The sequence below is a fragment of the Serratia sp. NCCP-200 genome (genome assembly GCF_059697885.1).
In genome coordinates this window covers 325,665-440,015 of record NZ_BAAKUJ010000004.1, presented here as the reverse complement: position 1 = coordinate 440,015, position 114,351 = coordinate 325,665, and the positions used below count along the sequence as shown (strand labels likewise).

The 114,351-nt window shown below is 54.2% G+C and carries 108 protein-coding genes (2 of these 108 running past the window's edge); 57 read left to right on the top strand and 51 right to left on the bottom strand.

Annotation, left to right across the window (positions count from 1 at the left end; genetic code table 11):
• Positions 1-382, top strand: the final stretch of a protein-coding gene (ubiA, locus tag AC6HVW_RS16470; RefSeq protein WP_186486641.1) for a 4-hydroxybenzoate octaprenyltransferase. The gene continues 485 nt to the left of window position 1, outside the view; 382 of the gene's 867 nt are visible here — the last part of the coding sequence; the start codon falls outside the window, past its left edge; its stop codon occupies positions 380-382.
• 69 nt (positions 383-451) lie between these two features.
• Here ubiA and plsB read toward each other — a convergent pair whose 3' ends face one another.
• The gene (gene plsB, locus AC6HVW_RS16465; RefSeq protein WP_071681603.1) at positions 452-2,917 is read right to left on the bottom strand and encodes a glycerol-3-phosphate 1-O-acyltransferase PlsB; all 2,466 of its coding nucleotides are present in this window, start codon (positions 2,915-2,917) and stop codon (positions 452-454) included.
• 322 nt (positions 2,918-3,239) lie between these two features.
• Between plsB and AC6HVW_RS16460 the strand changes: the two genes are divergently transcribed.
• From AC6HVW_RS16460 to AC6HVW_RS16445, 4 genes are all read left to right on the top strand, one after another.
• On the top strand, positions 3,240-3,608 hold the full coding sequence (locus AC6HVW_RS16460; RefSeq protein WP_071681601.1) for a diacylglycerol kinase: 369 nt from the start codon (positions 3,240-3,242) through the stop codon (positions 3,606-3,608).
• A 123-nt stretch (positions 3,609-3,731) separates the two neighbouring features.
• Positions 3,732-4,340, top strand: coding sequence for a transcriptional repressor LexA (gene lexA / locus AC6HVW_RS16455; RefSeq protein ID WP_021180815.1), 609 nt, complete (start codon positions 3,732-3,734; stop codon positions 4,338-4,340).
• Positions 4,341-4,451: 111 nt separating this feature from the next.
• Positions 4,452-5,792, top strand: coding sequence for an MATE family efflux transporter DinF (gene dinF / locus AC6HVW_RS16450; RefSeq protein WP_071681600.1), 1,341 nt, complete (start codon positions 4,452-4,454; stop codon positions 5,790-5,792).
• 306 nt (positions 5,793-6,098) lie between these two features.
• Positions 6,099-6,308: a CsbD family protein gene (locus AC6HVW_RS16445; protein ID WP_024483982.1), complete on the top strand. Its 210-nt coding sequence runs from the start codon at positions 6,099-6,101 to the stop codon at positions 6,306-6,308.
• A gap of 115 nt (positions 6,309-6,423) precedes the next feature.
• On the opposite strand, the gene zur is transcribed toward AC6HVW_RS16445, so the two are convergent.
• Positions 6,424-6,933: a zinc uptake transcriptional repressor Zur gene (gene zur / locus AC6HVW_RS16440; RefSeq protein ID WP_024483981.1), complete on the bottom strand. Its 510-nt coding sequence runs from the start codon at positions 6,931-6,933 to the stop codon at positions 6,424-6,426.
• Positions 6,934-7,260: 327 nt separating this feature from the next.
• Positions 7,261-7,542 carry a DUF5339 domain-containing protein gene (locus AC6HVW_RS16435; RefSeq protein ID WP_071681599.1) on the bottom strand — a complete coding sequence of 94 codons (282 nt, stop codon included), beginning with the start codon at positions 7,540-7,542 and terminating at the stop codon, positions 7,261-7,263.
• Positions 7,543-7,844: 302 nt separating this feature from the next.
• Here AC6HVW_RS16435 and dusA point away from each other — a divergent pair, with 302 nt between their 5' ends.
• Positions 7,845-8,894: a tRNA dihydrouridine(20/20a) synthase DusA gene (gene dusA / locus AC6HVW_RS16430; protein ID WP_071681597.1), complete on the top strand. Its 1,050-nt coding sequence runs from the start codon at positions 7,845-7,847 to the stop codon at positions 8,892-8,894.
• Between the two features lie 158 nt (positions 8,895-9,052).
• Positions 9,053-9,271, top strand: a complete 219-nt coding sequence (gene pspG, locus AC6HVW_RS16425; protein WP_021180810.1) for an envelope stress response protein PspG — start codon at positions 9,053-9,055, stop codon at positions 9,269-9,271.
• Between the two features lie 297 nt (positions 9,272-9,568).
• Here pspG and AC6HVW_RS16420 read toward each other — a convergent pair whose 3' ends face one another.
• Positions 9,569-10,558 (bottom strand): quinone oxidoreductase, encoded by a 990-nt coding sequence (locus tag AC6HVW_RS16420; protein ID WP_071681596.1) that lies wholly within the window; start codon positions 10,556-10,558, stop codon positions 9,569-9,571.
• Positions 10,559-10,726: 168 nt separating this feature from the next.
• Between AC6HVW_RS16420 and dnaB the strand changes: the two genes are divergently transcribed.
• Positions 10,727-12,139, top strand: a complete 1,413-nt coding sequence (dnaB, locus tag AC6HVW_RS16415; RefSeq protein ID WP_024483977.1) for a replicative DNA helicase — start codon at positions 10,727-10,729, stop codon at positions 12,137-12,139.
• Between the two features lie 17 nt (positions 12,140-12,156).
• Positions 12,157-13,236 carry an alanine racemase gene (gene alr / locus AC6HVW_RS16410; RefSeq protein ID WP_497569553.1) on the top strand — a complete coding sequence of 360 codons (1,080 nt, stop codon included), beginning with the start codon at positions 12,157-12,159 and terminating at the stop codon, positions 13,234-13,236.
• A 264-nt stretch (positions 13,237-13,500) separates the two neighbouring features.
• Here the strand turns inward: alr and AC6HVW_RS16405 are convergent, their stop codons facing one another.
• On the bottom strand, positions 13,501-14,271 hold the full coding sequence (locus AC6HVW_RS16405; RefSeq protein ID WP_024483975.1) for a transporter substrate-binding domain-containing protein: 771 nt from the start codon (positions 14,269-14,271) through the stop codon (positions 13,501-13,503).
• Between the two features lie 224 nt (positions 14,272-14,495).
• On the opposite strand from AC6HVW_RS16405, the gene AC6HVW_RS16400 reads away from it, so the two are divergent.
• The 4 genes from AC6HVW_RS16400 to AC6HVW_RS16385 all read left to right on the top strand — a co-directional run bounded on the left by AC6HVW_RS16400 (position 14,496) and on the right by AC6HVW_RS16385 (position 17,623).
• Positions 14,496-14,963 carry an Lrp/AsnC family transcriptional regulator gene (locus AC6HVW_RS16400; RefSeq protein ID WP_021180805.1) on the top strand — a complete coding sequence of 156 codons (468 nt, stop codon included), beginning with the start codon at positions 14,496-14,498 and terminating at the stop codon, positions 14,961-14,963.
• A gap of 74 nt (positions 14,964-15,037) precedes the next feature.
• Positions 15,038-16,231 carry an amino acid aminotransferase gene (locus tag AC6HVW_RS16395; protein WP_071681593.1) on the top strand — a complete coding sequence of 398 codons (1,194 nt, stop codon included), beginning with the start codon at positions 15,038-15,040 and terminating at the stop codon, positions 16,229-16,231.
• A gap of 245 nt (positions 16,232-16,476) precedes the next feature.
• Positions 16,477-16,830 (top strand): MmcQ/YjbR family DNA-binding protein, encoded by a 354-nt coding sequence (locus tag AC6HVW_RS16390; RefSeq protein ID WP_021180803.1) that lies wholly within the window; start codon positions 16,477-16,479, stop codon positions 16,828-16,830.
• Between the two features lie 373 nt (positions 16,831-17,203).
• Positions 17,204-17,623: a DUF1090 domain-containing protein gene (locus AC6HVW_RS16385; protein WP_071681591.1), complete on the top strand. Its 420-nt coding sequence runs from the start codon at positions 17,204-17,206 to the stop codon at positions 17,621-17,623.
• A 218-nt stretch (positions 17,624-17,841) separates the two neighbouring features.
• On the opposite strand, the gene uvrA is transcribed toward AC6HVW_RS16385, so the two are convergent.
• Entirely contained in the window at positions 17,842-20,670 is a 2,829-nt protein-coding gene (gene uvrA, locus AC6HVW_RS16380; RefSeq protein ID WP_141133084.1) for an excinuclease ABC subunit UvrA, read from the bottom strand.
• A gap of 287 nt (positions 20,671-20,957) precedes the next feature.
• Here uvrA and ssb1 point away from each other — a divergent pair, with 287 nt between their 5' ends.
• Positions 20,958-21,500, top strand: a complete 543-nt coding sequence (ssb1, locus tag AC6HVW_RS16375) for a single-stranded DNA-binding protein SSB1 (RefSeq protein ID WP_024483970.1) — start codon at positions 20,958-20,960, stop codon at positions 21,498-21,500.
• Between the two features lie 58 nt (positions 21,501-21,558).
• On the opposite strand, the gene AC6HVW_RS16370 is transcribed toward ssb1, so the two are convergent.
• The gene (locus AC6HVW_RS16370) at positions 21,559-22,308 is read right to left on the bottom strand and encodes a 3-oxoacyl-ACP reductase family protein (RefSeq protein WP_071681587.1); all 750 of its coding nucleotides are present in this window, start codon (positions 22,306-22,308) and stop codon (positions 21,559-21,561) included.
• Positions 22,309-22,514: 206 nt separating this feature from the next.
• The gene (bhsA, locus tag AC6HVW_RS16365; protein WP_021180798.1) at positions 22,515-22,775 is read right to left on the bottom strand and encodes a multiple stress resistance protein BhsA; all 261 of its coding nucleotides are present in this window, start codon (positions 22,773-22,775) and stop codon (positions 22,515-22,517) included.
• A 360-nt stretch (positions 22,776-23,135) separates the two neighbouring features.
• Here bhsA and AC6HVW_RS16360 point away from each other — a divergent pair, with 360 nt between their 5' ends.
• Positions 23,136-24,059: a LysR family transcriptional regulator gene (locus tag AC6HVW_RS16360; protein ID WP_071681585.1), complete on the top strand. Its 924-nt coding sequence runs from the start codon at positions 23,136-23,138 to the stop codon at positions 24,057-24,059.
• A gap of 68 nt (positions 24,060-24,127) precedes the next feature.
• Here AC6HVW_RS16360 and AC6HVW_RS16355 read toward each other — a convergent pair whose 3' ends face one another.
• Positions 24,128-25,474 carry a class-II fumarase/aspartase family protein gene (locus tag AC6HVW_RS16355; RefSeq protein ID WP_186486640.1) on the bottom strand — a complete coding sequence of 449 codons (1,347 nt, stop codon included), beginning with the start codon at positions 25,472-25,474 and terminating at the stop codon, positions 24,128-24,130.
• A gap of 204 nt (positions 25,475-25,678) precedes the next feature.
• On the opposite strand from AC6HVW_RS16355, the gene dcuC reads away from it, so the two are divergent.
• From dcuC to AC6HVW_RS16325, 6 genes are all read left to right on the top strand, one after another.
• Positions 25,679-27,151: a C4-dicarboxylate transporter DcuC gene (gene dcuC / locus AC6HVW_RS16350; protein ID WP_071681581.1), complete on the top strand. Its 1,473-nt coding sequence runs from the start codon at positions 25,679-25,681 to the stop codon at positions 27,149-27,151.
• Between the two features lie 104 nt (positions 27,152-27,255).
• Complete coding sequence (locus tag AC6HVW_RS16345; protein WP_021180797.1) at positions 27,256-27,711, top strand: lipocalin-like domain-containing protein; 456 nt, start codon at positions 27,256-27,258, stop codon at positions 27,709-27,711.
• Positions 27,708-28,376 carry a glutathione S-transferase family protein gene (locus AC6HVW_RS16340; protein WP_071681579.1) on the top strand — a complete coding sequence of 223 codons (669 nt, stop codon included), beginning with the start codon at positions 27,708-27,710 and terminating at the stop codon, positions 28,374-28,376. Before AC6HVW_RS16345 ends, AC6HVW_RS16340 begins: the two co-directional genes overlap by 4 nt.
• Before the next feature lie 46 nt (positions 28,377-28,422).
• Positions 28,423-28,830, top strand: coding sequence for a VOC family protein (locus AC6HVW_RS16335; RefSeq protein ID WP_071681577.1), 408 nt, complete (start codon positions 28,423-28,425; stop codon positions 28,828-28,830).
• 388 nt (positions 28,831-29,218) lie between these two features.
• Positions 29,219-30,580 (top strand): NCS2 family permease, encoded by a 1,362-nt coding sequence (locus AC6HVW_RS16330; protein WP_039995975.1) that lies wholly within the window; start codon positions 29,219-29,221, stop codon positions 30,578-30,580.
• A 184-nt stretch (positions 30,581-30,764) separates the two neighbouring features.
• Positions 30,765-32,414 (top strand): Na+/H+ antiporter, encoded by a 1,650-nt coding sequence (locus AC6HVW_RS16325; protein ID WP_024483960.1) that lies wholly within the window; start codon positions 30,765-30,767, stop codon positions 32,412-32,414.
• Positions 32,415-32,450: 36 nt separating this feature from the next.
• On the opposite strand, the gene AC6HVW_RS16320 is transcribed toward AC6HVW_RS16325, so the two are convergent.
• Positions 32,451-34,178, bottom strand: a complete 1,728-nt coding sequence (locus AC6HVW_RS16320) for a SulP family inorganic anion transporter (RefSeq protein WP_071681575.1) — start codon at positions 34,176-34,178, stop codon at positions 32,451-32,453.
• Between the two features lie 199 nt (positions 34,179-34,377).
• Complete coding sequence (locus AC6HVW_RS16315) at positions 34,378-35,256, bottom strand: LysR family transcriptional regulator (protein ID WP_071681573.1); 879 nt, start codon at positions 35,254-35,256, stop codon at positions 34,378-34,380.
• A gap of 134 nt (positions 35,257-35,390) precedes the next feature.
• Here AC6HVW_RS16315 and AC6HVW_RS16310 point away from each other — a divergent pair, with 134 nt between their 5' ends.
• Both AC6HVW_RS16310 and AC6HVW_RS16305 read left to right on the top strand, forming a co-directional pair.
• On the top strand, positions 35,391-35,813 hold the full coding sequence (locus tag AC6HVW_RS16310; protein WP_071681571.1) for a CidA/LrgA family protein: 423 nt from the start codon (positions 35,391-35,393) through the stop codon (positions 35,811-35,813).
• On the top strand, positions 35,806-36,495 hold the full coding sequence (locus AC6HVW_RS16305; RefSeq protein ID WP_021180789.1) for an LrgB family protein: 690 nt from the start codon (positions 35,806-35,808) through the stop codon (positions 36,493-36,495). The genes AC6HVW_RS16310 and AC6HVW_RS16305 overlap by 8 nt, the downstream gene beginning before the upstream one ends.
• A 30-nt stretch (positions 36,496-36,525) precedes the next feature.
• On the opposite strand, the gene AC6HVW_RS16300 is transcribed toward AC6HVW_RS16305, so the two are convergent.
• Both AC6HVW_RS16300 and lpxP read right to left on the bottom strand, forming a co-directional pair.
• Positions 36,526-37,215, bottom strand: coding sequence for a CTP synthase C-terminal region-related (seleno)protein (locus AC6HVW_RS16300; RefSeq protein WP_071681569.1), 690 nt, complete (start codon positions 37,213-37,215; stop codon positions 36,526-36,528).
• Between the two features lie 228 nt (positions 37,216-37,443).
• Positions 37,444-38,364 carry a kdo(2)-lipid IV(A) palmitoleoyltransferase gene (gene lpxP / locus AC6HVW_RS16295; protein ID WP_071681567.1) on the bottom strand — a complete coding sequence of 307 codons (921 nt, stop codon included), beginning with the start codon at positions 38,362-38,364 and terminating at the stop codon, positions 37,444-37,446.
• Positions 38,365-38,725: 361 nt separating this feature from the next.
• Here lpxP and AC6HVW_RS16290 point away from each other — a divergent pair, with 361 nt between their 5' ends.
• Positions 38,726-42,043 carry an autotransporter outer membrane beta-barrel domain-containing protein gene (locus AC6HVW_RS16290; protein ID WP_497569552.1) on the top strand — a complete coding sequence of 1,106 codons (3,318 nt, stop codon included), beginning with the start codon at positions 38,726-38,728 and terminating at the stop codon, positions 42,041-42,043.
• Between the two features lie 79 nt (positions 42,044-42,122).
• Here AC6HVW_RS16290 and fis read toward each other — a convergent pair whose 3' ends face one another.
• From fis to AC6HVW_RS16250, 8 genes are all read right to left on the bottom strand, one after another.
• Positions 42,123-42,419 (bottom strand): DNA-binding transcriptional regulator Fis, encoded by a 297-nt coding sequence (gene fis, locus AC6HVW_RS16285; protein ID WP_000462905.1) that lies wholly within the window; start codon positions 42,417-42,419, stop codon positions 42,123-42,125.
• Positions 42,420-42,436: 17 nt separating this feature from the next.
• Positions 42,437-43,405: a tRNA dihydrouridine synthase DusB gene (gene dusB / locus AC6HVW_RS16280; protein ID WP_039995973.1), complete on the bottom strand. Its 969-nt coding sequence runs from the start codon at positions 43,403-43,405 to the stop codon at positions 42,437-42,439.
• 355 nt (positions 43,406-43,760) lie between these two features.
• Complete coding sequence (locus AC6HVW_RS16275) at positions 43,761-44,495, bottom strand: carbonic anhydrase (RefSeq protein ID WP_071681564.1); 735 nt, start codon at positions 44,493-44,495, stop codon at positions 43,761-43,763.
• Positions 44,496-44,686: 191 nt separating this feature from the next.
• Entirely contained in the window at positions 44,687-45,568 is an 882-nt protein-coding gene (gene prmA, locus AC6HVW_RS16270; protein WP_497569551.1) for a 50S ribosomal protein L11 methyltransferase, read from the bottom strand.
• 10 nt (positions 45,569-45,578) lie between these two features.
• Positions 45,579-47,024 (bottom strand): sodium/pantothenate symporter, encoded by a 1,446-nt coding sequence (gene panF / locus AC6HVW_RS16265; protein WP_071681562.1) that lies wholly within the window; start codon positions 47,022-47,024, stop codon positions 45,579-45,581.
• Positions 47,014-47,256, bottom strand: a complete 243-nt coding sequence (locus tag AC6HVW_RS16260) for a YhdT family protein (protein WP_071681560.1) — start codon at positions 47,254-47,256, stop codon at positions 47,014-47,016. Before AC6HVW_RS16260 ends, panF begins: the two co-directional genes overlap by 11 nt.
• A 131-nt stretch (positions 47,257-47,387) precedes the next feature.
• Positions 47,388-48,347, bottom strand: coding sequence for a sugar kinase (locus tag AC6HVW_RS16255; RefSeq protein WP_071681558.1), 960 nt, complete (start codon positions 48,345-48,347; stop codon positions 47,388-47,390).
• A gap of 10 nt (positions 48,348-48,357) precedes the next feature.
• Positions 48,358-49,188, bottom strand: a complete 831-nt coding sequence (locus AC6HVW_RS16250) for a DeoR/GlpR family DNA-binding transcription regulator (protein WP_071681655.1) — start codon at positions 49,186-49,188, stop codon at positions 48,358-48,360.
• A gap of 402 nt (positions 49,189-49,590) precedes the next feature.
• Here AC6HVW_RS16250 and AC6HVW_RS16245 point away from each other — a divergent pair, with 402 nt between their 5' ends.
• The 6 genes from AC6HVW_RS16245 (at position 49,591) to gatZ (ending at position 56,445) form a co-directional block, all read left to right on the top strand.
• Positions 49,591-50,445 (top strand): tagatose bisphosphate family class II aldolase, encoded by an 855-nt coding sequence (locus tag AC6HVW_RS16245; RefSeq protein WP_021180778.1) that lies wholly within the window; start codon positions 49,591-49,593, stop codon positions 50,443-50,445.
• Positions 50,446-50,513: 68 nt separating this feature from the next.
• Positions 50,514-51,404 (top strand): substrate-binding domain-containing protein, encoded by an 891-nt coding sequence (locus AC6HVW_RS16240; protein WP_497569550.1) that lies wholly within the window; start codon positions 50,514-50,516, stop codon positions 51,402-51,404.
• Positions 51,405-51,592: 188 nt separating this feature from the next.
• A complete protein-coding gene (locus tag AC6HVW_RS16235; RefSeq protein WP_071681554.1) occupies positions 51,593-53,086 on the top strand; it encodes a sugar ABC transporter ATP-binding protein in 1,494 nt (497 codons plus the stop codon).
• The gene (locus tag AC6HVW_RS16230) at positions 53,086-54,075 is read left to right on the top strand and encodes an ABC transporter permease (protein WP_059199005.1); all 990 of its coding nucleotides are present in this window, start codon (positions 53,086-53,088) and stop codon (positions 54,073-54,075) included. Before AC6HVW_RS16235 ends, AC6HVW_RS16230 begins: the two co-directional genes overlap by 1 nt.
• A 34-nt stretch (positions 54,076-54,109) precedes the next feature.
• The gene (locus AC6HVW_RS16225) at positions 54,110-55,069 is read left to right on the top strand and encodes a tagatose kinase (protein WP_071681549.1); all 960 of its coding nucleotides are present in this window, start codon (positions 54,110-54,112) and stop codon (positions 55,067-55,069) included.
• An 86-nt stretch (positions 55,070-55,155) separates the two neighbouring features.
• The gene (gatZ, locus tag AC6HVW_RS16220) at positions 55,156-56,445 is read left to right on the top strand and encodes a tagatose-bisphosphate aldolase subunit GatZ (RefSeq protein ID WP_497569549.1); all 1,290 of its coding nucleotides are present in this window, start codon (positions 55,156-55,158) and stop codon (positions 56,443-56,445) included.
• 84 nt (positions 56,446-56,529) lie between these two features.
• Here gatZ and accC read toward each other — a convergent pair whose 3' ends face one another.
• The 6 genes from accC to acuI all read right to left on the bottom strand — a co-directional run bounded on the left by accC (position 56,530) and on the right by acuI (position 61,843).
• On the bottom strand, positions 56,530-57,879 hold the full coding sequence (gene accC / locus AC6HVW_RS16215; RefSeq protein WP_021180772.1) for an acetyl-CoA carboxylase biotin carboxylase subunit: 1,350 nt from the start codon (positions 57,877-57,879) through the stop codon (positions 56,530-56,532).
• An 11-nt stretch (positions 57,880-57,890) separates the two neighbouring features.
• Positions 57,891-58,355 carry an acetyl-CoA carboxylase biotin carboxyl carrier protein gene (gene accB / locus AC6HVW_RS16210; protein ID WP_024483778.1) on the bottom strand — a complete coding sequence of 155 codons (465 nt, stop codon included), beginning with the start codon at positions 58,353-58,355 and terminating at the stop codon, positions 57,891-57,893.
• A gap of 32 nt (positions 58,356-58,387) precedes the next feature.
• Positions 58,388-58,840 (bottom strand): type II 3-dehydroquinate dehydratase, encoded by a 453-nt coding sequence (aroQ, locus tag AC6HVW_RS16205; protein WP_024483777.1) that lies wholly within the window; start codon positions 58,838-58,840, stop codon positions 58,388-58,390.
• Between the two features lie 276 nt (positions 58,841-59,116).
• A complete protein-coding gene (msrQ, locus tag AC6HVW_RS16200; protein ID WP_071681545.1) occupies positions 59,117-59,725 on the bottom strand; it encodes a protein-methionine-sulfoxide reductase heme-binding subunit MsrQ in 609 nt (202 codons plus the stop codon).
• Positions 59,726-60,727: a protein-methionine-sulfoxide reductase catalytic subunit MsrP gene (msrP, locus tag AC6HVW_RS16195; protein ID WP_071681543.1), complete on the bottom strand. Its 1,002-nt coding sequence runs from the start codon at positions 60,725-60,727 to the stop codon at positions 59,726-59,728. It abuts the gene before it with no gap.
• A gap of 135 nt (positions 60,728-60,862) precedes the next feature.
• Positions 60,863-61,843, bottom strand: a complete 981-nt coding sequence (acuI, locus tag AC6HVW_RS16190; protein WP_071681542.1) for an acrylyl-CoA reductase (NADPH) — start codon at positions 61,841-61,843, stop codon at positions 60,863-60,865.
• Positions 61,844-62,138: 295 nt separating this feature from the next.
• Here acuI and csrD point away from each other — a divergent pair, with 295 nt between their 5' ends.
• The 9 genes from csrD (at position 62,139) to tldD (ending at position 75,640) form a co-directional block, all read left to right on the top strand.
• Positions 62,139-64,070, top strand: a complete 1,932-nt coding sequence (gene csrD / locus AC6HVW_RS16185; RefSeq protein WP_021807014.1) for an RNase E specificity factor CsrD — start codon at positions 62,139-62,141, stop codon at positions 64,068-64,070.
• 322 nt (positions 64,071-64,392) lie between these two features.
• On the top strand, positions 64,393-65,436 hold the full coding sequence (gene mreB / locus AC6HVW_RS16180) for a rod shape-determining protein MreB (RefSeq protein ID WP_021180765.1): 1,044 nt from the start codon (positions 64,393-64,395) through the stop codon (positions 65,434-65,436).
• 96 nt (positions 65,437-65,532) lie between these two features.
• Positions 65,533-66,525 carry a rod shape-determining protein MreC gene (gene mreC, locus AC6HVW_RS16175; RefSeq protein ID WP_071681541.1) on the top strand — a complete coding sequence of 331 codons (993 nt, stop codon included), beginning with the start codon at positions 65,533-65,535 and terminating at the stop codon, positions 66,523-66,525.
• The gene (mreD, locus tag AC6HVW_RS16170; protein ID WP_021180763.1) at positions 66,522-67,010 is read left to right on the top strand and encodes a rod shape-determining protein MreD; all 489 of its coding nucleotides are present in this window, start codon (positions 66,522-66,524) and stop codon (positions 67,008-67,010) included. Before mreC ends, mreD begins: the two co-directional genes overlap by 4 nt.
• A 10-nt stretch (positions 67,011-67,020) precedes the next feature.
• Positions 67,021-67,605, top strand: coding sequence for a Maf family protein (locus AC6HVW_RS16165; RefSeq protein WP_071681540.1), 585 nt, complete (start codon positions 67,021-67,023; stop codon positions 67,603-67,605).
• Positions 67,606-67,690: 85 nt separating this feature from the next.
• Entirely contained in the window at positions 67,691-69,160 is a 1,470-nt protein-coding gene (gene rng, locus AC6HVW_RS16160) for a ribonuclease G (protein ID WP_021180761.1), read from the top strand.
• Positions 69,161-69,520: 360 nt separating this feature from the next.
• Entirely contained in the window at positions 69,521-73,333 is a 3,813-nt protein-coding gene (yhdP, locus tag AC6HVW_RS16155; protein ID WP_497569548.1) for an AsmA2 domain-containing protein YhdP, read from the top strand.
• On the top strand, positions 73,330-74,187 hold the full coding sequence (nit1, locus tag AC6HVW_RS16150; RefSeq protein ID WP_071681536.1) for a deaminated glutathione amidase: 858 nt from the start codon (positions 73,330-73,332) through the stop codon (positions 74,185-74,187). The genes yhdP and nit1 overlap by 4 nt, the downstream gene beginning before the upstream one ends.
• Before the next feature lie 7 nt (positions 74,188-74,194).
• Positions 74,195-75,640 carry a metalloprotease TldD gene (gene tldD, locus AC6HVW_RS16145; RefSeq protein ID WP_094981525.1) on the top strand — a complete coding sequence of 482 codons (1,446 nt, stop codon included), beginning with the start codon at positions 74,195-74,197 and terminating at the stop codon, positions 75,638-75,640.
• Positions 75,641-75,725: 85 nt separating this feature from the next.
• On the opposite strand, the gene AC6HVW_RS16140 is transcribed toward tldD, so the two are convergent.
• From AC6HVW_RS16140 to AC6HVW_RS16040, 21 genes are all read right to left on the bottom strand, one after another.
• Entirely contained in the window at positions 75,726-76,184 is a 459-nt protein-coding gene (locus AC6HVW_RS16140; protein WP_497569547.1) for a GNAT family N-acetyltransferase, read from the bottom strand.
• A 206-nt stretch (positions 76,185-76,390) separates the two neighbouring features.
• Positions 76,391-77,551, bottom strand: a complete 1,161-nt coding sequence (locus AC6HVW_RS16135; protein WP_071681533.1) for a CdaR family transcriptional regulator — start codon at positions 77,549-77,551, stop codon at positions 76,391-76,393.
• 219 nt (positions 77,552-77,770) lie between these two features.
• Entirely contained in the window at positions 77,771-78,955 is a 1,185-nt protein-coding gene (locus AC6HVW_RS16130) for a thiolase family protein (RefSeq protein WP_497569546.1), read from the bottom strand.
• Between the two features lie 10 nt (positions 78,956-78,965).
• Positions 78,966-79,703 (bottom strand): 3-oxoacyl-ACP reductase FabG, encoded by a 738-nt coding sequence (gene fabG / locus AC6HVW_RS16125; RefSeq protein WP_497569545.1) that lies wholly within the window; start codon positions 79,701-79,703, stop codon positions 78,966-78,968.
• Between the two features lie 65 nt (positions 79,704-79,768).
• Positions 79,769-81,346, bottom strand: a complete 1,578-nt coding sequence (locus tag AC6HVW_RS16120) for an acyl CoA:acetate/3-ketoacid CoA transferase (protein ID WP_447889179.1) — start codon at positions 81,344-81,346, stop codon at positions 79,769-79,771.
• Between the two features lie 52 nt (positions 81,347-81,398).
• Entirely contained in the window at positions 81,399-82,754 is a 1,356-nt protein-coding gene (locus AC6HVW_RS16115) for an MFS transporter (RefSeq protein WP_071681525.1), read from the bottom strand.
• Between the two features lie 140 nt (positions 82,755-82,894).
• Entirely contained in the window at positions 82,895-84,436 is a 1,542-nt protein-coding gene (locus AC6HVW_RS16110) for a class I adenylate-forming enzyme family protein (RefSeq protein WP_071681523.1), read from the bottom strand.
• A 426-nt stretch (positions 84,437-84,862) separates the two neighbouring features.
• Entirely contained in the window at positions 84,863-85,822 is a 960-nt protein-coding gene (locus AC6HVW_RS16105) for a YbgA family protein (RefSeq protein ID WP_021806994.1), read from the bottom strand.
• Between the two features lie 12 nt (positions 85,823-85,834).
• The gene (locus AC6HVW_RS16100; RefSeq protein WP_059198995.1) at positions 85,835-86,365 is read right to left on the bottom strand and encodes a DUF3833 domain-containing protein; all 531 of its coding nucleotides are present in this window, start codon (positions 86,363-86,365) and stop codon (positions 85,835-85,837) included.
• Positions 86,362-86,871 carry a chalcone isomerase family protein gene (locus tag AC6HVW_RS16095; RefSeq protein ID WP_390900629.1) on the bottom strand — a complete coding sequence of 170 codons (510 nt, stop codon included), beginning with the start codon at positions 86,869-86,871 and terminating at the stop codon, positions 86,362-86,364. The genes AC6HVW_RS16100 and AC6HVW_RS16095 overlap by 4 nt, the downstream gene beginning before the upstream one ends.
• A gap of 14 nt (positions 86,872-86,885) precedes the next feature.
• Positions 86,886-87,371 carry a DUF2878 domain-containing protein gene (locus AC6HVW_RS16090; RefSeq protein WP_071681519.1) on the bottom strand — a complete coding sequence of 162 codons (486 nt, stop codon included), beginning with the start codon at positions 87,369-87,371 and terminating at the stop codon, positions 86,886-86,888.
• Positions 87,368-88,588 (bottom strand): SAM-dependent methyltransferase, encoded by a 1,221-nt coding sequence (locus AC6HVW_RS16085; RefSeq protein WP_071681516.1) that lies wholly within the window; start codon positions 88,586-88,588, stop codon positions 87,368-87,370. Before AC6HVW_RS16085 ends, AC6HVW_RS16090 begins: the two co-directional genes overlap by 4 nt.
• Before the next feature lie 5 nt (positions 88,589-88,593).
• Entirely contained in the window at positions 88,594-89,307 is a 714-nt protein-coding gene (locus AC6HVW_RS16080) for a DUF1365 domain-containing protein (protein ID WP_071681514.1), read from the bottom strand.
• A 1-nt stretch (position 89,308) separates the two neighbouring features.
• On the bottom strand, positions 89,309-90,568 hold the full coding sequence (locus AC6HVW_RS16075) for an NAD(P)/FAD-dependent oxidoreductase (RefSeq protein WP_071681512.1): 1,260 nt from the start codon (positions 90,566-90,568) through the stop codon (positions 89,309-89,311).
• Complete coding sequence (locus AC6HVW_RS16070; RefSeq protein WP_071681510.1) at positions 90,565-91,284, bottom strand: SDR family NAD(P)-dependent oxidoreductase; 720 nt, start codon at positions 91,282-91,284, stop codon at positions 90,565-90,567. Before AC6HVW_RS16070 ends, AC6HVW_RS16075 begins: the two co-directional genes overlap by 4 nt.
• Complete coding sequence (locus AC6HVW_RS16065) at positions 91,281-91,715, bottom strand: nuclear transport factor 2 family protein (protein WP_071681508.1); 435 nt, start codon at positions 91,713-91,715, stop codon at positions 91,281-91,283. The genes AC6HVW_RS16070 and AC6HVW_RS16065 overlap by 4 nt, the downstream gene beginning before the upstream one ends.
• 168 nt (positions 91,716-91,883) lie before the next feature.
• Positions 91,884-92,294 (bottom strand): hydroxyisourate hydrolase, encoded by a 411-nt coding sequence (uraH, locus tag AC6HVW_RS16060; protein WP_037376255.1) that lies wholly within the window; start codon positions 92,292-92,294, stop codon positions 91,884-91,886.
• Between the two features lie 97 nt (positions 92,295-92,391).
• Entirely contained in the window at positions 92,392-93,120 is a 729-nt protein-coding gene (locus AC6HVW_RS16055) for a MerR family transcriptional regulator (protein ID WP_021806984.1), read from the bottom strand.
• Between the two features lie 102 nt (positions 93,121-93,222).
• Positions 93,223-94,167: a uridine-preferring nucleoside hydrolase UriH gene (gene uriH / locus AC6HVW_RS16050; protein WP_021806983.1), complete on the bottom strand. Its 945-nt coding sequence runs from the start codon at positions 94,165-94,167 to the stop codon at positions 93,223-93,225.
• A gap of 132 nt (positions 94,168-94,299) precedes the next feature.
• Positions 94,300-95,643, bottom strand: coding sequence for an APC family permease (locus AC6HVW_RS16045; protein WP_021806982.1), 1,344 nt, complete (start codon positions 95,641-95,643; stop codon positions 94,300-94,302).
• 10 nt (positions 95,644-95,653) lie between these two features.
• Positions 95,654-96,556: an acetamidase/formamidase family protein gene (locus tag AC6HVW_RS16040; RefSeq protein WP_037376248.1), complete on the bottom strand. Its 903-nt coding sequence runs from the start codon at positions 96,554-96,556 to the stop codon at positions 95,654-95,656.
• Between the two features lie 13 nt (positions 96,557-96,569).
• Between AC6HVW_RS16040 and AC6HVW_RS16035 the strand changes: the two genes are divergently transcribed.
• A complete protein-coding gene (locus AC6HVW_RS16035) occupies positions 96,570-96,860 on the top strand; it encodes a hypothetical protein (RefSeq protein WP_137751217.1) in 291 nt (96 codons plus the stop codon).
• Between the two features lie 104 nt (positions 96,861-96,964).
• Here AC6HVW_RS16035 and aaeR read toward each other — a convergent pair whose 3' ends face one another.
• The gene (gene aaeR / locus AC6HVW_RS16030; protein ID WP_024483740.1) at positions 96,965-97,876 is read right to left on the bottom strand and encodes an HTH-type transcriptional activator AaeR; all 912 of its coding nucleotides are present in this window, start codon (positions 97,874-97,876) and stop codon (positions 96,965-96,967) included.
• Between the two features lie 327 nt (positions 97,877-98,203).
• Between aaeR and aaeX the strand changes: the two genes are divergently transcribed.
• The 5 genes from aaeX to AC6HVW_RS16005 all read left to right on the top strand — a co-directional run bounded on the left by aaeX (position 98,204) and on the right by AC6HVW_RS16005 (position 102,286).
• A complete protein-coding gene (gene aaeX / locus AC6HVW_RS16025) occupies positions 98,204-98,407 on the top strand; it encodes a p-hydroxybenzoic acid efflux pump operon protein AaeX (RefSeq protein ID WP_021180732.1) in 204 nt (67 codons plus the stop codon).
• 7 nt (positions 98,408-98,414) lie between these two features.
• The gene (aaeA, locus tag AC6HVW_RS16020) at positions 98,415-99,350 is read left to right on the top strand and encodes a p-hydroxybenzoic acid efflux pump subunit AaeA (RefSeq protein WP_021806979.1); all 936 of its coding nucleotides are present in this window, start codon (positions 98,415-98,417) and stop codon (positions 99,348-99,350) included.
• On the top strand, positions 99,350-101,326 hold the full coding sequence (gene aaeB / locus AC6HVW_RS16015; RefSeq protein ID WP_497569544.1) for a p-hydroxybenzoic acid efflux pump subunit AaeB: 1,977 nt from the start codon (positions 99,350-99,352) through the stop codon (positions 101,324-101,326). Before aaeA ends, aaeB begins: the two co-directional genes overlap by 1 nt.
• A gap of 206 nt (positions 101,327-101,532) precedes the next feature.
• Complete coding sequence (locus tag AC6HVW_RS16010; RefSeq protein WP_021806977.1) at positions 101,533-101,982, top strand: ribonuclease; 450 nt, start codon at positions 101,533-101,535, stop codon at positions 101,980-101,982.
• 4 nt (positions 101,983-101,986) lie between these two features.
• Complete coding sequence (locus AC6HVW_RS16005; RefSeq protein WP_021180728.1) at positions 101,987-102,286, top strand: barstar family protein; 300 nt, start codon at positions 101,987-101,989, stop codon at positions 102,284-102,286.
• A 33-nt stretch (positions 102,287-102,319) separates the two neighbouring features.
• Here the strand turns inward: AC6HVW_RS16005 and yjgA are convergent, their stop codons facing one another.
• The gene (gene yjgA / locus AC6HVW_RS16000; protein ID WP_021180727.1) at positions 102,320-102,868 is read right to left on the bottom strand and encodes a ribosome biogenesis factor YjgA; all 549 of its coding nucleotides are present in this window, start codon (positions 102,866-102,868) and stop codon (positions 102,320-102,322) included.
• Between the two features lie 201 nt (positions 102,869-103,069).
• On the opposite strand from yjgA, the gene pmbA reads away from it, so the two are divergent.
• Both pmbA and cybC read left to right on the top strand, forming a co-directional pair.
• A complete protein-coding gene (gene pmbA, locus AC6HVW_RS15995) occupies positions 103,070-104,410 on the top strand; it encodes a metalloprotease PmbA (RefSeq protein ID WP_021180725.1) in 1,341 nt (446 codons plus the stop codon).
• A gap of 290 nt (positions 104,411-104,700) precedes the next feature.
• The gene (gene cybC / locus AC6HVW_RS15990; protein WP_071681502.1) at positions 104,701-105,087 is read left to right on the top strand and encodes a cytochrome b562; all 387 of its coding nucleotides are present in this window, start codon (positions 104,701-104,703) and stop codon (positions 105,085-105,087) included.
• A 66-nt stretch (positions 105,088-105,153) separates the two neighbouring features.
• Here the strand turns inward: cybC and rnk are convergent, their stop codons facing one another.
• The gene (gene rnk, locus AC6HVW_RS15985) at positions 105,154-105,564 is read right to left on the bottom strand and encodes a nucleoside diphosphate kinase regulator (protein ID WP_071681500.1); all 411 of its coding nucleotides are present in this window, start codon (positions 105,562-105,564) and stop codon (positions 105,154-105,156) included.
• A gap of 466 nt (positions 105,565-106,030) precedes the next feature.
• Here rnk and AC6HVW_RS15980 point away from each other — a divergent pair, with 466 nt between their 5' ends.
• The 10 genes from AC6HVW_RS15980 to AC6HVW_RS15935 all read left to right on the top strand — a co-directional run.
• Positions 106,031-106,333 (top strand): glycine dehydrogenase, encoded by a 303-nt coding sequence (locus AC6HVW_RS15980; RefSeq protein WP_370572534.1) that lies wholly within the window; start codon positions 106,031-106,033, stop codon positions 106,331-106,333.
• 37 nt (positions 106,334-106,370) lie between these two features.
• Positions 106,371-106,736 carry a glycine-rich SFCGS family protein gene (locus AC6HVW_RS15975; protein WP_021180720.1) on the top strand — a complete coding sequence of 122 codons (366 nt, stop codon included), beginning with the start codon at positions 106,371-106,373 and terminating at the stop codon, positions 106,734-106,736.
• Positions 106,736-107,032, top strand: coding sequence for a DUF4312 family protein (locus AC6HVW_RS15970; protein ID WP_021180719.1), 297 nt, complete (start codon positions 106,736-106,738; stop codon positions 107,030-107,032). The genes AC6HVW_RS15975 and AC6HVW_RS15970 overlap by 1 nt, the downstream gene beginning before the upstream one ends.
• 86 nt (positions 107,033-107,118) lie before the next feature.
• Positions 107,119-107,895 (top strand): DUF4311 domain-containing protein, encoded by a 777-nt coding sequence (locus AC6HVW_RS15965; RefSeq protein ID WP_021180718.1) that lies wholly within the window; start codon positions 107,119-107,121, stop codon positions 107,893-107,895.
• Positions 107,896-107,906: 11 nt separating this feature from the next.
• Entirely contained in the window at positions 107,907-108,557 is a 651-nt protein-coding gene (locus tag AC6HVW_RS15960) for a DUF4310 family protein (RefSeq protein ID WP_037376237.1), read from the top strand.
• A 54-nt stretch (positions 108,558-108,611) separates the two neighbouring features.
• Complete coding sequence (locus tag AC6HVW_RS15955; RefSeq protein ID WP_179250582.1) at positions 108,612-109,751, top strand: amidohydrolase/deacetylase family metallohydrolase; 1,140 nt, start codon at positions 108,612-108,614, stop codon at positions 109,749-109,751.
• Complete coding sequence (locus AC6HVW_RS15950; RefSeq protein ID WP_179252899.1) at positions 109,735-110,853, top strand: DgaE family pyridoxal phosphate-dependent ammonia lyase; 1,119 nt, start codon at positions 109,735-109,737, stop codon at positions 110,851-110,853. The genes AC6HVW_RS15955 and AC6HVW_RS15950 overlap by 17 nt, the downstream gene beginning before the upstream one ends.
• Positions 110,850-111,590, top strand: coding sequence for a 2-dehydro-3-deoxy-phosphogluconate aldolase (gene dagF, locus AC6HVW_RS15945; protein ID WP_071681494.1), 741 nt, complete (start codon positions 110,850-110,852; stop codon positions 111,588-111,590). Before AC6HVW_RS15950 ends, dagF begins: the two co-directional genes overlap by 4 nt.
• A gap of 362 nt (positions 111,591-111,952) precedes the next feature.
• On the top strand, positions 111,953-113,182 hold the full coding sequence (locus AC6HVW_RS15940; protein WP_497569543.1) for a lactonase family protein: 1,230 nt from the start codon (positions 111,953-111,955) through the stop codon (positions 113,180-113,182).
• Positions 113,183-113,232: 50 nt separating this feature from the next.
• Positions 113,233-114,351, top strand: partial view of a BglG family transcription antiterminator gene (locus AC6HVW_RS15935; protein WP_071682640.1) — the 5' portion only. 798 nt of this gene lie beyond the right edge of the window; the window shows 1,119 of its 1,917 coding nt (coding positions 1-1,119); it begins with the start codon at positions 113,233-113,235; its stop codon lies beyond the right edge, outside the window.

The following is a 114,351-nucleotide window of genomic DNA, read 5'->3' as shown; positions in this document are numbered from 1 at the left end:
CGAGTCGCTGCCACTGAGCTGCTGGTTGCTGTTTCTGGCCAATATCTGCTGGACGGTGGCTTACGATACCCTGTATGCCATGGTCGATCGTGATGACGACTTGAAGATTGGGATCAAATCCACCGCGGTGCTGTTTGGCCGCCATGACAAGTTGATCGTCGGGTTGTTGCAGTTTGCTACGCTGTTGCTGATGTTGTGGGTGGGCTATCTGATGCAACTGGGGGGCGCGTTTTATTGGTCGCTGTTGCTGGCCGGGGCGTTGTTTATCCATCAGCAAAAGCAGGTGGCTGGCCGCGATCGCGATGCCTGCTTCCGTGCCTTTCTGAATAACAACTACGTTGGCTTGGTGCTGTTCATCGGTATTGCGCTTAGCTACGTGTGATTTGCCCAACGCAAAAAGTAAAAAGGCATCCATTATCGGATGCCTTTTTCGTGGTAACTGGCCTGCGAGTTACTCGTCTTCTTTTACGACTTCAGCCGCCAGCGCTGGGGTATTGGTTTCTTCCGGCATGCTGACGCTTTCGATGGTCAGCTTGATTTCCGGGGTGATAAGATCGCTCAACATGGTGTAAACCTCCATGGTGTGCTCGCGGATCGCATCGCCAATATCATTGATAAAGCCTTCTTCACGCAGCGTCGCCACCAGGGTGGAGAACACCGCCTTATCGAAGAATTCCGGCGCGTTGATGCCGTGCAGCACCGACAGACGCTGGGCCATAATGCGGCTCTCTTTCTCCAGGGCACCCCGGTTGATACTTGGGTTGGCGCTGAGGATCGACATGGTGATGGCATAGCGTTGCAGGGTTTCACGCACCCCGGCGGCCAACAGCTGCAACGGACGGATGCGTGCAGGGTTCAGCACCAGCTCATCGCCTTTGCTACAAATCAGCTGCTGACGTATCAGCTCTTCGATCAGCGGTTGCAGCACTTCGGCTAGCTGTTCTTTGTCGTAACGCAGGAACAGCTCGGCCTTCAGCATCGGATAGATCAGGCTGACCTGACGCAGCAGCTCAACGCGCGACACGCGGCGGTGATGCATCACGATAGAGGCGATTAATGAAGGCAGTACCAACATATGATGGATATTGTTGCGATAGTACGTCATCAGCACCGCCTGCTCGCGCGGCAGAATGATGATGTCACCGATGTTGTCCTTCTCCACTTCAAACTTGTTCATGTTTAAAGCGTGATCCAGCAACTGGTCTGGCGTTTGCGCTGGTACGGTGGCGTCCGGTGCATATGGCACGTTACGCATTAACTGTAAGTAGCATTCCAACTGCTCAAGCAACTGCTCACGGGTCAGCGAACGTTGGCGTGAGGCCAGCAGCGCGGTAGAACACAGGTTCATGGCGTTGGCGGCGGCAGCGTTGTTGATGCGCACCATGATCTGAGCCGCCAGATCGTTGACCGCAGGCGTCAGCCAGCTTGGGCGTTGTGCTTCGATCGGGTCGATAGATTCACGCCAATGCGGGACGTTGTGGTTCAGGTACGTAGTCAACGGCAGCGGTTCACCAAAGTTTACGTAGCCCTGGCCGAGGTTGCGTAGCTTGCGCAAGCCACGCACCATTTGCAGCAGGCTCTCTTTCTCTTTGGTCGCGCCACGCAGCTCTTTGGCGTAAGTCCCTACTTCCATCACGTGCTCGTAACCGATATAAATCGGCACCAGGGTGATCGGACGGGTACCGCCGCGCAGCATGGCCTGAATGGTCATCGACAGGGTGCCGGTTTTCGGTTCCAGCAGGCGGCCGGTACGGGAGCGCCCGCCTTCAACAAAGTATTCTACCGAGTAACCACGGGTGAACAGTTCACCGAGGTATTCGCGAAACACGGTTGAATAGAGTTTGTTGCCCTTGAAGGTGCGGCGGATAAAGAACGCGCCCAGGCGGCGGAAGATCGGCCCGGCAGGCCAGAAGTTCAGGTTAATACCCGCTGCGATATGCGGTGGCACCAGCCCTTGATGGTAGAGCACATAGGACAGCAGCAGATAGTCCATATGGCTACGGTGACACGGCACATAGACGATCTCGTGGCCATCCTGCGCCAGCTGACGCACACGCTCGGCGTTGGTGACGTTGATACCTTGATACAGCCGGTTCCAGGTCCAGCTCAACACGCGGTCGGACAGGCGCACCGTTTCATAGGAGAAATCGGCGGCAATCTCTTCCATCAGCGCAATTGCGTTCTGCTGGGCCTTTTCGTGGGAGATCTTTTTGCTGCGCGCTTCGTCTTCGATCGCTTTTTCAATCGCCTTGGAGGCCAGCAGCTTTTTGAACAGATCCTGACGGGCAGGCAGGCTTGGCCCAACGGCGGCCAGGCGCTGGCGTGCGAAGTGCATGCGTGCGACACGGGCCAGTTTTTGCGCGATGGTCTTATCGGTGCCGTGCTCGGTCGCCATCCGGCGTAGGGACACGGTGTTGGAGAAACGGACAAAGCTGTCGCGCCCCAGCCACAGTACGGCGAAGAACTTCTGTACGCCGTTCAGCAGGCGCAGGTGCGGCGTGCCGTGGCCTTCGCGCCCAGGGGAGCGGCCAAACATCACCGATACCGGCAACATCTGAATATCGAGATCCGGGTTGCTGCGGTGCAGATCCAGATAATCGTGGAACAGTTTTACCGATTCTTCTTTGGGCGTGTAATAACGGAACAGGCGTGGGCCATCGTGGATAAACACGTAGCTTGGCAGCACGGTACCATCGATTTCCAACGGGTTAAGGGGATCGGGCAGATCTTGCGCCAGACACTGGGTGCGCAAAGTGAGTAAATCCGCCTTGGAATTATAAGGTAAAACATACAAAATCGGTCGTGAGGGATCCAACCCTAACTCCGTGACCGGATCTGTTGGGATAACCTTACTTCTTACCAACATTTTTAGTGGTAAGTTCAATATCTTATAATAGATTTTACGCCAACCTGACATGACAACGTGAAGCCTCTTGTTAGCAATTCGCCGCAAGCATACCAGAAACCGGGTAGCAGATCTGTGGCGTTGGGAAATCCACGGCCGTTCACGGCAATGGAAGTGCATAGTTGAATTATACCTGATGGATATCAAATTGGCCGCTCTAGCGCACTCATACGCTCGCGGCATTGGTACGACATAGCTAGGTGATTAAGGTATTCCAACCTTGCTGTATACTGCGCTGCGATAAAAATGTGATTGGGCTGGCAAATCTGTCTGGAACGTTGCGGCTGCAACACGACGGGTACATGATCCATCTTGGAGAAAGGCGTTCTTAACTATGGCAAATCAAGCAACTGGCCTGACGCGTATCATTAAAGCGGCAGGCTATTCCTATAAAGGTTTAAGCGCTGCCTGGCAGAACGAAGCCGCATTCCGCCAAGAGCTGGTGGCGACGGTGGTGGCTATCATCGTGGCGGTTTGGCTGGATGTAGGGGCGATAGCGCGCATCTTGTTGATCGGCTCGGTGCTGCTGGTGATGATTGTCGAAATCCTCAACAGCGCGATTGAGGCCGTTGTCGATCGCGTAGGTTCGGAATATCACGAGCTTTCCGGGCGGGCCAAAGATATGGGTTCGGCGGCAGTATCGCTGGCAATCATTCTGGCGCTGTTCGTTTGGGCTTCGGTACTTTGGCAGCATTTGGCGTGAAAACCAGCGGGTATCGTTGCGATCACGCTCGCTACTTGCTGATTTTTATTTATTCTTCGGTTCCCAATCCAGACTTAGCTGTATATACTCACAGCAAGACTGTATAAACAAACAGGGGGCGGAATGAAAGCACTAACTACCAGACAGCAAGAGGTCTACGACCTGATTCGCGATCATATTTCGCAAACGGGCATGCCACCGACGCGTGCCGAGATCGCAATGCGCCTGGGGTTCCGCTCACCAAATGCTGCAGAAGAGCACTTGAAAGCACTGGCTCGCAAAGGCGTTATCGAGATCATCTCCGGTGCATCACGCGGTATCCGTTTGCTGATGGAAGATGAAGAGGGGTTACCTCTGGTGGGCCGTGTGGCTGCCGGTGAACCTCTGTTGGCTCAGCAGCACATTGAAGGGCACTATAAGGTGGACCCTTCACTGTTCAAGCCTAATGCCGATTTCCTGCTGCGCGTTAGCGGCATGTCGATGCGCGACATCGGCATCCTGGATGGCGATCTGCTGGCAGTGCATAAGACTCAAGACGTACGCAACGGCCAGGTCGTCGTCGCCCGCATTGAAGACGAGGTCACGGTCAAACGCCTGAAGAAACACGGTAACGTCGTCGAACTGCTGCCAGAAAACAGCGAATTCCAACCGATCGTGGTCGATCTGCGCCAGCAGAACTTCACCATTGAAGGCCTGGCGGTGGGTGTAATCCGCAACGGCGACTGGATCTAACCGTTTTACCTCGTATTACAGCCCTTTAAAACGGCAAACCTCGCCCCAACTCTGGGGCGATGTCATTTCTAAGCTACGCTAAAATCCATGCTTGTACGGGAACATATCGCCATGCGCCTGCTTTCTGCCTTCACCAGTGACACCGACAAAGCTCTGTGGCGTCTGGCGTTGCCGATGATCTTCTCCAATATTACCGTCCCCTTGCTTGGCCTGGTGGATACCGCCGTTATCGGCCATCTCGATAGCCCTAGCTACCTTGGCGGGGTCGCGGTGGGGTCAATGGCCACCAGCTTCCTATTTATGTTGTTGCTGTTCCTGCGTATGAGTACCACCGGGCTGACGGCGCAGGCGCTGGGGGCGCAAGATCCCTACCGGCTGGCTCGCGCCTTTATGCAGCCGTTATTGTTGGCGCTGGTGGCCGGGCTGGCGATTGTGCTGTTGCGAGCCCCGTTGATCACCTTGGCGCTGAACATTGTGGGGGGCGATCGGGAAGTCTTGGTACAGGCCAGGCTATTTTTGGAGATCCGCTGGCTGAGCGCCCCTGCGGCGTTGGCCAATATGGTGCTGCTCGGTTGGTTGCTGGGAGTTCAATACGTGAGGGCGCCGGTGATCCTGTTGATTGTCGGTAACCTGCTGAACATCGTGCTGGATATCTGGCTGGTGATGGGGCTGGGTTGGAACGTGCAGGGGGCCGCGGCTGCCACGGTGATTGCGGAGTACGCCACGCTGTTGCTGGGTTTGTGGTTGGCATGGCGGGTACTACGCATGCGGGGGATTTCGCTGGCGATGCTGCGTACCGCCTGGCGTGGGGATCTGCGCCGCCTGCTGGCACTTAACCGCGACATCATGCTGCGCTCGTTATTACTGCAACTGTGTTTTGCCTCGTTGACCATTCTGGGAGCCCGCATGGGCGGAGAGGTGGTGGCGGTGAATGCGGTGCTGATGAATCTGCTGACCTTTACCGCCTACGCTCTGGATGGTTTTGCCTATGCGGTGGAAGCCCATTCCGGCCACGCCTATGGTGCGCGGGACGGGCGGCAACTGCATAAAGTATGGCGTGCCGCCTGTCGGCAGGCTTGCCTGGTTGCCTGTGGTTTTGCCGTTATTTATCTGTTCGCCGGGCAGCAGATTGTGGCAGGCTTAACCTCGCTGCCGGAGTTGCGTGCGCTGGCAAATCATTATCTGCCCTGGCAGGTGGTGCTGCCTCTGGTGGGGGTTTGGTGCTATCTGCTGGATGGCATGTTTATCGGCGCCACCCGTGGCGCAGAAATGCGTAACAGCATGGCGGTAGCCGCAGTGGGCTACGGGCTGACGTTGTTCACCCTGCCGGTGTTGGGCAACCACGGTTTATGGCTGGCTCTGGCGGTATTCCTGGCACTGCGCGGGGCTGCTTTGGGCTGGGTTTGGCATCGTCATAGCGTGCAAGGCACCTGGTTTTCATCCCCCAATTAGCGATGGATAGGCCAGACTAGTTGATGATATGGGATGGATATTCACATTTTATTACATGTGATGGAGGCTGTTTTGCTTCGCTTGCTTACTGTTTTAATGGCGTTTTTTGCTATTGAGACTTTTCCTAACCCTATTTCATGCTGCTTTTCGGGCGCTTTTCGTGATGGGTGACTATAGTTAATCACGTGGCTGGCGAATTAAGCCCGCGCTTAATTGGCAACGGACGCATTAGATAACCTTAAATTTGACTCAGTTAAGTCCAGCCAGATTTATCTAAAACTGACAACCAAGAGTAACGGAGAGATTATGAACAAAGATCAAGCCGACGGTAACTGGAAGCAGTTTAAAGGTAAAGTGAAGGAAAAATGGGGCAAGCTGACCGATGACGATATCACCGTGATCGAAGGGAAACGCGAACAGCTGGTCGGTAAAATCCAGGAACGCTATGGCTACCAGAAAGAGGCAGCCGAAAAAGAAGTCAAAGCCTGGGAAGAACACAGCAAGTATCGTTGGTAGCGCGATGAGCAGCTGAGTATTGCGGCGCTACGACACCATCCGGCCTGGCAGATTTCCCCCCTGCCACGGCCACGGGAACAAGGATGTACCCGCTCCTTCCTGCAATCCAATCCGCTTATTTTTTCTTTACCACAATGCTGTGGTCATGATCGCAATCGTGTTGGTTTTCACAATTTTCTACCACCACACAGGCAGAACACAGACCGTGGGCTTCCACTACGCTATGGCGCAGCACAAACCCTGATTCTTGAGCCAGTTTCTGCAAGGTTTCTTCCACCCCTTCGGTAGTGCGCTCCGTGACCTGTCCGCAGCGATCGCAGATAAACAGGGCGGAGGTATGCATCGGCTGTTCGAAGTGGTGGCACAGCACATAGCTGTTTGCCGATTCGACGCGGTGGATAAACCCCTGTTCCAGCAAGAAATCCAGTGCACGATAGACCGTAGGTGGTTTGGCCTGCGGCTCTGCCACACGCAGTAAATCCAGCAAATCGTAAGCGCTGATGGCGCCGGGTTGCTCAGCCATCAGGCGTAACACTTCCAGCCGTTGCGGGGTCAGTCGCACGTTGCGTTGCTGACAGAGTTGTTCAGCCTGCGCGAGCAGCTTTTCCTGGTTGGTTGAGTTCATGGCAATTATCCGGCTAGGCAAAGAAGCCGATTTTATCATGTTTCAACGCAATCGCCGAGGGTTGCCCCGCTTTCCCTGGATAACACGGCAAATCGGGCGATTTTCTACGGCTATTCTGGTCAGAGTGGGATGCAGATCACTATTTTTCGTTTTTGGGTATGCCTGGATTATTTTATTGATAATTAAAGTATTGCGATAGGCATTAAGCTTTGGATTGAAGGGAGAGGGCGAGGAAATAATTTACCGTATGGATGGCTAAGCGCTATTCGAATACGGGCCTGGATGAGACCCGTAAGAACTACTGGTGTAGACTTATTTGAGAGCTATTTATTTCAAACCCATGGAGGCTTTCATCTTACCCATCATCTCAATGCCTTGCTTACAAGCGGGATCTTGCTGTTCCGCTGGCATGGCAGCCATCTGCTCTTTGGCTTGATCCATTTGAACTTTTAAAGCATCCATCTGAGCTTTTGCAGCTTCATTTTTAGAGGCTTCAACGATCATGTCATCCACTTCGCCAACGTATTTTTTACAAGTTTCGGTCAACTCACCTGCAAAAGCAGAGGATGACATTGCTAACATGCTGAAAATAAGTACAAACTTTTTCATAAAGCATCCTGCTATTAAATTCCATCCCAGTGATGGCGAGCGGATTATCTTTAAAAGCAGGCCACAAAACAAGCAACTGAAAAAAATTAGGATTTTATTTAAATTTATGACTTTTTAGGGGGTGATTACGACTAAAATCGAGCGTTTAGCATTACGTTTATCTTTCGTTTGCATTAATAGACCCGTCAGGCTTTGGTTGTTTCTGTATGTTATAGTAAGCCATGCCTCTCCCTCCTCAACGATCTGGCCTTCGCATAGGCAGCAGGGGATAGAGAACGAGAAAATACACAGAACGAGCGAACATGAACCAGGACCACGAAAAAGCCACCCCTGCCAAATCAGTGCATCAGCCAAGCGAGGCCAGTAAATACGCCGCCAATCGTTTCTCCATTGCCCCTATGCTGGACTGGACCGATCGCCATTGCCGTTACTTCCATCGCCTGCTGAGCAAGGAAACGCTGCTGTACACCGAAATGGTGACCACCGGCGCGATCATCCACGGTAAAGGTGACTACCTGGCATACAGTGAGGAAGAGCACCCCGTGGCTTTACAGCTAGGGGGCAGCGATCCTGCAGCACTGGCGCACTGTGCCAAACTGGCGGAACAGCGTGGCTATGACGAGATCAACCTTAATGTCGGTTGCCCGTCAGATCGGGTACAGAACGGTATGTTTGGTGCTTGTCTGATGGGGCAGGCGAGCTTGGTGGCAGACTGTATCAAGGCGATGCGCGACGTGGTGTCGATCCCGGTGACGGTAAAAACCCGTATTGGTATCGATGACCAGGACAGCTATGAGTTCCTGTGCGATTTTATCTCTACCGTTGCTGGGCGTGGGGAATGCGATATGTTCACCATTCATGCCCGTAAAGCCTGGCTTTCCGGCCTGAGTCCGAAAGAAAACCGTGAAGTCCCTCCGCTGGACTATCCGCGTGTTTATCAGTTGAAACGTGACTTCCCAGCGCTGACCATTGCGATCAACGGTGGCGTGAAAACGCTGGAAGAAGCCCAGCAGCATCTGCAACATCTGGACGGTGTGATGATGGGGCGCGAGGCGTACCAGAATCCAGGCATTCTAGCGCGGGTAGACAGCGAGATTTTCGGCCGCCAGAGCGAGGTGATGGACAGCGTGGCGATTATCGAATCGCTGTATCCGTATATCGAGCGCGAGCTAGCGAACGGCACCTATCTGGGCCACATCACTCGCCATATTCTCGGTTTGTTCCAGGGGATCCCTGGTGCGCGGCAGTGGCGCCGTCATCTGAGTGAAAATGCCCATAAACCAGGAGCTGATGTGCGCACCGTCGAACAGGCTTTGGCATTGGTGCGCTCACCGCGCACTGAAATGGCATAATCGGCAAAGAACTTGACTAAAAGTTGGTTTTTTTGACTAATGGCGTCACCCGGTGTGGCGCCATTTTTTCATTATTTCAATAACTTATCATTAACTTCAAGTTGGCACGTTTCTTGTAAAGAACAAGACAGACCTATTGTTTTGCCAAGGAGCAACCTATGTTAGAACTGTTCTTTCTGATCGGCTTTGTCGCCATGCTGCTGGTAACCGGTATTTCACTGTTGGGCGTGATGGCTGCGTTATTTGTGGCCGCGGCTTTTATGCTACTGGGCGGGCTGTTTGCCATGGTGTTTAAACTGCTGCCGTGGCTGATCCTGGCGGTGGTTGGCGTGTGGATATACCGCTCTATGCAGAAACCACAGATACGGCGCTATTAAGATTTTTTGCCTAAATATCAGTCAGTCACGCTGAAATTCACCCTGCAGATTGCTTGCCAGTGTGGCGGGGATCACAGCTTGATGTTTTAAATGCGAATGCGGCACATTAAACATATTTTTTACTTATCGAGGCTGCTAGGATGACTCCCGCAGCAGTGATGCTAATCATTTTCATCACCGCGAGAGCTGACAAGAGTGTTGCTTAAAGCAACCCCCATCTCTGGCGGACTCTGCTCTACCCCTACAAAACGCAGTAAACTAGAAAGGGCTCCTGATGGGGCCCTTTCTTTATTGGCGTTACAGACCAGGGATCAGCAGGCTGGAGCCGCTGGTCTGGCCGCTTTCCAGGGTCTGGTGTGCCCGCAGGGCATCTGCCAGAGCAAACTTCTGTGTCGCTTTCACATCAACTTTAATCGCACCGCTGCCAATCAGCGAAAACAGCTCGTTACTGGCAAACTGCAATTCCTGACGGTTGGTGATGTAACCATTGAGCGAAGGACGGGTGACGTAAAGTGAGCCTTTCTGATTGAGCAATGCCAGATCGACGCCGGTAACCGGGCCGGAGGCATTACCAAAGCTCACCATCAGTCCGCGGCGCTTCAGGCTGTTCAATGAGTCCTGCCAGGTACTTTGCCCTACGGAGTCATAGACCACGTTAACCTTTTCGCCGTTGGTCAGTTCAGCTACGCGCTGGGCGATGTTTTCCTGGCGATAATTGATGGTGGCCCAGGCGCCGGCACGCAATGCCTGCTCGGCTTTCTCGTCAGAACTCACGCTGCCGATCAGTTTGGCACCCAACGCTTTGGCCCACTGGCAGGCGATCAGCCCAACCCCCCCGGCGGCGGCATGGAACAGGAATACCTCGCCCGGCTTGACCTCATAGGTTTGGCGCAGCAGATAATGTACGGTCAACCCTTTGAGGAACGAGGCAGCACCCTGTTCGAAAGTGAGGTTATCCGGCAGGATAGCCACCTTTTCCAACGGGACGTTGTGAACTTCGCTGTAGGCACCCAGTGCGGACTGGGCATAAACCACGCGATCGCCAGGTTTGACCGCGCTGACACCTGCCCCGACCTTGATGACCACCCCGGCCGCTTCGGTACCTAACCCGCTTGGGAAGTTTGCTGGTGGGTACAGGCCGCTACGTACGTAGGTATCGATATAGTTGATACCGATCGCCTTGTTCTCGACCTGAACCTCCCCGGCTGCGGGATCGACAGGAGTAAAATCAACATACTGCAGCACTTCCGGGCCGCCGGTGGCGGAGAATTGGATGCGTTTTGACATGTCGCTACCTCGTTTAAATGGCTGTTTTCACCCTACGCTTATCAGCCCAGACTATCTAGCCCGTTGCGCAGTGATTAATCCTTTTTTGCGCAGGGAATCATGACTGAAAATCACGTATACTCTTGCGTCAGCTACCCCCCATTCGCAACTGAATAAAGAATAGGCTTCATGGCAGGCAAAAAACCAACCAACAAGACAAACACGTACGAACCCAGAGACCGCCAGATGGAAGGGCTGAAGATGCCGCCACATTCGCTGGAGGCGGAGCAGTCCGTGTTGGGCGGTTTGATGCTGGATAACGAACGCTGGGATAACGTGGCGGAGCGCGTAGTCGCCAACGACTTCTTCAGCCGCCCACACCGCCTGATCTTTACCGAAATGCAGCGTCTGCTGGAGATGAGCCGGCCTATCGACCTGATCACGCTGTCCGAGTCGTTGGAACAGAGGGGCGATCTGGAGACGGTGGGCGGTTTTGCCTATCTGGCAGAATTATCGAAAAACACCCCTAGTGCGGCCAACATTGGTGCGTATGCCGATATCGTGCGTGAACGAGCGGTCGTCCGTGAAATGATCTCCGTCGCCAACGAAATCGCCGATGCGGGTTACGATCCGCAAGGGCGTAGTAGTGAAGATCTGCTCGATCTGGCCGAATCCCGGGTATTCCAGATCGCGGAAAACCGTGCCAGCAAAGATGAAGGCCCCAAAGGCATCGAACGTATTCTGGAAGATACCGTCGCCCGCATTGAGCAGCTCTATCAGCAGCCGCACGACGGCGTCACCGGTGTAGACACTGGCTATCACGATCTCAACAAGAAAACCGCCGGTCTGCAAAAGTCTGACCTGATCATCGTCGCGGCCCGTCCGGCAATGGGTAAAACCACCTTCGCGATGAACCTGTGCGAACACGCTGCGATGACGCAGGATAAACCGGTGCTGATCTTCAGCCTGGAGATGCCCTGCAACCAGATCATGATGCGTATGCTGGCCTCGCTATCGCGCGTGGATCAGACCCGTATCCGTACCGGCCAACTGGATGATGAGGATTGGGCGCGGATCTCGAGCACCATGGGGATCCTGCTGGAGAAGCGCAATATGTATATTGACGACTCCTCTGGCCTGACGCCCACCGAAGTGCGCTCCCGCGCACGGCGTATTTTCCGTGAACATGACGGGATCAGCCTGATCATGATCGACTACCTGCAGTTGATGCGCGTGCCGTCACTCTCCGACAACCGTACCTTGGAGATTGCCGAAATTTCCCGCTCGCTCAAAGCCTTGGCGAAAGAGCTGCAGGTGCCGGTGGTGGCGCTGTCACAGTTGAACCGTAGCCTGGAACAGCGCGCCGATAAGCGCCCGGTTAACTCCGATTTGCGTGAATCCGGCTCCATCGAGCAGGATGCCGACCTGATTATGTTCATCTACCGTGATGAGGTTTATCACGAGAACAGCGATCTGAAAGGGATTGCCGAAATTATTCTGGGTAAGCAGCGTAACGGCCCGATCGGTACCGTACGCCTGACCTTTAACGGCCAATGGTCGCGCTTCGATAATTATGCGGGGCCACAATATGATGATGAATAATCAGCTAAGGAATTGAAATGAAAGCGGCAACTGCTGTCATCGATCGCCGCGCCCTGCGACACAACCTGCAACAGATCCGTCGCCTGGCGCCGCAAAGCCGCCTGATTGCCGTGGTGAAAGCCAACGCCTATGGACATGGCCTGTTGGAAACGGCTCACACTTTGCAAGATGCCGACTGTTATGGCGTAGCGCGTATTGGCGAAGCGCTGATGCTGCGTGCCGGTGGCATCGTTAAACCGATCCTGCTGCTGGAAGGTTTTTTTTGTGTCGAAGATCTGCCCGCGCTGGTGGCGAATAATATCGAAACCGCCGTTCACAGCATCGAACAGCTCGAGGCGCTGGAGCAGATTGAACTGGCGCACCCGGTGTCGGTATGGATGAAGCTGGATAGCGGAATGCATCGTCTGGGCGTGCGTCCGGAACAGGCAGAGGCGTTCTACCAGCGTTTGTGCGCCTGTCGCAACGTGGTTCAGCCTGTCAATATCATGAGTCACTTCAGCCGCGCCGACGAACCCCTGGTGGATGCGACCGAAAAGCAAATCAGCTGCTTTGAGCACTTCGCCAACGATAAGCCGGGCCTGAAGTCGATCGCGGCTTCCGGCGGGATCTTGCTGTGGCCACAGGCTCATCGTGACTGGGTACGCCCGGGGATTATCCTGTATGGCGTATCCCCGTTGGAGAAGCCCTACGCCGACCACTTTGGGCTGCAACCAGCCATGACGCTGAAATCCAGCCTGATCGCGGTGCGTGAGCATCGAGCCGGGGAGCCGGTAGGCTACGGCGGGCTATGGGTGAGTGAACGAGATACCCGCCTGGGCGTAGTGGCGATGGGCTATGGCGACGGTTATCCGCGCAGTGCACCTTCTGGCACGCCGGTCTGGCTGAACGGACGTGAAGTACCGATTGTCGGCCGCGTCTCCATGGATATGATTTCCGTCGATCTGGGGCCGGATGCCAGCGATAAGGTGGGTGATGAAGTGGTGCTGTGGGGCAATGAGCTGCCGGTTGAACGGGTGGCTGCCTTTAGCGGCATCAGCGCCTATGAGCTGATCACCAAGCTGACCCAGCGCGTCACGATGGAATATATCGGCGAGTAACTTCCCTCACCCCAACCCTCTCCCGCAGGGAGAGGGAGTTGATAGCCTCTGCTCTTTTGGTAGTGATTAGATAATCTTGGCAACCTCGGTCGCCCCTTCAACCAAGAGTTGTGGTGCGATACCGTGATCGATATGTTTCCCTTCGCAAATAGGGCTGATTGTTCTGGTCTAATGAATGCGGTGATCAGGCAAGTTCCCTACCTGATAGCGCGCTCGATCGGTTCCCTCTCCCTGTGGGAGAGGGTTAGGGTGAGGGGCCATCAACTATTTCTTCTTCACCGCCAGCCACTGGCCGATAATCTTCTGATACTCCCCGCTGGCCTTGCTCAAGTGCAGCCACTGATCGACATACAGCTTCCAACTCATATCATCACGCGGCAGCATATAGGCCTTCTCACCGTATTGCATTGGCTTATCCGGGTTCACCGCACACAGCTTGGGATAACGTTTCTGCTGGTACAGGGCTTCGGAGGCATCGGTGATCATCACGTCGGCCTTGCGGTCTACCAACTGCTGGAAAATGCCCATATTATCGTGGGACAGCGTCAGGTTGGCCTTAGGCAGATGCGCACGGACAAAGGCTTCGTTAGTGCCACCGGCAGGCTCGATCAGCCGCACCGCAGGTTTGTTAATCTGCTCAATGGTGCGGTATTTTTTCACGTCGGTACAACGCACCAGCGGGATCTTGCCGTCGGTATCAAGCCGCTCGGCAAAAAACACCTGCTTCTGGCGTTCCAGCGTCACTGAGATCCCCCCCATGGCGATATCACATTTCCCGGCCACGAAGTCAGGCGTCAGGGTTTTCCAGGTGGTTTTTACCCATTTCACTTTGGCCCCCAGACTGTTGGCCAGCGACTCGGCCATCGCGATATCAATGCCTTCGTAGCTGCCATCCTCTTTCAGGAAGGTGTAGGGCTTGTAATCGCCGGTGGTACAGACCGTCAGCGTTTTTTGCTGCAATACCTTGTCCAGATTGGATTGTGCGCTGGCGCTCCCGGTGGCGACCAGCAAGGCGAGAGGCAATAGTTTTTTCATCAAATTTCCTTTTCATGTCGACAAATACATTTGTGGTTTTATGCGCGGTTTTGCCGTTAATTGTTGTTGGTTTGCGTAATTTAGCCGTTTTTTATGCCATTTCTGAGCAAGGAAGCTGGCTTTGCTGCTATGTCTCTCACAACCCGCCAGCACCGATGGTTGCAAGGCTAAAAAAGCTGCTAGTCTGTAGCGTCAACATTTATTAACACATTTTACAGGTGGCTATGTACAACATTGACGATTTTGATATGAAAATCCTGACGCTGTTACAGGCCAATGGCCGTCTGACCAATCAGGAACTGAGCGAACTGGTCGGGCTTTCGGCCTCGCAATGCTCGCGCCGCCGTATCAGCCTGGAGCAAGCCCAGTTGATCAAAGGGTATCACGCCCGGCTGGCACCGGAGGCGGTGGGATTGGGGCTGGTGGGGCTGATAGAGGTAAGCCTGCTGACCCATACCCAAGAGCAGATCGACAGTTTTCATCAGATGCTGGCAGAAGTGGACGCAATTGTTGACGTTTATAAAACTACCGGCGATGCCGACTACCTGCTGAAAGTGGCGGTAGCAGACCTGCCAGCGTTAAGTGAGTTTATCAGCCAGAAGCTTTCCCGCCATAAAAGCGTCGGGCATATCAAAACGGCGGTGGTGCTGGAAAGGATCAAAGAAAACGGTTTGCTTCCGGTGACCAGATAAAGCTAAAACCCAACGCCGATTTGTGGCTATATTAGGGACTGTGCCCGAACAACCAAAATCAGGAGAACCAACCCGTGTTCCAGAATGTTGAAGCCTATGCAGGTGACCCGATCCTGTCGCTGATGGAAAAATTCAAAAAAGATCCCCGTGCGCACAAGGTGAACCTGAGTATTGGCCTTTACTACAATGAGCAAGGCATCATCCCACAGATGAAGGCCGTTGCCGCTGCTGAAACCCAACTTAACAGCGTTGAACAGGGGGCCTCGGTCTACCTGCCGATGGAAGGCCTACAGCCTTACCGTAGCGCAATCCAGCAACTGTTATTTGGTGCTGAACACCCCATGCTGCAACAAGGGCGCATTGCCACCGTTCAAACCGTGGGCGGTTCTGGTGCGTTGAAAGTGGGGGCTGACTTCCTGAAAAGCTATTTCCCGGACTCTCAGGTTTGGGTCAGCGATCCGACTTGGGAAAACCACGTGGCCATCTTTGGTGGCGCCGGTTTCAAAGTGAATACTTACCCCTATTTCGACGGTGAAAAACTGGGGGTGAAATTTGATGCCATGCTGAGCACGCTGCAACAGCTGCCGGCCAAGAGCATTGCCCTGCTGCATCCTTGCTGTCATAACCCGACCGGTTCCGATCTCACCAATGCCCAGTGGGATCAGGTGGTTAAAGTGATCGCCGAACGTGAACTGATCCCGTTCCTCGACATCGCCTATCAAGGCTTTGGCGGCGGAATGGATCAGGATGCCTACGCCATTCGCGCCATTGCGGCTGCCGGTTTGCCGTGCCTGGTGAGCAACTCATTCTCGAAAATCTTCTCACTGTACGGTGAGCGCGTGGGTGGGCTTTCTGTGGTGTGTGAAAGCAGCGAGGCCGCCGAGCGTGTGCTGGGGCAGCTGAAAGCGACCGTGCGCCGTAACTACTCCAGCCCACCGAACTTCGGTGCTCAGGTGGTGGCAAAAGTGCTGAACGATGCGCAGTTGAAAGCGCAATGGTTGGCCGAAGTGGAGTCCATGCGCAACCGTATTCTGGAGATGCGTAAAGCGCTGGTCGAAACGCTCAAGGGCGCGTTGCCACAGCGTAACTTCGATTACCTGCTCGAGCAGCGCGGCATGTTCAGCTACACCGGCTTCAGCGCGGCTCAGGTTGACCGGCTGCGTGAAGAGTTCGGTGTCTATCTAATCCACAGCGGTCGTATGTGTGTGGCGGGCCTGAACCACAATAACGTTCGTCAAGTGGCCGAGGCCTTTGCCGCGGTGCAGTAACGACCTGAATGCAGTGATTTTAGGGGCGATAGCGATATCGCCCCTTATTGTTTCTGCGTGTTGGCGGTTGCCGCCAACTGGATAAAGAATATACTGTCTGAGAGCGCTAAGACTTTTCGCAAGCGCCATCAAGCCTTGCTTTCAGCGACCAGGCGCGGTTCTCTATCTGACTGGCAGGGTATCTGGCTGGTAACAGCATACTCACAGTGGTTCGCGCCGCATTGTGTCTTTCGGGAAATAACCCAATGAATAACTCAGCACTGCTGGAATACTGCATGGCGAAACCTGGCGCACACCAAAGCGATCAAAACCAATGGCAGGCCAGCCAGATCAAGGTGGGTGATGTCATGTTCGCTATGGTGTGTGAAGTGCAGGGTCGCCCAGCGTTGGCGATCAAAAGCAGCCCGGAGCTGGCAGAAAGCCTACGTGAGCAGCATCCGGAAATCGTCCCCTGCGAACATTTGAATAAAGCCCATTGGAACGCGGTATTTCTGGACGGCAACTTGCCCAATTCGCAGTTTTATCATTTGATCGACAGCTCATATCGTTTGGTGCTGGAAGGGTTGCCCGATCAGGTGCGCCAAGAGCTGCGCATTTGAATTTATAGGTGGCCAGGCCTGTTGGCTCAAGAGTGGCGACAGGCCAGAGGACTACGCCCCCGATACCTATGGGGAAATTTTATTTTGTAGGCCAATATCGTTTACTGCGTTATTTAGTTCTGAGAAACAGGATTGGCAAGGTTTTTTTTGGTTTAATTCCACTAATTAGATTTTTTTCTATTAATTGGCGTATATTTAAATATTGATAAAAATAGGGTGGCAATTTATTTGCAATAGCACGGGGCTGTTAATTAAGAGAGTTCTCATTGGAATTTAAATTATGTCTGTGTTATTAATGTGTCTATATCAATCTGCTTAAAGGCAAATAAGGATAAGGGATCCGTAGGGGAACCTACTAAAAGGAAATTTAATTATGAAACTGCATCATTCAATATTTCTCGTACTGCCACTGCTCGTTTATTCCTCATTATCATTGGCGGCGCCAAATTGTGCAATAAAAGAACAAAAACTGCGAGAGCAGCTCGAGTACGCGACGCGTTATGGCAATGTCCATCGTGTTGAGGGGCTGAATCGGGCCTTGGCCAATGTGCAGACCTACTGCCACGGTGGTTACAAAGGCCGTTATAATAGATACGATGATGCACCTGCCACTCAGCCGTTCGAATTCGATCGCCAGTATGAAATTGCCAAGAAGCAACGTAAGGTAGAGAAAAGAAAACAAGAGCTATATGAAGCACAGCTCAAAGGCAAACCGAGCAAAATTGCTAAGCGACAGAGAAAATTAGCTGAGGCCGAATTTGAACTGAAGCAGGTGGAGTCATGGGGAAGGTAGCCTTGCCGATATGAGTATATTTTAGCTGCAGATAAATAATGCTGAATTTGGGTGGTGAGAGTTATTTCACCACTGCGCGGCACTTACATATCCGTGTGATAGTTAAAACCCCAAATCCGCTCCTGCCATTCTAAGGTGGAAACGTATTGCTGTCCCTAGGTTGCGCCATAATAACGGCCAACATGCCGAGCTTGGTGTTCGGCATGTTGGCCACGGTGTTATCTCTGCAACATCGGTTTCAGGAACCGCGCGGTATGAGACTCTTTACAGTTGGCCACGGTTTCCGGCGTGCCGGACACCAGGATCTCACCGCCGCCGCTGCCGCCTTCCGGCCCCAGATCGACGATCCAGTCCGCCGTCTTGATGACGTCCAGGTTGTGTTCAATCACCACGATGGTGTTGCCCTGATCGCGTAACTGATGCAGTACCGCCAGCAACTGCTGGATATCGGCGAAGTGTAGGCCGGTAGTAGGCTCATCGAGGATATACAGCGTCTGACCAGTACCCCGTTTCGACAGCTCACGCGCCAGTTTCACACGCTGCGCTTCACCACCTGAAAGGGTGGTGGCCGACTGCCCGAGGCGGATATAGGAAAGCCCAACCTCCATCAACGTTTGCAGCTTACGCGCCAAGGCGGGCACGGCATCGAAGAAATCACGGGCTTCCTCAATGGTCATCTCCAGCACTTCGTGGATGTTTTTACCCTTGTACTTCACTTCCAACGTTTCGCGGTTATAGCGTTTGCCTTTGCACTGGTCGCAAGGCACGTAGATATCCGGCAGGAAGTGCATCTCTACCTTGATCACGCCGTCGCCCTGGCAGGCTTCGCAGCGGCCGCCCTTGACGTTAAAGCTGAAACGGCCCGGCGTGTAGCCACGGGTACGGGATTCAGGTACCCCGGCAAACAGCTCGCGCACCGGGGTGAAGATCCCGGTATAGGTGGCCGGGTTAGAGCGTGGCGTACGGCCAATTGGGCTCTGATCGATATCGATCACCTTGTCGAAATGTTCCAGGCCGGTCACTTCGCGGTAAGGAGCCGCTTCGGCAATGGTTGCACCGTTGAGCTGGCGTTGGGCGATCGGGAACAGCGTATCGTTGATCAGCGTTGACTTGCCGGAACCGGAAACGCCGGTAATGCAGGTAAACAGCCCGACAGGCAGCGTAAGCGTCACGTCCTTCAGGTTGTTGCCGCGTGCGCCGCTGAGTTTCAGCACTTTGCTCGGATCCGCGGGTACGCGTTCGGCCGGAATGGCGATTGAGCGCTTGCCGCTAAGGAACTGGCCGGTCAGTGAATCCGGTTGGGCCATGATGTCATCGACGGTGCCTTCCGCTACCACCTGGCCGCCGTGAACACCGGCACCAGGGCCGATATCGATCACGTGGTCGGCTGCGCGGATTGCGTCTTCATCGTGTTCTACCACGATCACCGTGTTACCCAGGTTACGCAGGTGGATCAGGGTTTCCAGCAAGCGTTCGTTATCACGCTGGTGCAGGCCAATGGATGGCTCATCCAGCACGTACATCACGCCTACCAGACCAGCACCGATCTGGCTTGCCAGGCGAATACGCTGGGCTTCACCGCCGGACAGCGTTTCCGCAGAGCGTGACAGTGAAAGGTAGTTCAGCCCGACGTTAACCAGGAACTTCAGACGATCGCCGATCTCTTTCAACACCTTCTCGGCGATCTGGGCACGTTGACCGCTCAGCTTCATATTCTGGAAGAAGGTCATGGCATGGCCGATGCTGAGCTCAGAGATCTCCGGCAGCGTAGTATCTTCCACGAACACGTTACGGGCTTCTTCACGCAGGCGGGTGCCACGGCACGAGGCGCAAGGACGGTTGCTGATAAATTTGGCCAGCTCTTCACGCACCGCGCTGGATTCGGTTTCTTTGTAGCGGCGCTCCATATTATGCAGCACGCCTTCAAACGGATGGCGGCGCACGGTGGTGTCACCGCGATCGTTGATGTATTTGAATTCGATCGACTCTTTGCCCGAACCGCTCAGTACCGCTTTCTGCACGTTGGCATCCAGGCTGCTGAACGGGGCTTCCACATCAAAGCTATAGTGCTCCGCCAGCGAGCGCAGCATTTGGAAATAATAGAAGTTACGGCGGTCCCAACCGCGGATAGCGCCACCGGCCAGAGAAAGCTCGGGGTTCTGCACCACACGCTCAGGATCGAAGAACTGCTGCACGCCCAGTCCGTCACAGGTAGGGCAGGCGCCGGCCGGGTTGTTGAACGAGAACAGCCGGGGTTCCAGCTCGCGCATGCTGTAGCCGCAGATGGGGCAGGCAAAGTTGGCGGAGAACAGCAGTTCATCGGCCTTTTCGTCATCCATATCGGCGACGACGGCGGTACCGCCGGACAGTTCCAATGCGGTTTCAAACGATTCGGCCAAACGCTGTGCCAGATCGTCACGCACTTTGAAACGGTCCACTACCACTTCAATGGTGTGTTTCTTTTGCAGCTCCAGCTTTGGCGGATCGGAGAGATCGCACACTTCTCCGTCGATCCGCGCGCGGATATAGCCCTGGGTTGCCAGGTTTTCCAGCGTTTTGGTGTGTTCACCCTTACGATCTTTCACCACCGGGGCCAACAGCATCAGGCGTTTGCCTTCCGGCTGGTTGAGCACGTTATCCACCATTTGGCTGACGGTTTGTGCCGCCAACGGCACGTGGTGATCCGGGCAACGCGGTTCGCCGACGCGGGCAAACAGCAGGCGCAGGTAATCGTGGATCTCGGTGATGGTCCCGACCGTGGAGCGCGGGTTATGCGAGGTCGATTTCTGCTCGATGGAGATCGCCGGGGATAGACCTTCAATATGGTCGACGTCCGGTTTTTCCATCAGCGAAAGAAACTGGCGAGCGTAGGCAGAGAGCGACTCAACGTAGCGCCGCTGCCCCTCGGCATACAGGGTATCAAAAGCCAGTGAGGACTTGCCTGAACCTGATAAACCGGTGACGACGATCAGCTTGTCGCGCGGGATAATCAGGTTGATGTTTTTGAGATTGTGGGTTCGAGCACCACGAACTTCGATATTGTCCATTTACACTTCCCGTCTTGATGATACACCGCGCCTGTCTGCGTTCTTTTGTGGGCGATTATGTGATCTATTGCGCAAAAAAACGGCTCGGCCAGTACGAAACGCATAATTATGGCACAAAAAAACCTGAATGAATATCCAGTATACGAATGCAACAAGGTCGATCGCCGGGACATTTTTGGAAGGCACTTCGCAGGTATAATCTAAGCAGGTGGCATGCTACAATTTGTGGTTTAGACTATCCAAAATGTGGTCTGAATCCACTTAAATGACTCATCGGGAGATCGAACATGGCCAGCAGAGGCGTAAACAAAGTAATTTTGGTCGGGAATCTGGGTCAAGACCCTGAGGTCCGTTACATGCCTAATGGCGGCGCAGTTGCCAACATTACCCTGGCGACCTCCGAGAGCTGGCGTGACAAGGCTACTGGCGAGCAGAAAGAAAAAACGGAATGGCACCGCGTGGTGTTGTTCGGCAAGCTGGCAGAAGTGGCGGGTGAATACCTGCGTAAAGGTTCCCAGGTTTACATCGAGGGTGCATTGCAGACCCGTAAATGGACCGATCAGGCGGGCGTAGAAAAATACACCACCGAAATCGTGGTCAACGTGGGTGGCACCATGCAGATGTTGGGCGGCCGCCAAGGTGGTGGTGCTCCAGCAGGCGGCGGCGCTCCAGCGGGTGGCCAGCAGGGCGGTTGGGGTCAACCTCAGCAGCCACAGGGTGGCAACCAGTTCAGCGGTGGTCAACAGCAGCAGGCTCGCCCAGCGCAAAACAGCGCACCAGCGGCCAGCAACGAACCACCAATGGACTTTGACGACGATATTCCGTTCTGATTGTCCTCAGGTTCAAAACGAAAAGCCCCTTTTTGGGGCTTTTTTGCTTTAGAGGGCATTACGCTGAGAAGCCACCGTCAATCGTCAGGCTGGCACCGGTGATATATCCCGCCTCCGGCCCCGCCAGATAAGCCACAAAGCTGGCAATCTCTTCATCCTTACCATAACGGCCAACGGCCATCATCGGTTTCAACTGTTCGGCAAAATCGCCATCTGCCGGGTTCATATCGGTATCTACCGGGCCGGGCTGGACGTTATTGACGGTAATGCCGCGTGAACCCAGATCGCGAGCCATGCCCTTGGTTAAGCCGACCAGCGCCGACTTGCTCATGGCGTAGATCGCTCCACCGGCAAACGGCATACGCTCGGCGTTGGTGCTGCCGATATTGATAATGCGACCATTATCATTCATATGGCGGGCGGCCTCCTGGCTGGCAACAAATACGCTGCGGACGTTAACGGCCAGCGTGCGATCCAGATCCGCTAACGACAATTCCTCCAGGTTACCCATTGCCAGCACGCCCGCGTTATTCACCAGAATATCCAGCTTGCCGAAGCTGTTTACCGTCTGGCGTATCGCCTGTTGCAGAGCCTCTGCGTCGGTACTGTCTGCACGGATGGCAATGGCTTGACCGCCAGCGGTCTTAATGGCTTCAACCACCTCATCGGCTTTATCGGGGGAGGAAACGTAGGTGAAGGCGACGGTAGCGCCTTCACGTGCCAGGCGTTTAACGATGGCGGCACCGATACCACGTGAACCACCCTGGACAAAAGCTACTCTACCTGACAGAAATTGCGTTACTGACATGATAATTCTCCAGAAGTCGTGAAGGTTATTGAATAGCAAAAGCAGTATCGGGAAAGAACGGGCTGGGAATTGCCAGAGCATGCGGTGAGCACGGCTCTATCGGGAAAGTGCCGGTTGGTTGGTAAATTATAGAGCAGTTTGGTGAGTCTGGGTTTTGTCGCCCGCTATAACGCGAAAAGCCCCTTGCGGGGCTCATAATCTGACGATTAGTTAAAAATTTCTGCTGTGCCGTAAAGCTTGTTCTGGCCACCGGCGGAAACGATACGGTAAGAGTTGGCACCGGATGCGGCCGCTTTGCTTGCCAGTTCGGCTTCCAGAGCGCTCAGGTTGCTGGCACCGCTTACGGAAACCACACCGATTTTCTGTGAGTCGGCAGTTGGCTGGCTGGTGACCTGGTCAGCGGCAATGCTGGCGAAAGAAGCGGAAGTTAACAGTACAGCGGTAGCAAAAATTTTGATGCTTTTCATGATTCAATCCTCAGGGGTTTTGTTAGGTGAGAGGCCGTTTTCTCTCGATGTGTTAAATGATAGGCCACTTGCTGGCAATGGAAAATCGGAGAGTTTTGAGCATCTACATCAAATAAACTGAACTACTGGAAAGGGGCAATAGTTGAAAGGGCAGCCATCTGCGAACTGGCCGCTTGAAAAGTGTCTATCATGAAGGCGGCAAGATTTATTGTGTATCTAAAGGGGAGGGGCAACGCATTACCCTTTGGGCGAACAAGCGCCGGGGCTTGTTTCTTCTTCAGTTTTACTCATTTTCCTTGTTACAATGACCAACCAGTTAGGTCAGCCCACTAACGTTAAGCTATGTATCGGGAAGCAGGCATGAAGAATAATCTATCGATAAGATCGGCCTCTTTGAGAGATTTTGAGATTATCAAGGCTATTATTGAAAAAGGTTCTGCGACCCAGGCTGCCGAGTCCCTTGGAATAAGCCAACCCGCAGTCAGTAAGGCGGTTGCCAGTATTGAAGAAAAGTTGGGTAAGACACTATTTACCCGTGAGAAAGGGCGCCTGAACCCGACCAAAGATGCTCTGTTTTTTTATGAGGAAATCGTTAATATCTTTAATTCCCTCGAGAGAATCGATGATAACAATTGGGCCAGTAAGTCCAGCAAGACGTTAAAAGTGATCACAACCCCAACCATTGCGTATTCCTATCTCGCCCCCCTGACAGCTCGCTATGCTAAAGAAAGGAGTAATGTCAAAGTTTCATTTAGTGTGGTGAACTCTGTCGATATGATGAATTTGCTCAGAGAAGGGCGGGCCGATATTGCACTGGCTAATGCGGATATAAATAACAACCTGGCAGAATTAACGATAGAGCCAATATTTAAATCCAAAATTGTGTGTATGATGCACAAAAGTCATGAGTTGGCAAAGAAAGAAAAGCTGGTGCTTTCAGACTTTAATTTTAGAAATATCATCATGTACACCACAAGAAATATTTTGTTTTCCAAAATCATGAAAGCATTCAGTGGTTCTGGTGTAGAAACCAACGTTATAGCAGAGGTGTCGGATTCGCTGGTGGCTCTAAATTTTGTTAATGAAAACTTGGGGTTATGTCTGGCGCCAAATTTCCCAGCCATCCATCAGTTCAACGATAACATCATTATCAAAGACATTGATGTGGAGATTTACGATGAAATGGCATTTTTCTATCTGCCCAATATCTTAAACCCCTACTGCAGTGATTACGTAGAGTATGTGACTGGTCATTTGCAGTCTATACAACATTTGTCAAAATGAAAAAAGAGCTCATTGATGTATAAATGAGCCCTTCGGATATACCAGTGAAAGCATGGGTAAAGAGTTGTTTATCTTTTTACATTCTGCAAGACAAAATCAACACAGCTCTCGGCTTCCCCGATATAGCTTGCCTCATCAAGTAATTTATCGATATCTATTGTTGCAACGACATCTTCCTTGATGAGTTGAGCACGAATACAATCGGAAAACGCTGCGCCAGTTAACACCGACTCCATGGCGGCTTCGTACAATATATGGTGTGCTTCGGCACGGCCAATGTCTTTGGCAAGAGCCATCATGATAGATTCTGAGAGAATAAGGCCTTTGGTCAGCTTGATATTTTCCAGCATTTTTTCTGGATAAACCTGTAATCCGTCGATCAGTTTAAACAGATTTTCACCGATCGAGACTGCCAGGATAGCCACTTCGGGAAGGGTGACATCCATAACATTGCTTTCCGCAGCGTCACCTTCATTCATTTTGATCATCGCCATGTATGATAAGGGAACACGGGCGCGTAGCAATTGTGAAAGGCCAACCAGATTTTGCGCATTTTGCGGATTACGCTTCTGGGCCATCGTGGAGCTGCCAACCTTGCCATGATGGAAACTTTCTTCCAGTTCGGCCAGTTCCGTTCTTTGCAAGAAAATGATTTCCTGAGCGACTTTTTCAGTAAAGCTCGCCAATTGCCCAAGAATGGTGACGTAATGTGTTTGCGAGTCGCTAGAGGTGCGTACTGGGATCGTATTGGATGTCAGATTAAGTAAGGCAGCCATGCCCTCCTGAATCTCCCGGCCTTTGCCTTCCATGGCAGAGAAGGTTCCTACGGCCCCTCCCAGGCTGACAGTAAAAGCCTCTGACGCGGCATTGGAGAGCCTGTCTTTGATGCGCTGAAGTTCAGCAAACCATGACGCGACCTTAAAGCCAAAAGTGATTGGTAGGGCGTGCTGCCCATGAGTTCTTCCCGCCTGAGTGTAGCTCTTTGATTTTAAAGCCAGTGCGGAAAAAGAGAGCAATGCCTTTTCCAGATAACCGGTGATGAGGTTATGGCTGGCACGAAGCTGTAAAGACGCAGCCGTATCAAAGATGTTTTGAGTGGTGGCCCCCCAGTGAATATAGCCCGCAGCTTGTTTGCCGCAAACACGTTCAAACTCTCTTAAGACCGGTACGAACGGGTGACAAGTTTCCCGGATCCCTTGCTTGATAGCGTCAATGTTCAGCAAATCTGCGTTAGCGGATTGGGTGATTTTTTGCGCACACTCTTCGGGGATGACCCCCAATTTTGCCTGTGCTTGAGCAAGAGCCGCTTCGACGTCTAGCCATGCTTGTATAGTTTTAACATCAGACCAGAGTTTAACCGCTTGGGGATTGAACCAGTGGCCGGTGATACATGATTCGAACATACCCGTATTCATAACATACCTCTCATTACATTTTGGTTATGTATGTATTCATTTTTTGATTATTGGTGTGAAAAAGCAGCGTAGTCAACCGTGATCTGCCGTTTTATTGCGTTTTATTGCTTTTGAGATCGTTATCACATGTTTTATTGGTTATGTGATCATATCATAAAGGTAATGATAGTTGTCGGGTGCTACTTCATGCAAAGGTGAGTCATCATGCAAAGGGTAATGTTGAATCAAGCTAAAACGATGTTGTTTATTATCATGGGGTTAATAGCGCTGGGTGCATTGAAGCATCTTTTTGGTGACAAACCCTTTATTCTTGCTATCACCTTTCTGGTGATTGTGTTGGTTTGCGCTGGCATCGCAAAGAAATACTATGCTCAAGCTGTGATTTTAACCGGGGGCATTATTCTCTTGATTGCAACGGTTATTGCCTTTCCTGATGTCAGTATTACCAAGGCAGCGTCTGGTTCCAAATTTATTGATATCTTCATTGAAATCAAAGTGCTTTTTTCCGATAGCATTTCCAAGCTTGGCTTGATTATTATGGTTATTTCCGGCTTTTCAAGATACATGAACGATATTGGTGCTTCGGCAAAACTGGTCGGGGTTTGTATTAAGCCCCTCGAGAGAATCAATGCGAAGTACGTACTTTTAGGCTGTTGTTATATCCTGATGCAGGTTTTAGCCTTGTTTATTTCAAGCCCTTCAGGGTTGGCTCTTTTGATGCTCACAACGCTATATCCGGTTTTACGTTCTATTGGATGTTCAAAAGCGGCTGTTGCCTCAGTGATTGCCTCTGGCATATGTATTGACTATGGGCCATCCGCTACCGGGAGCGTGCTGATTTCCGAACTCACAGGATATGACCTTTTTTCATTTTTTGTGGATAAGCAGGTCCCTATTGTTGCCATCCTCTTCGTTGTCATCGGGATATCTCATATGGTGATGCAGGCATACTGGGACAGAAAAGAAGCTGTAAATGAAGATGATAGCGAAAGTCAGGCCAAGGACGCTGACATTTTGAAGGATGTTCCGACGTATTATGCTCTGCTGCCTGTTGTTCCAATGATCATTCTCTTCGTTTTCTCCAGTCTGGTGGAGGAGTATTTCCCCTCTTATTTGCAAATTAAAATTGATGTGGTTTCAGCGATTATTTTGTCGTTCTTTATTGCTTTCCTGATTGATTCGATCAGAACCTTTGACCTAAAAAAATCAACTGATAAGGTGCTTGGGCTATTCGATCAGATGGGGCAGTCTTTTATTACCGTGGTCTCTATTCTGCTTTGTGCTCAGGTTTTGGTCGCGGGGATTATAAAAATTGGCTTTATTGATACGCTATTTGGCTTTATTCCTAACGAGGGTCACTATGCCACGGTCATCGTCGTTCTGTTTAGTTTACTGATTTTCTGTGGCTCAGTGATCATGGGGACCGGTACGGTGTTTAATGCCTTTGCACCTCTTAGTGCTGAAGTGGCGAAAGGTGCAGGCATTTCGGTGTTTAAGATGTTGGTACCGTTGCATTTTTCAGCCAGTTTAGGGCGGAGCTTTTCACCCATTTCAGGCGTTATTATCGCCGTGTCTGGCTTTGCAGGGGTAACGCCGTTCCAGATAATCAAAAGAAACTGTGTGCAATTAACCATTGCCTATGTCCTGATGATGGCGCTTTCCCTGTCCTATTTGTGAGTGAATAAGGCCGAAGTCAGATCATCAAACTCAATCTTAGGCATCATTGGCGATAGTTGAAATCACAACTACCTTTTAACCAGGGCGTTTAAGGAGTGTATGTGATGATGGCAGACCGGTTTATTGGCAGTTGGGCGCTGGTTTCTTCCGTATTCAAAGGGGAGGATGGGGCAATACATCACCCTTTGGGCGAGCAGGTGTTGGGGCGGCTCAACTATGAGGCCAGCGGCACTATGGCGGCGCAGCTCTATAGCGCAACGCGGCCAAGGTTTGCCTCGGAGGATTTGGCTCAGGGCAGCGATCGAGAGATCCGCCCCGCCTTTGTGAATATGCTTTGTTACTTTGGCCGCTATCAGATTGATGAAGATAAACAGTGCGTCATTCATCGGGTCGAGGGGTGTTCGTTCCCCAACTGGCTGGGTAGCCAGCAGATCCGCTTCTACAGTTTCACTGGCGAGACACTCACATTACGCACCGTGCCGTTGCAACTGGACAACAGCGTGCAAATTGGCGAATTGGTGTGGCAACGGCTCCAGGCCGCTGAGGGAGAAAAATCATGATTATCGTGCATCACCTGAACAACTCGCGTTCGCAGCGTATTTTATGGTTTCTGGAGGAGCTCGGTGTTCCCTATCAGGTTCTGCGTTATCAACGCGATAAAACCACCATGCTGGCACCGCCCGAATTGAAAAAGATCCACCCGTTGGGCAAATCGCCGGTAGTGGTAGACGGCGATCTGACACTGGCCGAGTCGGGCGCCATTATTGAATACCTGCAGGAAGCCTATGACGCACAGGGGTTATTCACGCCCACGGATTTTCACGCTCGCCAGGAGTATCGCTATTGGCTGCACTATGCAGAAGGGTCGTTGATGCCGCTGCTGGTAATGAAACTGGTGTTTAGCCGTTTAGGACACCCGCCGATCCCATGGGTGATACGCCCAATTGCCGGGGCGATTGGTAAAGGGGTACAGAAAGAGTATCTGGATAAGCAGATTGTCACGCATCGCGATTATCTGGAGCAACACCTGAATAAAAGCACCTGGTTTGTAGGCAATGAATTCAGCGCTGCGGATATCCAGATGAGTTTCCCTGTGGAGGCGCTAGCTGGGCGAGGCGGGCTGGAGGGGTGCCCGAAACTGCAAAACTATCTGCAACGCATTCACGCGCGTCCTGCGTATCAGCGGGCTCTGGAACAGGGTGGGCCGTTTAGCGTGCTGGGGTGAAGGCTTGAACTATACTCGATAGGGTCACTTTCATAGGAGGTAGCCCATGGCTACGCAAATTTTTGTTAACCTGCCCGTCAGCAATTTGCCCGCTTCTATCGAGTTCTTCCGCCAACTGGGGTTTATCTTCAACCCGCAGTTTACCGATGACACTGCCGCCTGCATGGTCGTGAGTGAGAGTATTTATGTGATGTTGCTGACTCACGAGAAATTCCTACTGTTTACCCCCAATCCCGTCAGTGATGCCAACAAAGCGACGGAAGTGCTGATTTGCCTGTCGCAACCCAGCCGTGCTGCGGTAGATGCGTTGGTACGCAAAGCCATTGCTGCCGGTGGCAATACTTATAATCAGCCACAGGATTACGGCACTATGTATGGCCATGGCTTCCAGGATTTGGATGGTCATATCTGGGAGTTGATGTACATGGATGAGCAGGCGATGCAGTCGCAATAATCTTTTCCGCCCCAAGCTGTCGGGGCGATCTCCCCTCTTCAAGTCGTAATGTGATAAACCTCACATCTTCAACAATGCGCGTTCGCAATACGTTTTCGCATAAATTGTCGCGATCTTTAGTTGATCAGACGGCATAGAAGGCTAGATAATCGTTTGCCTTGAAAATCCCTCCCAGTAGCGTTTGGGATTTTTGGGGATAAGACCACCATAAATCACCCGCTGCATGCGATGAGAGTTAAACGTTTGCCTTTTACACGGCGTCTGTTGCCGCGTTCCTGAAGGGTAAGGAAGCGAACGTGACGGAAACGGTTTCGTAATGACCATGCATCAGTGGGATAACAAGCCACTTCATCCAGGCTGGCAGCAATGAAAAACAGGGGACAGCAACATGTCGAATTCTCAAGCAAATAACGCCGTGACACCCAAAGGCGGGCTTGATGCGTACTTTAAACTTACAGCACGGGGTACCAACGTGCGTCAGGAAGTGGTGGCAGGGCTAACCACCTTCCTGGCGATGGTCTACTCGGTGATCGTGGTTCCCAGCATGCTGGGTAAAGCCGGTTTCCCACCGACTGCGGTATTCGTTGCCACCTGCCTGGTTGCCGGTTTGGGGTCGTTGCTGATGGGCTTGTGGGCCAACCTGCCGATGGCGATTGGTTGCGCCATTTCACTGACGGCGTTCACCGCCTTTAGTCTGGTGCTGGGTCAGCAGATCAGCATTCCCGTGGCGCTGGGCGCGGTATTCCTGATGGGGATCCTGTTTACCATTATCTCGATTACCGGTATCCGTTCCTGGATCCTGCGTAACCTGCCAATGGGAGTGGCGCACGGGACCGGTATTGGTATCGGCCTGTTCCTGCTGCTGATCGCGGCTAACGGTGTCGGCCTAGTGGTGAAAAATCCGCTGGATGGTTTGCCGGTAGCGCTGGGAGCATTTACCTCATTTCCGGTGGTGATGACGTTAATCGGCTTGGCAGTGATCTTCGGCCTGGAAAAGCTGCGCGTGCCTGGCGGTATCTTGCTGGTCATTATTGCCATTTCGGTTATCGGCCTGATTTTCGACCCTGCGGTGAAGTATCAAGGGCTGTTCGCCATGCCTAGCCTGGCGGGGCCGGATGGCAAATCGCTGATCTTCAGCCTGGATATCATGGGGGCGTTACAGCCAGTGGTGTTGCCAAGCGTGTTGGCATTGGTGATGACTGCGGTGTTCGACGCCACGGGTACCATCCGTGCGGTCGCCGGGCAGGCCAATCTGCTGGATAAAGATGGCCAGATCATTAACGGTGGCAAAGCGCTGACCTCTGATTCCCTGAGCAGCATCTTCTCCGGGCTGGTTGGGGCTGCACCTGCCGCGGTTTATATCGAATCTGCCGCGGGTACGGCGGCGGGCGGTAAAACCGGCCTGACGGCCACCGTGGTTGGGCTGTTGTTCCTGCTGATCCTGTTCCTGTCGCCGCTGTCCTATCTGGTGCCTGTTTACGCCACCGCTCCTGCGCTGATGTACGTTGGCCTGCTGATGTTGAGCAACGTCACCAAGCTGGACTTCGACGACTTTGTCGATGCCATGGCCGGTTTGCTGTGCGCGGTGTTTATCGTGCTGACCTGTAACATCGTGACCGGCATCATGCTGGGCTTCAGCTCGCTGGTGATTGGCCGCGTGTTCTCTGGTGAATGGCGTAGGCTGAACATTGGTACCGTGTTAATCGCGGTGGCGCTGGTGGCATTCTATGCGGGTGGTTGGGCAATTTAAGCCTTTCTTCAACGGGGCCATCCTCCGGCCCCGTCGTTCATTTCCTTAAGACTATTCTCCCTCTTTTCTGCGACGTGTTTTGAAAGGCACAACAAGCTTTATAACTGAGAAAAAAAGTGATCTACTATTCGGACACTGTTACCCGCGCGCTTTGGTGATCTGAACTTAAGAGTCTAAGGAAAGCATGGAAATATTTTTTACAATCCTCATTTTGATCCTGGTGGTCTCCCTGTCTGGGGTGGTAACACGCATGTTGCCGTTCCAGATCCCGTTACCCTTGATGCAAATTGCCATTGGGGCCCTGTTAGCCTGGCCGAATTTCGGGCTGCACGTTGATTTTGACCCCGAACTGTTTTTAGTGCTGTTTATTCCGCCATTGCTGTTTGCCGACGGTTGGAAAACACCGACACGCGAATTCCTGCACCACGGGCGTGAAATCCTGGGGCTGGCATTGGTGCTGGTGCTGATCACCGTTGTCGGAGTTGGGTATCTCATTTACATGATGGTCCCGGGTATTCCGTTGGTTGCTGCGTTTGCGCTGGCGGCGGTGTTGTCACCTACCGATGCCGTGGCACTGGGGGGTATTGTTGGCAAAGGGCGCATTCCCAGAAGCATCATGAGTGTGCTGGAAGGCGAGGCGTTGATGAATGACGCTTCCGGCCTGGTATCGTTAAAATTTGCCATCGCGGTGGCGATGGGCACCATGGTGTTCACCGTCGGTGGTGCCTCCATGGAGTTTCTGAAGGTGGCGATCGGTGGTCTGCTCGCCGGTGTAGCGGTGACCTGGACCTACAGTAAATCGCTGCGCGTGATGAGCCGTTGGAGCGGAGACGATCCGGCCACGCAGATTGTGTTGCTGCTGTTATTGCCATTTGCCTCTTATCTGATTGCCGAACATATCGGCGTGTCCGGCATTCTGGCTGCCGTCGCGGCGGGGATGACCATCAGCCAGTCTGGCGTGATCCGTAACGCACCGCTGGCCATGCGTTTGCGCGCTAACAGCGTCTGGGCGATGCTGGAGTTCGTGTTCAACGGCATGGTGTTCATCATGTTGGGGCTGCAACTGCCGGGGATTTTGGAAACCTCGATTGTGCAGGCTGAACTGGATCCGACTATCGAGACCTGGTATCTGTTTACCGACGTGGCGATTATCTACGCCGCGCTGCTGGTGCTGCGTTTCAGCTGGCTGTGGGTGATGAAAAAGGCCAGTAATCGTTTCATGAAAAAGCGCCCTCTACAGTTTGGCGATTACAGCATACGTGAGCTGTGGGTCGCTTCTTTCGCTGGTGTGCGTGGGGCGATTACGCTGGCCGGTGTGCTCTCTATCCCGCTGTTACTTAGCGATGGCACCGCCTTCCCGGCGCGCTATCAGCTGGTGTTTATCGCCGCAGGGGTGATCTTGCTGTCACTGATCGTTGGCGTACTGGCGTTGCCGTTATTGCTGCGCGGGGTGCATGTCGCAGACAAGAGCGCCAGCAAGACCGAAGAGCGCATGGCGATTGCCATGGCTGCCGAGGTGGCGATTGAGAGCATCAACAAGATGGAAGAGAGGCTGGTGGCAGACACCGAGGAAAACCTCGATCCGCAGGTGCTCAAAGAGGTCAGTTCCAGGGTGACCGGAATGTTGCGGCGGCGTATTGCCAGTAAAGACGATATCGAAAATGCGCTGGCGTTGGAAAACCTCGAGCGGCGTTTCCGTTTGACCGCCTTGCGCGCGGAGCGTGGTGAGCTTTATCACCTGCGCGCCACGCAAAAAATCAGCAACGAGACGCTGCAAAAACTGCTGCACGATCTCGATCTGCTGGAAGCCTTGCTGGTTGAGCGAGAAGGCTAACCACATCTTTACGGGGGCCGCTATGCGGCCCCTATCTTATTCAGCCAAGGCTTCGGCATCTCGAGCCCCTTGCGCTTTACTCTCCTTGCTTTGGATCAGCTTCAACGCCAGATACAGGTCGGGAACCAGGATCAGTTTATTCTCCTTGCTGCCGGAGCGATCCAGGCGAAACCAGCGTGTCAGCTCGGTACGGCGGCCTGCGAGCACCAGGCCGATCCCCCGTAGTTGCAAATCCCGCTTCAATTCCTCGATAGCGGCCAACACGCTAATATCCGCATGGGTGAAGCTGGCCACCGCGTCAATAACCACCCAACGTGGATGGCCCGGAGCTCCATTTACCAGAGTGGTGATCCGCCGCTTGAAGTAGGCAACGTTAAAATAGGTCAACGGCGAATTAAAGCGGTACATAATGACGCCATCGACAGGCTGGACGCCGTTGCTCTTACCCAGCGAATGGATCATACCGTCTGCATTGACCCCCAGTAGCTGTTCGGTTGGCCGGAAAACCGTCTGTAGAAACTGCAACAGACCCAGCAGCACCGCCAGCCCAATGCCGGGAATGATCCCTACCAGCAGCACGCTCAAGAAAGTAAACAGCGCCAGATAGAACGCGGGGCGATTGCGTTTGCGCAACCGGAAAATGTTACGCATATCCAGCAGTGACCAAGAGGCGTAAATCAGCACCACGCCGAGCACCGGGATGGGGATAAACTGCAGCGGCTCGCTAAAAAATGCCACTACCAAAGCGATCGCCAGCGCGGCAATCACCGAGACCAACTGACTTTTTCCGCCGTTGGCATCATTAACGGCGGTACGAGAGTTGGCACCGCTGATGGCAAACCCCTGCGAAAGCCCGGAGACGATATTCACCAGCCCCAGTGCGCGAAACTCGCTGTCGGCGTCAACCTCGTAGCCATTCTTTGCCGCAAAACTCCTGGTGGTCAGCATCATGCTGACAAAGCTGACGACGGCCAGGTTGAGCGCCGGGATCACCAGATCGCGCAGCAGCCCGGGTTTAAAATCAGGCCATGACACCATGGGCAAACCGCCACCGGTATAGCCCCCAACCGTTTCAATGCCGAAGCGCGGCAAATTCGCCGCCCAGGTCAACGCCGTCGTCAGCACCACGGCGAACAGCGGTGCGGGCCAGTTAGGCCGGGTATAGTGGACGCCAAGCAGGATAAGCAGCGTCAGAAGTGACATAAGCACCGTGGGCCAATGGCTGTTGAGCAAGTTAACCGGCAGTGCGTATATGCGTTCAATCAGCTCGCTGGAGGGCGAGGAAAACCCGAATATCTTGCTGATCTGATTAACGATAATCGTAAGCGCCACGCCGTTGAGCAACCCATTGAGGATCGGGCGTGACAGCAGGTCTGCAATGGCTCCCAGCTTGAAGCGGCTGGCAATCAGGCACCAGGTTCCCATCATTAGGGTCATCACGATGGTCAATTGCCAGTGCAGCTCGGTATGGCCAGCCGCTAGCGGAGTGACTACTGCTGCGATGACCGCGCAGGTGGCTGCATCAGGCCCGACGATCAACTGACGCGATGAGCCAAAAATGGCGTAGGCGATCATCGGGAGGATGCAGGAGTAAAGACCAACGATGGCGCTCACGCCAGCCAGCTCGGCGTAGGCAATCGCCACCGGTAATGCCACTGCCGCCACCGAGAGGCCAGCGCGGATATCAGGTTTCAACCAGCTACGCTCGTAAGCGAGCAGGTTCATCAGGCCAGGCGCGATACTTTGGAGGGATTTCCGCTGCATATCTTTTCCATCCGGCTGAATAAAGGGGCATGCTGTCTCTTTCGTTGGCCGGAAGAGTAAATCAGCGGTTTTTTTGTGATTTTGGGTGAGCATTAGCCGAAGTATAGCAGGGGATTATGACGTGAATTTGCTGCCGTTGTGGAATGAGAGAGGGGGGCTCTGGTTATCAGTAAAAGCTAATCCCCCTCAACTTATGCGCCTATGACCAATACTCCCGGCAGCAGGCAATCCAGGCCTGGGCGCTGTGAGAAAGGTAGCTGCCCTGGCGCCAGATCAGCCCCACTTGCCACTCCATTCGTGGCTCCAGCGGCAGCCAGATCAGGTTTTCTTTATCCAGCCATTGGCAGACTGGCTCCGGTAAGGTGGCAATTCCCACTCCGGCCTGCACCATCGCTGCCAGAAAGTCCCATTGGCCGCTGCGTACGGCAATCTTGGGTTCGAAGCCCGCCTTCTGAAAGGCCGCCATCAGCATTTTATACAGCGTGAAGTCTTCGTTATAAATCAGGATTGGCCACTCGGCCAGCTCATTGATCGCGATGCTGGTGCGGTTGAGCCAGTGTGCCGTCTTTGGCACAACTACGCACATCGGGTGGCTTAGCAGGGGCAAAAAGGTCAACGGCTGGTCAGATACTGCGGGCAGTATCGTCATCGCCAGGTCCAATTCTCCGGTTAGCACCGCCTGTTCAACCGAAAGGCCGCCCAGTTCGGAGATCTTCAATTCGATCCCCGGATAGGTCTGGCGGAACTGACGGATCAAACCGGCGATCTGCCTGCCGACCATCGGTGGAATACCCAGCCGCAGCACCCCCTTTTTCACCGAGCTGATGTCCTCCAATTCGGCTTCCAACTGGCGGAACTCATCGAGGATCGCCAGGCCGCGCTGATAAACCGCCTGCCCGCTGTCGGTGAGGTGCAGCTTGCGCCCTTCGCGTACCAGCAGTGTGCACTCCAACTCATCTTCCAGATGGCGCAACATCTTGCTGATGGTGGGCTGGGTAACAAACAGCTTCTCGGCCGCGCGGGTGAAACTTTGCTGGCGGACCACTTCCACAAAATAACGTAGGGTGCGGACATCCACTTTGGGCTCTCCTGAAGGCGGTGCCGCCGGGAAACTATTCCCTTACGGCATGATGTTGATGATTTTAATTCATTTCAGGCAGGGTTTCCCGGCTGCGTATACTGTAAGCCTTGATTTTTTCTGAGGTTGCTTTCATGTCTCTGGCGTTACGCCGTGCTGCGCCTGCTTTGCTGACTCGCTTACAGGTGCCGATCCAGGTAGTGCTATATGCCTTGTTATTCCTGCTTGCCGATCGGCTGGTGCAGCAGTTTCATCTGCCTTTGCCTGCCAATATCGTGGGGATGTTGATGATGTTGGCGCTGATCCTGCTGCGCATTTTGCCGCTCAACTGGGTAAAAGCGGGATCGCGTTGGTTACTGGCCGAAATGCTGCTGTTTTTTGTGCCAGCTGTAGTGGCGGTGGTGAACTATGCCCAACTGTTGATGGTGGAAGGCTGGAAGATTTTTCTGGTGATTGCCATCAGCACCATGCTGACGCTGGGAGCGACCGGGCTGGTGGTGGATCGCGTTTATCGCTTCGAGATCTGGCTGCAACGGCGGAAAATGCGTAATGAATGACGTGATCCTCAGCATCACCTGCTTGGTGGTGACATTGGTACTCTACTTTGCCAATAAACGGCTCTACCGCCGCCGTCGTAGCCTGCTGTTGATGCCGTTGGTGCTGACGCCGATGGTATTGGTGCTATTGCTGGTGGTGACGCACATCTCGTATCAGAGCTATATCGGTGAAACGCACTGGCTGCTGTGGCTGCTTGGCCCAGCAACCATCGCCTTTGCCGTGCCGGTATATGAAAACCTGCATATAATCCGCCGCCATTGGCTTTCTCTCAGCGCCGGGGTGCTTACCGCAGTGGTGGTAGCCGTTTACAGCTCGGTGTGGCTGGCCCGTTGGTTGACGTTACCGGATGAGGTGCAGCGCAGCTTGGCGGTGCGTTCCATCACTACGCCGTTCGCGCTGGAGGCGGCGAAACAGATGGGCGGCCAACCCGACTTGGTGGCACTGTTTGTGGTGATCACCGGCGTGTTTGGCATGGCGGTAGGCGATATTCTGTTCCTGCGCCTGTCGGTGCGCAGCGGTCTGGCGAAAGGGGCGGGGTTTGGTGCCTCTTCCCACGGTGCCGGTACCGCCAGAGCCTATGAGATAGGCCAGCAGGAAGGCGTGGTGTCTAGCCTGGTGATGATGTTGGCGGGGATTATCACGGTGATCGGGGCACCCTTGATTGGCCGGTTAATGTGGTAATCAGGGGACTGGGTTAGCCCCCGGCAAGGCTTATCGAGCAGCCTGGATCAGGGCCACAATCAATGGGGAAAGTTCCCCACGTAACGCTGCACGTTCTGACTGGAATAGGGTAGCGGCATAAAAACGGTGCCCTGGCAGTTCCACCGAGCGGACATCGCCTTCAATGTCACGCCCACTGATGATCAGTGGGTGTTGCTCCAAATCCGCCACAAATTCAGGGTTAACTCCAAAGTTACAGTGATAGCCTTCGTGAGTCTCCTGCTTGCCATAGGCGTGGGCGATCAGTGAATTGGGCTGAAACAGGATGGTGCCGGTTTTCTCAACCAGTGAACAACTCAGCGGTGCGATCACCAAGCGGCCCACGCTATCGGTCTCCGCGTGGCCAGCATCGTGCCAACCCATTACATTGCGTGCATATTCCACCACCGCATACTGAAATCCACCGCAAGATCCCAGAAAGGGGATGTTTTGCTCGCGAGCATGGCGGATGCTCATAAAGACGCCGTCATCGTTGCGATAGGGGCTGCCAGGGACCACCCAGATAGCATCGTAACCCTGCAGGACAGAGATATCGGTCAGGGTTTCTGTGGGGAGCCACTGGGATTGGATATCAATATCGAGGTGTGAGGCGGTAAGTTGGAGAGCGACGGGAATGGCCTGGTGGGCAACGGCTTCGCTGCGGTAATCACCAATCAGAGCAAGACGAACCTGCGTTTTCATCGTTTCTTTTCCTGAGCGGGTAAAAAAGGATGTTACAGCAGAGTTAAAAACGGGTCTGTGAATTTTTCAAAGGAGAGCACAAAATGCGCGAGGGATTGAGAGCGTGCTACAGATTGGTTGCCGTACCTGATTTCGGCTCAGTTCGGCTCCCTCTCCCTGTGGGAGAGGGTTGGGGTGAGGGGGGATTGCCGATCTTGTCTGATCAACATCACCCTCCAGAAAGCGGATTTAATATAGCGAAGGAGAACCCATAGGGCGCGTCTTGAAGCGGCGATGCAGCCACAGATATTGCTCCGGAGCGCGCATGATCTCTTTTTCTACGACTTTATTCATATAAGCGGCGGCGGCCACTTCATTGTCGATTGGGTAGTCTTCTAACGCCGGTTGGATCAGCAGATCGTAGCCACAGCCTTTCGGGCGGCGGATCAGTACGACCGGTACCAGCGCCGGTTTGGCCATGCGGGCCAGCATAAAGGTCCCGCTGGTGGTGGCGGCCTGATCAACGGCAAACAGCGGGGCAAACACGCTGCCACGTGGGCCGTAATCCTGATCGGGGGCAAACCATACGGCTTCGCCGCGCTTCAGGGCTTGCACCATGCCGCGCAGATCTTTGCGATCCAGCATGGCTTTGTTGGAGCGCATGCGGCCTTTGGTCTGCGCCCATTCCATCGCCTTGTTATTGTGTGGGCGATACATGGCCATCATCGGCTGACACAGGCCCATCGCCCGGCCGCCCAACTCCAGCGACATGAAATGCACCCCAATCACCAGCACGCCACGGCCATTTTGCTGGGCCTGTTTCAGGTGGTTGATGCCGCTCACGTTAAACCAGCGCTTCACGCGTTTATCTGACCAGAACCAGGCCATGCCGGTTTCCAGCAGACCCATGCCGAGGGATTCGAAATTACCGATAATTTGACGTTCGCGCACTGCTGCATCCATCTCCGGGAAGCACAGTTCAAGATTGCGGCGGGTGATCGACACGCGGCGTTTCAGGAAGCGCATAGAAGTGCGGCCCATCCAGCCCCCGAGCCTATGCAGCACGGGATAGGGTAGTTGAACCAGCAGGAACAGGACCGCTAGGCCAAACCAGGTGAGCCAGTAGCGAGGGTGCAGCAATGCACGTTTAAAAGTTTGTGGACGCTTCATATTAACTCTGTATGCGAAATGGGGTAGAAACCTGTAGCGCATAAAGAAGCGACTCAATAGCGATACCATACTCTGACACCCAGTCATGACGATCGTTTAGCCGTTGACTAAACCTTTACATTCGAAGGGCGGTTCGCATTGCTATTAGCCTTCGGAAGGACGGCTGCTCGCCAGCGAAGGGGGCTCTCGTACTCACGATTATACCACACAAAGCGTGGGTGTGAGAGTGGGCGGGGACATGTGCCCAAGTGGCTATCCGTGGGCCATCTGGATATCTCCTGTTAGTACTGTTGATTCTTTGTTTAAACGAGGTATGTCCTTCTATACTGGAAGTAAATGGTTCCTTTCTTTGCATACAAGGATGGTTGATTTGAAAAAGCTTTTCATCACGGCGGCGTTAACCAGTTTTTTCGCCAGTCACTATAGCTACGCCGCAGACAGTTACCTGGTTTATAACACGAATAATGTTGCCGTCTTCCAGGTACGTTTCTTTGATGTGGGTGATGGCCCTTTTATGCCGGACTATCCGCAACCAATTGAGTCGACCTGGGATCTGAATCAACAACAGAAAGAAAAAATACTGGATGCCATGCGGTACTGGGCTGAAATTATTACCCCCAAACCCGATCAACTGCCGGCCATCATCAACGTAGGTACTTTTGATGAGGTGAACGCTGCAGGCTCCAGCGAATCGGTCACCGATGGTGTAATCACCATTACCCAATTGCAGGGGGGGTTAAACGGTATTGATACCGGCGAGTTAACCTTCGGTTCTCATGGCCAATTTATCATGGGAAAAATGGATTTTGACCATATTCCCTATGTCCCAGCGCAATTACCACGCTCCGGAAAAACGGATCTGGTCAGTGTTGCCGTTCATGAGCTGGCTCATGGGCTGGGTATTTCTAATATGGCCACCGATTGGGCTGGGGAAGGGACATTTACCCCAGCTTTTGACACCGATATGCCTTTCGGCTCCTGGACTGCGCATCTGCGTGACGATAATGGAAACCCAGCTCGGCCAGGTCAGACAATATTATGCGAGGGATGTAATAACACTTGGGATCCGCAAGGCTTTGATGTGCGCCTCGATAAGGGTTATTTCACGGGCAAACACGTGGATGAAGTGCTGGCGGGGGCGATGCCCGGCGTTCCGGTAAGAATGTTGGCTGACGATGGCTCGGTTGACGATAACTATATGAGCCATATCGAGCTGAAAAACAGCATGATGAGCCACCAGGATTACCGCAACTACACCACGTTTATGGAAGCCGAGTTGGCGTTATTGCAGGACATGGATTATCAAATCGATAGGCGTAATTTCTTCGGCTTTTCGCTCTACGGTGATGGGCAGACGCTGGTTAATCGACATGGTTACTTTTTACGTAACAAGCAGGGCGATGGCTATATCACGGGGCAGTATAACACCGCGACATTGGGCGTTGGCTTGCATGTTTACGGCAGCAATAACCACATCTTCCAGCAAGCGGATCTGTTAACGCAGGGTGCCGGTGGGGCAGGTATTCGTATCGATGGGCAAAACAACACGCTGAACATTGAGCCTGGCACTCGCGTCTACGCAGACGGGGTCAATGGCCGCGGCGTGATGTTTGCTTATGGCAAGAACCATAATCTAATTCAGCGAGGCGATGTTCAAGCGCTAGGCGCTAATGGCGTTGCTCTCAGTTTTGATTTTGGCAATAACCTGCTGGGCAACGATGTGGATTACCGGGGATCCTGGATACATTATGTTGGTGGGCAGGCTGCAACATTATTGCCGGAACTACAGGGGGCGCTGGTCAATAATGCGGATATTAGCGGCCGGGTTGCCGCTAAAGGTGCGGCGATGTATATCTCGCCAAACGCGCTGGTCAACCATATCAATCTATTAAATGGTGCTCAACTGGAAGGGAATATCTACTCGGATTATAACCAGTTGGATGAGCATGGCCAGCAGCGCCTGACCCAGTTTACCTTTGGGCGCCTGGCCAATTTGCAAGGGCAGGCAACCGATCAGTCAGACCCCAATTTCCGGTTCAACTATCGGGGAAATATTGAAGGTATCGATAATCTGGCGCTAAGCACTCGTGGGGGGATCACTTCGCTTAATGGCCACCACCAGATTTACAGCATGTCTATCGCACCAGGCTCCACGCTGGCTGGCAACAGCGATTATACCTTGAACCCGGCGGGCCGCTTTGTGAATGACGGTATCCTCACGCCAGGTAATTCGCTAGGGCAAATCGAGGTCACCGGCCTCTATCAACAGGGCGTGAATGGGCAGTTGCTGTTGGAGGTTGATGGCCGTGGTGGACACGATACCTTGGTGGTGAATGGCCATGCTGAATTCAACGGCCAGCTAACGTTTGCACCGCAGCCAGACTGGTATGCGGCAGACTGGCGGCTGGATTCGGGTGAGATGCTGAAAACCACCTCGCAGAGCGGAGAATTCCGCACGGTGAACGGTTTACTCAGTTCACCTACGCTGACCTTGCAGGCAACGCCGCAGGGTGAGGATCGTTGGCAACTCGCGATGCTGCGTGCTGACAACGCCTACAGCCAGTATGCGCAGGACAACAATGCGCGGCAGGTCGGCCAGGCGCTGGACCACATTGTGTCGGTCGCGGGTGAAGACATCCAGCCGCTGTACCGTACGCTGGACTTTTCTGCCGCCGATGGTGGGAGTATCAGCAGCGCTTTGCCGCAGCTCTCTCCTGCTGCATACAGTGCGATGTTCGCCAGCTCTCTCAATCGTGAACAGCAGATTACGCGGATTGTCAGCGGATCTCATCCCACCACGTCAGAGCAGCAGGTTGCAGGCGAATGGCATAGTTTTGCCATACCCTTTGGTGGCGGTTTCTGGCAGCAGCGCCAAGGTAGTCAGGTTGGCTATGATGCCAGCAGCTACGGCATAGTCTTTGGTGCAGACAAGCGCAGCGAACAGAATAGCGACTGGGTTTATGGCTTCCATGGTGCGGTCAGTGGACAATCGGTAACGGTCAAATCACCGGAGAACGCCAGCGGTAAAACCACGGCTTTCGATCTGGGTATACAGGCTCGTTACGCTGCCGATCGGCAAGCGGGGATGTATTTATTCGGCAATGGCCGGTTTGGCATAGAAGATAGCCGTTTGGATCGCAGCATCAGCGTCGAGACTTATCAAGCGAGCCAACATGCCAGTTGGACCGGGTTGGCAGGTTCTGTTGCTGCTGGTGGCGGCTACCGTTGGGCGCTGAATGACCAATGGAGCGCTGGCCCGGTGGCCGCACTGAATTACACTACCCTGCATCGCCCAAGCGTGACGGAAACGGGCAACGACAGTAGCCGCCTGGCGCTAGGTTCGAGCACTTTTGATTCTCTGCGCTCCAGCATTGGGGTCAACAGCAGTTGGGATCTACCGCTCTCTTCGGGCGCTGCTATTGCTGCCGATCTGCAACTTACCTGGGATCATGAGTTGCTGGATAGCGACGTATCGCAAGAAGCCTCTTTCGCCAACTACCGCGCGGCGAGCTTCAGCAACCAGAATCAGGTGACTGGGCGTGACTCCATGGGGGTGAAAGCCGGGGTTCGTTACCAAATCAATAGGGATGTGGAGCTGGGCTTGGGGGTAGAGAGCGATCTGTTCCGTTCTGGTTATGACTCGGTAGCGGGCAACCTTTCGGCCACCTGGCGTTTCTGACAGGCCGGTATGATAAAAGAAAAAGGCGCTTATCAAATGAGATAAAAGCGCCTTTTTTCAACAGCTTGACTGATTAGTATCAGTTCATGCCGTATTTTTTCAATTTCTTACGCAGTGTACCGCGGTTGATCCCCATCATCAGGGCAGCGCGGGTTTGGTTGCCACGGGTGTACTGCATCACCATGTCCAACAGTGGCTGTTCAACTTCAGCCAGTACCAGCTCATACAGATCGTTAACGTCTTGACCGTTCAGTTGAGCAAAATAGTTCTTCAGTGCTTGCTTAACCGAGTCACGCAGAGGCTTTTGAGTCACTTGGTCCTGTGAGTTCACGGTTGAAACGGTCAGTACGTCAGAATTTACGCGTTGTTCGAACATAGTTCTGTCAGCTCTTTTTATACGCTAAGATTTTCGAAATATGCCTCCAACGCCTCCAGCTGTTCGCTGGCATCCTCTATGGCGTTGAATGTGCGCCGAAACTGGTCATTAGGGGCATGCTCCTGTAAGTACCAAGAGACGTGCTTTCGAGCAATCCGGAATCCCTTGCCTTGGCCGTAAAAGCCGTGCAATTCCCGAATATGCCCTATTAACAAGCGCTTCACTTCGCCAAGTGGCATCGGTGGTAGCAGCTCCCCAGTGTCCAGATAATGCTGGATTTCCCGGAAGATCCAGGGTCTCCCCTGAGCAGCACGGCCTATCATCAGGGCATCAGCCCCAGTGTAGTCGAGCACTGCTCTGGCTTTATGCGGGTCAGTAATGTCGCCATTCGCGATAATCGGAATGGAAACATTCTGCTTAACTGCCCGAATGCTGTCGTACTCCGCGTTGCCGTTGAACAGGCAGGCACGGGTTCGGCCATGAATCGTCAGGGCCTGTATACCACAATCTTCGGCCAGTTGGGCAATTTCTACACAGTTACGGTTCTCTGGTTCCCAGCCGGTTCGGATCTTAAGTGTTACCGGCACATCCACCGCGTTAACCACCGCGAGGAGGATCTGTCTAACCAGATCCGGGTACTGCAGTAACGCAGACCCTGCAAGCTTCCGGTTCACTTTCTTGGCTGGGCACCCCATATTGATGTCGATGATCTGTGCACCGCTGGCCACATTAATGCGCGCCGCGGCGGCCATATCATCAGGATCACATCCGGCTATTTGCACGGAACGGATCCCTGGTTCATCGCTATGTACCATACGCAGACGTGACTTATCCGTGCGCCACACCTCCGGGTTGGAGGAGAGCATTTCGGATACAGCCATCCCAGCACCCATTGCATGACATAAGGTTCTGAATGGGCGATCTGTGATGCCGGCCATCGGGGCCGCAATCAGGCAATTTGTTAACTGGTGGTGTCCAATGCGCATAGACAAAGACTGACCATACTGTGTCCGCAAGGGCGCGTATATTACGCATTTTTTCATTCAGATGAAAGGCCAAACTTTGACCAATCGACAGTTATTGGGCAATAAAAGTGCGTTTATGCACCCTTGATGAAAATATTATGGTTATTTAACAATGCTTTGTATGATTGTGCTTAATTTGCGTACGCTAAAATAATCCATTAACGGCAGGATTTTATCTTTACGCGCCGGTAATAACAGATCGTAACATCAGGTTATTTGTAACATTCTCAGCTTAATACTTTGACAAATCGGCAAGAATGGTGCTGGGAATTACCGCCACCCCAGCGAGGGCAGCGGTAGATGTAGCAGGCAGAAATCAATCGACGATGACGCGGCCGTTGAGCGGCTGTACCGGACGATTGTTGTTATGGTGCACTACCGAGTGGAATTGACTGATTTGTTCGGCAGAAGCGCTTACAGGCTGATCTAGCACCAACCAACTGACCCCTTCAGAGCAGGGTGGCGTCGTCAGTGAACCGCTGAAGCGGTAGAAGTTAAACTGTTTCGGCAGCAGCGCTTTGATATCCAGCGGCTTGTTCAGCACGGCGGTCTGATCGACGGCGGCAGGCATTTGTTGCCAGGCCTGTGCCAGTTGCGGATTGGCTTTACCTGGTTGGAACATCAGGGCCAGCACCGCCAGGGCACCGTCTTTGTCCTTGTAGACAAAGTGCGCTTCCAGTGGGAACTGCTTGCCGTCGATCTCATTTTCGCTCGGGGCGTGGAAATGGAACTGCTGCAGCGTGAAGGTGTCGTTATCCAACTGTAGGGTGTTACCTTCGCTGACGTTGACTTGAATGGTGTGCCCGTTGTTGACGATTTGCTGTTTGCCCGGCTGGAAAGCCAGCTCAAGCTTGCCGTGCTGGGTTTTCAGTGCGCCCTGGATGTTGACCGGGGACTGGTTTTTACCGGTTTCACACAGTGAAAAATCGGGTGAAAGCTTACCCCAATGTGCCGGGTCTTCCTGGCCTTCATAGCCCCAATGAGCATGTTCTGCGGCACCGATCGAGAAGCTGGCGGCCAACAGGGCGGCAAGCAACATTTTTCCTTTCATTTCCTAATCCTTGTCCAATGAAAATACCAATTATCCTGGGTGGGAGGCTCATATGCTGCGGGCCGCCTTCACTCCGAGCAGGAGAATACGCCCAGCAAGTGTCGGGATAAACTGGCGGATTCTTAGGAAAAGAAAAAACCATCGGAACTGTTTAAATTTCCGATGGTTTTTGGCTAGCGGGGAAAATGTAACTAGTTGCGTTGGCCGGTAATGCGGCACCACTCTTCGCGCTCGGCCACCGGGTTGAGGTTGAACTTATCCTGATAGGCTTCGGCTACGCTGGCGGCTTGAGTCGCCAGTACGCCTGACAGGCCCAGATAGCCGCCGGATTTTGGCAGGTCGCTGATTAACGGTGCCAGTTCACGCAGCGGGCCAGCGAGAATGTTCGCCACCACCACATCGGCCAACAGATCGGCCGGTTGGTCTTTTGGCAGATACAGCTCCAGACGCTCTGAAACGCCGTTACGCTGTGCGTTATCGCGGCTGGCCTGAATGGCCTGGGGATCGATGTCGATGCCAATGGCGCGGGCGGCACCAAGTTTTAATGCGGCAATCGCCAGGATGCCGGAGCCACAGCCGAAGTCGATAACGGTTTTGCCAGCCAGATCCAATCCATCCAGCCATTGCAGGCAAAGCGCGGTGGTCGGGTGTGTGCCGGTGCCAAACGCCAGGCCAGGGTCGAGCATGACGTTTACCGCATCCGGATCGGGCACGTCACGCCAGCTTGGGCAAATCCACAGGCGCTCGCCAAAACGCATCGGGTGGAAGTTATCCATCCACTCACGTTCCCAGTCTTTATCTTCCAACTGCTCGATTTTGTGGCGGAAACCGTTGCCCAGCAACGGGTGCTGTTCCAGTATGGCGACCACTTCGGCCATATCGGTTTCGGCATCATACAGGCCGATCACATCGGTATCGCCCCACAGCAGGGTTTCGCCCGGCAGCGGTTCAAACACCGGGTTGTCGTGGGTGTCCTGAAAGGTGACCGACACCGCGCCGCTTTCAACCAACGCATCGCTCAGGTCTTCTGCCTGGCTGCCGGTGGTGTTCAGTTTTAGTTGGATCCAAGGCATAACAATTCTCTCAAGAGGGTAAGGACGACGCCAACTGGCGTTTTTCGCCGTAGACGTTACCGAGATAAAACGCCAACAGGCTGAATAACAGCGAAGGCACAATAGGGTGCAATCCGGCCAGTTGCAGGCCGAAGCTGGCTAATAGCGTATAGCATAACGCACCGGTGACCATTGAGCTAAGGGCACCCTGCGCGTTGGCGCGTTCCCAGTACAGGCCCAACACCAACGGCCACAGGAATACGGCTTCCAGCCCGCCGAACGCCAGCAGGTTCAGCCAGATGATCATTTCAGGCGGACGCCAGGCGGCCAGCAACACCAGCAATCCGAGGATCAGCGTAGTCAGGCTGGAGAAGCGTTTGATCATCTTCTCATTGTTCATCTGCAGCGGGCGTACGCCCAGATAGAGGTCTTTGATGATGGTGGCAGAGGATTGTAGCAGCTGCGCATTGATGGTTGACATGATCGCCGCCATCGGGGCGGCCAGGAAGATCCCAGCAGCGTACGGCGGCAGCACGGTGATCATCAACGTTGGGATCACCTGATCGGGGATCTTCAGATCTGGCAGTACCGCACGGCCCAGGGCGCCAGCAAGGTGCATACCAAACATCAGAATTGCCACCACGATGGTGCCGAGGATAATGCCACGGTGCACGGCTTTGCTGTCTTTATACGAGATACAGCGCACGGCGGTGTGCGGCAGGCCAATCACGCCAAAGCACACCAGGATCCAGAACGAAGCCATAAACGGCAGGCTGAGGATCTGATCGCCACCTTGCGGTGAGACCAACGCTGGATCGATCTGTTGCAGCTTATCAACCGCGCTGTGCAAGCCGCCTGCCGCGTGGATCACCGCAACCAGCAGTAATATCGTACCTATCAGCATCACCAGCCCCTGCATGGCATCGTTCAGCACGCTGGCACGGAAGCCGCCAAACGCGGTGTACAGCGCAATGCTGATACCAAATATCAGCAGGCCAGTGTCGTAAGGAATGCCCGCCGCAGTCTCGAGCAGACGTGCGCCACCGATAAACTGGACCGTCATCGCCCCAAGGAAGGCGACCAACAGACTTAGACTAGCTAGCCACACCAGCAAACGGCTCTTATAGCGTGCAAATAACATGTCGTTAAGGGTGATGGCGTTGTAGCGCCGTGCCAGAATGGCAAACTTTTTCCCCAGCACGCCAAGTGAAAGCCATACGGCGGGCAGTTGGATCATCGCCAGCAGCACCCAGCCAAGGCCGTACTTATAGGCGGCACCAGGCCCACCGATAAACGAACTGGCGCTGATATAGGTGGCGGTCAGCGTCATGGCCAGCACAAAGCCGCCCATCGAACGGTTGCCGAGGAAATATTCACTCAGGAAGTTACCGCTCTGGCGACGGGTATAGGCATACACCGACAGGCCAAATACCAGCAACAGATAGGCAATCAGCGGCAGAATGACCTCAGTTTGCATCGCTATCCTCCAGGGAGATATCGCGGAAGATGCCGCGTACCATCAGCCAGCACAGGCCAATAAACAGCAGCGGTACCAGCAGGCAGGCCATTTCGAACCAGTGTGGCAGCCCGGTGATCCCGGCGTTGCTGTCTGGCAGATAGGCCGCCAGTGACCAGGCCAGCAGGTAAAGCAGCGTCAGGCCCAGTGCCCAGCGTGCTTCGCGGTTAGCTTGAACAAAGCGTTGTTCCATCCGTGCCTCCAAGGGGTTTACGGTTATGGATTGGCAAAGGAGGGGATTTTACGACAAGGGACGGTTTTGCCAAGCCGTTATGTTGGCAATCGGGATAAAAAACCGGCCAAAGGCTGGCCGGTTGATGGGATTTATGCCTGTTGTGCAATAAAATGCTCGATCTGCGCCAGGCTGGATAACCCTTCCATCGGCCCCTTATGGGAAACCGCCAGGGCACCGCTGGCATTGGCGTACTGCAAGGCTTTTTCTGCGCTGAAGCCGGACAGGAACAGGCTGACAAAGGTCGCGCCAAAGCAGTCGCCCGCTCCGGTCGGATCGACCATCTTGCTGCTATAGCCTGGCGTGTGTAGCTCCTGCGTCTGGCCGTTCTGTTGCTGGTAATGGCTGGCCCCTTTCTGGCCTCGCTTGATCACGATATGGCTCACGCCGCTGGCCAACAGTTCCTGCACGATATCCGCTTCCTGCTGGTTTTTGCTGCTGGCAAAGTGGTGCACTTCTCCCTCGCTCGGCAGGAAGATATCGGTATATTCGAGGATGTAATCGAAGGCCTGGCTCATCTCCGGGATATTGAGCATCTCTTTGCGAATATTGGGATCGAACGACACCGTCCCCTTATTGGCCTTGACGATCTGGATCGCCCGGCGCATGGCATCGATGATGCGGAATGAGAACAGCGAAGAACCCATGATGTGGAAATGTTGGCACTGGTTCAGCAAGCCCAGATCGATATGGTCGGCGGTAAAGAAGCCGCAGGCGCTGTTGGGGATATTGAAGATAAAATCGCGTTCCAGCGGATTGCGATAGCTGACAAATGCCGTGCCGGTCGGGGCCTTGTCGATCACGCTGATGCCATCGGTGATCACGCCCTCCAGACGCAGGCGTTCGATATTCAGGCGGCCAAAATCATCATTGCCCACGCAGCCAAACAGCGTGGAGCCAAAGCCAAGCCGCGCCACTTGAGCGGCATAAATAGCCGGTGCCCCGCTGGGGAACGGCCCAAGAAACTCGCCTGGCTGAGTGAATCCCTGATTATAATTTTTTGAAAGGAATTCAACCAGTAACTCACCCATCGTGCAGATGCTAACTGACATAAGTGCCCCTTTATTCCCCGATCGTTTCCCGGTTGGCCCAGGTAAAACATTCGTTATTGGTGTAGCGGATGCTGAAGTCGGATTCGAATAATTGCTGCTGATAATGTTCATTCACGCCACGGTTGGTTACCAGATTATCTACCTGACTGAGGTGGCCGATAGTCCCGATCGCACTGGCCTGAATGGGCAAATGGGTAATGATGGCGGTTTTATTCTGCGCCTTGTCCAGGCAGCGCTGGTAGTGGGACGCCAACAGCGGCTGATCGATATTCAGGATGCCGGAGCTGTCCGTAATGCTGGCCTCGAGAATGCAGTGGTTGATGGTGAACTGTTGGATCACATTATCCAGCGCTTTACCGCTGAGCGCGGTATGTGAGCGGATCAACTCCCCACCTGCGACGATAATTTCACCGTCCAAAAACTGATCGGCCAGGATCGCATGCTGTAGGTCATTGACGATCAGCCGCAGCTTTTTCAGGCCGCTCAGGAACGGGATGATTTTGCGGCAGATGTCGCCGTGGCCGAGAAACAGCGTATCGCGATCGGCAATCATCCTGGCGCAGTGGCGGGCGATTTCCAACTGGTTAGCCAGCGTGAGCGGGGGCAGGGCGAGCCCTGGATCGATCGGCGCCGCCAACGGCTGTGTTGGGGTTGCAATGGCTCCGCCAAAGGATCGCTTGAGGTAGCCTTGCTGTTCCAGATAGCTGAGATCGCCACGGATCGTCACGCCGGAAACCCCCAACTGGGCAGAAAGATCTTCGACCTTGATCTCCCCCTGCTGGCCGACGATTTCAGCAATTTTCAATCTGCGTTTCAGCAGGTTAGATGACTTTCTGGGCACATTCGCCCCCATCGTTAAACGGTAATAAGGGCTACTATATCCTTCATACTTTCTAATTGAAAGTAATACCCACGCAGGCTTTCGCTATTTTGAAAGTCTGCGATGGGTGAACGAACAAGCATATATTTTTACTATTATTCATATTGTTAGATGCTATTTTCGGATGGATGTATACCCGTGGCATGGCGATCTTAAGCGCGCAAATACCGGAACATGCCTTATGTTTCGTAATTGCCATCTGGTTAAGTTACGTTTTGAAAGTTATTTGATAATCTTCGATCCCTGTCACGCTTTTTTGCGCATTTTATCTCTATATTCGGTTTCACTTGGAAAGTTTGTCTAACTAAATTTTCATTTTGTAATTACCGACTGCGGTATCAGGTGCGGGATCGAGGAGAATCGATGTACATCATTTCAAGCAAAAACATGCTGCAGAAAGCGCAGCAGCAAGGGTACGCGGTGCCGGCATTCAACATCCACAACCTGGAAACCTTGCAGGTGGTGGTCGAAACCGCTGCACAGTATCGTTCGCCGGTGATCCTGGCGGGAACGACCGGCACTTACCGCTACGGCGGGCTGGAAAACATCATCATGATCGTCAAGGCGCTGGCGCACGAGTATCAGATCCCGCTGGCGCTGCATTTGGATCATCACGAAGAACCCGCCGATATCTTCCATAAGATCAACGCCGGGATCCGTTCCGTAATGATCGACGGCTCTCACTTTCCTTTTGAAGAAAACGTGGCACTGGTCAAACAAATCGTAGAGTACAGCCACCGCTACGACGCTAGCGTTGAAGCAGAGTTAGGCCGCCTGGGGGGCCAGGAAGACGATCTGATCGTGGAGGGGAAAGACGCTATCTACACCTCTCCAGAGGCGGCGGTGGAGTTTGTTGCCCGTACCGGGATCGATTCGCTGGCGGTGGCTATCGGTACCGCGCATGGCCTGTACCAGTCCGAACCCAAGCTGGATTTTGCCCGCCTGGAACAGATACGCGATCGCGTTGAAGTGCCGCTGGTGTTGCACGGGGCTTCCGGCCTGAGCGATAGCGATATCCGCCGCTGTATCAGTTTAGGCATCTGTAAGGTCAACGTGGCTACCGAGCTGAAAATCGCTTTCTCGGATGCTTTGAAAGCGTATTTCCACCAGCATCCTGATGCCAATGACCCGCGCCATTATATGCAACCAGCGAAAAGTGCCATGCAACGGGTGGTGGAAAAAGTGATTGGCGTATGTGGTTGTGAAGGTCAGCTGTAAATATTAATAAGTTCCCTACAAAACAGTAAGAAAAAACAAGCAGCAATAATAAAAACTGAGGATAGATCATGCATAAATTAAAGATATTAGGCTCCGTGCTGGCCATCGGTCTGGCCATATTTTCGCAGGCAACGTTAGCCAAGGAATATAAAATTGGCGCATCGCTGCTGACGCAACAGCATCCTTTCTATATTGATCTGGCCGATGCAATGAAAGCGGAAGCCAAGAAAGACGACGTGGTGCTGAATATTTCCATTGCCAATCAGGACCTGAATAAACAACTCTCCGACGTAGAAGACTTTATTACCAAGAAGGTCGACGCCATTATTATTTCCCCGGTGGATTCCAAAGGCGTACAGGCGGCGATTATCAAAGCGGAGAAAGCCGGTATTCCGGTGATTACCGTTGATGTGGCCGCCGAGGGGGTGCCGGTGGTCACTCACGTGGCTACCGACAACTACGCCGGTGGTGTCGAAGCGGGCAAGCTGATGGGCAAACTGCTCAACGGTAAAGGCAAGGTAGCGATTATCGATTATCCGGCGCTGCAATCGGTGGTGGCACGCGTGGACGGCTTCAAGAAAGGGCTGGCGGATACGCCTGACGTGAAGATTGTGGCGATCCAAACCGGCATCACCCGGGCGGAAGCGTTAACCGTGGCGCAGAATATGATGCAGGCGCACCCAGATCTGAACGGCCTGTTTGGTTTTGGTGATGATGCTGCGCTGGCTGCGGTGATCGCCGCCAAATCCGCGCGTAACGACAATATCAAGATCATCGGTTTCGACGGGATGAAAGAGGCTCGCGACGCCGTCGATAGCGACAAGACCTTCGTGGCAGTTATCCGCCAATACCCAGACCAAATGGGAGCCAAGGCTATAGATGCTGCCGTCGACCATCTGAATGGTAAACCTGTAGCGAAAATGATCCCGGTCGCACCTGGTGTTTACACCGGTAAATAGCCCCTCACCCCAGCCCTCTCCCACAGGGAGAGGGCGCTGTCCGAAGTATTTTGTTAGCCCATACAACTTCGGAAAATGAGGGAGTAATAAGAAAGGCAGGGTATTACGCGGAGAAATCAACGAACTCGATCGGTCCCCTCTCCCTGTGGGAGAGGGTTAGGGTGAGGGCTATTTGGGTGGAGGAAATAATGACGGATACGGTGCTGGCGGTAACGGAAATAGCCAAAAGTTTCGGCCATGTTCATGCATTAAAAAATGTCAGCCTGAAAATACGCAAAGGTAAAGTCCATACGCTACTGGGCGAAAATGGTGCTGGTAAATCTACGCTAATGAAAATCCTGGCAGGAATTTATCCGCCGACCAAAGGGGAAATAATTCTCAAAGGGCAAAACGTCACTATTAACAACCCCCAGCATTCCAGAAAGTTGGGTATCGCGATTATTTTTCAGGAACTGAGCCTGAGCAATAATATGAGCGTAGCAGAGAATATCTACGCCAATAATGAACCAACCCGTTTTGGTTTTATTAACGATGGCCAGATGGTGAATGATTGCCAGCGCCTGCTGGCGGACTTGGCCATTCCGCTCGATCCGCAGCAAATTGTCGGCACCATGTCGATGGCCCAGCGCCAACTGGTAGAGATTGCCAAGGCGCTGAGTTACCCGGCGGATGTCGTGATCATGGATGAACCCACGTCGTCCCTGAGCGATAACGAGGCGGACATCCTGTTTGGCATTATCGACAAGCTGAAACAGCGCGGCTGCGCGGTGATTTATATCTCGCACCGCATGGATGAGATCATGCGGGTATCTGACGATATCTCGGTGCTGCGTGACGGCGAGTTCATCGCCACCCATGATAAACACCAGACCGACATTCACCGGCTGATTGCCCAGATGGTTGGCCGCGAAATGACCAATATCTACCCGCCACGCATCGGCGAACCTCCTTCAGCGGAGCAGGTGCCGGTGCTGGAAGTCAGGCAATTTTCGCAAGACAAACTGTTTCACGATATCCATTTCTCGCTGCGTGCAGGCGAAGTACTGGGCTTTTTTGGGCTGGTGGGATCGGGGCGTTCAGATGTGATGAAGGCCATTTTTGGCCTGACCGGTTACCAGGGTGAAATTCTTATCGATGAGGCAGTAGTCACTATTCGCAATCCAAAGCAGGCGATAGCGCATGGCATCGCCTTCGTGACGGAAAACCGCAAGGAGGAGGGGTTGGTGCTGATGCATGACGTAAGCATGAACACCCATCACGTGGCCTTTCAGTATGCGGGCTCCAGCCTGATCAACCATAAGCACGAAGAGGCGAAAACCCAGCAGGCGATCCGGCGGATGAACATCAAGGTCAGTTCGCCACACCAGCTGGTCAGCACCCTGAGCGGGGGCAATCAGCAAAAGATCGTGCTGTCGAAATGGTTGGAAAAGGTGCCACGGATCTTAATTCTCGACGAGCCAACGCGTGGCGTGGACGTAGGCGCCAAGTTCGAGATTTATAACGTCATACGCCAGCTTGCTGCACAGGGCACCGCCATTATCTTGATCTCTTCCGAACTGCCGGAAGTGATGGCGCTCAGCGATCGGCTGGTGGTGATGCGCGCCAAGCAGATCGCCGACGTTTTTGCCACCGATGGACTCACGCAAACCCAGGTCATGACCGCAGCAACAGGAGTGAAATAATGAGCGATAAAGTGCTGGCCGCCGAGGGCCATTCGGCGTTCAACGGGCCAGGGAAACTGGCAAAAGCCGCCAAACAGTACGGCGGCATACTGGCGGGCCTGGTGGCCTTGGTGATCCTGTTCAGCGTGATCAACGACAGTTTCCTGAGCGTGAATAATATTACCAATATTATTTTGCAGGTCTCGATCATTGCCATCACCGCCTATGGCATGACTTACGTGCTGTTGCTGGGGGATATCGATCTTTCGGTGGGGTCAACCATTGCACTGGTGGGGACCTTTGCCGCACTCGGCCTGTCGTTTGGCATCCCGTTTATTCTGGTGATCCCGCTGTCGATTATGGCCGCGCTGGTGTTGGGCCTGGTTAACGGTAGCCTGACTGCGATGGCCGGTATCCCGTCGTTTATCGTTACCGTCGCGACGATGGGCATCTTCCGAGGTATCGCCTATATCGTCACCGACGGCACGCCGATCATGATCAAAAACGAGGCGTTTCTGGCGCTGGGCAACGGCGAGTTCCTCTATATCCCGATCCCAATCTGGATCCTGTTGGTGTTGCTGATCGTCAACCACTTCATCCTGTCGAAAACCACCTTTGGCCGCAAAATTTATATCACCGGCGGCAATAAAGAGGCCGCGATCTATTCGGGGATTAACGTTTCTGCGCTGAAAATAAAGGTCTTTATGATCACCGCCGTGATGGCGGGCATCAGCGGCATGATCCTGGCTTCACGGCTGTATTCCGGCCAGCCTAACGCCGCGCTGAGCTATGAGCTGGATGCCATTGCCGCCGCCGTGTTGGGGGGCACCAGCCTGAATGGCGGCTACGGCACGGTGATCGGCACCATGATCGGCGCGCTGACCATCGGGGTCATCAACAACGGTATGAATTTAATGAACGTGCCTTATTTCTATCAAATGGTGGTGAAGGGGCTGGTGATCCTTATCGCGGTGTATGTCGACGTCAGAAACAAGAAGAAACGTGGCTAACGATCACAGGCAGATTTGTATAAGGAACGGGACAATGAGAAAAATTTATACCATCGGCGAGATCCTGGTTGAGATCATGGCCGATAAGGTTGGCCAATCTTTTACCCATCCAGGCTTATGGAATGGTCCTTTCCCCAGCGGTGCCCCGGCGATTTTTATCGACCAGGTGACCAAGCTGGGCGGGCAGTGCGGCATTATCAGCTGCGTGGGTAACGACGGCTTCGGCACGCTGAATATCGAACGCCTAAAGGCTGACGGAGTGGATACGAGAGGCATCCGTGTGTTGCCGCATGAGACTACCGGCAGCGCCTTTGTTACCTACCACTCCAACGGCGATCGCGATTTTATTTTCAATATCAAGAACGCAGCCTGTGGGAAATTATCGGCCGAGCATGTGAATGCTGAACTGCTGCAGGACTGCCAGCACTTCCACATCATGGGTTCATCGCTGTTTTCCTTCCATATGGTGGATGCGGTGAAGAAGGCGGCGGGGATCGTCAAAGCGAACGGCGGCACCCTGTCTTTCGATCCGAATATCCGCAAGGAAATGCTCAATATCCCCGAGATGCGTGATGCGCTGCATTACGTGCTGGAGCTGACCGATATCTATATGCCGAGTGAAGGCGAAGTGATGCTGCTGTCCTCCCAAACCACGCTGGATGAGGCGATTGCTCGCTACCTGAAGGACGGCATTAAAGAAGTGGTGGTGAAACGCGGCAGTAAAGGGGCGAGCCATTATTCCGCGGATGAAACCCTGCATGTCGACAGCTATGCCGTAGACGAGGTTGATCCGACCGGGGCAGGCGACTGCTTTGGCGGTGCTTACATTGCTTGCCGGTTGCAAGGGCACAGCGTTTCCCAGGCGCTGCGCTATGCCAATGCCTGCGGCGCGCTGGCGGTGACCCGGCGTGGGCCAATGGAAGGGACCTCTACCTTCGCTGAAATCGACGCTTTCTTGCAGCAGCAACGGATCGTGCCGGTCGGCGCGCTGTAAATAACATTCCAACGTCTTGAATATTCAGTTCAGGATATTGCTTTACCCTGCGACTTGAAAGGTGACGGGTAAATGAGGCCATAAGTATGAAATCTATTATCCAGCAACATAAAAGCGGCAAGCATATTGGTATCTGTTCGGTTTGCTCGGCACATCCGTTGGTGATCGAAGCCACACTGCGTTTTGACTTGGCTAGCCAGCGTAAGGTATTGATTGAAGCCACCTCCAACCAGGTGAACCAATTTGGCGGCTACACCGGAATGAAACCGGCGGATTTCCGCGAGTTTGTGTATGCCATTGCCGCCAAGGTTGGCTTCCCGCAGTCACGGTTGATATTGGGGGGCGACCACCTTGGGCCGAACTGCTGGCAGGATGAACCCGCTGAGCAGGCGATGGAGAAAGCCGAACGCCTGATTGCCGATTACGTTCAGGTCGGGTTCAGTAAAATTCATCTGGATGCTTCCATGTCCTGCGCGGACGATCCGGTTCCTCTGCCGCCAACGGTGGTGGCCGAGCGTGCGGCACGGCTATGTGCGGTGGCTGAAGCTGTGGCCACTCCTGAGCAGCGGCAGGCGCTGAGCTACGTGATAGGTACGGAAGTGCCGGTTCCAGGTGGTGAAAGCCACGCTATCGCTCAGGTGCACGTCACGCGGCCACAGGATGCCGCTGAGACCATCGAGACGCATCGGCAGGCGTTTGCTCACTTAGGTTTGGATCAGGCCATGGGAAGGGTGGTGGGGCTGGTGGTACAGCCGGGAGTCGAGTTCGACCATTCCACGGTGATCCACTACCAGCCGGAACAGGCGCGCCAGCTTTCCGCCATGATTGAGTCAACGCCGTTGGTGTTTGAGGCCCACTCTACGGATTATCAAACCCCGAAAGCGTTCCGCCAGTTGGTGCGCGATCATTTTGCGATCCTGAAAGTCGGCCCGGCGTTGACCTTTGCCCTGCGTGAGGCGATCTTCAGCCTGGCGCTGATCGAGAAGGAGCTGATCGCCGCAGAACAGCAGAGTCATGTGCTGGCAGTGATCGACTGCGTGATGCAGGATGAGCCCAAGTATTGGAAGAAGTATTACGATCCACGTCATTCGAAGGCGATGATCGATCTGCACTACAGCCTGTCCGATCGGATCCGCTATTACTGGCCTGAGGCGCGCATCAGCGCGGCCATCGACAAGCTGGTGGCAAACCTGAGCGGAGTAACCATTCCGTTGGGTATGCTGAGCCAGTATTTCCCACTGCAATTCCCACGCCTGATGGCTGGCGAGTGTGCTGGTGACCCACATAGCCTGATTATCGACAAGATCCAGGAGGTCTTGCGTGCGTATGCCTATGGGTGTAATGAGCGCCAGGAAGAGGCGCTAAACGTGCTTTGAGGCAGAGACCCCAGCCCCAATAAAAAAACACCGCAGAAGTTCTCATGCGGTGTTTTTTATTAGCCCGATATCGTTAACCGATAATCAGGTTTCCTGCAGACCCAGCTTCTTCTCCAGATAGTGGATGTTGGTGCCACCATGCTGGAAGTTTTCGTCGGTCATGATCTTCTGCTGCAGTTCAACGTTGGTTTTGATGCCATCGATGATCAGCTCAGCCAGGGCGTTCTTCATGCGGGCAATTGCCACGTCACGGTTTTCACCGTAGGTGATCAGCTTGCCAATCATGGAGTCATAGTACGGCGGCACGGTATAGCCAGCGTAGATATGAGATTCCCAACGCACGCCGAAGCCACCAGGAGCGTGGAAGCGGGTGATCTTGCCTGGGCTTGGCAGGAAGGTGTTCGGGTCTTCGGCGTTGATACGGCATTCCACCGCATGGCCTTGTACCTTCACTTCGTCCTGTTTGATCGACAGCGGTTGACCAGCAGCGATACGCAGCTGTTCTTTGATCAGATCCACGCCGGTGATCATTTCGGTAACCGGGTGTTCCACCTGGATACGGGTGTTCATTTCAATGAAATAGAACTCGCCGTTCTCATACAGGAACTCAAAGGTACCCGCACCGCGGTAGCCGATTTCTACACAGGCTTTTGAACAGCGTTCGCCGATGTAGCGGCGCAGCTCTGGGGTGATCCCCGGTGCTGGTGCCTCTTCGACCACTTTCTGGTGGCGGCGCTGCATGGAGCAGTCACGCTCAGCCAGATAGATGGCGTTGCCCTGGCCGTCTGCCAACACCTGAATTTCGATGTGGCGTGGGTTTTCCAGGTACTTCTCCATATACACCATGTCATTGTTGAAAGCCGCTTTGGCTTCCGCTTTGGTCATGGAGATGGATTGTTCGAGATCTTTGTCGCCGCGTACAACGCGCATGCCGCGACCGCCGCCGCCGCCGGAAGCCTTGATGATCACCGGATAACCGATGCGCTTGGCGAAGGCACGGTTTTTGTCCATGTCATCGGTCAGCGGGCCGTCGGAGCCTGGTACGCAAGGTACGCCGGCTTTTTTCATCGCGCTGATGGCAGAAACCTTGTCACCCATCAGGCGAATGGTTTCGGCGCGTGGGCCGATGAAGATAAAGCCAGAGCGCTCTACCTGCTCGGCAAAGTCGGCGTTCTCGGACAAGAAGCCATAGCCCGGGTGGATCGCCACGGCGCCGGTAATTTCGGCGGCGGAGATGATGGCCGGGATGTTCAGATAGCTTTTAACTGACGGTGCAGGGCCGATACAAACGGTCTCATCCGCCAGCAGAACGTGTTTCAGATCGCGGTCGGCACTTGAGTGAACGGCAACAGTTTTGATCCCCAGTTCTTTACAAGCGCGCAGGATACGTAGCGCGATCTCGCCACGGTTGGCGATAACAATTTTATCTAGCATGGTGCGCCTCGTTATTCGATGACGACCAGTGGCTCGTCAAATTCAACCGGTTGGCCGTTTTCTACCAGGATCGCTTTAACCACACCGGATTTGTCCGCTTCAATCTGGTTCATCATTTTCATGGCTTCAACGATGCACAGAGTATCACCGGCGTTCACTTTCTGGCCCACTTCCACGAAGGCTTTCGCGTCCGGGCTTGGAGTGCGGTAGAAGGTCCCTACCATTGGTGAACGAACGATATGGCCACTCATGGCCGCTGGTGCTGCTGGGGTTTCTGCGGCAGCAGGGGCAACGGCGTTGGCCAGAGCAGGTTGCTGCTGCTGGGCTGGCATTGCGTACTGTTGCATCATTGGGTAAGCCTGCACCGGTGCGGCACGGCTGATGCGAACCGACTCTTCGCCTTCAGAGATTTCCAGTTCAGAAATGCCTGATTCTTCAACCAGTTCGATCAGTTTCTTGATTTTACGAATATCCATGAGTGTGATTCCGTACTCTTTTTGTGTAGCAATTAGTGGGTTTTTGACAAACGGCGAACCGCTGCCTGTAAAGCAAATGTGTAGCCATCCGCGCCGAGGCCACAGATCACGCCTACCGCGATATCAGACAGGTAGGAGTGATGACGGAAAGGCTCACGAGCGTACACGTTGGACAGGTGGATCTCGATAAACGGGATCTGTACTGCCAACAGTGCATCGCGCAACGCCACGCTGGTGTGCGTGAACGCGGCAGCGTTAATCAGGATAAAATCCGTATTGCCGCGTGCCTGATGAATGCGATCGATGAGCGCATGCTCGGCGTTGGACTGCAGATGACTCAGGGTGATATCTAGCGCGAGCGCCTGGTTTTCCAATCCGTTAACAATCTCTGCCAGCGTAGCGCTGCCGTACTTTTCCGGCTCACGCGTCCCCAGCAGATTGAGATTGGGGCCGTTCAGAAGCAAAATGTGAAACTTATCCGCCATTGTGCTGGTATCTCCGGCAATAAAACCATCATCGTAGAAAATAACCCGATGTCACCGATTTGTCACCTGTTACGCGCAGATTTTGCTGCAGCGACAGGTTCAAGGTCGGGCATTATAACGATATCGTGGCAATTCGCAGCTAAATACTGGTCTTATCAGCGAAGATATTCAACCCTAAATCAGCAAACACCAAGTGCTGCTATTGGATTATGAGGGGTAGAACACAGAAAAGTTCCGCGCCCCGTCAGGGGATTTTTACCGTCAATCTTGCCGGTTTTAGCGCGCTTTACGCCACCACGAGCGGAATTTCTTGTAACGCAGAGCTAACAACAGCAGCGCCAGCGATGCATAAATAAAAGGCTGCGGTGACAACGTTTTTACCGACCAAAGGTAGTGGATCGGTGCCAGGATCGCCACCAGATAGACGAAGTTGTGCAGCTTCTGCCAGTTGGCCCCCAATTTACGCTGCGCCCATAGCGTTGAGGTGGCCGCCAGAGCCAGCAAAATCAACCAGCAGAGGATACCTAGCGTCAGATAGGGGCGGGTTACCAACTCGCCCCCCAGCAGGCCAATGTTGCTCAGCCCCAGTTCCAGCGTCGAGTAGCTTACCAGATGCAGGGTTCCCCAGGCAAAACACCACAAGCCCAGCAGACGTCGGCAACGGATCAGCAGCGGCTGGCGCGCGTAGCGGGCCAATGGAGTGACGAGCAGGGTGGCCAGCAGCAATTTCAACGTCATCCTGCCGGTAAAATGCTGGATATCCTTGGCCGGATCGGCGCTGAACCAGCCCTGATCGACGGACAACACCAGCCACAGAAAGGGCAGGAATGCCGCCAGGTAGATGGCAACTTTTAGCCAGGTGACCTGCTTGGGGGTTAAGCGCACTCAGAAGTTCTCCCGTAAATCGAGGCCGCGATAGAGCGAAGCCACCTGCTCGGCATAGCCGTTGAACAGCAGCGTCGGTTGACGTTTCACATCCAGAATGCCGCCGGAACCGATAAAGCGTTCGGTGGCCTGCGACCAGCGTGGATGATCGACATGGGGATTCACGTTGGCGTAAAAACCATATTCGTTGGGCGCAGACAGATTCCAGGTGGTTGGCGGTTGTTCGCGGGTCAGGGTGATCTGCACGATAGACTTGATGCCTTTGAAGCCGTACTTCCATGGGGTGATCAGGCGCACCGGAGCACCGTTTTGCGGTGGCAGCATCTTGCCATACACGCCCACGGTCAACAGAGCCAGTGGATGCATGGCTTCATCAAGGCGCAAACCTTCGACATAGGGATACTTGAGGCCACCGCCGATAAAGCGATCTTTCTGGCCGGGCATCTGCTCTGGATCGTACAGCGTTTGGAAAGCGACGTAACGCGCATTGCTGTTGGGCTCGGCCAGCTTAAGCAGTTTGCCCAGTTCAAAGCCGATCCACGGCACCACCATCGACCAGGCTTCGACGCAGCGCATGCGATAAATGCGTTGCTCCAGCGGGAAACGCTTGAGTAAATCGTCGATATCCAGCGTGATGGGCTTGCCGACTTCACCGTCGATTTTCACCTTCCAGTCCGTCGTTTTCAGGGAGCCTGCGTTGGCCGCGGGATCGGCTTTATCCAGGCCAAATTCGTAGAAATTATTGTACCCCATGACTTTTTCTTCCGGTGTCAGCTCCAGCTTGGCTTGCCAGGCTTCGGGCTTGCTGAAGTCCAGCGGTTTGCCTGCTGGAGCCGGGGGCCGATCGTTTCCTTTGAACCAGGAAAGCAAGTCGGCCTGTGCCTGGATGGGCAAAGCCAGCGAGGCTGCCGTGATCCCTAGCGCCTGGAGCACCTTGCGCCGCTGATAGAACACGCTTTCCGGCGTGACATCGGCTTCGGTCAGTTTTCGCTGTTGTTTCATTTTTTATCTCCGCAAGTGATGGTGTAAGCATGGCGTGAAAGCCAACTTTCTGCGAGAGGGTGGATGTAAAGAGAGGTAAACGAGAGGTAATTTCTTGTGGGGAAAAAGCGGGCGCCGGATGCGGCGCCCCACAGATTATGAACGAATTTTTACCAGGGTGCGGCCAGTGATCTGATTGTTCATCAGCGCGGCAGCAGCGGCAGGCACGTCTTCCAGCTGAATTTCCTGCGTGGCTTGTTCATAGAAGCTTTCTGGCAGAATCCCGGCCAGACGTTCCCAGGCGGTTTGGCGACGATGCAGCGGCGTCAGCACCGAATCAACGCCTTGCAGACGCACGTTACGCAAGATAAACGGCATCACGGTAGTCGGCAACTGGTAGCCTCCCGCCAGGCCGCAGGCGGCAACGGTGCCGTTGTAATTCATCTGCGCCAGCACGCGAGCCAGCAATTTGTCGCCGACGGTGTCGATGGCGCCTGCCCAAAGCTGTTTCTCCAGCGGGCGCGGTGTTTCAATATACTCGCTACGGGGCAGCACGGTTTTGGCACCGAGGGATTTCAGATAGTCGGTATTGCTGTCGCGCCCGCTGATGGCGGTGACGCTATAGCCCAGTGCGGACAGTAGGGCGACCGCCGTGCTCCCCACGCCGCCGCTGGCTCCGGTGACCAGAACGTCGCCGTCCTCCGGTTTCACTCCGCCTTCTTCCAGTGCCATCACGCACAGCATGGCGGTAAAACCGGCGGTGCCGAGGATCATCGCTTTGCGTTCACACAGCCCTTTTGGCAGTGGTACCAGCCATTCGCCGCTAACGCGGGCCTGTTCGCCCAACCCGCCCCAGTGATTTTCGCCAACGCCCCAGCCGGTGAGTACTACGCTCTGGCCTGGTTTAAAACGCGGATCTTTGCTGCTGTGTACCAGGCCTGCAAAATCGATACCAGGCACCATTGGGAAGTGACGAATGATTTTCCCCGTGCCGGTGATCGCCAGGGCATCTTTATAGTTGAGACTGGACCAGTTGACGTCGACCGTCACATCCCCTTCTGGCAACTGCTCACTATCAATATTCTTGACTTGTGCCAGGGTTTTTTCGCCATCTTGTTCCAATAATAATACGCGCATGCATCGCTCCCCGCTTTTTCATATATTATATGAATGTATGGTTCAGTATTGTCTGACTATATGCATAATAAAAAAGCCTGTCCTGATAAAGGACAAAAAAAGAGTGTTTAATGGTTTTCTTCGTCGGTCAGGCTTGATAGCTTTGTATGAGCTAACCTGATGCTTGGCAAAGAAATTGAAGTCGCTTCATGATTTTTAATATCAGGGTATTGCGTTGTTTTCAATCGAGCAGGAACGGGGCCTTGGAACTTCAAAAGGTGGCTCTTCATTTTATCATCGCGCAGAAGGCACAGGGATGAGATTTACAACCAAACTCTCTGCTCTAATCACCCTGCTCGTCGCATTGGCTATGTTTTTGATGCTGATGGGGTGTTCATACAGTTTCTTTTACGTGACCCAGGAGCGCCTAGAGCGTCGTTTTGAAGCCCTGGCCACCTCCATCGATCAGGCAATGCTGCTGCAACCTTTGCAGGCTCAGGATAACTGGCTGCCCCTGGTGATGCGGCCGCTAGGCATCGTGGCGATTAATGTCGATACCGAAACCAGCAACCTTTTCTCCTACAGCCTACCGACCATCAAAGCCCCCTGGGCATCGCTGGCTGGCTACCGCCAAACCTCGTTGACCATGATGCATCACCCCGGCACCCGGGTAAGTGTCACCTACCTCGATCCGTTCGCCAGCGACGTGCGTTCATTGCAGTCCACGGCGGCGGTCACGCTGTCGATCGTCATCATGGTGGTGATACTGCTGTTCAGTTTACGCTGGCTGCGTGAACAGGCGGTAGGTGAAGATCGCCTGGAACGCCGGGCGCGGCGCATTCTCAACGGCGAACGTGAACAGGTGCTGAAGGGAGACGTTCGCGAATGGCCCGCCAGCGTCAGCGGTGCGTTGGATCGGCTGCTGGCCGATCTGGCCGAAGCGCGTGAGGAGCGCAGCCGGGTAGATACCCTGATCCGTGCTTTTGCCGCTCAGGATGCGAAAACCGGCCTCAATAACCGGCTGTTCTTTGATAACCAGCTCACCACTCAGTTGGAAGATGTCGGGTCACACGGCATCGTCATGATGGTGCGCCTGCCAGATTTCGATACCCTGCGTGAAATTCACGGCAATGCCGCGGTGCAGGAGCTGATGTATTCGTTGGTCAACCTGCTGTCCACCTTTGTCATGCGTTACCCTGCCGCCTTGCTGGCCCGTTATTTCCACAGTGATTTTACCGTTCTGCTGCCACACCGCACGCTGAAGGAAGCGGACGGCATCGCGGCGCAACTGGTCAACGCGATCGACTCCTTGCCCTCAACGGCGCTGATTGACCGTGAGGCTTTCCTGCATATCGGTATTGTGGCCTATCGCAGCGGGCAGACCCCGGAAGAGATCATCGATTACGCCGAACAGGCAACCCGTCATGCCGTACTGCAAGGCGAAAACGGCTGGTACGTCTATGACAGTAATGTGCCGGAGAAAGGGCGCGGCAGCGTTAAATGGCGCACTCTGCTGGAACAGGTGCTGGCGCGCGGTGGCCCTCGTTTATATCAAAAACCGGCGGTGACGGTGGAAGGCGATGTGCATCACCGCGAAATCATGAGCCGGATTTATGATGGCGCACAGGAACTGTTGCCCGCCGAATATATGCCGCTGGTCAATCAGCTGGGCTTGGCGGAAAGCTATGACCGCCAGCAGATGAATCGGATTATTCCTTTATTGGCGCTGTGGCCGGAAGAGACGCTGGCGTTTCCACTATGCGTTGATTCATTATTGCAGCGCAGTTTCCAACGTTGGCTGCGCGATACCCTGTTACAGTGTGAAAAAAGTCACCGCAGGCGAATTCTGATTGAACTTGCAGAGGCAGATGTGTGTCAACATATCGACCGTTTGCGTCCGGTGCTGCGATTACTGACCGGATTGGGCTGTCGTCTGGCAGTTTCTCAGGCCGGGTTGACGGTGGTGAGTACCTCTTATATCAAGTCGTTACCGGTGGAGATCGTCAAGCTTCACCCAGGGTTGGTACGGAGTATTGACCGGCGGGATGAGAACCAGCTGTTCGTTCAGAGCTTGACCGGTGCCTGCGAAGGTACTCAAGCGAAGGTTTTTGCTGCCAGCGTGCGTACGCGCAATGAATGGCAGACGCTGAAAGAGCGCGGGATCCTTGGTGGGCAGGGGGACTTTTTCGCTTCGCCAGAGCCGATCGATATAGCTCGCAAAAAATATTCGCGTCGATATCGTGTTTAACCTGATGACCGGGCAAAAATTAACGTAGAATGGCCCGTCTTTTCCTGTGGGCGTCAGTAGGTGCTTACCACCGGTGACAATCAGGAAAAATGTTAGATTTTATGAGCTGTGTTACTGCCGTTTGGTACGTTGATTTGGTGGCTAGCTGAGCCTTTGTTGAGGGATATCAGGCCCCATTCGCTTTCCGTGCATTCGGTCACAAATAACGCAGACTAATTTTCACCGAAGTAGGACGTTTTTGCGCCTTGTCGCTGCTTCGTGTGGTTGGTAAAGTAGGCGGATTTTATTTTCCGCCCCCAGCTTGCAGGATTATCCTTTCGTTATGTTTAAGAAATTTCGTGGCATGTTTTCTAATGACTTGTCCATCGACTTGGGTACCGCCAATACCCTGATTTATGTTAAAGGACAAGGCATTGTACTGAATGAACCGTCGGTGGTTGCCATTCGTCAGGATCGTGCCGGCTCACCCAAGAGCGTTGCGGCCGTAGGTCATGACGCCAAGCAAATGCTGGGGCGTACGCCTGGCAATATCGCGGCTATTCGCCCAATGAAAGACGGCGTGATCGCCGACTTCTTTGTCACCGAAAAAATGCTGCAGCATTTCATCAAGCAGGTTCACAGCAACAGCTTTATGCGCCCTAGCCCGCGCGTACTGGTTTGCGTACCTGTTGGTGCCACCCAGGTTGAACGCCGTGCGATCCGTGAGTCCGCTCAGGGTGCAGGCGCGCGTGAAGTCTTCCTGATTGAAGAGCCTATGGCTGCGGCGATCGGTGCCGGTCTGCCAGTATCGGAAGCCACTGGCTCCATGGTGGTTGATATCGGTGGTGGTACTACTGAAGTGGCGGTGATCTCGCTTAACGGCGTGGTGTACTCCTCTTCCGTGCGTATCGGCGGTGACCGCTTTGACGAAGCCATCATTAATTATGTGCGCCGTAACTACGGTTCACTGATCGGTGAAGCTACCGCAGAACGTATCAAGCACGGTATCGGCTCGGCTTATCCGGATGACGAAGTGCGTGAAATTGAAGTGCGTGGCCGTAACCTGGCAGAAGGTGTGCCGCGTGGCTTCACCATGAACTCCAATGAAATTCTCGAAGCTTTGCAGGAACCTCTGACCGGTATCGTCAGCGCGGTCATGGTTGCGCTGGAACAGTGCCCGCCGGAACTGGCTTCCGATATCTCCGAACGCGGTATGGTGCTGACCGGTGGTGGCGCATTGCTGCGTAACCTGGATCGCCTGCTGATGGAAGAGACCGGTATCCCGGTAGTGGTGGCTGAAGATCCTCTCACCTGTGTGGCTCGCGGTGGTGGCAAGGCGTTGGAAATGATCGACATGCATGGCGGCGATTTGTTCAGCGAAGAATAGTGAGCAGCCCCAGAATGGAGGGATCGTAGCGGATGACGGCATTAACCTGGCATCTGGTGCGTTCCCCTTTCTGTTGTCGAGGAACGTGCATAATTTATGAAGCCGATTTTTAGCAGGGGGCCTTCCCTGCAACTACGACTTTTCCTGGCAGTGATCGTGGCGATTGCGCTGATCGTTGCCGACAGCCGGCTCGGTACGTTCGTTAAAATACGAAACTACATGGACACCGCCGTCAGCCCTTTTTACTTCTTGGCTAACGGGCCGCGTAAAGTTTTGGACAGCGTATCGGAAACGCTGGCTACCCGCCAACAGCTAGAGCTGGAAAACCGTGCTCTGCGGCAGGAACTGTTACTCAAAAACAGCGATAATCTTCTTCTTGGCCAATTCAAACAGGAAAATGCCCGTTTGCGTGAGCTGTTAGGCTCGCCGTTGCGCCAGGACGAACACAAAATGGTCACTCAGGTGATCTCCACCGGTTCAGACCCCTATAGCGATCAGGTCGTGATTGATAAAGGGTCGGACAACGGGGTTTATGAAGGCCAGCCGGTTATCAGTGATAAAGGCGTGGTCGGGCAGGTGGTGGCGGTGGCTAAAATGACCAGCCGCGTCCTGCTGATCTGTGATGCTTCCCATGCGTTGCCGATCCAGGTATTGCGCAATGATATCCGGGTGATTGCCGCAGGCAGTGGCTGTACGGATGACCTGCAGCTGGAACATCTGCCGGGCAATACCGATATCCGCGTCGGGGATGTGCTGGTCACCTCCGGTTTGGGCGGGCGCTTCCCGGAAGGGTATCCGGTCGCTGTGGTGTCCTCGGTAAAAGTGGATAACCAACGCGCCTATACCGTGATCCAGGCGCGGCCAACCGCTGGTCTGCAACGCCTGCGCTATCTGTTGTTACTATGGGGCGCCGATCGCAACGGCACCATGCCGCTGCCGCCGGAGGAAGTTCACCGTGTTGCCAATGAACGCCTGATGCAGATGATGCCGCAGGTATTGCCACCGGCTGATGCCATGGGCCCACCGGCTCCGCTGCCAGCTCCCGCTACCGGTACCGTTCAGCCGCTACCGGTGGGGGCAACCCGATGAATCGCTATCGCAGCAACGGGCGCTGGATTATCTGGCTGTCATTCCTGGTGGCATTAGTGCTGCAAATTATGCCGTGGCCGGACCAAATCTACATGTTCCGGCCATCCTGGCTGCTGCTGATCCTCACTTACTGGGTAATGGCGTTACCCCATCGGGTTAACGTCGGCACTGGCTTTATCCTGGGCTTGATCATGGATCTGATCCTAGGTTCCACGCTCGGCGTGCGTGCGCTGGCCATGGGCATCATCGCCTATCTTGTCGCGTTCAAATTCCAATTATTCCGCAATATGGCACTGTGGCAGCAAGCGCTGATCGTCGTGCTGCTATCATTGGCCATGGACGTGGTAGTGTTCTGGGCGGAGTTTTTAGTGATCAACGTCTCTTTCCGCCCCGAGGTGTTCTGGAGTAGTGTGGTCAACGGCGTGCTTTGGCCGTGGTTATTCCTGCTGATGCGCAAGATCCGCCGTCAGTTTGCCGTACAATGAGGTTATAACGATGTTTTCGCTCTATCTTGCTTCCGGTTCTCCCCGTCGTCATGAACTGCTGACTCTGCTCGGCGTACCGTTCGAAGTCATTCTGACGCATACTGAAGAGCTGCGACAGGAAGGGGAAGTGGCGGAAAATTACGTTCGTCGTCTGGCGCAGGATAAGGCCAGGGCGGGAGTTTCCCTGGCGCAACAGGATTGGCCGGTGCTGGGTGCAGATACTATCGTGGTGTTGAACGGCCAGGTGTTGGAAAAACCGCGGGATGAAGAGCATGCGGCGCAGATGCTGGCAGCCTTGTCCGGGAAACAGCATCAGGTGATGACCGCCGTGGCGATCGCCGATAAACAGGGCGTTTTATGCCAACTGGTGGTCACCGACGTGACGTTCCGCAATCTGTCACCACAGGATATCTGCGACTATATCGCCACGGGCGAACCGATGGATAAAGCGGGCGCTTACGGAATTCAAGGCAAGGGTGGTTGTTTCGTCAGAACGATAACCGGAAGTTATCACGCGGTGATGGGGTTGCCGCTGGTCGAAACACATGAGCTGCTCAGTCATTTTGTCGCATTACGAGAGGTAAGAGCCGGCTGATGCCACCACTAGATTTCCCGTCGCCGCCATAGCGTGAGCACAGGAAAGATAAGGGCAGGCGCTACACCGGCTCTGAGGAGAAAGCATGACAGCTGAGCTACTGGTAAATATTACGCCGTCGGAAACGCGGGTTGCCTATATTGACGGCGGCATTCTGCAAGAGATCCATATTGAGCGCGAAGCCAAGCGTGGCATCGTGGGCAATATCTACAAAGGGCGTGTCAGCCGCGTGTTACCCGGCATGCAGGCGGCCTTTGTCGATATTGGCCTGGATAAAGCGGCCTTCCTGCACGCCTCCGATATCATGCCGCACACCGAGTGTGTTGCCGGTGATGAACAAAAGAATTTCTCCGTGCGCGATATCGCCGAACTGGTGCGCCAGGGGCAGGATCTGATGGTTCAGGTGGTGAAAGATCCGCTTGGCACCAAGGGCGCACGCCTGACTACCGATATCACTCTACCTTCGCGCTACCTGGTCTTTATGCCGGGCGCAGCACACGTGGGGGTTTCCCAACGTATTGAAAGCGAAGCCGAACGCGAGCGTCTCAAGCGCGCCGTGGCGGGATATTGCGACGATCTGGGCGGCTTTATCATCCGCACTGCGGCTGAAGGGATCGGCGAAGAAGAGCTGGCGCAGGATGCCGCCTTCCTCAAGCGCTTGTGGACCAAGGTCATGGAGCGCAAAAAGCGCAACCAGACCAAGTACAAACTGTATGGCGAACTGGCGTTGGCGCATCGTATCCTGCGCGACTTTGCCGGCGCGGCGCTGGATCGTATCCGCGTCGACTCGCGCCTGACGCATGACCAATTGGTGGAATTTACCGGCGAGTACATCCCGGATATCACCAATAAGCTGGAGCTGTATACCGGCAGCCAGCCGATCTTCGATCTGTACGACGTCGAGAACGAGATCCAGCGGGCGCTGGAGCGCAAGGTTGAATTGAAGTCCGGCGGTTACCTGATCATCGATCAAACCGAAGCCATGACCACCGTGGATATCAACACCGGGGCCTTTGTCGGCCACCGCAATCTTGATGAGACCATCTTCAATACCAACATCGAAGCGACGCAGGCCATTGCCCGCCAGCTGCGGCTGCGCAACCTGGGCGGTATCATCATCATTGATTTCATCGATATGAACAATGATGAACACCGCCGCCGGGTATTGCACTCGTTGGAACTGGCGTTGAGTAAAGATCGGGTAAAAACCACAATCAATGGTTTCTCTCAGCTAGGCTTAGTGGAGATGACGCGTAAACGCACGCGTGAAAGTATTGAGCATGTGCTGTGTAACGACTGCCCGACCTGCCAAGGGCGCGGAACGGTGAAAACGGTGGAAACCGTCTGCTATGAGATTATGCGTGAGATCGTGCGCGTGCATCATGCTTACGATTCCGATCGTTTCCTGGTCTATGCATCTGCGGCCGTGGGTGAAGCGCTGAAAAGTGAAGAGTCACACGCGCTGGCGGAAGTGGAAATCTTCGTTGGCAAACAGGTCAAGGTGCAGATCGAACCTTTATACAGCCAGGAACAGTTTGACGTTGTGATGATGTAGTACCCCTCACCCCAACCCTCTCCCATGGGGAGAGGGAGCTGTTAGTTCCTGCTCTTTTGGAGGTAAAGAAGTGATTTGGGCACAGTGATCGCCCCCTCATGCAGGTGGAATAGCCGGTGCTTATGAAGGATCACAACCCTCTTTCGCGGGGAGAGGGAGCTGTTAGTTCCTGCTCTTTTGGAGGTAAAGAAGTCATCTAGGCAACCGTGATCGGCTCCGCATCCAAGGTAGATCATCCGGTGCTCATGAAGGATCACAATACTTTCAGCCTAACTCGATCGGTCCCCTCTCCCTGTGGGAGAGGGTTAGGGTGAGGGGCACAAGCGTTAGGTTATATATTTGGTCATTAAGGAGAAATGCGTGAGGCGACTGCCCGGGATCCTGTTAGCCACAGGCGCCATTTTGATTGTTGTTGTGGCGTTGCTGATCAGCGGGTTGCGTCTGGTGCTGCCTGAGCTTAACCACTATCGCCCGCAATTGCTGGAGAAGGTGCAGGCGATCGCCGGGGTGCCCGTCGAGGCCGACTTTATCCAGGGCAGTTGGGAAACCTTTGGCCCAACGCTGGAAGCCCGCAACATCCGTTTGGCCCTGCCAAAAAGCACGCTCCAGATCGAGCGCGTCACGCTGGCGCTGGACGTGTGGCAATCCCTGCTGCATTGGCGCTGGCAGTTCCGCGATCTCACCTTCTATCAGCTGCAGCTCGATCTTAACACGACGCTCGGGGGTGAAGGCAGTAATGGAAATGGCCTTACCCCGAACGGGGTCAGCGATCTGTTCCTGTATCAATTGGATCACTTTGATCTGCGCAACAGCCGCCTCTCGTTCCTTACCCCATCAGGCTCGCGTGCTGAATTCCATATCCCGCAAATGACCTGGCTCAACAGCTATAACCGCCATCGCGCGGAAGGTCAAATCAGCCTGACCAGCCTGAATGGCCAGCACGGTGCGGTACAGTTACGCCTGGATCTGCGGGATGAGCAGGGGTTGCTCAACACCGGCACCATCTATATGCAGGCCGATGAAATCGACATGAAGCCCTGGTTCAGCCGCTGGCTGAAAACCAATACCGGTCTCGAAAGTGCCGATTTCAGCCTGGCCGCCTGGCTCAATATCAAAAATGGCGCAATCTACAGCGGTAATGCCCTGCTTAATAAAGGCACCGCCAGTTGGTTGGCGGGTGGCGATCAACACCGGTTGGACGTCGATAATCTGGCGCTGGCACTGAGCCGTGAGGGCAATGGCTGGCAGGTGCATGTGCCAGCCCTGAACCTGAAAACCGATGGCCAAGCCTGGGCACCGGGAACCCTTACTGCGCTGTGGTTGCCGGAGAATACCCAATTTATCGGGCCAAACCAGAGTGAAGAACTCCGTATCCGTGCCACCGGCATCCAGTTGGAACGTTTGGAAGCGTTGCTGCCTACCTTCTCGTTCCTCAGCCCGGAAGTGCTGGAGCACTGGAAAGACTTACAACCTAGCGGCATGCTCAGGGCGCTGGCGCTGGATATCCCGCTGCAACAGCCGGAAAAAACCCGTTTTCAGGCGTGGTGGCAGGATCTGAGCTGGCAACACTGGAAACTGTTGCCGGGCGTCGATCACTTTTCCGGCGCGTTAACCGGGGGCGTGGAAAACGGCCGTCTGACGCTGGGGCTGAACAACAGCACGCTGCCTTATGGCGATATGTTCCGGGCACCGTTGGAGATTGGCCGTGCGAGCGGAGCGTTGACCTGGCAAAACAACGCTCAAGGCTGGCAATTGGCAAGCCAAAGTCTGGATGTACAGGCCAAATCCCTGTGGATTAACGGTGATTTCCGCTATCAGCAACCGGCCAACGGCGAGCCTTGGCTGGATATTCTGGCTGGCATCCGTTTGTATGATGCCGCCGATGCCTGGCGTTATTTCCCTGAACCGCTGATGGGTAAACATTTGGTGGATTATCTCAGCGAGGCGATCCAGGGTGGGCAGGTTGATAATGCTTCCCTGATTTATGCGGGCGATCCGCAGCACTTCCCGTATGAGAAGAACGAAGGGCAGTTTCAGGTGTTTGTCCCACTACGCCACGCTACCTTCCAGTTCCAGCCGGAATGGCCAGCGCTGGACGATCTGGCGATCGACCTCGATTTTGCCAACAATGGCCTGTGGATGAATGCGCCGCAAACCAAACTGGGCAACGCGACGGGCAGAAATATTAGCGCCGTCATTCCGGACTATAGCAAACAACGCCTGTTGATTGATGCCGACGTTGCGGGCACCGGGCAAGCTATCCACGACTATTTCATGCAGACCCCATTGGATGACTCTGTCGGGGCGGCGTTAGATGAGCTGCAGGTGGGTGGCAATGTAAGTGGGCGCTTACATCTGAATATTCCGTTGGACGGTGAGCTGGTTAACGCCAGCGGTGAAGTGACGCTGAATAACAACTCGCTGTTGGTCAAGCCGCTGGAGAGCCAGCTAGAGAGAGTAAGCGGCAAGTTCCGTTTCGACAACGGCAACCTGCAGAGCGATACCCTGACGGCCAACTGGTTTGGGCAGCCGCTGACGGTCAACTTCGATACGCTGGAAGGCAAACAGGATTATAAGGTTAACGTTGGGCTGAAAGGCGATTGGCAACCGGCCAAGGTTGAAGGCCTGCCGCCAGAGTTTGCCAAAAAGCTGGCAGGCAGCGCCGCCTGGCAGGGTAAAGTGGCCATCAACCTGCCGCATAAAGGCGAGCCGAACTATGAGATTGGTGTGAATGCCGATCTGAAAAAAGTAAGCAGTCACTTACCTTCTCCCCTGAATAAAGCCGCAGGGGAAGCTTTACCCGTTAACGTAAAAGTGAACGGCGGTCTGCAAGGATTTATGCTCAATGGCAGTGCGGGCCAGCAAAACCACTTCAACAGCGAATGGCTGTTGGCCAAACAGCAGGTGACGCTGGCACGTGCCGCTTGGCAAACCGGCGGTTCCGCTACCCCAACGTTACCCAAAGATAAATCCCTGTTGCTCAATCTGCCCGCGCTGGATGGCGAGCAATGGCTGGGGCTATTGGCACCGGCGATGAAGCAAAGCAGCGGTGCAGGCAAGGTGGGCAGCTTTGTGTTCCCAACCAGCGTAACGCTCGAAACCCCACAGCTGACGCTGGGCGGACAGGCGTGGCATAACCTTCAGCTGGCGGTTATGCAGCAGTTGGCGGGAACGACCGTTACCGCCAAGGGTAAAGAGATTGATGGTAGCCTGTCGATGCCGGATAAGGGCGTGTGGCGCGCGGATCTCGGCTATCTTTACTACAACCCGCAGTTTGCCAGCGGCGATGGCAGTGCTGGCGGTACCAACCCGTTGGACTCGAAGGAGCGGATCTCGTTCCAGGACTGGCCTTCGCTGATGTTGCGTTGTAAATCCTGCTGGATGATGGGGCAGAATCTTGGCACGGTGGAGGCCGATCTCAAACGTGAGGGGGATTCTCTGGTGCTAAGCCATGGCCTGGTAGATACCGGCTATGGCCGTATGAGCGCCACCGGCCTGTGGAAACAGAACGCTCAGGAAGAGCGCAGTGCGTTAAAGGGCAAACTGCTGGGCAGCAAAATCGATCGTACCGCCAGTTTCTTCGGCGTGATCATTCCATTAAAAGATGCACCTTACGATATCGATTTTGATCTGCACTGGCATGGGCGGCCATGGAAACCGCAGATCAACACGCTCAATGGCACCATGAAGGTCGATCTGGGCAAAGGCGAGATTGACAACGTCGGCGGTGGCCGGGCTGGGCAGTTGTTACGCCTGGTCAGCTTTGATGCCCTGCTGCGCAAATTACAGTTCGACTTCCGTGATACCTTCGGTAATGGATTTTACTTTGACTCCATACGCGGCACTATCTGGGCGAAAGATGGCATAATGCATACAGATAACTTTTTGGTGGATGGGCTGGCGGCGGATATTGCCATGAGCGGCCAGATCGACCTGGTGAAACGCCAGATTGATATGCAGGCCGTGATAGCGCCAGAGATCTCGGCGACGGTCGGAGTCGCGACCGCGTTTGTGATCAACCCGATTGTGGGGGCGGCGGTGTTTGCGGCCTCGAAAGTGCTGGGGCCGTTGTGGAGCAAGATCTCGTTTATCCGCTATGACATTACCGGCAGCCTGGACCACCCAAGTATTCATGAGGTGTTGCGTAAGCCAAAAGAGGATAAATCGCCATGAAAAATGCTAACGTTGCGTTATTACAGCTGTGTAGCGGTGAGCAGGTACGGGACAACCTGGCCCAGATTGAGCAACAGATCAAGCAGCTCAATCCCGGGATAAAGCTGGTGATGACTCCGGAGAACGCCTTACTGTTTGCCAACTCGGCCGCCTACCGTGAACATGCGGAAACGGAAGGTCACGGGCCGCTGCAGCAAGCGGTGCGCGATATGGCTCGCCGTTATGGGGTATGGTTGCTGGTTGGCTCTATGCCATTGATCAGCCGCGAAGATCCGACACGCATCACCACCAGCAGCCTGCTGTTTGACGATCAGGGTGAAATCCGTGGTCGTTACGACAAACTGCACATGTTCGACGTAGATATCAATGATATCCACGCCCATTACCGCGAGTCGGATACCTATCAGCATGGCCAGCAATTAACGGTGGTTGATACGCCGGTTGGCCGCTTGGGCATGACGATATGCTACGACCTGCGCTTCCCTGGCCTGTATCAGGCGCTGCGCGCGCAAGGTGCGGAACTGATCTCGGTGCCCGCCGCATTTACCCGCGTGACCGGTGAGGCACACTGGGAGATTTTGCTGCGTGCCCGTGCTATCGAGAACCAGTGTGTGATCCTGGCTCCAGCGCAGATAGGCCGTCACGGGGCCACCCGCCGCACCTGGGGCCATTCCATGGTGGTAGACAGCTGGGGCAATGTGCTGGCAGAAAACCCCGACGCGGTCTCCGCGCTGAAAGTGCGCGTGGATACCGGCAAGTTGTATACCATCCGCAAACAGATGCCGGTGATGCAGCACAACCGATTCCAGCCGACGCTGATTGCGCCGGTTGAAAACTCCTCCAATAAAGAGTGAAAAAATTATGAGCCTGTCGTTTGTCAGTGAGCAGTTACTCGCTGTGAATAAGCTGAGTCATCAAGACCTGTTCTCCGTATTGGGTCAACTGGCCGAACGCCGCCTCGATTACGCCGACCTCTATTTTCAGTCCAGCTACCACGAAGCCTGGGTGATTGAGGACGGCATCATCAAAGATGGCTCGTACAATATCGACCAAGGCGTTGGTGTGCGCGCGGTCAGCGGTGAAAAGACCGGCTTTGCCTATGCGGACCAAATCACCCTGAACGCCCTGAATCAAAGTGCTCAGGCTGCTCGCAGCATTGTGCGTGACAGCGGCAATGGCAAAGTCCATACGCTGGGTGAGATCGGCTATCAGGCGCTATATCCTTTACTCGATCCGCTGCAAAGCCTACCGCGGGAAGAGAAGATCGCGTTGTTGCACCGGGTAGACAAGGTCGCTCGTGCTGAAGACAAGCGCGTGCAGGAAGTAACGGCCAGCATCACCGGCGTGTATGAGCAGATACTGGTTGCGGCAACGGACGGCACTCTGGCGGCAGACGTTCGCCCGCTGGTGCGTTTCTCCGTCAGCGTGCTGGTGGAAGAAGACGGCAAGCGTGAGCGCGGAGCCAGCGGTGGCGGTGGCCGTTTTGGCTATGACTACTTCCTGGAAGTGGTGGACGGTGAAGTACGTGCCGATGCTTTTGCCAAAGAAGCGGTGCGTATGGCGCTGGTCAACCTCTCTGCCGTGGCTGCCCCTGCGGGCACCATGCCTGTCGTACTAGGTGCGGGTTGGCCGGGCGTGTTGCTGCATGAAGCGGTCGGTCACGGGCTGGAAGGCGACTTCAACCGCCGTGGCACCTCAGTATTCAGCGGCCAGATGGGCCAGCTAGTGGCTTCTGAGCTGTGCACCGTGGTGGATGATGGCACCTTGCAAGGCCGCCGTGGTTCACTGGCGATCGATGATGAAGGCGTGCCGGGCCAATACAACGTGCTGATTGAGAACGGCATCCTGAAAGGCTACATGCAGGATAAACTCAACGCACGGCTGATGGGCGTTGCGCCTACCGGCAACGGCCGCCGCGAGTCTTATGCTCACCTGCCGATGCCGCGTATGACCAACACCTACATGCTGGCGGGCAATTCGACGCCAGAAGATATTATCGCCAGCGTGGAGTATGGCCTGTATGCGCCGAACTTCGGCGGTGGTCAGGTCGATATCACCTCCGGGAAATTTGTCTTCTCTACCTCTGAAGCCTATCTGATCGAAAATGGCCGCGTCACCAAACCGGTGAAGGGGGCCACGTTGATTGGTTCAGGTATTGAGGCGATGCAGCAGATTTCGATGGTGGGTAACGATCTGGCGCTGGATAAGGGCGTGGGCGTGTGCGGTAAAGAAGGGCAGAGCCTGCCGGTAGGCGTTGGTCAGCCTACGCTGAAGCTGGATTCACTTACCGTGGGCGGAACGGCGTAATCATCGCGGTTTAATGTATCAAGCCCTGACCCTCGCGGGTTGGGGCCAAAGCTAATTTGTGAAACCGGATAAGACCCGGCCTGGATTACGCCTCCCTATACTCCATATCCTTATGGGGTATGCCATCATCAAGGTATTCGCCGGATACCGTTTTGAAACCGAATCCTTCATAGAATTTGACTAGGTGAGATTGTGCCGAGAGCTTTATCGCCTTGCCTGGTTCGTCGTTGTGGATTAAGGACATCGTTTTTTCCATCAGCCTGACACCCAGCTTCTGACCCCTGACGGAATCATCAACAATCACTCGCGTGATTTTGGCCGCATCCGGAGAATCATCCACATGCAGCACTCTCGCGTAGGCGACAAGCTTACCGTCGCTGTATCCGGCAGCGTGAAGGGTGCTATTAAGTAAATCCTGTCCATCAATATCCTGAAACGGGCACGTCTGCTCGACGACAAACACTGCCATGCGCAGCGCCAGAATATCATGCAACTGCTGCGCGCTGAGGACGTTGCCTTTCAATGCCTGCCAGCTTATTTCCATCTTTAACCCTTACTTTGTTTGTTAACCATGAAATTACGACCCTGGGCTGATGACGGCCAGAATGGTGATAACAGCTAGTCATTCAGTCATAATATCACTCCATAACTTAATGAATATACTGAATTTTACTGTGCGATTGGCTGGATGAATCATGACGTTTTCTGACAAAGAGGGTGAGTCTGGATCGTAGCAACCTCTCCAACACATCATTGGAGATCGTTGGTGACAGCCGCCGCATTAGACAGCGGGCTCCGCTGATGATAGTAAAGTGCAATCATCAGTTGGCTAAGTTCCTTGAAATTAAATGGATCCAACGACGTCGCTTCTTTTATCTGGTTAAGCCGGTAGGTGAGCGTGTTGCGATGTACCCCAAGTTCCCGCGCAGCGTTTGCCAGTTCGGCATTGTGTGCGATATAGGTACTTAACGTGTTGAGCAGCATTTGACCCGTGCTCAGCATCAGTAATTTATCGATTCTCTGTTTGAAATAAAGGGTAAATGAGCTGCTTCTGGCTTCATTCAGCAATCCGCTGAAGGCAAACTGCTGGCCGTTAATGACTCGCGGTTGTGGTAACGACTCCCGAGCATGTTCTATCATCTCTTTGATCATAAATACCGATTGGCGGAAAATCCCGGCAGAGCCAGACTCTACCCCAATGCCAATAGTGTAATGGCTCAGCTGAGTTTCCATAAAGGCGTTCATAGCTTTAACCGTGGCTTCGGTCTGTTCGATCGCGGTGATAATTAACAGGATCTCATCATTGCTGAGCAATATTACCCGTTGGGATTTTAAAATATGTGAGAGTTTATTGAGGATGTGATCGATGGTTTGCCCCAATAAATGCCCGCCGGTTTCAATATTGATCAATACCGGCAATAGGGGTTGTGACAGGTCGATCTCTTGCTGTACCAACTGGTGAAGTATTTCCTTACCTTTGTCAGTATCGCCCACTTCAAGATACTGTTTTAGCAACAGATCTCTGATGCGGTATTGCCAGTTCATTTCCCGGATAGCTAAAGACTGTTTGATCAACAGCTCTGCCGCCAGAATCGCCAGCTCGGCATAACGCGCAATCGCGGCAGGATTGCCACTGATACCTATCACCATAACCACCTGATCATCCACGATAATTGGATGATTGATACCGGGTTGCACATTTCGGTACCTGGCCGCCTGCTGAGCATTTTCTATCGTCATCCGCTGGCGGCTCTTTATCACCTCAAATGCCACTTCATGCCGTTCACCGATCCTATGTGGTTCACCCGAAGCGATAATTACGCCCTGATGGTCAATAACATTAACATTATAATGGATAATACTCATCGCTCGTTTCACAATGGTATTAGCCAGCTCTAAGGTGATCAGCATACTCATACCTTTATGATATAAAACCTCTATTGTAGTGAGGGGGGATAAATATAATATCGAATGTTTCTTGCCAATTTCACGGTAAGCTTATTGACCCGTCAACAGTTCTACGTAGTAAACTTAATACAATTCAGGTAACTCAATGCGTAAGCCGATGTTTGCCATCCGACCCTCTCTTTGTCAGAGGGCCGGAAATATCTATTGCGCTAACTTAAGAGACTACCTTTCCCGCTCAAACAGCATAGAGATCCCTTGCCCTCCACCGATACACATGGTGGCTAAACCGCTATTGACGCCACGGCGCTCCATCTCATACATCAGTTTTACAGCGATGATGGTACCGCTGGCCCCAACAGGATGCCCCAGCGCAATGGCTCCCCCGTTGACGTTCACTTTCGCCGGATCCAACTCAAGATCGTTAATCACCGCCAATGATTGGGCGGCAAAGGCCTCATTAAGCTCGATAAGGTCGATATCGTGCACCGACATATTCAACTTTTGCATCAGTTTACGAGTTGCCGGAGCCGGGCCAAAGCCCATGATTTCAGCCTCACAACCTGCCACTGCCCAGCCTCGGATCACCATCCGGATGGGTAGCCCCAGTTTTTCCGCGTTGGCACGGGTAGTGACGACCAGTGCGGCGGCCCCATCATTGATACCTGATGACGTTGCTGCTGTGACCGTGCCGTCTTTTTTAAACGCCGGCTTCAACTGCGCATACTTTTCTTTCGGCGTATCCCTTGGGTGTTCATCGATGGCAAACAGACGGCTGTTCTTGCCTTCACGAACCTCCAGCGGCAGGATTTGCGAGGTAAAATGCCCCTCTTTGATGGCTGCTAAGGCTTTTTGCTGACTGCACCAGGCAAACTCGTCCATCGCCTCACGGCTGATGTTAAAACGTTCCGCGACGAACTCGGCGGTCATACCGTTGTGATAAGGTCCTTCCGGCCAGGTCAAGATAGAGACAATGCCATCTTCCAATTCTCCGTGCCCAAGGCGATAACCATAACGAGCCTTGCGAATATAGTGGGGCAGTTGGGTCATATTCTCTGTCCCACAGGCGACGGCGATCTCGGCGTTACCGGTTTGCAGTTCCAGCATGCAATCGACAATCGCTTGCAGACCCGAACCGCACTGGCGGTTCACCGAATAGGACGTCGTTTCGTTCGGTAACCCCGCGCGCAGCTGGCAAATACGGGCGATAAAACCACTCTCCGCGATTTGCCCTACGTTACCTACCACCACCTCATCAATTTGTGCGGGTTGCAGCCCGGCACGGGCCACGGCCTCACGGATCACCGCTGCGCCCAAATCATGCTGGTGCGTATCTTTAAAGCTACCGCCCATGGTACCGATCGCCGTGCGTACGCCGCTGACGACGACAATGTCATTTGCATTTTTCATTCTATTCTCCTTACAGCACCATGCCGCCGCCGACGTTGATCACTTCGCCATTGATATAGCGTGCCTCGTCGGAAGCCAGGAAGGCGACGCAATGGCCGACATCAACCGGATCGCCCGCGAAACCTGCGGGAATTTTGCCGATCATGATGTCCCAGACTTTTTCCGGTACTCCACGAGTCATATCGGTTTCGATAAACCCTGGGCAGATGGCGTTAACGGTAACCCCTTTTTTTGCCAGCTCCCGGCAGGCCGTTTTGGTCAGGCCGATCACCCCGGCTTTTGAAGCGGCATAGTTGGCTTGCCCAACATTGCCTAACCAGCTGGCCGAAGAGATATTGATGATCCGCCCGCTGGCACGCTCGCGCATCCGCACGGCGGCTTCTTGCATGCAGTGGAAGGTCCCTTTCAGGTTGATATCCATCACCAGATCCCAATTCTCTTCCGTTAGCTTGTGTAACATGGCATCACGGTTAATCCCGGCGTTATTGACCAGAATATCTATCGGCCCCAGATGCTGCTCGGTCGCAATAAATAACTGGTTAACCTCTTCGCGGTTGGCAATATTACAGGCGATGAAAATGGCTTTATGGCCCGCGCTCACCAATTCGGCGGCAGTTTTATTGCCACCTTCCTGGTCGACATCACAAATGACTATCGCGGCCCCTTTCTCAGCCAATACTTGGGCAATGCCTCGCCCAAGACCACGGCTGGCCCCGGTGACGATAGCTACTTTATTCGTTAAACACATAGGGTACTCCTTATTATTTTAATTCCTGACCACGCTGAATTAGCGCAGAGATAACAAATATATTTTTACTGCCTGGCCAGCATTTCCTTCAGGCCAAAAGGGGCGTCACAAAATAGTGCCGCGTCCATTTGTTTTAATGAGGGGGAAATCAGCGGCATAAATTCCATTTGTTGTAGGATGTCCCGCTCAAGATCGGCGCCGGGGGCGATTTCAATCAACATCGGGCCCTGCGCCGTCAGTTCAAATACTGCTCGTTCAGTCACCAAATGCATTTTTTGTTTTTTCTGGCGGGCTATTTCGCCGTTATAGGAAATCTGGTTAATCGACCGTACCAGTTTTTTAACCGAGCCTTCCTGCAGGATGGTTAATTGCCCTTGCTGGAATGCCACCTCCAACCCTTTGGCGGTAAAGGTGGAGCAAAACACCACGTGGTGTGCATTTTGGGTTATATCGATAAACCCTCCCGCCCCGGTACAGCGGTCCCCCATGCGGGTGGCGTTGATATGCCCGTTGGCGTCCATCTCGCCTGCACCCATATAAGTAATATCCACACCGGCCCCGTTGTAATACAGCATCTGTTCCTGATGGTTAATCATGGCGGTCAGGTTTTTACCGATGCCAAAATCAACGCCACCGGCCTGTACGCCGCCGTAGATACCTGATTCAACGGTGATGGTGACCGCTTCGCTCACCCCCTCTTCATGGATGATGGTGCCAATAACATCGTTGGGAATACCGGTGCCCAGATTGATCACACAGTCCGGGGATAGGAATTGGCAAGCGCGGCGGCCAATTACCTTGCGAATGTTCAGCGGCAGCGTTTCCACTTCGCTGGCAGGAGTCACCAGGTTGCCGCAATAGGCCGGGTCATAGAACCAGGAGGAGGTCTGACGATGGTCTTGCTCGGGGTCTTCACATACCACAATGGCATCAATAAAATTCCCCGGCACCACGATCTGTTTCGGGTGCAGACTCCCTTTTTCCGCCAGATTTTTTACCTGGGCTATCACCTTGCCGCCAAAGCGTTTCGCCGCCAGTACCGCCTGCAGGATCTCCAGCTTCATGGCCTCTTCCTCACAGGTGAGGTTGCCAGCGGTATCCGCCGTAGTGCCACGAATGATCACCGTATCCAGCGGGAGTGCCGGATAGAACAGATATTCCTCCTCGCGCAGGCTGACCACTTCCACCAAATCTGGCAGGGAGCGGGTCAACGCATTCATTTTGCCGCCTTCCAGGCGGGGATCGATAAAGGTACCCAGCCCCACTTTGGACAGATACCCGGCCTGACCTGCCGCCATGGCTGTATACAGATGGACAATCTGCCCCTGCGGTAAACAGAAGGCTTCAACCTCGTTGGCGGCAATCTTTTCCATCCACTTGGGTGCCAGCCCCCAGTGCGAACCAATAATGCGTTTTACCATCCCTGGGGGAGTAAAATGCTGATTGCCGCGCTCACGATTTGACTGCCCCGCAGAGTGAATATAGGTCAGCCCGTGCGGTGAGCCTGTGGCAAGAAAGCGTTGTTCCAGAGCTTTCAAAATTGACTCCGCGGCCCCGATCAATGTCATGCCGATGGTGCACAGGGTCGAGCCGTTATTCACTAACTGTGCAGCCTGCTGAGCCGAAATGACTTTATTTCTCATCATTGCTACCTTACGTCTGTGCGGCGGTGCACCATGGCACCGCGTTTAGGCTCTATTTCTCAATCACGCTATTCATTGCTGCCGGGGAGCATTGATTGGCCGATTTATCTTTGCTGCCTGCGGGTTGTTTAACCCGTGCAGCCCCGATGATGGCAAGGGTCTGCAGCACGATGGCAAACCACAGGCCTGCACTAGGTGACCCCGTTCTATCCTCCAGGAGACCGAACACATATGGCCCGAAGAACCCGCCGGTGATGCCAAGGCAAGCCAGTAATCCCAGCCCACCAGCGAGCATAGGGCCGCTCATCAGCGTGGCCGGATAGGTAAAGATGATGGATTGCACGACGAAGAACATCGAAGCACCGATACAGAAGCCGATCAGCCCTAATACTGGGCCACCCAGCACGCCAATCAGGAAACCGACGGCCATCGACATAAAGCCGGACACCAGCATGATGCGTGAGCGGGAGGCGGTATTGGCATATTTGGGCAGGAAGAAGCCACCCAAGGCTGCCGCGATCCACGGAATGGCGGTTAACAGGCCGAGCATCAAGGTGCTCATTTTGCCGTAGCTGTTAATAATGCTTGGCAGGAAATAGGTCAGGCTGTAGACCGAAATCTGATGGGTGAAATAAATCGCCACAATCAGCATGAAGGTCTTATTGGTAAACGCCGTTTTAAAGGAAAACTTCTGGTTCTTATCCACCCCAACCGGTTGCTCCGCGGCCAGCTTGTTTTCAATATACTCAATGTCGGTTTGGGTCAGCCATTTGGCATCGCGGGGCTTATTGGGTAGTACGGCATACACATAAAACGCCAGCAGCACTGCCGGGAGCCCTTCTATGATAAACATCCATTGCCAGCCGTGCAGTCCACCCAGGCCATCCAGCATCAGCAATGCGCCGCCCAATGGCGCCCCGACAATATTGGCGATACAGACACCGAGCAGGAACATGCCGACGGCTCTGGCGCGATCTTCACGGCCAAACCAGTAGGTAAGATACAGGATGATACCGGGGTACAACCCCGCCTCTGCCGCCCCCAGTAACAGGCGCATAACATAGAACGAGGTGGGGCCGGTGACGAAGGCCATACCGGCGGAAATCACCCCCCAGGTGAACATGATGCGGGTGATCCAGAAGCGGGCCCCGACCCGTGCCATGATCAGGTTGCTGGGGATCTCCATGGTGGAATAGGTCAGAAAGAACAGACCGGCTCCCAACCCGTAAGCGGTAGCGGAAAGCCCAAGATCGATGGACATCGAGGCTCGGGCAATGCCGATATTGGTTCTGTCGATAAAGCTGATGATATAAACAATGATCAGTAACGGCATCAGGTGTTTATATATTTTTGCATTCGTTATTGCCGCCTGGCTTTTCGATGCAATATCTAACGGCCGGTTTGACATAATAAGGACTCCTCCTCATGATGAGGCGATTAAACAGGGTAGAGCTGTTCTGTATTATTAGAGGTACAGGTGCTCTATTGTTTTAATGATTGCGCTTCACGTTTCCTGACGTTGGCGCGTTTATTGGATAGCGCTTGTTTTTATATTGGTGGTGTCAATTTTTGTCGTAAAGCTAATTTGTCTATTTTGCCATTGGCATTTTTCGGTAATTCTGCTGTAAAGACGATCTTTGAGGGTATTTTAAATTTGGCAATTTTATTGGAGAGCCAATGAGTAATATTATCGCTCACCAAGGGTTTATTCCGGTGCGCCACAATAAAAGCGACGGCTTCTTCTCCGTAGATTTCGCTGCTGCTGGGAACTATGGCAATTTCCTTGACGCCAGGGTAATTCGAGATCAGGTTTTCCACTTCAATGCAGTATATTTTTTCACCGCCGCGGTTGATCATGTCCTTGCTGCGATCTTTGATATACAGGTAGTTATCCTGATCGAGGCAGGCGATATCGCCGGTGTAAAACCAGCCGTCGTGGAAGAACTGCTGATTGGCCGCCGAGTTCTTCCAGTACTGGCTCATCACCACTGGCCCTTTCAGCCATAGATGACCAATCTCACCGGCAGCAAGCACCTGGTGATTATCGTCGCGAATTTGGCAACTCAGGCCGGGAATGGGTAAGCCAGAACTGCCTATCTTATCGCTGCTGCGCACATCGACCGGAAAAATGCTGGCCGGTGAAGAGGTTTCTGTCAGCCCATAGATCGGCCTGATTTCCGTGGCTGGGAACAACTGCGCGAGCCTTTCGATAATGCCCACGTTCAAATGCCCGGCACCGCAAGCGATCATCCGCAAGCTGGCGTAGTTGCCCACCTGTGGATACTTTTCCGCTTCTTGCAACAGTAGGATAAACACCGTTGGCGAACCATGCAGGAAGGTAATGTTATGGCTGCTGACGGTTTTCAAAATCTCTTCTGCATTGAATCTTTGCTGCAAATGCAACGTGCCGCCAAGGTGAATAAACAGGCAGAGCAGAGCCGACAGGCCGGTAATGTGGCAAATGGGGATCGGCAGGATGGCGCTGTCTTGCTCGGTTAACTTGAGAGCCTGTTGGTAAGCCGTGATAGCCGCAATAAAGTTACCGTGAGTGAGCGCTGCTCCTTTCGGGGAGCCAGTGGTGCCGGAAGTATAAATAATTGCGGCTATGTCATCCGCTACGATGGCGGCAGGCTCTACGGGTTGGATCACCTTTTGGTCATCTGCATTACTGAGCATCAGTTGCCAATCGGCCAGCGACACCACATGGCTTTGCTTCACGGGTTCCAGCGTCGCCATCCACGGCTGGCTGTTGGGATCGTAAAAAACCGCCTTGGCATTAACACTGGACAGGATGATATGGCTGTCTTGCGATTTTAACTTGGTGCTTAACGGCACCACGATAATCCCCAGCGCCATTGCTGCATAAAACAGCGAGCAGAATTCAGGCCGGTTACCCAAGGCCAAGACGATCACATCGCCTTTGACGAGGTTAAAACTTTCTTTCAGGCAGGCGGAAGATAAATTAACGTTATGATTTAACTGATTATAACTGTATTTATGGCCTTCAAAGAACAGGGCGGTATGCTCAGCCCGGCGGTTTACGCTCTGCTGTAAGCTCTGATAGAGGTGTGTGATTTTTGCCTGCTGCATAGGTTGCCCCTTCACCGACATTTACTGATTGTGGTGAGTATAGGGAAAGGCAACGGTGCAAGAATGCGCAAAATTTCACATCTTTCTTCGGCAAACAGCGCTGACGCTTTGTATAAAATGCCAACCCTGGGAGGGCAAAAAAATCGATGTTATGACGTGCTGGTTAGCAAATGTTATCGAAAATGATAAAAATTATGGTGAAAAAGGTGAGTAAGGGGTTTTGCTTTTATGCAGATGCATAAAAAGAAGGGGGGAGGGGATGACGCTCGGGCCAATCCCCATCGGCACCTACGCACCGTCATTACGTTGGGATGGAACACATGGTAACCGCACAAGGATCTTAACTGGCGGAAAAGAGCCTCCCCTGAGCCAACGAAAAACCTATGGCCGAAAAAATCGAGCAGTTCGGCCACAAATCATACGCACTTAATTAACCATTAGCCGCAAAGCCAAATTATGCGGATAGGGGTCAAAGTATTTTTGCGTCAGCAGGTAGCTGTCTGGGTATTCGCCCAGGTAATGCTTCAGCAGCGTCAACGGCGCGAGTATTGGCAGCAGCCCCTCGCGATAATGGAGGATCACGTCATTCAGCTCGCCGCGCTGACGCGAGTTCAGCTGGTTACGAAAGTACCCCTGAATGTGCATCAGCACGTTGGTGTGGTTCTTGCGCGAGGCGGGTTTTTTCAAGATCGTCATCAGTTTTTCGCGATAAGCCACGAAGAATGCATCCAGGTCTTCCCACTCATGCAACGAGGCGACAAAGGGGCCAATTTCTCGGTAGCCAGCTTGGTGGTGCGCCAGCAACTGGAGTTTGTACCGGCTGTGGAAGTCCAGCAGCGCATGGCGGGTGAGGCCGTTGGCCTTCAGGGTGTTCAACTCGTGCAGGGCGAAGATGCGCTCGACAAAGTTTTCCCGCAGCACCGGGTCGTGCAGGCGGCCATCTTCTTCTACCGGTAACCACGGGTATTTCTCCAACAGCGCTCTGGTAAAGATGCCTACGCCCTCTTTACGCCCGCGATTGCCCTTTTCATCGTACAACCGTACGCGTTCCATACCGCAGCTCGGCGATTTGGCGCAGACGATAAAGCCCGACAGTTCGTCAAGACGTGAGAGATAGGAATCCGTGAATGCGGTCATTTTCTCCGTCACATCGTCGTGCGGCGCTTGGCTGAAGTGCATCCGGAAATCCCCTTCGGCGGTCTGAACCAGGCGTAGTGCCGGACGAGGAGAGGGCAGTCCGATGGCCATCTCCGGGCAGACGGGTTTGAAGGTCACCCACTGCGCCAGCCCGTCCATGACAAAGCCCATGCGTTTATGTCCGCCGTCAAACCGAACGGTCGCGCCGGTTAAACATCCGCTGATCCCAATGACGGGTTGCTTATTCATATCGCGATCCTCTTACTGTTCTTTTCGGGTGAAGAAAAGCGTTACCTGGCCGACGGTGATGCCGAACTTTTTCATCTCTGTTTTATTAAAAAGATGCGTGTCATCTTGCAGATACATCCAGTCATCAAAGTGAAGTAGCCAGGTACTGCCATTGGCTTTCACGTTCATGCTGTAACGCCAGTTAAAGGCGTTGCCTTCTGCCACGCCGCTGGCCACACCTTCAATATCACCTGCGGTGCCTTCGTAGCGATTGGTGCCGACGCGCCGGATATGCCACACCCGTTGCTGCTTCTCGCCATCGTCATAGACAAAGTGTTCATTTAGCGTCAGCGTGTCGCCGATGACGTTGCCACTGATTTCCACGTGGAAGCGGCGCAGCTGTTTTCCGCTGCGGTCCTGTACCATACCCCATGCCTCGGTTTTCCCCTGGAAGTAGTGGAAGATATCGAGCGGCGGTTGTTGATGCCGGTAGTCGCTGATGTCTGTGCTACAACCCACCAGTAGCATCATCAGCGCCAGGCCAAGTGTCAGAATGCGTTTCATTTCTCACCTCCGATCAACTGCTGACGCAGTTCGGGATATTGCGTACGTGGATCGAGCCAGATGGCCAGAAAGTTTGTACTGAAGGCGGCAGACTGGCTGGGGCCTAGCGGGGTAAAGTTTTTTTCTGCCGCCGAGGCGCGATACCAGAACTGCCCCTGCTTACCCTTGAGAACAAAGGTAAGCTGCGAGCCCGGTGTGACGTCCGGCCAGAGTGACTGCAGCATGCGCAGCCAGGCTTCGCTCTGTGGTTCGCGCTCCAGGATCCCTTGAGCCTGCCACTGGTCACGGGTGGCTTCAACCAACTGGTCACGATCGATGTCGCGTTTGTAGGTAATAATCAGCGCCTGATCCTGTTCCGGCCCGTGATACCGACCGTCCGGCGTGCTCAGTTGGGAGGTATAAACGGTAAACGGCCCCCATGTCAGGCTGGCATCACCCACTTTGCGCCAGCTTAACCAGTCGGCGGCATGGGCGACGGGCGCGATGGCCGCCAACCACAGCAGCATCAGTAAAGAGGTTCTCAATGTCGCCTCCCCGTCAGAATATGGAACAACAGCATCAGAACCAGCCAACCCAGAGCCATCCAACTGACGACGATAAAGGTCGGCTCCCGGAAAGTCATGGCGCCCAGACGTTCGCCAATCACATACGCTACGGGACCGCCAGCGGTTGCCAGCAAAGCCAGTATCCATCGCGGCAGCGTGGTCGTGAGGATCAAGTGGGTCCAGACGGTAGCAAACATCAGCCACAGCGCCATCATCCACAGGGGCAGCAGTGCGTCACTGTTAAAGCCAATCTGCCCCGTCAGCACCCAGAGGGCATCCAGACCGCAGCCCGCCGCGGCCAGCAGCAGGGCATAAACACGGTGTGCAGGCGACAGCATCAGACAGGCCAGGATCGCCAGGGCGAGCCACAGGAACAGGCCGCGTTCGCGAAACAACACTACTAGCGTCCAGTAGAGATCGAACGCGAGAGCCATCAGCACGACCTGCACAGAGCGGTTCATACGCGCTCTGCGGTCAGTTGCACCACGCTGATGGTGCGTGCGTTAAAACCGGCTTCGCAGTAGCCAAAGTAGTAGAGCCACATACGGCGGAACCTTTCATCGAAACCGAGCTTTTCAATGTCCTGCCAGGCGTGCAGAAAACGCTGCCGCCAGTGAGCCAGCGTGCGGGCGTAGTCTGGCCCCATATCGAACAGATTACGGACGACAAAATCGGTGTGGCGCGTCATCAGTTCACTCATTGCCGTGATGCTCGGTAGGAACCCGCCGGGGAAGATGTAACGCTGGATAAAATCGACGCTTTTGCTGTAGTCGCGGTAGCGCTGATCCTGAATGGTGATGGCCTGAATCGCCATTTTGCCGCCCGGGCGCAGGCGCGCCTGACAGGTTCGGAAGAAATCCGGCAGGTAGCGTTTACCCACGGCTTCAATCATCTCAACCGATACCAGTTTGTCGAATTGCCCGGTCAGGTCGCGGTAGTCGCACAGCAGAACCTGAACTCTGTCCTGTAATCCCGCGCGGGCAATCCGCTCTGTAGCCCAGGTGTACTGCTCCTGCGACAGCGTCGTGGTAGTGACGCGGCAGCCGTAGTGACGAGCGGCGTATTCCGCCATCGCCCCCCAGCCGGTGCCGATTTCCAGCAGGTGATCGCTTGCGGTCAACGCCAGTTGTTCGCACAGGCGCGCCATTTTTGCCTGCTGGGCTTGAGAGAGTGCCTGGTCGTCGGCGGTGAACAGCGCGCTGGAGTAGAGCAGATCTTCATCGAGAAAGTGCGCATAGAATTCGTTACCCAGATCGTAATGGGCGGAGATGTTTTCCCGCGCCTGTTTGCGGTAGTTACGCCGCGTCCAGTGGCGAAGCCGCTCCATAGGATTGCCCAGCAGGCGAAAGCCACTTTCCAGCCTTCCCAGTACCTTGCCGTTGAGGGCCAAGATCTGCAAAAGCGGGGTTAACTGATGCGTCTCCCACTCACCCTCCATCCAGGATTCGGCCGCGGCGAGGCTGCCGCCGGTGAGCAGACGCCAGTAAACACCCGGCGCGAGGATCTGCACTTCAGCACGCAGCGCAGAGGACTCATCGCCAAAATGGAGGGTCTGTTGTCCTTCACGCACTGTGAGCGAGCCCTCGCGGATACCGCTCAGCAAACGAAAGAGTAGCCAGCGCGCGATACGGGCGTTACGAGGGATTTCGGATTCAAGCGCAAAGGCAGGATCGGTCATGAGCGCTAACTCCTTCTGACGGGATGGTTGTACAACGGCACGCGTTTAAGCCACAGCCGTAACGCTTGCCAGTAAATTGCCAGGACGGTTTTCAGGGTCATCATCGGTATGCGCAGCAATATCGATCTCAAGGTTGCGCGCGTTAGGTGCTCACGGCGAAGCGCGAGCGTGGCGTCGAACACCTTCGACTCCTGATGATTTTCGATATGCATATGCAGCGTTTTACCGGGGGCGTTGAAGCGCCAGTGATAGACCATATCCATCGGATTAAACGGGGAGACATGGAAGGCTTTCGGCTGCGGGCGAGCCGCCTGGCCATCCACCGCATAGTAATGGCGCTCGTTCCACGGGGTGTTGCGCACTTCGGCCAGAACCCAGCGCAGCATGCCCGTACTGTCATAGCAGTAGTAGAGATTGATCGGATTAAAATGGAAGCCGAAATAACGAAGCTGGGTCAGGATCATGACGCGGCCATCGGGACGTTCCCCGGTCAGGGTTTGCAGCCGGTCGAGGGCGTTCTCTTTTAGCGGTGTGCCGAGTGGGTAATCCGCATCATGGAAGGCGGCCGCGGCAAATCGATTACGGCGGATACCCGCCGACGGCAGCGCATCCAGCTCGTCCAGATCGATCCAGGCCATAAACACGTTATAGCGAAAATGGTGTGATTTCGGCTGGAAGCGACGATGGCGTAACACACCCTGGTAAAGGCAGCTGTTCATCTTACAGGTCCTCCCCTGCAGCGATCCCTTTCACCACGTCCAACGCGCTGCGTACCCCATCCTCGTGAAAACCGTTGTACCAGTAAGCTCCGCAGAACCAGCTCCGTTGGTGGCCGTTAATCTCGCCGCGGCGCGACTGGGCGCGCCAGCTTTGCGGGTTAAACATCGGGTGCTCGTAGACAAAGCGTTTCCAGACGTAGCGATCGTCCACCGGCGTTTCCGGGTTCAGGGTGACGCAGAATAGGGGGCTACCCTCAGGTAACCCTTGTAAGATATTCATGTTGTAGGTGACGCAGGCGCTGGCCTGGTCCCGTTCGCTCAGGCGATAGTTCCAGCTTGCCCAGGCACGCTCGCGCACCGGTAGCCAGCGTGGATCGCTGTGCAAAACCACCTCGTTATGCTGCCAGCCAATATCGCCCAGAACCTCGCTTTCTGCAGGAGTAGGATGAGCAAGCATCGCCAGCGCCTGTGAGGAATGGCAGGCGAAGATCACCTGGTCGAACGAGTGATTCGACTGCGCAAGCTGGATTTCAACGCCGCCGTTGTGGCGGATGACCTGCTGCACCGGAGCGTTGAGGTGCAAGGTCAGGCGGTCCCCCAACTGGGCCAAAATGGCGCGAACGTACTCGCGAGAACCGCCGGGCACCACATACCACTGCGGGCGGTGGGTAACGTCCAGCAGGCCGTGATGCTCAAAGAAGCGCAAAAACAGCGGAAGCGGGAAGCGGCGCATCTCCTGCAGTGACGAGGACCAGATGGCGGCCCCCATCGGCAGGATATAATGACGCGCGAAAAACGCGCTGAAACCGTGCTGTTCGAGAAAAGTCTCCAGCGTGGCGTTTTCGTTAACGTCGCCTGCCAACGCCTCTTTTGCCAGGCGGTTGAAGCGCACTATATCTCGCAGCAGCCCCCAGAACGCCGGATTAACCAGGTTACGACGCTGTGCAAACAGCGAGGTGAGGGTGTGGCCGTTATACTCAAGCCCGCTTTGCGGATTATGCACGGAGAAGCTCATCTGCGTTTTTTGCCCGCTGATGCCCAGCTCGCTGAGCAGGCCCATAAAGCGCGGATAGGTACGATCGTTGTAGACGATAAACCCGGTATCGATGGCATACGTCCCCTGCGGCGTGCTGACATCCACCGTGGCGGTATGACCACCCACCGTGGGTTCCGCTTCGAAAAGCGTGACCTGATGATGCCCGGCTAGCCGCCAGGCACAGGTGAGTCCTGCAATACCGCTGCCGATAATGGCGATGTTCATGAGCGAACCATCCTGCGCAACAGCCTGCGCTGAAGGAAATTGGGAAGCCCTGAAAGCAGCTTCATGACCAGGCTGAATCCGGTGGGAAAGGCGATGTGTGTTTTCCCTTTCGCCAGCCCGCGACGGATCGCCTTCACGGCATCGTCGACGCTCACCTGGCCGGGCATGGCAAAATCATTTTTACGGGTAAGCGGCGTGTCTACAAAGCCCGGTGAGACAACCGTGACGGCAATGCCTTTGGGCTCCCAGTCAAGGCGCAGACTATTGGCAAACCAGGTGAGGGCGGCTTTTGACGCGCCATACGCCTCTGCTCGTGGGAACGGCAGCCAGTGCGCCATCGAGCTGACCAGCGCTACGCGACTTCCTGGAAGGAGCTGGGTCTGAAGTGCGGCCAGACAGTTCACTGGCCCCTGGAAGTTGGTACTCATCACACGTTCCACCAGAGCGGCATCCACCACACCCTGATCCAGGTATTCGCAGGTTCCCGCACAAAGAACGGTCAGGTCGGCAGTGCAATCTGCAAGCGCCAGACGGCAGGCCTCCCTGTCCGTCATATCGAACACACGTAACGTGATATTCGGGCTGTACTGTTGCAGTGCTTCCAGCCTGGCCCTGTCTCGCCCGCAGGCAATGACTTGGCAGCCGTCATCGGCCCAGGACTTCGCGAGCCCGGCACCAATGCCGGAGCTTGCGCCGGTGATGAGGACGGTCATCATGAGCGGATTCTCCTTTTTACACTTCGCACCGCCCAGCCAAGAAGGGGAAGATGTTCGTAGATCATCTCCCCGGCATCGTAGTAATCGCGCTGGCGAATAATCAGGTTGTCCTGCACATCGACAATTGAGCATCCTGCGAGGACTAGTGTTTCTCCCCCTGAAATCCGTGGGTGAGACCAATGCATTGCCCAAGTTACGGCAAAACGATGGCCATCGCAGAGGGGGGAGTCGATGGTAAAGCGGCAATGCTTTACGTTGGCCAATAGATGAGTGAAGTAACGCTGGATCGCCAAAAGACCCTGATGCTCACCAAACGGGTCGCTCAGACTGGCATCAGCATGATAGATCTCCGCCAACGCAGATGGCGGCTGGTTATCCAGCTTGCTGTAGTAATCAACAAACCGGTTGATGATGGATGGCATAGAGCTCATGAGTCTCACCTGAGAGTGAACAACCTAGCGTTATTGCATAGTTAAAACTTACACAATTATTGTAGTTTGTCCAACTTTGGCGAGGTGATAATTATTTTCTCATTCGCTTCAACGTATTAAGTTTGCCAGCTCATGCTGTTAACTGTGCAACATGAGCTGGCTTTATCTTCAACTTCCTCTGTAGGTAGAGTATCCATACTGGCTTAACAGCAGGGGGATGTGCAGTTTTTCATTGGTCTTGGTGACGGTGAACATCACCGGGATCTCCGGGAAGAACGACGTTTGCTGCTGTTGGTGGAAATAGTCACCGGTTTTGAAGGTCACTTTGTAAATTCCCGGCAGCATATCCTGGTCCTGTGGATATAGAGATTTGATACGCCCGTCTTCGTCCGTTTTACCGCTAGCCAGCGTGACCCAGCTGTTTTGCTGTTCTTTTTCAAGCGTGACGGTGACATTCGGCGAGGGGATCCCTGTCTGCTGGTTCAGAATATGGACGCTCAGCGTGCCAGCAGGGGCACTGAATGCGGCAGGAGCCATTGCCAGAGAGGTTAGCAGAATAAGACCGGTAGCTTTTTTCATCATGATTTCCTGTAGGGGTTAAACAAACAGGAAAAAGGTAGCATCCCGGTGAAAAATAAATATTCAACCTTTTGTGATAATTAACGCAAGCACAACGTCAAAGAGTAATGACCTCAAGAGACATCACCTGTTGTTGCCACAGTTCAATCTGTTGTTTGCGGGTGGGGGTGAGTTTACCTGTCATGACCAGCAGCCATTTTCGTTCAGGAAATAGCTCTGGAGCCAGACTGGCAGGCGGAACGGGAAGGACATCAATGTGCTGTCCTTGACCAGTACGCTTGAGGGCTTCCAGCCAGATTTCACACGGGTCTGACAGGTACCAGCCGGTGATCAGATAGTTATCCCCTGCCGCTTTTTTGTCCCTTTCGAGGCAAAATGAGGTATAGGAAATGATAATGCCATCCAGGATCTCGCGCAGGGTCATCATCGCCGGAATATTGGCAGAGAATTTACCGCGCAGCGGGCGCAGTAATTCCGTGACCAACTCCGGGCGAGGATATTCGCGGCCAGAAACGTAAATCTGCTGGCGCAGCGATTCAATTTTTCCCTCTTTGAGCAACTGCAGCATTTTTTCTTGCAGAGTAAGCCAGTTGTTTGTCGGACCTTCTGCCGGGCGCGCGAGCAGGGGTTTTACCTGGCTGATGGTAACCCCTTTTTTTACCCAGTCGAGAATTTTGAGCGCCTGCTGGACATCATCATCGCTGTACTGGCGATGTCCACCATCGGTGCGCATCGGTTTAAGCAGGCCGTAACGACGCTGCCAGGCGCGCAATGTGGTTGCGTTTATTCCGCAAAGCCGGGCAAATTCGCCGATAGAGTAAGCCATGAGAGACATCCGATAACAAAGAACACGTTCAATATACTACGCATAATGCCGGCTTGAATGAAGTGTCGGGCGTTTGCACGACACTTTACTCCCAACCGTGCCTCAAACCTCAACTTCACCAATTCTTTCCAACGCATCCACAATCAGATCCCAAAAGGCGGTTTCATCAAGCTTCACTGCCACCTGAGTATGGCAATCCGCCGGGGCCGGGAAGCGGAAGTCCGCGACCGTCATCCCCAGCGTCAGGGTACCGGTCAGCTCAATATCGATGGGCACCTTACGCACCGTCATCACGTTGGGGTTGATCACATAGGCGACCGCGCAGGGATCGTGTACCGGTGGCGAAGTGAAACCCTGCGCCTGCTTATACATATGGCCGAAGAACTCGAGCAGTTCGACGACAAATTTCGCAGGGCCGGTGCCAATAGCGGCGATGCGCGCGCTAACTTCTGGCGTGGCCAGCGCCTGATGCGTCAGATCCAGCCCAACCATGGTTAACGGCCAGGGTTCGTTGAACACGATATGCGCGGCTTCCGGATCGATTTTGATATTGAATTCAGCCACTGCGCTCCAGTTACCTACGTGGTAACCGCCGCCCATCAGCACCACTTCCTTCACGCGTGTGGCAATGCGGGGCTCTTTGCGCACCGCCATGGCGATGTTGGTCAGGCCTGCGGTGGGCACCAGCGTTACGGTGCCTGGTGGGTGTGCCATGATGGTATCAATGATCAGGTCGACGGCATGGATATCGGCCAATTGCAGAGTGGGTTCCGGTAAAACGGGACCATCGAGTCCCGATTCGCCGTGGATGTCGGGGGCGACTTCAATTTGCCGTACCAGCGGCCGCGAGCAGCCAGCGGCAAAGGGCACGCCGGTGATGTTGGCAATGCGCGCCACGGCCAGCGCATTCCGCGTGACCTTCTCCAGCGTCTGGTTACCGACGACGGTGGTGACGGCCAGCAGTTCAATATCTGGGTTGCCCCATGCCAGCAGCATCGCGATCGCATCGTCATGCCCAGGATCGCAGTCCAGTATGATTTTCTTCATGATTTTTCCTGATGCAGGGGCATTTTTTCGAGCATAACCTAGAGGTGGGCAGAGGGGTATGACCAGCGGGCCGTTTTGTTAACGTCATCAAAGGATTGAATAAATCTGCCCCGGAAGGGGCAGATTGCTGGCTTAGTCTTCCAGCTTCAGCACCGGCTCTCTCTTCAGCACTACGCGCAGCACAAAGTAATACACGATGCCGATCGCCAGCCAGCTAAGGCCGAGGATTTTGGCTTCGATATCCATCTCGTACAGTACAAAGGCGATGATCGACAGGCCGATCAGTGGGAACAGCAGGTGTTTTACCCAGGCCTTGGACTTCTGGCGGATGATGTAGTGGTTAATCACCGACAGGTGCAGGATCAAAAAGCCCATCAGCGCCCCGAAGTTGACTAACCGGCTCAGGTTGTCGATGCTGCCGTTGAAGTACAGCCCGGAACCGAGGGAGATCACCGCGACCAGCAGGGTGCTGACGTAAGGGGTTTTAAAGCGTGGATGTACCTTGGCCAGGATCTTCGGCAATTGGCGGTCTCGCCCCATGGCGAACAGAATGCGGGAGATGGCGGCCTGCGCGACTAACGCATTGGCAATCCCCCAGGAGAGCGCCGTCGCCCAGATGGTCGCCTGCTTTAACCAGGAACCGCCCGCCAGATTGGCGGTATCGTAGAACGCGGTATCCAGGTTAGTGAAGTTTTGGCCCGCAGCCAGATCGGCGGCAATCCAGGTTTGCAGAATAAACAGCGACCCTACCAACAGCAGTGCATACAACGAGGCTTTCCCCACGGCATCGGCCCCGCCTTTACTCTCTTCGGACAGCGTCGAAATACCGTCAAAGCCCAGGAATGACAGCACCGCGATAGATACCGCACCCATCACCAGCGGCAGGCTGAATTTCTCGGCGTTGTAGAGCGGGTTCAGCGTCAGGCCACCGGAACCTTCGCCGGAATACAGTGCCGTCAGGCCCATTACCACAAAGATGGTCAGGATCACGATCTCCGCCACCAGGATGTAGCGGTTGGCCTTGGCGGTGAACTGGATCCCCACCAGGTTGATCGCACTGTTGATCACGATAAAGGTCACGATCCACACCCAGGCGGGTACTTCTGGCAGGATCGGGCCGAGCGCCGCCGCGCTGACGATATACAGCAACGACGGCACCAGGATGTAATCGAGCAGGATCAGCCAACCGGCAAAGAAGCCGACGGTTTCATGGATGCCGCGCTGGGCATAGGCATAGACCGAGCCGGAAACCGGGAAAGCACGGGACATTGACCAGTAGCTCATGGCGGTGAAGAACATCGCCACCATGCCGATCAGATAGGCCAGCGCCACCATGCCCTGTGCGCCTTCCCACACGTAGCCAAACACGCCAAACGGCGCGATCGGCACCATAAAGATCATGCCGTAAATCACCAGATCTTTCAGGGTGAGGGTACGGTGCAGTTCCTGCTTATAACCAAATTGTTCTACAGACATGGCGCTATCCCTAATCCAACTGGAGGTTTAACTGCTCGGCAACGCTGCGTGGCAGCGCGAAACGGCAGGTTTTCAGCGGATCGACCACCTGACAGATTTGCAGATCGCCAGTGATGCTCAGCAGATTGATGGCGTCGGCCAGCGAGACCTGGCTATAGTCCGCCACGAAGTGTGCCATATTGCGGGTTGCCAATTCGGCCGCTTCGTCCAGCGTTTTGGCGGATGCCAGGGTATAGAGCGTATCAATGGTGCTCATCATCGGGGTGGGCAGCGCGCGGTTTTTGACTACGCTCAGGTTCACCACCACTTCGCCGGGAATTTCCAGCCCGCATACCGAGACTTCACCATCGCCCATTGCGGCATGCAGATCGCCGAGCGCAAACAGCGCACCGGGAACGTTAACCGGCAGCCACAGCGTGCAGCCTTCGGTGATGATTTTGCAGTCCATGTTGCCGCCGTGGGCATCTGGAGTGCCGCAGGGGATCGGATCTTCGGCTGGGGCGACGCCAATTACGCCGATCATTGGTTTTAACGGCCAACGCACGCCGCCAGGCAGCAGGGCGAAGCCGTCTTCCAGCGGCACGGTGCGGATCTGTGGCTGTTGCAGCTCATCGCCAATGACGCCCAGGCCTGGAGCGGTGACCATGACTGCCTGATGGCTGGTTGGGGTAATACGTTTAATCTCTACCCGTAACACATCGCCGGGGTTCGCATCCTGCACGTAAACCGGCCCGGTAGCCGGGTTGATGCGGCTCCAGTCCAGTTCGGTGAAGGCGGCCTGTTCAGAGGCGATTTGATCTTCGAAGCAGTCACAGGTTTCAAAACAAACGTCGCTGCCGCTGGCAACGGTGGCCACAGGGGCGTTATCGCGCGACATGGCATATACCACGTGCGTACGTGAGATCTTTTCCATGGTGATTCCTATAATGAATAATGAAGCCTGGTTTTTATTATTTATGGCGATAATGATAATTGGGCGCACCTGCGCCAATTCATCAATAAATCACACCCGCAGGGGCGTAAGCAAGCATGCGAAAGGGGTAGCAGAATGGGCATTTTGGTTGGATTGGCAGGATATGCTTCAAACAATTATCGCGGTGGTTTATTACCCGCAACTATGGCGGAAATTTCCGCATAACCGATCGGTTAAGCCGAATGAATACAGCAGAGTTCTCAGTAGAGAATGGGAATCAAATGAAGGTAAATACTTTCGATAATTAGCATTAATAAAATGATTAACCGTTTTTATAGCAGTAAACGCTATATATCAGCTAGAGCAAACTTATTACCCTGGAGTGAACTCCAGGGATAAAGGGGAGCCTCAGCGATAGCCCTGATACACTTCCGCCACGCGTTTAAAGTATTCCGTCAGATAATTAATACACACCTGCACCTTGAGCGGCAGCTTGTCCTTCTCGGTGTACAGTGCGTAAACCGGGCGGGGTTCTGAATGGTAGCGCTTGAACAGGATCTCAATCTCGCCGCGTTTGATCTCTTCGATGACCCACATCAGTGGCGCATAGGCAATCCCGGCCCCGGCCTTGAGCCAACGGATCATGGTTTGTGAATCGTTGGTCACGAAGCGCCCCTGCGGGGAAATACGCGTACTGATGCCTTCGGGAGCCATCAATTCAAACTCACTGTCGGGCCGTACGCTGTATTCCAACCAGGAAAAATTCACCATATCCGCCGGTTTTTGCGGTGTCCCGTGTTGAGTCAGGTAGCTTTTAGCGGCGCAGACCACCATCGGCATCGAGCCCAGACGTTTGGAAAACAGGCTGGAATCCTGCAGTTCGCCGGTGCGGATCACTACGTCCAGGCCGTCGGCAATCAGATCCGGGGCCGGAATGCCGGTGACCAGATTAACCGTCAAACCAGGATACTCTTGCAGCATATCGGCGGTCATGGTCGCCAGGACGTTTTGCGCCATAGTGGACGAACTGCCGATGCGCAGCGTGCCAATGGGCGTATTGTTCAGCGCATAAAGCTGCTCATGAACCTCGGCGGCTTCCTGCAACATGCGGCGGCAGCCCTGATAGTAGATTTTACCGGCTTCGGTCAGGCCGATACTGCGCGTGCTGCGGTTAAGCAGCTTCACCTGTAGATCATTTTCCAGTTTGGACACTGTCTGGCTGATGGATGAAACGCTCATGTCGAGCTGGCGTGCTGCCGCGGTAAATGACCCACATTCAACGACTTTGGCAAACACGGACATCCGTTTTAGTCTTTCCATTGTTCACTCTGGCTTAAAAGTGATTTAGATCACAGATTATAGATGAGTTGATAGTAAGCAGGCTAATATAACGCGTCGGGTGTAAAGATCTTCTGAACGCTTGAGCGTGGTCAGCTATGTCGCGGTTTACTGCCGTGGCCGCACGATCCCTCCGGTTATCCATACATTCCCTCTCGCGGAAGCCTGCTGTTAGCTTAACCTTTTTTCAGGTTTATGGCCTGGTCAACTACCAGATCATAACGTTTGGCGTCCGTGCGCTAGAATGTAAATGGAATGTGAAATCAGCAGGGAAAACCCCCGGTGTAGTAAACAATTAAGGATAAAGTGATGAGTTTGCTTCCGGTTATGGTCATTTTTGGACTGTCGTTCCCACCGGTATTTTTTGAGCTGTTAGCGTCGTTGGCCCTGTTCTTCGTCATACGCCGCCTGTTGCAGCCGACCGGGATTTACGATTTTGTCTGGCATCCGGCGTTGTTCAATACCGCGCTGTATTGCTGTTTGTTTTATCTGATTTCGTGTCTTTTCGTTTGAGGCTGCTGTGAAAACTTTGTCATTAAAAATACTCCGCATCGCCATCACCTTGCTGCTGGTTCTGTTGGCGGCCATTGCCGTGTTCAAGGCGTGGGCGTTTTACACCGAATCGCCTTGGACGCGTGATGCCAAATTCACCGCCGACGTGGTGGCGATTGCCCCGGACGTCAGCGGTTTGCTGACCGACGTGCCGATCACCGACAACCAGTTGGTGAAACAGGGCCAGATCCTGATGGTGATCGACCAGCCACGTTACCAACAGGCACTGGCCGAAGCCAACGCCGATGTGGCCTATTATCAGACGCTGGCGGCCGAGAAGAAGCGTGAAGCGGGCCGCCGTGTGCGCTTGGGGATCCAGGCGATGTCACAAGAAGAGATCGACCAATCCAATAACGTGCTGCAAACCGTGCAGCATCAGTTGGCCAAGGCGATCGCCGTGCGCGATCTGGCGCAGTTGGATCTGGAACGAACCACGGTGCGTGCGCCAGCAGACGGTTGGGTCACCAACCTGAACGTCCACGCAGGGGAATTTATCACCCGTGGTTCTACAGCGGTGGCGCTGGTGAAGAAAAACAGTTTCTATGTCATCGCCTATCTGGAAGAAACCAAGCTTGAAGGGTTGAGCAAAGGCGATCGTGCCGAGATCACCCCGCTGGGCAGCAACCGCATTATGCACGGCACCGTCGATAGCCTGGCCGCGGCGGTGAATAACAGCAGCAGCACCCCAAACAGCAAGGGGCTGGCGTCGATCGACAGCAATCTGGAGTGGGTGCGTCTGGCACAGCGCGTGCCGGTGAAAATCATCCTCGATGAGAAAGATCAGCAACACTCTTACCCGGCGGGTACCACCGCGACCGTGGTCATAACCGGCAAGAACGATCGCAGCATCGACAGCGGCTCGCCGTTTATCCGGCTGATGCATCGGTTGCGTGAGTTCGGCTAATGAACAGCCCAACCTTTCTGCGGCTGCGGTTTGCCTGCAAGCTCAGCTTTGCGATCGTCTTCGCCCTGTTTGTCGGTTTTCACCTCAATCTGGAAACCCCGCGCTGGTCGGTGCTGACTGCGGCCATTGTGGCTGCCGGCCCGGCCTTTGCCGCCGGGGGCGAACCTTTCTCTGGCGCGATCCGCTATCGTGGCTGGCTGCGTATTATCGGCACCTTTATCGGCTGCTTTGTCGGCTTGCTGATTATCGTTACCTGTGCCCGTGCGCCGGTGGTGATGCTGATGCTTTGCTGCGTCTGGCTGGGGGTCTGTACCTGGATCTCCTCGCTGGTGAAGGTCGAAAACTCTTATGCCTGGGGGCTGGCGGGCTACACGGCGCTGATTATCATCGTCACCTCCGCAGCCACTACAAACACCACAACCTCACTGTTGGACGCGCCACAGTTCGCTGTAGAGCGCTGTAGCGAGATCGTGCTCGGTATTCTCAGTGCGGTACTGGCCGACCTGCTGTTTTCCCCGCGTTCGATCAAACAGGATATCGATCGTGCGGTGGATCAACTGCTGGTGGGGCAGTACAAGCTGATGCAAATGTGTATCAGCGATGCCGGCAAGGAAGATATCGACCGCGCCTGGAGCGATCTGGTTAAAAGCACCACCGCCATCCACGGGATGCGCAGCAACCTGATGTTGGAATCATCGCGTTGGCAGCGGGTTAACAGCCGCTTGCATGCGTTACATACGCTTTCGCTGACGTTGATCACCCAGGCCTGTGAAACCTACCTGATTTTGCTCAATCACCCGGATGCGGTGAAGGAAAATATCCGCGAGCTGCTGATGGTTCCAGCGGAAACCGCGCAGGAAGTGCATAAACGTCTGAAGCTGGTGCGCCAGGTGCTGGCAACCAACCGTAGCGATGAACATCTGCAAACGGTCACCGGCTGGGTGGGCGCAGCGACGCGCTATCTGCTGGTGGCAAAAGGCGTGCATACCAACAGCGGCATCAACGCGGTAGAAAACGAGATACTGGCCGGGGAAGTGGTGGTGAAGAGGCCGTCGGCGGAAGGCCACCATGCCATGATCAACGGGCTGCGAGCCTGGGCGGCGACCTCAATAGGCTGCCTGTTCTGGCTGTGGACCGGCTGGACGTCCGGCAGCGGTTGTATGGTGATGATCGCCGTCGTGACCGCATTGGCGATGCGTACGCCAAATCCAAAAATGATGGCGCTCGACTTCCTGCTGGGCGTGCTGGTGGCGTTGCCGCTCGGTGCGCTGTTTTATATGTTTATTCTGCCGGAAACCCAGCAAAGCATGTTCTTGTTGTGTCTGAGCATGGGCATCATGTCCTTTGTCATCGGTATCGAAGTGCAGAAACGCCGTTTGGGATCGCTAGGCACCCTGGCGAGTACTATTAACATCATCGTGTTAAGCAATCCGATGAGTTTCCATGTCTCCTCGTTTATCGACAGCGCCATCGGCCAGATTATCGGCTGCTTTGTGGCGATGATCGTGCTGTTCCTGATCCGTGATACCTCACGTGAACGTACCGGCCGCACGTTGATGAATCAGTTGGTCAGCAGCGCCGTTTCGGCGTTGACCACCAAGGCGGCGCGCCGTAAGGAAAACCATCTGCCTGCGCTCTATCAGCGCCTGAACCAGCTGCTGATGATGTTCCCGAACGACATTGCCAAATACCGGCTGGCGCTCAACCTGATTATTGCCCACCAGCGGATGCAGATGACCGAGATCCCGGAGCGGGAAGAGCTTTCGGTGTTCCACAAGCAGATCCGCAGCACCGCCGACCACGTGGTCACCGCCAAGAACGATGTGAAGCGGGCTTACTACTACGATCGGTTACTCAAAGAGATGAATGAATATCAACAAAAGCTGGTGGATAACCTCGCTCCGCTTAGCGTCACCGGGCCGGTAAAACGCCTGGCCGATATGCTGCATCGCTACCGTCATGCGCTGATTGATTGATATCTTCACTTTCCCGCCAAAGGCTATACTGCAAGGTTTACGTCCCCCGACTACGGGGGCTAAAATGCATGCAGGAAGGCCTCACAAACCATAATAATTCTGTATCAATTGCGGTTTTTGCTCGGGCGTCAGGCCTTTTGGATGCGAAATGGTTACATCTTGGTCATCTTTGATTCATTAATTTTTGCTATATATGCAGGGACGGTATGAATAAACGTACGCTTATTGCGATGTTGATTGCTTTGCTGGTGGCGGGATTCAGTGCGCTGCAAGGGGATGGCGATCGGGCTCTGACCAACGATTCGACCCCGGCGGCAGAGAGTATTGAACAACTGACGCAGCAGCAGCGGGTGGTCAGCTACGTGCAACAGCACCAGCGCCTGCCTGATTACTACATCACCAAAAAACAGGCTCGTGAGCAGGGTTGGGATGCGCGTGACGGTAATCTGTGCAAGGTATTGCCGGGCAAGGCCATTGGCGGCGACCGTTTTTCCAACCGTGAAGGGCAATTACCGACCGCCAACAACCGGGTATGGCGCGAAGCGGATATCAACTACCAATGCGGCCGACGCGGTGCCGATCGGCTGTTGTATTCCAGTGACGGTCTGATTTATGTCACACGCGACCATTATAAGAACTTCATGCGGATGGAGTGAGCCGATGGGGAAAATAGAGTTCGATTTTAACCAGATAGCGGACTTGCCAGCGTTCTATCGCCACTTTGCCGAGCGGTTTGCACTGGGTGAAGGATTTGGCGCCAACCTGGACGCGCTGTGGGACGTGGTGACCGGCGACATCAGCCTGCCGGTCGAGATTGAATTTCTCAATCTCAACGCCCGCAGCAAACGCCGCTTTGGTGCCATTATTCTGTTGTTTGAAGAAGCGGAGGAAGAGCTGGAGGGCAACCTGCGGTTCAATATCCGTGAAACGAGCAGCACAGCGACGCATCAGCGGGGATGAACGGGGTCCATCCCGCAGCGATGCCGCTGACAATCACTGTTGTGCCTCTGCCAGCTCTCGCAAGTACTGGAAGATTTGGCGGAATGATTTTGGCGGCTTGTTAGCGGCCTGCTCTTTCTGTGCGTTACGTATCAGGGCGCGCAACTGTTGGCGATCGGCCTGTGGATACAGATCCAGCACGGACGGGATCGCGTCATCACCTTCTGCTACCAGGCGATCGCGCAGCGCTTCCAGCTTGTGGAACAGCGAAACCTGTTGGTTATGGCGATTCTTCAGCTTGTCGAGCGCGGTCTGGATCGGTTCGACATCGCGAGCACGCAGCATTTTACCGATCAGTTGGATCTGGCGGCGGCGGCCTTCTTTCTTGATCTTCTGCGCCAGTTCGATGGCGGCACGCAGATCTTCATCCAGCGGGATGCGTTCCAAGGCGTTTTTACCCAGTTCAACCAGTTCGGTTCCCAGGTCTTTCAGCGCTTCGGCATCACGTTTAATTTCACTTTTACTGACCCAGATAATCTCGTCATCGTCCTCGTTTTCGTTCTCCGGGACTTCGTCGAGCCAGTCTTCAGGCTGTTTGTTCATGGTAGGCTCCGTTAAAAAGAGGCTAATCCTAACAGGTTGCCGGCTTTATGCGAAATTCCACGCGGTTCCTGTTAGACTCAAAAGTACATCGGGCTGTGGCCAGCGGGCGCAGCCTGAAATTATTTTGGCGCGTTATTGCGCGCAAAACCATGCCGACACGGCACTTTTCTCAACGATTTTCTGATTAACTATGGCCGATTGATGAAAGTAGTCACCCAAGTTGCAGAGCAGCGCAAAGCGCTGGAACACGCCGTTTCACAGGCGCTGGAGCTGGCACGCGCCGGTTCCGATGCGGCAGAAGTTGCCGTGAGCAAAACCACCGGTATCAGCGTCAGCACCCGCTTCGGCGAGGTGGAGAACGTCGAATTCAACAGCGACGGCGCGTTAGGCATTACCGTCTATTATCAAAACCGCAAAGGCAGTGCCTCTTCCACCGATCTTAATCCGGATGCCATTGCCCGTACCGTGCAGGCGGCGCTAGATATTGCGCGTTACACTTCACCTGATCCCCATGCTGGCCCGGCGGAAAAAGATCTACTGGCGTTTGACGCGCCGGATCTGGACCTGTTCCACCCCACCGAACTGGATGCCGAACGTGGTATCGAGCTGGCAGCCCGTGCCGAACAGGCTTCGCTGGCGGCCGACAAGCGGATTACCAATACCGAAGGCGGCAGCTTCAACAGCCATTACGGTATCAAGGTCTTCGGCAACAGCCACGGCATGCTGCAAAGCTATTGCTCCAGCCGTCACTCGCTCTCCAGCTGTGTGATTGCCGAGCATGATGGCGATATGGAGCGGGATTATGCCTACACCATTGGCCGGGCGATGAATGATATGGCCAGCCCTGAGTGGGTCGGCCAGGAATGCGCCCGCCGCACGCTGGCACGTCTTTCCCCACGCAAGCTGTCAACCATGAAAGCGCCGGTGCTGTTCGCCTCAGAAGTGGCAACTGGCCTGTTTGGCCACCTGGTGGGTGCTATCAGCGGTAGCAGCGTTTATCGCAAATCCACCTTCCTGCTGGATTCGTTGGGTAAACAGATCCTGCCGGAGTGGATGACCATTGAAGAACATCCGCACTTGCTGAAAGGGCTGGCCTCTACGCCGTTCGACAGCGAAGGTGTACGCACCCAGCGCCGCGACATCGTTAAAGACGGCGTGCTGGAAACCTGGCTGCTGACCAGCTACGCGGCGCGTAAATTGGGGCTGCATAGCACCGGTCATGCGGGCGGGATCCATAACTGGCGCATTGCCGGTCAGGGCGATGACTTTGCGGGCATGCTCAAACAGTTGGGCACCGGTCTGGTGGTCACTGAACTGATGGGGCAGGGCGTCAGCGGGATTACCGGCGATTACTCACGCGGAGCTTCTGGCTTCTGGGTTGAAAACGGTGAGATCCAGTATCCGGTCAGCGAGATCACCATTGCCGGCAACCTGAAAGATATGCTGCGCAATATCGTCAGCATCGGCAGCGATATCGAACTGCGCAGCAATATCCAGTGCGGTTCCGTGCTGCTGCCGGAAATGAAGATCGCAGGGCAGTAATCCCCCCTCACCCCAACCCTCTCCCACAGGGAGAGGGAGCTGCTTCAGCGTTGTGGTCAGGTGTGGGACGGTTTCCCCGAGATTGGGTAACTGGCTCTGAGTGGTGTGCAGGGGCTAATTTGTAGCACGTTCCAGTCCCCTCTCCCTTTGGGAGAGGGTTAGGGTGAGGGGTATCTCGGCTCCTCCCCACTCCTCCGCTTCAACCTTCCTTACAAATATCCGGTATCGGTTTTACCGTTCCATGCCTATGTTTATAACGGGTTAACTAAAACAATAACGGGAAGGTGAGCATGAAGAAGACATTGAAAGTGTTGGCAGCACTGACGCTGCTGGGAGCCAGTTCATGGGGGATGGCAGCCGAACTGGCCGATGACATGGATACCCTGGCCGCCAATTACAAAATTGTATTGAAAACCGACTCCACCGATACCTTCAAGCAGAGCCTGCAGAATATGCGTGCTGCGGCTACGGATGCCCAGAAAGGCACACCGCCGAAGCTGGAAAACAAAGCACCAGACAGCCCGGAGATGAAGGAGTTCCGGCAAGGGCTGGCGACGCTGATCGGGCAGATCGATCAGTCAATGGCGCTGGCGAATCAGGGCAAACTGGAGGACGCGCGTAAAGTGGCGCAGGGCTTCAAGCAAACCCGCGATGCCAATCACAAGAAATTCCGTTAAGCGTACTGCGGCAATCAACGTAGCGTTGACAAAAAGGGCGGCTGAATGGCCGCCCGGAAACCTGACTTAGCGGTGATACTCGCCCGCAGCCTCAGGTTGATACAGCAATTCCAACACTTCAATGCGGGCTTCTTCGCCGTTTGGCAATTGCCAATTGATCTGTTTACCCACGTGCATTCCCAGCAGTGCGGCACCCAGAGGTGCCATCACCGACAGCTGTTCAGCGCTGTCTTTGAGAGAAGCAGGGTAAACCAGCGTGCGCACATGTTCTTCTGAAGTATGCAGATCGCGAAAACGTACGCGGCTGTTCATGGTGACGACGTGTGCAGGGATCTGCGATGCTGGCACAATGTCAGCACGATCCAGCTCAGAGTTCAGCGCGGCGGCGACGTCAGTATTGGCAAAGGCTGGCTGTGCCAGTAGCGCATCCAGGCGTTCCGCATCCAGCTCATTAATGGTAATGGTTGGTTTGGTCATTCCACTCTCCAGTCCAATCAAAGGGCGCCCTTTCTGCGCCATAAATTCGGAAAACAACACAAAAGCAACACCCCCGCACCTTTGGGAGCGGGGGTGTGAAAAATGTCGGTTTGTCCTACTGATAGTAGGCTGTTAGGGCCGGAAAAGAAAGAGATCTCGATCACGAAGTTTTTTGCTCCGCGCTGCCAACTGGCAACTCTGCGTTGCAAACTCTTTTTGCAATCTCATTTACTTAGCGTAAAAACCCCCGATTTTGCGAAATGGATCCCCTGGAGTCACTTAATTTCCATTTCGAACTGGAAAAAAACGCGCTACACAAGCAATGCCCCAAAGGTTAGGGTAAAGACATCAAAGAAAGCGGGTAAAGGTAAAGCGCTTTACCGTTAACGGATAAATAGCTGGATCCAGAGGTGACTGCAAAGTGAATGACGGAACTGCTTCGGTAAGTAACAGGGAACAGACTGACATCAGTGAGGCCGCAGCGATTACTACTCAATTGTTGGCCGATATTACCGCCATGTTAGGTGAAGAGAATATTTACACCAATGCGGTGCAACAACAAATGTTGGAATCCCATATCCGCGCGATGGTGTTGCGCTCAATAACGGGTGAGCCCTTGCCGGAAGTTGATAAATCACTGTTTGATGAAATTTCTGCCGGATCGATGCAACTGGCAGAGCGAGTGGTAAATAAGTTTGCCACGTTACCGATTGAAGAGGCGTATCTGCTTTCGGTTCATTTTGAAGTGGCTAAAGATAACGACCAATAACGTTTAATTGATTAAAATTATTCAGGAGAAAAACCCCATGGGACAAATTACTGTAGTGATCGGCGATCGGCTGGGTAAAGGCCAGAAAGTGGGCCAAGGCGTTGAAAATGCGGGTGCCAAGGTGATTGTGATCCCTGGTATGGCGGCGGATATGAAGCTGGGTGACGTGATGAAAGCAGAGAATGCGCAACTGGGCATTTCCTTCTGCGGCAGCGGTGGCGCTGGGGCGATCACCGCACAGACCAAATATGGTTATAAATCCAGATATGGTATGCGTTCTATCGAAGAAGGCGTAACGGCAATTAACGAAGGCTGCAATGTATTAGGCTTTGGCTTTATGGATAAAGAAGAATTAGGCCAGCGGCTAGTGGAAGCGTATGTCAAAAAATACGGCAATCCGTAATGAAAGAGACTTATACCACCTCGGTTAACGTGGAGGGCAAAGGCGATAGTAAAGCTAAAGCCTTTGCCGGTGCATTAGCGAATGTACAGGGCGTGATTTTAAAATCCACCAATAATGTTCTGCTGCGTATCGAACCGCAGGATGTCAAAATAGTAAAGGCGGAAGAGAGAACCACCAAAGAAAAGTTTCTTTTCTTCTTCCTGGCGCGTGAAAGAAAAAGCTATGCCGTTTCATTAGAAATAACCGTGAACGTGACGATCATCAATACCGAAAAGGTGGTCTTCACCCAGAAATAAAAACGTTATATCCGTCGTGTTTCAAGCTATAGCCGCTATGGCTGCGTCTTGGGATCCACTGGGCATGACATAAGAAGGATATTCTGATGTTTTTAATCATCTTATTTAAGTCGATTATTATCGGCGGGCTGGTTGGCGTCGGTGTAGGGGCCGGTGCTGCACGTATGTTCCACGCACCGACGACGCAGGGTATGGGAGCGTTCCGTACCTTGGGTGAGCTGAACTCCTGCGAAGGCGATCCGGCTTCTCATTTCTCATTTGGTCTGGGCTTCTTCTTCAACGCCTGGGCGTCTTCAGTGGCGGCGGGTGCCTTCACGCAGGACGTTGACCATCGCATCATTCCTAACTGGGGCGCAGCAGCCCTGATGATCAAAAACCGCAACGTCGCGGAAACCATGCACGATCCAAAAAAGATGGCCATCGCTTGCGGCATCATCGGCATTTTGGTCGTGGCCTTCCTTAACACCACCGCTTCGGCAGTGCCTGCAGCCTTGCAGGTCACGGCCATCAAAGTGTTGGTTCCAGCAGCCAACCTGCTGGTGAACACCGTCATGCCGGTGATCTTCTGGCTGGCGGCGATCGAAGCGGGCAAACGTTCTGGCTTCTGGGGCACCATCTTCGGTGGTCTGGCACAGCTGATCATGGGTAACGCCGTACCGGGTCTGGTGCTGGGTATCCTGATTGGCAAGGGCGTTGAAGAAAGCGGCTGGAACAAAGTCACCAAGATCATGATGGTGGCGATTGTGCTGCTGTTCGTGCTGAGCGGCTTCTTCCGCGGCTTTGATATGAAAGTTCTCGAATCCTTCAGCCTGGGCGTGCCTGGCTGGCTGGATGCCATTCATAACACCCTGAGCGGAAAATAAGGAGCTGAATGATGGAAGCACAAGCAGACAAAGGCTTCTGGTATGCCGACTGGTCGTTCCCGATTTTTGTTGGCCTGCTCTCGTCCGGCGTGTTTGCCGGGACACACATGTATTACCTGTATGGCATAGGCGCGTTTAACGAAGTGGCCTTCGTTTCCATGCTGCGTGCCGGGATGGACACCGGAGTTTACGGTGCGGTGGCGGCGTTCGGTGCCAGCTTCCTGTTTGCCCGCATTATCGAAGGTTCTCTGGTAGGGATCCTGGATATCGGCGGGGCGATCCAGACCGGGGTTGGCCTGGGTGTTCCTGCGCTGTTGCTGGGCGCGGGGATTGTCTTCCCGGTAGCCAACTTTGCCGCCTCGCTGGTTACTGGCCTGGTCATTGGCCTGGCGATTGGTTACCTGATTATCCTGGCGCGTAAATTTACCATCAGCCAGAGCGACTCCACCTACGGGGCGGACGTGATGATGGGGGCAGGTAACTCTTCCGGGCGTTTCCTTGGGCCGTTGATCATCCTGTCTGCCATGGCAGCTTCGATCCCGATCGGCCTGGGTTCCCTGCTGGGTGCGCTGCTGTTCTACATCTGGGGCAAGCCGATCACCGGCGGCGCGATCCTGGGGGCCATGATCTTGGGGGCATTCTTCCCGGTAGCCATTTCTTAATCAAGTCCCAAGCCCTGGGTTAACTGCCCAGGGTTTGGCAAGGAGTAGCGAAGTATGTATGACCTAATCATCCGGCGCGCCAGGCTGGTGGACGACACACTGGCCGATGTGGCTATTGAGGCGGGTAAGATTGCCGTCGTCGGGCAGTTGGCGGCTGACGCCAGTGCCCACAAACAACTGGATCTGGCGGGGAACTACCGCCTGAGCGCTGGCTGGATCGACTCTCACGTACACTGTTATCCCTCTTCACCGATTTATCATGACGATCCGGACCTGGTGGGCGTGAGCAGCGGCGTCACCTCTGTGGTGGATGCTGGCAGCACCGGCACTGACGATATCGATGAATTCTATGCCCTGACGCGCAGCGCCAAAACCAACGTCTTTGCCTTCCTCAATATCTCGCGTATCGGTCTGCTAAGGCAGAATGAACTGGCCGATATGGCGGATATCAATAAGCAGCAGGTTAAACAGGCCATCGACGGCAAGCCTGGGTTTGTCATTGGTATCAAGGCGCGCATGAGCAGCAGCGTCGTGGGCCAGAACGGCACCAAACCGTTGGTGTTGGCCAAAGAGATCCAACAGGAAAACCAGCAACTGCCGCTGATGGTGCATATTGGCAACAATCCGCCGGATCTGGACGAGATCGCCGATCTGCTGACCCAGGGCGACATCATCACTCACTGCTACAACGGTAAACCGAACCGCATTCTGACCCCGGCAGGTACGCTGCGCGAGTCGATCCAACGTGCGTTAAAACGTGGCGTGCTGCTTGATGTGGGCCACGGTTCGGCCAGCTTCAGCTTTGAGGTTGCCCGTCAGGCCATCGCGCTGGGGATCTTCCCACACACCATCAGTTCCGATATCTACTGCCGCAACCGTCTGGCTGGCCCCGTGCACAGTCTGGCGACGGTGATGTCCAAATTCTTTACCGTTGGGCTTTCTCTGGCGCAGGTCATTGGCTGCGTAACGGAAAATGCCGCTGCGGCGTTGCGCCTGACCACCAAGGGGCAGCTGAAACCCGGCTTTGATGCCGACCTGACCATTTTTGATCTCCGCCAGGGGCCGCAGGTGTTTGCCGACTCCGAAGGGGAGTCCGTGAATGGCGAACAACTGTTGGTGCCGCTGGCCGCCGTGGTAGCCGGGGAAATCCTATTAACCGAACAAGGGAAAGCCGCTCATGTCTTCACTCTATGAAAAATATAATTTAAAGCAGGTGATCAACACTTCCGGTCGCATGACCGCACTTGGCGTTTCTACGCCACGCCAGGAGGTGGTTGATGTGGTGAATTATGGCCTCAACCATTACTTTGAAATCAAAGATCTGGTCAACAAGACCGGAGCGTATATTGCTGGCCTGCTGAATGTGGAAGACGCGGTGATTGTTTCCTGCGCTTCTGCCGGTATTGCCCAGTCAGTGGCGGCGGTGATCGTCAAGGACAACGCCAATCTGTTGGTCAACCTGCATTCCGCTACGGTGAACGAGCCGCGCGAGATCGTGTTGCCGCGTGGCCATAACGTCAACTTTGGTGCGCCGGTGGATACCATGGTCGCCCTTGGTGGCGGCAAGGTGGTGGAAGCGGGCTATGCCAACGAATGTTCCCCTGAGCAGATTGAAGCCTGCATTACCTCGCAGACCGCGGCCATTCTGTACATAAAGTCTCACCACTGCGTGCAGAAAAGCATGCTCTCCGTCGAACAGGCTGCCGTGGTGGCACGTAAGCATAACCTGCCGTTGATCGTCGATGCCGCTGCCGAAGAAGATCTGATGTGTTACTACCAGATGGGGGCCGATCTGGTGATCTACAGCGGTGCCAAGGCTATTGAAGGGCCAACCAGCGGGCTGGTGATCGGCAAGAAGCAATACGTAGAGTGGGTGAAGCAGCAGTCTGGTGGTATTGGCCGGGCGATGAAGGTGGGTAAAGAGGGCATCCTCGGCCTGACGCAGGCGATTGAAAGCTACCTGACGTCGGAGAAAACCACCGGTGCACAAATGGTAGAGCGCATGACGCCGTTTATCAGCCAACTGAATACCCTGAATGGCATCAGTGCCAAAACCGTCTGGGACAGCGCAGGGCGCGATATTGCCCGCGTTGAAATCACCTTTGATGAAGCTGTGTTGGGGATGTCGACCGTAGACATTGTCCAACGGCTGAAAACCGGTGATATCGCCATCTATTTCCGTGGCTACAAGGCCAACGAAGGCAAGATTGAGGTGGATGTCCGCAGCGTGAACGAGCAGCAGCTGATGACCGTCTTTACCTGTATTAAAAATCTGTTTACGGAGAACCAAGCATGAAGCTGAAGCCTAATTACTATAAAGACCGCGTTTGCCTCAACGTACTGGCTGGCTCAAAAGCCAACGCGCAGGACATCTATAATGCGGCGCAGGGGCACGTGCTGGTGGGCGTTCTTTCCAAAAACTATCCAGACGTTGAGAGTGCCGTGGCGGATATGTCGCGTTATGCACGCCTGATCGAGAACGCGCTTTCCGTGGGCCTGGGAGCTGGCGATCCCAAGCAGTCGAATATGGTCAGCCTGATCTCCGAGCATGTCCAACCCCAGCATGTGAACCAGGTATTCACCGGCGTCGGTGCCAGCCGTGCATTGCTGAAGCAAAACCAAACCGTGGTGAACGGCCTGGTCTCCCCAACCGGTCGCGTGGGATGGGTGAAGATTTCCACCGGGCCGCTGAGTGCTCAGGCAGCGGATGGTATCGTGCCGGTAGAGACCGCGATTGCGTTGTTGAAAGACATGGGCGGCAGCTCGATTAAGTATTTCCCGATGGGCGGCCTGAAGCATCAGGACGAATATGAGTACGTGGCGAAAGCCTGTGCCGAGCATGACTTTATGCTGGAGCCGACTGGGGGCATCGATCTGGAAAACTTCGAACCGATCCTGGAGATTGCGTTGAAAGCCGGTGTGAAGCAGGTGATCCCGCATATCTACAGTTCCATTATTGATTCCACCAGTGGTGATACTCGCCCGCAAGATGTCAAAACGCTGCTGGAGATCACCAAGCGGCTGGTGGGGTAAATCCGCGGCCCCTCACCCCAACCCTCTCCCACAGGGAGAGGGAGCTGTTTGGAGCTGTTATCAGGTGCAGGAGTGAGTCTGTAGCTTGTTTAACTACCTTGAGGCGGGGGACGGTGTTGTAGTTAGGTGTGGCGGTTGGATACTGGAGTTAAGTTGTGGCACGTTCTGTCCCCTCACCTTTCGGGAGAGGGAGCTGGTACGGAGTTGTGGTTAGGTGTGGTGTAAAGCAGTGGCATGTTCGATTTGATATGGCAGTTGGATACTGGAGTTAAGTTGTGGCACGTTCGGTCCCCTCTCCCTTTGGGAGAGGGTTAGGGTGAGGGGCATCTTTTTGTCCCTATCTATCGGTCAAAAGGATAACTATGCGAAACTGGCAGGCTTCGAAATTACGAATCGCTCCGCTGTGGAGCGCGCTGTCCCTGGCGTTGTTGGCTATCGCCAGCCCGGCGTTACATGCTGAGGATGCAATGAAACCCACGTCGTCTCATTTTGCCTATATTGGTACCTATAACCCGAACGGTGAGGGAGTTTATCGCATGCAGGTGGATGCGCAAACCGGGGCGCTGAGTGCCAAGACATTGGTCAGCAGCCTGCCTAATCCGGCCCAACTGGTCACCGATGCCAAAGGACAGACGCTGTACGTTGCCAGCGAGGTGGCAGATTTTAATGGCACCCAGCACGGGGGCATTGTCGCCTATCGCATCAATCCTCAGGACGGCAGCCTGACGCCGCTTAATCAGGTGGATTCACAAGGCGCGGGGCCGGTTTACCTTTCTCTGACGCCGGATGGCCGTCATCTGCTAGTGGCTAACTATGTCAGCGGCAGCGTTGCGGTGTTCCCGATCGACAGCGAAGGCAAGTTGGGAGCCGCCAGTTCTGTGCAACAAGATATTGGCCCTGCGGGTGCGGCCAAACCCGCCGCCGCGGTGGAAGGCAGCTTTGCCATCAGCGATCACAATGGCCCGCATGCGCATATGATCGCCAGCGATCCGAGCGGCAAGTTCGTGTTCTCTACCGATCTGGGCCTGGATCGTATCTACCAGTGGCGTTTCGATGCCGCCAGCGGCAAGCTGACGCCGAACGATCCGCCGTGGATCGCCGCCTCTTCCGCCGGAGCTGGCCCGCGCCACTTCATATTTCATCCAAATGGTAAAATTGTCCTACTAATCAACGAGGAAGCATCTACACTAACCAGCTACCGCTTTGATAGCCAAAATGGGACGCTGAAACAGTTACATGCAGTTTCAACCCTGCCTGCCGATTATAAGGGGACCAGCTTTGCCGCTGGCATGGCCTTGGCTGCGGATGGTAAAAATCTGTATGTCGCCAATCGTCTGCACAACAGCATTGCGCAGTTCAGCGTAAGCGGCGAGGGCGAACTGAAACCGGTGGCAGAGACTTGGACGCGAGGCGACTATCCGCGCACTATCACCTTGGATCCGAGTGGCCGTTATCTGTATGCCATGAATCAGCGTAGCGATAGCGTAACCCGCTTTAGCGTAGACCAGCTCAGCGGCAAGCTCAGTTTTGTTGAAGGCTACACCCCGGTGGGCAGCCCTTCACAAATGGTGTTCTTGCCAGCTGCGAAGTAACCAGTTGCCCGCTTGACCCCTCAGGCGGGCACGTTCATAACGGAAAGAGAATGGTGAGATTTCCCTACCCACGTTTGGCATCGCTGTTTGATGCTTTGCAGTCTGAAACCTTGCCGCAGGACGAGCTGGCAAAGCGTTTTGCCGTGTCTACCCGCACGGTACGCGCCGATATCACCGCGCTGAACGATATCCTGGCCAGTTTTGGTGCGCAGTTTGTCCACAGCCGCGGGGCCGGATATCGCCTGCAGGTTGATGATGAGGCCCGGTTTAGCGCACTCCAGCATCGGGAACGTAAACAGCACGCCACGCCGCGCAGCGCGCAGGAGCGGGTGCATTATCTGTTGATTCGCTTTTTGACCTCAGCCTTCTCGATGAAGCTGGAAGATCTGGCCGATGAATGGTTTGTCAGCCGAGGTACGCTGCAAAACGACATGGCTGAGGTGAGAGAGCGCCTGGCGCATTACCAGTTAACCATCGAAACCAAGCCGCGCTATGGTATGAAACTGTTTGGTGCGGAAATGGCGATCCGCTCCTGCCTGACCGATCTGCTGTTTCAACTGCATCTGGCGGATGCGGAAAATCCATTGCTGAACAATGACATCCTTCATCAGCCGCAGGTATTGACCTTTGCCGGGTTGCTGCACCCACTGCTGTCGCAATATGCCATTCGTCTGACCGATGAGGGTGAGCAATACCTGATCTTCTACTGTGCCGTGGCGCTGCGGCGCATCACGGACGGCTATCCGTTGCAGGATTTTGACGTGGAAGACGGTGATGATGCGGTGCGCAAAGCGTCAACCTGGCTGGCGGGTGAACTGAGCAAGGCCACGGGTAAAGAGATTGCGGCGGCGGAAGAGGCCTATTTGCGGGTCAACATTGCTGCCAGAAGAGTGCAGGAAGTACAGCCGACCAAAATCAACGCCGATGACGAAGAGGCGCTGGTGGATTACATCCTGTCCTACATTAACTCGCACTATAACTACAACTTGCAGAACGACAAGCAGCTGCGGGCCGATCTGCTCACCCATATCAAAACCATGATCACCCGGGTGAAATACCAGATCAATATCCCGAACCCGCTGTTGGCCAATATCAAGCAGCATTATCCGATGGCCTATGATGTGACGCTGGCGGCGGTCTCGAGCTGGGGTAAACACACGCCTTATACC

What these genes read in the sequence shown, in the direction of transcription:
- plsB (WP_071681603.1), bottom strand. Translation starts at nt 2,917, where the DNA reads ATGTCAGGTTGGCGTAAAATCTATTATAAGATATTGAACTTACCACTA.
- AC6HVW_RS16460 (WP_071681601.1), top strand. Translation starts at nt 3,240, where the DNA reads ATGGCAAATCAAGCAACTGGCCTGACGCGTATCATTAAAGCGGCAGGC.
- lexA (WP_021180815.1), top strand. Translation starts at nt 3,732, where the DNA reads ATGAAAGCACTAACTACCAGACAGCAAGAGGTCTACGACCTGATTCGC.
- dinF (WP_071681600.1), top strand. Translation starts at nt 4,452, where the DNA reads ATGCGCCTGCTTTCTGCCTTCACCAGTGACACCGACAAAGCTCTGTGG.
- AC6HVW_RS16445 (WP_024483982.1), top strand. Translation starts at nt 6,099, where the DNA reads ATGAACAAAGATCAAGCCGACGGTAACTGGAAGCAGTTTAAAGGTAAA.
- zur (WP_024483981.1), bottom strand. Translation starts at nt 6,933, where the DNA reads ATGAACTCAACCAACCAGGAAAAGCTGCTCGCGCAGGCTGAACAACTC.
- AC6HVW_RS16435 (WP_071681599.1), bottom strand. Translation starts at nt 7,542, where the DNA reads ATGAAAAAGTTTGTACTTATTTTCAGCATGTTAGCAATGTCATCCTCT.
- dusA (WP_071681597.1), top strand. Translation starts at nt 7,845, where the DNA reads ATGAACCAGGACCACGAAAAAGCCACCCCTGCCAAATCAGTGCATCAG.
- pspG (WP_021180810.1), top strand. Translation starts at nt 9,053, where the DNA reads ATGTTAGAACTGTTCTTTCTGATCGGCTTTGTCGCCATGCTGCTGGTA.
- AC6HVW_RS16420 (WP_071681596.1), bottom strand. Translation starts at nt 10,558, where the DNA reads ATGTCAAAACGCATCCAATTCTCCGCCACCGGCGGCCCGGAAGTGCTG.
- dnaB (WP_024483977.1), top strand. Translation starts at nt 10,727, where the DNA reads ATGGCAGGCAAAAAACCAACCAACAAGACAAACACGTACGAACCCAGA.
- alr (WP_497569553.1), top strand. Translation starts at nt 12,157, where the DNA reads ATGAAAGCGGCAACTGCTGTCATCGATCGCCGCGCCCTGCGACACAAC.
- AC6HVW_RS16405 (WP_024483975.1), bottom strand. Translation starts at nt 14,271, where the DNA reads ATGAAAAAACTATTGCCTCTCGCCTTGCTGGTCGCCACCGGGAGCGCC.
- AC6HVW_RS16400 (WP_021180805.1), top strand. Translation starts at nt 14,496, where the DNA reads ATGTACAACATTGACGATTTTGATATGAAAATCCTGACGCTGTTACAG.
- AC6HVW_RS16390 (WP_021180803.1), top strand. Translation starts at nt 16,477, where the DNA reads ATGAATAACTCAGCACTGCTGGAATACTGCATGGCGAAACCTGGCGCA.
- AC6HVW_RS16385 (WP_071681591.1), top strand. Translation starts at nt 17,204, where the DNA reads ATGAAACTGCATCATTCAATATTTCTCGTACTGCCACTGCTCGTTTAT.
- uvrA (WP_141133084.1), bottom strand. Translation starts at nt 20,670, where the DNA reads ATGGACAATATCGAAGTTCGTGGTGCTCGAACCCACAATCTCAAAAAC.
- ssb1 (WP_024483970.1), top strand. Translation starts at nt 20,958, where the DNA reads ATGGCCAGCAGAGGCGTAAACAAAGTAATTTTGGTCGGGAATCTGGGT.
- AC6HVW_RS16370 (WP_071681587.1), bottom strand. Translation starts at nt 22,308, where the DNA reads ATGTCAGTAACGCAATTTCTGTCAGGTAGAGTAGCTTTTGTCCAGGGT.
- bhsA (WP_021180798.1), bottom strand. Translation starts at nt 22,775, where the DNA reads ATGAAAAGCATCAAAATTTTTGCTACCGCTGTACTGTTAACTTCCGCT.
- AC6HVW_RS16360 (WP_071681585.1), top strand. Translation starts at nt 23,136, where the DNA reads ATGAAGAATAATCTATCGATAAGATCGGCCTCTTTGAGAGATTTTGAG.
- AC6HVW_RS16355 (WP_186486640.1), bottom strand. Translation starts at nt 25,474, where the DNA reads ATGAATACGGGTATGTTCGAATCATGTATCACCGGCCACTGGTTCAAT.
- dcuC (WP_071681581.1), top strand. Translation starts at nt 25,679, where the DNA reads ATGCAAAGGGTAATGTTGAATCAAGCTAAAACGATGTTGTTTATTATC.
- AC6HVW_RS16345 (WP_021180797.1), top strand. Translation starts at nt 27,256, where the DNA reads ATGATGGCAGACCGGTTTATTGGCAGTTGGGCGCTGGTTTCTTCCGTA.
- AC6HVW_RS16340 (WP_071681579.1), top strand. Translation starts at nt 27,708, where the DNA reads ATGATTATCGTGCATCACCTGAACAACTCGCGTTCGCAGCGTATTTTA.
- AC6HVW_RS16335 (WP_071681577.1), top strand. Translation starts at nt 28,423, where the DNA reads ATGGCTACGCAAATTTTTGTTAACCTGCCCGTCAGCAATTTGCCCGCT.
- AC6HVW_RS16330 (WP_039995975.1), top strand. Translation starts at nt 29,219, where the DNA reads ATGTCGAATTCTCAAGCAAATAACGCCGTGACACCCAAAGGCGGGCTT.
- AC6HVW_RS16325 (WP_024483960.1), top strand. Translation starts at nt 30,765, where the DNA reads ATGGAAATATTTTTTACAATCCTCATTTTGATCCTGGTGGTCTCCCTG.
- AC6HVW_RS16320 (WP_071681575.1), bottom strand. Translation starts at nt 34,178, where the DNA reads ATGCAGCGGAAATCCCTCCAAAGTATCGCGCCTGGCCTGATGAACCTG.
- AC6HVW_RS16310 (WP_071681571.1), top strand. Translation starts at nt 35,391, where the DNA reads ATGTCTCTGGCGTTACGCCGTGCTGCGCCTGCTTTGCTGACTCGCTTA.
- AC6HVW_RS16305 (WP_021180789.1), top strand. Translation starts at nt 35,806, where the DNA reads ATGAATGACGTGATCCTCAGCATCACCTGCTTGGTGGTGACATTGGTA.
- AC6HVW_RS16300 (WP_071681569.1), bottom strand. Translation starts at nt 37,215, where the DNA reads ATGAAAACGCAGGTTCGTCTTGCTCTGATTGGTGATTACCGCAGCGAA.
- lpxP (WP_071681567.1), bottom strand. Translation starts at nt 38,364, where the DNA reads ATGAAGCGTCCACAAACTTTTAAACGTGCATTGCTGCACCCTCGCTAC.
- AC6HVW_RS16290 (WP_497569552.1), top strand. Translation starts at nt 38,726, where the DNA reads ATGGTTGATTTGAAAAAGCTTTTCATCACGGCGGCGTTAACCAGTTTT.
- fis (WP_000462905.1), bottom strand. Translation starts at nt 42,419, where the DNA reads ATGTTCGAACAACGCGTAAATTCTGACGTACTGACCGTTTCAACCGTG.
- dusB (WP_039995973.1), bottom strand. Translation starts at nt 43,405, where the DNA reads ATGCGCATTGGACACCACCAGTTAACAAATTGCCTGATTGCGGCCCCG.
- AC6HVW_RS16275 (WP_071681564.1), bottom strand. Translation starts at nt 44,495, where the DNA reads ATGAAAGGAAAAATGTTGCTTGCCGCCCTGTTGGCCGCCAGCTTCTCG.
- prmA (WP_497569551.1), bottom strand. Translation starts at nt 45,568, where the DNA reads ATGCCTTGGATCCAACTAAAACTGAACACCACCGGCAGCCAGGCAGAA.
- panF (WP_071681562.1), bottom strand. Translation starts at nt 47,024, where the DNA reads ATGCAAACTGAGGTCATTCTGCCGCTGATTGCCTATCTGTTGCTGGTA.
- AC6HVW_RS16260 (WP_071681560.1), bottom strand. Translation starts at nt 47,256, where the DNA reads ATGGAACAACGCTTTGTTCAAGCTAACCGCGAAGCACGCTGGGCACTG.
- AC6HVW_RS16255 (WP_071681558.1), bottom strand. Translation starts at nt 48,347, where the DNA reads ATGTCAGTTAGCATCTGCACGATGGGTGAGTTACTGGTTGAATTCCTT.
- AC6HVW_RS16245 (WP_021180778.1), top strand. Translation starts at nt 49,591, where the DNA reads ATGTACATCATTTCAAGCAAAAACATGCTGCAGAAAGCGCAGCAGCAA.
- AC6HVW_RS16240 (WP_497569550.1), top strand. Translation starts at nt 50,514, where the DNA reads ATGCATAAATTAAAGATATTAGGCTCCGTGCTGGCCATCGGTCTGGCC.
- AC6HVW_RS16235 (WP_071681554.1), top strand. Translation starts at nt 51,593, where the DNA reads ATGACGGATACGGTGCTGGCGGTAACGGAAATAGCCAAAAGTTTCGGC.
- AC6HVW_RS16230 (WP_059199005.1), top strand. Translation starts at nt 53,086, where the DNA reads ATGAGCGATAAAGTGCTGGCCGCCGAGGGCCATTCGGCGTTCAACGGG.
- AC6HVW_RS16225 (WP_071681549.1), top strand. Translation starts at nt 54,110, where the DNA reads ATGAGAAAAATTTATACCATCGGCGAGATCCTGGTTGAGATCATGGCC.
- gatZ (WP_497569549.1), top strand. Translation starts at nt 55,156, where the DNA reads ATGAAATCTATTATCCAGCAACATAAAAGCGGCAAGCATATTGGTATC.
- accC (WP_021180772.1), bottom strand. Translation starts at nt 57,879, where the DNA reads ATGCTAGATAAAATTGTTATCGCCAACCGTGGCGAGATCGCGCTACGT.
- accB (WP_024483778.1), bottom strand. Translation starts at nt 58,355, where the DNA reads ATGGATATTCGTAAAATCAAGAAACTGATCGAACTGGTTGAAGAATCA.
- aroQ (WP_024483777.1), bottom strand. Translation starts at nt 58,840, where the DNA reads ATGGCGGATAAGTTTCACATTTTGCTTCTGAACGGCCCCAATCTCAAT.
- msrP (WP_071681543.1), bottom strand. Translation starts at nt 60,727, where the DNA reads ATGAAACAACAGCGAAAACTGACCGAAGCCGATGTCACGCCGGAAAGC.
- acuI (WP_071681542.1), bottom strand. Translation starts at nt 61,843, where the DNA reads ATGCGCGTATTATTATTGGAACAAGATGGCGAAAAAACCCTGGCACAA.
- csrD (WP_021807014.1), top strand. Translation starts at nt 62,139, where the DNA reads ATGAGATTTACAACCAAACTCTCTGCTCTAATCACCCTGCTCGTCGCA.
- mreB (WP_021180765.1), top strand. Translation starts at nt 64,393, where the DNA reads ATGTTTAAGAAATTTCGTGGCATGTTTTCTAATGACTTGTCCATCGAC.
- mreC (WP_071681541.1), top strand. Translation starts at nt 65,533, where the DNA reads ATGAAGCCGATTTTTAGCAGGGGGCCTTCCCTGCAACTACGACTTTTC.
- mreD (WP_021180763.1), top strand. Translation starts at nt 66,522, where the DNA reads ATGAATCGCTATCGCAGCAACGGGCGCTGGATTATCTGGCTGTCATTC.
- AC6HVW_RS16165 (WP_071681540.1), top strand. Translation starts at nt 67,021, where the DNA reads ATGTTTTCGCTCTATCTTGCTTCCGGTTCTCCCCGTCGTCATGAACTG.
- rng (WP_021180761.1), top strand. Translation starts at nt 67,691, where the DNA reads ATGACAGCTGAGCTACTGGTAAATATTACGCCGTCGGAAACGCGGGTT.
- nit1 (WP_071681536.1), top strand. Translation starts at nt 73,330, where the DNA reads ATGAAAAATGCTAACGTTGCGTTATTACAGCTGTGTAGCGGTGAGCAG.
- tldD (WP_094981525.1), top strand. Translation starts at nt 74,195, where the DNA reads ATGAGCCTGTCGTTTGTCAGTGAGCAGTTACTCGCTGTGAATAAGCTG.
- AC6HVW_RS16140 (WP_497569547.1), bottom strand. Translation starts at nt 76,184, where the DNA reads ATGGAAATAAGCTGGCAGGCATTGAAAGGCAACGTCCTCAGCGCGCAG.
- AC6HVW_RS16135 (WP_071681533.1), bottom strand. Translation starts at nt 77,551, where the DNA reads ATGCTGATCACCTTAGAGCTGGCTAATACCATTGTGAAACGAGCGATG.
- AC6HVW_RS16130 (WP_497569546.1), bottom strand. Translation starts at nt 78,955, where the DNA reads ATGAAAAATGCAAATGACATTGTCGTCGTCAGCGGCGTACGCACGGCG.
- fabG (WP_497569545.1), bottom strand. Translation starts at nt 79,703, where the DNA reads ATGTGTTTAACGAATAAAGTAGCTATCGTCACCGGGGCCAGCCGTGGT.
- AC6HVW_RS16120 (WP_447889179.1), bottom strand. Translation starts at nt 81,346, where the DNA reads ATGAGAAATAAAGTCATTTCGGCTCAGCAGGCTGCACAGTTAGTGAAT.
- AC6HVW_RS16115 (WP_071681525.1), bottom strand. Translation starts at nt 82,754, where the DNA reads ATGTCAAACCGGCCGTTAGATATTGCATCGAAAAGCCAGGCGGCAATA.
- AC6HVW_RS16110 (WP_071681523.1), bottom strand. Translation starts at nt 84,436, where the DNA reads ATGCAGCAGGCAAAAATCACACACCTCTATCAGAGCTTACAGCAGAGC.
- AC6HVW_RS16105 (WP_021806994.1), bottom strand. Translation starts at nt 85,822, where the DNA reads ATGAATAAGCAACCCGTCATTGGGATCAGCGGATGTTTAACCGGCGCG.
- AC6HVW_RS16100 (WP_059198995.1), bottom strand. Translation starts at nt 86,365, where the DNA reads ATGAAACGCATTCTGACACTTGGCCTGGCGCTGATGATGCTACTGGTG.
- AC6HVW_RS16095 (WP_390900629.1), bottom strand. Translation starts at nt 86,871, where the DNA reads ATGCTGCTGTGGTTGGCGGCCATCGCGCCCGTCGCCCATGCCGCCGAC.
- AC6HVW_RS16090 (WP_071681519.1), bottom strand. Translation starts at nt 87,371, where the DNA reads ATGAACCGCTCTGTGCAGGTCGTGCTGATGGCTCTCGCGTTCGATCTC.
- AC6HVW_RS16085 (WP_071681516.1), bottom strand. Translation starts at nt 88,588, where the DNA reads ATGACCGATCCTGCCTTTGCGCTTGAATCCGAAATCCCTCGTAACGCC.
- AC6HVW_RS16080 (WP_071681514.1), bottom strand. Translation starts at nt 89,307, where the DNA reads ATGAACAGCTGCCTTTACCAGGGTGTGTTACGCCATCGTCGCTTCCAG.
- AC6HVW_RS16075 (WP_071681512.1), bottom strand. Translation starts at nt 90,568, where the DNA reads ATGAACATCGCCATTATCGGCAGCGGTATTGCAGGACTCACCTGTGCC.
- AC6HVW_RS16070 (WP_071681510.1), bottom strand. Translation starts at nt 91,284, where the DNA reads ATGATGACCGTCCTCATCACCGGCGCAAGCTCCGGCATTGGTGCCGGG.
- AC6HVW_RS16065 (WP_071681508.1), bottom strand. Translation starts at nt 91,715, where the DNA reads ATGAGCTCTATGCCATCCATCATCAACCGGTTTGTTGATTACTACAGC.
- uraH (WP_037376255.1), bottom strand. Translation starts at nt 92,294, where the DNA reads ATGAAAAAAGCTACCGGTCTTATTCTGCTAACCTCTCTGGCAATGGCT.
- AC6HVW_RS16055 (WP_021806984.1), bottom strand. Translation starts at nt 93,120, where the DNA reads ATGGCTTACTCTATCGGCGAATTTGCCCGGCTTTGCGGAATAAACGCA.
- uriH (WP_021806983.1), bottom strand. Translation starts at nt 94,167, where the DNA reads ATGAAGAAAATCATACTGGACTGCGATCCTGGGCATGACGATGCGATC.
- AC6HVW_RS16045 (WP_021806982.1), bottom strand. Translation starts at nt 95,643, where the DNA reads ATGTCTGTAGAACAATTTGGTTATAAGCAGGAACTGCACCGTACCCTC.
- AC6HVW_RS16040 (WP_037376248.1), bottom strand. Translation starts at nt 96,556, where the DNA reads ATGGAAAAGATCTCACGTACGCACGTGGTATATGCCATGTCGCGCGAT.
- AC6HVW_RS16035 (WP_137751217.1), top strand. Translation starts at nt 96,570, where the DNA reads ATGAATAATGAAGCCTGGTTTTTATTATTTATGGCGATAATGATAATT.
- aaeR (WP_024483740.1), bottom strand. Translation starts at nt 97,876, where the DNA reads ATGGAAAGACTAAAACGGATGTCCGTGTTTGCCAAAGTCGTTGAATGT.
- aaeX (WP_021180732.1), top strand. Translation starts at nt 98,204, where the DNA reads ATGAGTTTGCTTCCGGTTATGGTCATTTTTGGACTGTCGTTCCCACCG.
- aaeB (WP_497569544.1), top strand. Translation starts at nt 99,350, where the DNA reads ATGAACAGCCCAACCTTTCTGCGGCTGCGGTTTGCCTGCAAGCTCAGC.
- AC6HVW_RS16010 (WP_021806977.1), top strand. Translation starts at nt 101,533, where the DNA reads ATGAATAAACGTACGCTTATTGCGATGTTGATTGCTTTGCTGGTGGCG.
- AC6HVW_RS16005 (WP_021180728.1), top strand. Translation starts at nt 101,987, where the DNA reads ATGGGGAAAATAGAGTTCGATTTTAACCAGATAGCGGACTTGCCAGCG.
- yjgA (WP_021180727.1), bottom strand. Translation starts at nt 102,868, where the DNA reads ATGAACAAACAGCCTGAAGACTGGCTCGACGAAGTCCCGGAGAACGAA.
- pmbA (WP_021180725.1), top strand. Translation starts at nt 103,070, where the DNA reads ATGAAAGTAGTCACCCAAGTTGCAGAGCAGCGCAAAGCGCTGGAACAC.
- cybC (WP_071681502.1), top strand. Translation starts at nt 104,701, where the DNA reads ATGAAGAAGACATTGAAAGTGTTGGCAGCACTGACGCTGCTGGGAGCC.
- rnk (WP_071681500.1), bottom strand. Translation starts at nt 105,564, where the DNA reads ATGACCAAACCAACCATTACCATTAATGAGCTGGATGCGGAACGCCTG.
- AC6HVW_RS15975 (WP_021180720.1), top strand. Translation starts at nt 106,371, where the DNA reads ATGGGACAAATTACTGTAGTGATCGGCGATCGGCTGGGTAAAGGCCAG.
- AC6HVW_RS15970 (WP_021180719.1), top strand. Translation starts at nt 106,736, where the DNA reads ATGAAAGAGACTTATACCACCTCGGTTAACGTGGAGGGCAAAGGCGAT.
- AC6HVW_RS15965 (WP_021180718.1), top strand. Translation starts at nt 107,119, where the DNA reads ATGTTTTTAATCATCTTATTTAAGTCGATTATTATCGGCGGGCTGGTT.
- AC6HVW_RS15960 (WP_037376237.1), top strand. Translation starts at nt 107,907, where the DNA reads ATGGAAGCACAAGCAGACAAAGGCTTCTGGTATGCCGACTGGTCGTTC.
- AC6HVW_RS15955 (WP_179250582.1), top strand. Translation starts at nt 108,612, where the DNA reads ATGTATGACCTAATCATCCGGCGCGCCAGGCTGGTGGACGACACACTG.
- AC6HVW_RS15950 (WP_179252899.1), top strand. Translation starts at nt 109,735, where the DNA reads ATGTCTTCACTCTATGAAAAATATAATTTAAAGCAGGTGATCAACACT.
- dagF (WP_071681494.1), top strand. Translation starts at nt 110,850, where the DNA reads ATGAAGCTGAAGCCTAATTACTATAAAGACCGCGTTTGCCTCAACGTA.
- AC6HVW_RS15940 (WP_497569543.1), top strand. Translation starts at nt 111,953, where the DNA reads ATGCGAAACTGGCAGGCTTCGAAATTACGAATCGCTCCGCTGTGGAGC.